This is a genomic window from Bacillus sp. FF-1 (genome assembly GCF_028548245.1).
GTDB lineage: Bacteria > Bacillota > Bacilli > Bacillales > Bacillaceae_G > Bacillus_A > Bacillus_A paranthracis.
The window spans coordinates 401,682-517,024 of the sequence record NZ_JAQQGG010000003.1; the positions used below are offsets into that span (position 1 = coordinate 401,682).

Sequence of the window (115,343 nt, forward strand, 5' to 3'; positions counted from 1 at the left end):
CTAATTCGGCAATATACTGTGCGGATTTCCCTACAATATCACTATTTACTGCACATGTATTTTCATTAATAACAAGCTTTTCTAATTTACTTCTCTCTTCCTCGGTTACAAAATAACAATCATTTGCAATCATTTCTGTTTTCACATTATCATAAATTTCCTTGTCTACAATAATTGCTTGTTCTGATGCACAAATCATACCATTATCAAATGTTTTAGATAAAATCAAATCATTAACCGCTCGTTTTATATGCGCTGATTTCTCTATATAACATGGTACATTACCAGGACCTACACCTAGCGCTGGTTTTCCAGTAGAATAAGCTGATTTCACCATACCAGCCCCTCCAGTTGCCAAAACAAGAGCAACACCTTCATGGTTCATTAATTGTTTCGTTGCTTCGACAGAAGGTTTTTCAATCCACTGTATACAATGTTTTGGTGCCCCCGCCTTCACCGCTGCATCATATACTGTTTTTGCCGCTGCAATGGAACAGTTTTGTGCTGAAGGATGAAATGCGAAAATAATTGGATTTCTCGTTTTTATCGCGATTAATGCTTTAAACATTGTTGTCGATGTTGGATTCGTTACTGGTGTTACCCCAGCTACTACACCGACGGGCTCCGCGATTTCTATTATTTCTTCATGAGGATCTTCGTGAATAATCCCTACTGTTTTATCTTTCTTTATGCTATGCCAAATATATTCAGTAGCAAAAATATTTTTAATACATTTATCTTCGTATACACCACGACCTGTTTCTTCAACAGCCAACTTCGCAAGCGGCATATGTTGATCAACACCTGCTAATGCCATTTCATGAACAATGTTGTCAATTTGCTCTTGTGTAAAACTTTCTAATGCTTGTAAAGCTCTCTGACCGTTATTCACTAACGTATCAATCATCTCTTTTACTTCCTGCATTTCATTTACAACTTTCTCTTTGACTACCATGTAAATTCCTCCTATTCTGCTATCTTGGACTAAATAAGACCCTACAGGTCATAATTAGTCCTGATTAGCGCAAAAAAATAGAATTGCTTTCCTACATGAACCTCATTGTTTGTGAAATATTTCACAAGTTTGTTCGTGGGTAACACTTCATGAACTTAATATACATGAATTTATTTTATTTGTGTTTGTCTAATTTGTGAAATATTTCACAAATTAATATAGTAAAAATGCACTGCCTATACTAGCAGTGCATTTTTACTATGCTAACGCTTGTGCTAAATCTTCAATTAAATCTTCTCCGTCTTCAATACCGACAGAAATTCGAATTAATGTATCTGTAATTCCTAATTCTTTACGACGATCTGCTGGAATTGATGCATGCGTCATTTGAGAGGGAATAGAAATTAAACTTTCTACTGCTCCTAAACTTTCAGCCAGCGTAAAGTATTGTAATCTCTCAAGTACTTTATTTAATGTTTCTTCGCTATCTACATCAAATGAGATAATCGCACCAAATCCATTTGCCTGTTCTGTTGCCAGTTCATGGTTTTGATGTGACTCAAGGCCTGGATAATATACTTTATTCACTTTTGGATGATTATTTAAAAACTCAGCAATTGCGCGTGAATTCGTTTCATGCTCTTCCATTCGAATTCCTAATGTTTTTAAACCACGAAGTAGTAAGAAACTATCTTGCGGGCCAAGAATGCCTCCTGTTGAGTTTTGTACAAAGTGAAGGTCTTCTGCTAATTGCGGACTATTTACAACTACTAAACCTGCAACTACGTCACTATGACCTCCTAAATATTTCGTTGCACTATGAAGTACAATGTCTGCTCCTAAAGAAATCGGCGACTGCCAATATGGCGTCATGAATGTGTTATCAATAATTGTTAATAAATCTTTCTCTTTAGCAAGAGTAGATATTTTTTTAATATCAGTAATTTTTAGTAACGGATTCGTTGGTGTTTCTACATAAATCGCTTTCGTATTTGGACGAATCGCTTCTTCAACTTCCTCTAAGTTTGTTGTATCTACAAATGTATGCTCAATACCGAAGCGGTTTAACACTTTCGTAATCACGCGGTACGTTCCGCCATACACATCATCTGTTAAAATAACGTGGTCACCTTTTGAAAACAACATAATTGTAGCTGTAATAGCCGCCATTCCTGAACCAAATGCGAAACCAGCATGGCCGTTTTCTAATACCGCAATCATTTCTTCTAAAGCTGCACGTGTTGGGTTTCCTGTACGTGAATATTCATATCCTTGATGCTTACCAACTGCTTCTTGTTTGTACGTACTCGTTTGATAAATCGGTACATTTACAGATCCAGTTGAAGGTTCTCCTATGCGAATACCATGAATTAACTTTGTCTTTGCTCTCATTTTTTATTCCCATCCTTTGTATATGTCTTTACTTAAATAGCGCTCACTACTATCAGGAAAAATCGTTACAATATTTGTACCTGGCGCCGCTTTCTCTGCTTCAAGTAAACTTGCATGAAATGCTGCTCCTGAAGAGCTCCCAACAAGAAGTCCTTCTTTTTGCGCTAATTCTTTCACTCGTAAAAATGCATTTTGATCAGAAATCGTATGAATTTCATCAAAATAAGATGTTTTCAAAAATGGCGGGATGAATTCAAGGCCAATCCCTTCTGTTTCATGTGAGCCAGCTTTACCACCATTTAAAATAGATCCTTCTGGTTCCACAATAACCGTTTTTATATCTACATTTTTTTCTTTTAAATAAGATGCAGTCCCCATAAACGTACCGCCAGTTCCTGCTCCAGCAACAAATATGTTAATCTCTCCATTAAGTGCCGACCAAAGTTCAGGTCCTAATGTTTTAAAATATGCACGAGGATTTGCCTCATTTGCGAACTGACTTGGAGAGTATGAATTCGGTATCTCATTTACTAACTCTTTTGCTTTTGCAATTGCACCGGTCATTCCTTGCTCAGTCGGCGTATGCACGACCGTTGCGCCTAGTGCTTTCATTAATTCTTGTTTTTCAATGCTAAATTTCTCTGGTACACAAACGATAACGTGTAAATCATGTTGTAACGCTGCGAGTGCCAGTCCAATACCAGTATTTCCAGCTGTCGGTTCAATAATTGTTCCGCCCTCTGTAACAAGCCCTTTTTCTAGCGCATCTTCGATTAATTCTCTTCCTAATCGGTCCTTAACGCTTCCGCCTGGGTTATAAAATTCAAGCTTTGCAAATAAACGGACCCCTTCTGGAAGTGAAAAACGAGTAATTTCCACAATTGGTGTATGACCAATTAACTCATGAACTCCACGATATACATTCATCGTGTTCTCCCCCTTATTTGCCAATAAAGAAAAGGCAACTGTATGTATTTTCTTTATATGAGACAGTTGCCTTTTTGTTACATTACTTTAACTCTTCTAATACTTTTACGATAAAGTTTGTAGAATGAAGAGCTGCTTGATCTAAAAATTGATCAAATGAAACATTTGATTCTTTACCAGCAATATCAGAAAGTGCACGAATGATAACAAACGGAACTTCATATTGGTGGCATACTTGTGCAACAGCTGCTGCTTCCATTTCTACTGCATAAAGGTTTTCAAATTTATCACGAATGGCTGCAACTCGGTTCGGATCACTCATAAATGAATCACCTGTTGCAATCATACCTTTTACAACTTGAATATTTTCTTCTGCCTGCATACATTTTTCAGCTAATGCAACTAATGCTTCATCAGCTTTAAATCCAGGCGGCATTCCTGGTACTTGACCATACTCATAGTTAAATGCTGTTACATCTACGTCATGGTGACGAACTTCTGTTGAAATAACGACATCCCCAACATTTAGAGAATGATGGAATCCACCAGCTGAACCAGTATTAATGACTTTTTCAGGCTTATATCTTTCTAATAAAATTGTCGTTGACATCGCTGCATTTACTTTACCAATACCAGACTTTAACAAGATTACTTCATGTCCTGCTAATTGCCCTTTCGTAAATTCACAACCCGCAACCGTTTCTGTTTCTGCTTGTTCTAATTTATCACGTAAAATACGTACTTCTTCTTCCATTGCTCCAATTACAGCAATTCTCAATCTAATCCCTCTTTCTATTGCTTAGTTGCCTCCATTACCCACACGAAATGATTTAATCTCGTAAACGTTACATGGAAGCCATTGTTTTCAAAAATAGTCTGCATAACTGGAATACGTGTATAGTATTCCGTTTGCAAATCGTTTGCTAACTGATGAAAACCTCTTTGTTTTGCTGCTTCAACAGTTTTATCATATGCATCTTGATCTGCAAATATCGTATCAGCAAACACTATTTTACCACCTTTGTTTAGCAATTGACTATACTTCGCAATCGCTACATTTTTTTCATCATCTGTTAAATGATGAAATGCATAGGTGCTTACTATGGTATCAATGGAATTCGGGACTTCAAACGAAAGAAAATCACCTTCTGTAATGGAAAACTCTTTTGGCAATTTCTCTTTTGCAATCATGCGCATTTCACGTGACGGTTCTATACCGTAAACTGTGCGGCCAGCAAGTAATAATTTATTTGTTAAATTACCTGTACCGACACCAAATTCTAATACGTTACCAAATGACTTGTTCACTACATCCTCTAGAATGTCCTCATAATGGGCGAAAACTTCTTTATATTGTATATCTTCGCCTTGTACAAATGAGTCGTACGTATGAGCCCACTCATCAAATAAACCATTAAATTCTGTACCCATAAAAATTCCCCTTTTTCTTATCGGTTTTATCAGTATGATATTCCCTCTTTCTAAAAATGTCAATTGAAATGTACATGGTATTTCCTTCTTTTCTTTGTTACACTATAGTTGATTACATAGGAGAGGGGCCGTCTTCATGTCATTTACCTTTGAAATGTTAGAAGATAAAGTAGAATTTTTTGAAGCGGGAGACTTAGCTTCTTTAGAACGTAAAATCAGTGAACAAATCGATAATAATAAAGCACTTATGCTTGAAGTTCATCACATCTCGCATCAAATGGTTATGGATCCTGAAAGTAAAAGACCATATTATAGCGCGGTTGTTCATTTTAAATTAAAGAAATTACGCTAACTAAAAAAGAGAAGCTCCTAAGGAGCTTCTCTTTTTTAGTTTAGAGTTTGAACAAGTACTGGTTTCCAGCCTTCATTGTCTACCCAATCAATATTTACATAATATCTTTTACCTGTTTGTTTATCTTGTACGTTACCGTAAGCTTTATTCTTACCGTTATTTCCGATTCGATGAATAATTAATTGCTCTACTGGAACGTCAATTGCAGCTGAAATCGCTTGATTCATCTCATTCCAATCTGCTGTACCTTTTTTAAACGTCATCGCAGGTGTTGCACCTTGCTCTGTGCCTACTGGCTTCCAAGAAGGTTTCGTATAAGCGTCAGTTGCCTTTGGCTGTGTTTTTTCAGCTGGTACTTTCTCGTTAGCTTTCGCTTCTTCTTCAGCTTTTTTCTGTTCTTCTTCAGCCTTTAGCTTCTCTTCTTCTTCTTTCTTCTTAGCCTCTGTTTTCTCTTGTTCATTCTTCTTCGTCTCTTCTTTGCCTTTAGCTTTCTCAGACTTATTCTCTTTCGTTGTTTGCTGAGCTACCTTTTTATCGCTAGAAGACGCTTGCTCTTTCGTGTCAGGAACAAACAATTGATATGCTACAATAGCTACTGCTACTAGTACAATAGCGATTGCAATATTTAAAACACCGTTTTGACGACGTTTTTGTTGTTTCTGTTGGAATCTAGATCCTCCTGCCATTCTTCAAACCTCCATGCAGTTTTTCATACTTGCTATTGTAACATTAAATCTAGAAAGGTTGAACATTTACAATAATATTTTCATGAAATGAAAACATTTTACTATGAATTGCAAGATTACTTTTCATTCTCTAATCGATAGATTGATTCTACGATTGCTTTAAAAATAGGTGTAACTGCATTTACATTGCTACTCGTTTCTATATCCACGACAACTAAAGCATATCTTGGATTTTCATATGGAAAATAACCTGCAAACCAACGATTCTCTTTCGTTCCTTTTCCTGTTTGTGCTGTCCCAGATTTTCCAGCGACACTTAGTGGTAACGACTTGAATGCTGCTCCTGTGCCTTTCTCCGTTGTTACAACGCTCCTTAATAACTGTTGTAATGTTTTCACTGTTTCATATGAAAGCTGTTTCCCACCTAATGTATGGTCTTCAAATGTATAAAAATCTGTTCCATTTTTGTACATTATTTTTTCAACAGCTTTCACTTCCATCTTTTCTCCACCTCTAGCAATCGTCGCCATCATATTTGCAATCGCTAGAGGTGACATACGTACATCTTTCTGTCCAATTGCTGTTTGCGCTACCGCTTTTTTACTATTCTTATTTCCTTCACTCTCCCAAATCGTAACACTTTTCTCCTCTGGCATTTGCTCAAAATGAGTTGTATGAAATACAGAACCTCTCCATCCAACCTTCTCAGCGCCTCCTAAAGCCTCTACATAAGTTTCTAACACCATCTTATCCTTTTGTATTAGCTCATTTCCTAACTCTGAAAATGTCCTGTTACAGCTTCTAGCAAAGCTCTCTTTAAAACTAAGTGTCCCCATCCTAACTTGTGGGTGATCTTCACCATATAAATCTTTATTACAATTAAATACGCGATTAAAAACATTTTCATTTTGATCAATCGCTGCGGCCGCAATTATTGTTTTAAAAACAGAACCGGGAAAGTGTGGTGTTAACATTTGATTTTCAAGTGTAGTTTTATATAAACTCTCATCTTTCACCTGTACAGATGGTTTGCTAACCATTGCTAAAATTTCATTTTTCTTTACATCAAGTAGCACTACTCCTCCCTTCTTAATTTCACTTGCTTCAACTACTTCTTCTGCTTTTTTCTGTAACTCGTTATGTAAAGTAGTTTGAATCGTCACTGGATAAAACGGATTTCCAGGCGATGTATATTTCGCTTGTTTTCCAAAAATCGGTTCTCCTTGCCGGTCCACTTGATACAATACTTTTGCCTCTCCATCGGTCAAAAGAAATTCATCAAATGATTGCTGCAATCCTGAAATGCCAATCGGTGTTTGTTTTGAAATTTTTCTAACTTCTCCGTATCGTTTTTGAAATTCTCGTTCATTCTCACCCACATCACCAATTAAATGATTCACCACGCTAGTTTGCCGCAAACGAACTTCAGCTGCTACAATGCCTAATACATTTAATTGATTCACCTTCTCCATCTGCTCTCGTTCCAAGCGAAGTGGTTCATTTCCTCTTTGCAGGATAAATGCACTTTTCTTATGTTTCATTTGACTTTCAATCTCTTGTCTCGACATACCAATGATATGCGCAATTTTCTCCAACATGTTATTTTTTAATTGTAGAAATGGAAAAACAATTAAAACAGGATACTTTTTCTCACCTATCTCCTTACCATTACGATCTATAAAATGGCCGCGTCCATCATCTACCGTAATGGATTGCGTCCGTTGTGTAACACTTTTTTCAATTAAGTTAATCTTACGATCCGTAAATGATTCCGTATCGATAATTTGTATTTGAATTAAACGACAAAGTAACATAAACATGACACATATAAAACAAATTAAAACAATTGTAATTCTCCGTTTTATTTCCATAAAAAAACACCTCGTCTAGTATAGTTTGGACGGAGTGTTTCATCTTTTATACAAATAAAAAAATCACTCGCTTTTACACGAGTGATTTTTAATTATTTTACAGAGATAATCTCTACTTGCATTTCTCCACCTGGAGTTTGGATTGCTACCTTCTCGCCAATTTGCTTACCTAATAAGCTTTTTGCGATTGGAGAATCGTTAGAAATTCTTCCTTCAAATGGATCTGCTTCTGCGCTACCTACGATTGTGTAAGCTTCTTCATCTCCATCTGGTAGTTCTTTAAATGTTACTGTTTTACCTAATGTAACAACTGTAGATTCTTCACCGTTATCTGTGATGATAACTGCGTTACGAATCATGTTTTCTAATTGTGTAATACGTCCTTCTACGAACGCTTGCTCATCTTTCGCTGCATCATACTCAGAGTTCTCAGAAAGATCTCCGAAGCTACGTGCAATCTTAATGCGCTCTACAACTTCTTTACGTTTTACCGTTTTTAAATCCTCAAGTTCATTCTCTAGCTTTTGCTTACCCTCTTGCGTCATAGGGTATGTTTTTTCTGTTGCCATATTTTCCACTCCTTTTATATACCAATCCCCCGAAAAAAAGAGGAGTTCCATATGAAAACTCCCCCGCTTATATGTAAAGCGGAGGTTTCTAGCACGCCTGTACTAGCGGAGTTGTCACATACAACCCCGTATTCCCAATTCTTCTTTATATAAAGAAGATATGTATGGAAAGTTGATATAAATATGCCCTCACCTATATATAGATGAGGTTGCATGTTTCATTGTATTCGATAGGAAGGGAAAAAATCCCTTCCTACCGTATATCTTTTACTATGCTATTACAAATTTACTTTTTGTTCAAGAATTGTTGCAATTTTTGTAACCATAATATCAATTGCAACGTGGTTTTGTCCACCTTCAGGGATAATAATATCCGCAAATTTCTTAGAAGGCTCAATAAATTGATTGTGCATTGGACGTACAACATTTACATATTGATCAATAACTGAATCCATCGTACGACCACGTTCTTTAATATCACGTTGCATGCGGCGCAGGATACGAAGGTCAGCATCTGTATCAACGAATAACTTAATGTCCATTAACTCACAAAGACGTGGGTCTTCTAAAATAAGAATTCCTTCTAAAATGATTACATCTTTCGGCTCAACTGGAATAATTTCATCTGAACGCGTATGCAATGTATAGTCATATACAGGTTTCTCTACTTGTTTATATGCAAGCAACTGCTGCAAATGTTCAATTAACAAATCATTATCAAACGCTAATGGATGATCATAATTTGTTTTTAAACGCTCTTCCATTGGTAAATGGCTTTGATCTTTGTAATAATAATCTTGCTCTAAGATTAAAATGGAATGACCTTTAAAATGGTCAAAAATCGCTTTCGTTACACTTGTCTTACCTGACCCTGAACCACCAGCAATTCCAATTACAACAGGCTTATTCGTCCCCATTCGACTATCACTCTTTCTTATTGAAGTATGCTTTTGCGCATCATATTATTCACATACACTGGTTGATCCACTTTGAATTTCACGATCTGCAACGGATGTCTCGCTGCATCTAATTCGTTTCCATCCTCATCCCAAATTTTCTCCACCGTCTGCGTAAAGTTTTCTATTTCTGGTCCAAAGAACTCCACTTCATGTCCTGGTTTGAAATGATTACGTTGCTCAATCGTTACGATGCCCGTTTCTTCATTATAATCTAACACTAAACCAGCGAAATCATACGTTGTTTTCTTACTATGATTTCCAAACATTTGCTCTTGATGTCCTGGAACCCCTTCAAAGAATGCAGGAGCTGTATCACGATTTGCACATTTATCAAGCTCATCTAACCATTCTTGTTTAAACTCAAAGTTATCAGGATCCGCACAATATGCATCAATTACTTTACGATATACTGTCGCTACAGTAGCTACGTAATGGATTGATTTCATACGTCCTTCAACTTTTAAGCTATCAATTCCAATTTCAATCATTTTCGGAATTGATAAAATTAAATTTAAGTCTTTTGGACTCATTGCAAAGTGAGCATCTTCTTCTTGGAATAGAGGAAGCTCTTTTGCATCTTTATGTTGTGATACTGTTTGAACTAAATCATAGTCCCAGCGACAAGATTGACAACAACCACCACGGTTAGAGTCACGCGCTGTCATATGGTTACTTAGCGTACATCTTCCTGAATATGCGATACACATTGCACCATGGACGAATGCTTCAATTTCAATATCCACTTTTTCTTTAATCTCTTTCATTTCTTCATAGCTTGCTTCACGAGCTAATACAAGACGATGTAAACCTTCTTCTTTCCAATACTGTGCTGCTTTCCAGTTGGATAGTGATTGCTGTGTGCTTAAATGCACCTCAACAGAAGGCGCTACACGTTTACAAGTCTCAATGATAAGCGGATCAGCAACGATAATTCCCGTTACGCCAGCTTTTTCAATCCCTTTTAAATATTCCTCTAGCCCGTCCATATTTTCATTATGTGCAAAGATATTTGTTGTTACATATATTTTTGCTCCATATTTCTTTGCAAATTCCACACCTTCTGCCATTTCTTCCAGTGTAAAGTTACCTGCATTCGAACGAAGACCAAATTCTTGTCCACCTAAATATACAGCATCTGCCCCGTAATGGATAGCTACTTTTAATTTTTCTAAGTTACCCGCAGGGATTAACAGTTCAGGTTTCTTCACAATAACGCGTTTGCCATCGATCACTCGTGAAATTTCTTGTACAGTCATTTCCTACACCCTCCTCGTTTAGTAAACCGTCTCTTTAAAGAAGAATCCTGTATCTAACGGACGATTCACCGGTTGCATTTCTTCTATCTCTTTATATAAGTCGTCTTTCACGTCGTAATACGCATCACGATCTTCTACACATAAATCAATTGCTTTACGATATTTCTTCGTTACCTCAATAATGTATGCAGAGCTTTTTAGTACACCATCAACTTTTAAGCTATCAATTTCAGCATCAATTAGCTCTTCTAACTCATCGATGAAACAAATATCATTTGGACTCATAATGTGAGTACCATTTTCATCTTCATAAATTGGATATTTATTGTTACGCTCTGGGTCATATAAGAACATATTCTCTTCATATTTTTTCTTTTCAATGTCAAGATGACGTCCTTGATACTCAAAGTAGTTTCCTACTAACGAACGCTTCGACTGGAACATACAAGTCATACCGTGAATTTGCACTTCAAGTTCCACTTCAGCATTTTCTTTTAATTCAACAATTTCATCTAAGCTAAGCTCGCGAGCTAATACAGCACGTTTTGCTCCTCTTTGTCCCCAGTAGTTACAAGTAAACCAGTTTGTTGCTGTTGTTTCTGTATTCCAGTGCAATTGCATATTTGGCGCTACTTCGCGAACCGCCATTAATACTGCTGGATCTCCGAAAACAATTGCATCTACATGTACTTCGTTTAAAAATGCAACATAGTCTGTTAATTCTTCTACTTTATCGTTGTGGAACATAGCGTTCATTGCTACGTATACTTTTACACCATTTTCATGTGCAATCTTCACAGCTTGTTTCACATCTTCACGTGAAAATTCCCCTGCTAAACGTAAACCAAACTTTTGCTCACCGATCATTACCGCATCTGCTCCTGCTTTCGCAAGAGGTTCGATATCCGCCACTGCTTTTGGTGTTACTAACAATTCTGGTTTCTTCATACCTTGGTCACCCTTTCTTTTTACTAACAGCTACTCCATCACCAATTGGGAAAATCGTTGTATCATATCCTTCATGGTTCATAAGCCATTCATTGTACGTCTTAATACGACGGATTAAACCACGTGTACGTCTGTTTTCAATTTTCTCTTTCGTCGTTACAAGGCCATGGTACATAACATTATCTGAAATAATTACGCCACCAGGATTTAATAACGGTTCATATAAGTCAAAAAAGCGACGATATTGTCCTTTTGCTGCGTCAATAAAAATAACGTCAAATGTTCCATGTTCTTCTACTTGCTCGCCTGTTTCTAACGCATCACCGTAAATAACGGAAATACGTTCTTTAACTGGTGAACGTTCTATATATTCAAGTGCTTTTTCATATCGATCGCGATTGCGCTCAACTGTCACAATGCGAGAATTTGGAATAGCTTGCATCATACGAATACTAGAATAGCCAATTGCTGTACCTAGCTCTAAAATGCTCTTCGGTCCAATTAAACGTAAAAATTGCAACATAAATTCCATTCCAAGTCGATCCATAATTGGCACATGATTTTCTTTCGCATAGTCTTCCATTTCAAGAATTAATTTATCTTTCGGATCAATAAATGATAATAGGTACTCGTTAACTGCATCCTCCATAATGGTCCTCCTTATTTACATGGAGAAGTGCCTCTATGACGTCTTTTCACACATAGAATGCAATAAAAATACAAGCCAGCTTTATCCTTAGCTTGTACGTCCCGTTTTGATATTAAAAACGATTCTTCTGCCAGTTTTTAACCCGATATATTTTACCACAAAAAAGAGGGATGTGCGACCTTTTTCGCTATCCCTCCCCATTTCACTGCTTTTTCGTAATATATTTTTGCTTTAGTGCATTATGCTCTTCCAATGTTTTCGCATAGTACACTTCACCAGTTGGTGCAGCTAAGAAATAATAATAATCTGTTTGCGCAGGCTCTAGCGCTGCTTCCACTGAATGTTTACCAGAGTTTGCAATCGGGCCCACCGGCAATCCTTTCACAACGTACGTATTGTACGGTGAGTTTATCTTTAAATCTTCGTATAATACACGTTGTTTATGCTTTCCAAGTGCATATAATACCGTTGGATCCGTTTGAAGCGGCATACCTTTTGCTAAACGATTATAAAAGACACTAGAGATCTTTTGACGATCTGTAAAGCCTGTTGCCTCTTCTTCAATAAGTGAAGACAATGTTAAAAGCTGATGCACATCCCAGTTTTTCGCTTTCATTTTTGCTTCGTTTTGAACAATGATTGCATTCGTTTTCTCAAGCATTTGGATAACAATTTCTTCCAAAGTTATATCTTTTTTATAGAAAGAGTACGTCGCAGGATATAAATAACCTTCTAATGGATATTTAATATTGCTATCAAAGATTTTATCCGTTAACAGCTTGGGATACTTTTGCTGCATTTTTTGAATAAATGCTTTATCGTTTAATTGACGTACAACATCATCTTTATTCCACTTTAATTCGTTTGCAACCGTTTCTGCAATTTCAGTTACTTGTGCACCTTCTTTTACCGTCACTTTATAAAGAGCTGGACGATGTACATTACCAGATGACATTTGCTCAATAACATCTTTTGCACTCATTGAAGGATTTAATAAATATGTACCCGCTTGTAAATTTTTAGATTTAGCCTTTGTATAAAAACTAAAAACTGTACCGTTTTTCACAGCACCTTTTTCTTCTAAAATCTCACCAATTTTACTAGTAGATGATCCCTTTGGAATTTCTACTTCAATCTCTTTTTTATTCCCGCTATCAACCGGTCCTAATGCGGATGAAATATACGCATAGACTGAACCACAAACTAAAAGCAGTGCAATTATCGAGAATAAAAAAATGCGTCTACGCTTCTTTTTCACTTGATTCTCTACCAAAACTCTTCCTCCTTATTCAATTGTAGGCCATATGTACATCTTTCTATACAAAACGATGAAAAATCACAATAAACTTACCTATCATTTTGACAGATACTTTATTTTTCTACAATCCGTCTCATTATACTACAAAGGATTACGCAGTTTCGACAAAAAATCTTTCATTTTACATATAAAAAAAGGTGGACTATATATCGTCCACCTTTTCAGTACTTATTATTCAGCTTCTTGCTCATCAGCTAGAGTGTTGAACATTTCTTGTACCATTTCCCACTCTTCTTCAGATTCGATTGGAAGTAAAGTTCCGCCCTCTTCTTCATTTTGCTCATAAGCCATTGCATCGTAAATTTGGTCTCCATCTTCGTCTACTTCACCGATTGGAGAGAAGACTACGTATGATTTTTTGCCAAATTTTTCAGCGTCAAAAGTGAAAATAATTTCACATAAATGTTCGTTACCTTTTTCGTCTACAATTGTAATTTGATTTTCTTCCATTTTGGTCACCTCTTATTTACTATCTAAAAATCCTTGTAAGATTACGACTGCAGCCATCTTATCAATTACTTGCTTTCGCTTCTTACGGCTTACATCGGCTGAAATGAGTAGACGTTCCGCTGCCATCGTTGACAAACGCTCGTCCCACATTACAACGTCTAATTGTAACAGCTCTCGTAGGTTTTCTGCAAATTGTTGGCACGCTTCACCACGCGGGCCAATTGTACCATTCATATTTTTAGGTAAACCTACTACTATCTTGTCCACATCATACTGCTTTACTAACTCAGAAATACGATCAAAACCAAAGTGACCTCGTTCTTCGTTAATCTTAATTGTTTCTAACCCTTGTGCTGTCCAGCCCATTTCGTCGCTAATTGCAACTCCGACTGTTTTTGTACCTACATCTAAACCTAATATCCGCATAAACTACTCCTCACGATGATGTTTCAAGTAAGACTTCACAAGCTCTTCAATTAATTCATCACGTTCAAGCTTGCGAATGATGCTACGTGCATCTTTATGGCGAGGTATGTATGCTGGGTCTCCACTTAATAAATAACCGACGATTTGGTTAATCGGATTATAGCCTTTTTCTTGAAGTGCATCATACACAGTTAAAAGTACATCATTTACATGGACACTCTGTTTTTCATCTTGAATGCTAAACTTCATTGTTTTATCAAAACCGTCCATTTCAAGCACCTCACTTATATAGTAAGTATAGGGAGAAGAACTTCTCCTCTCCCTACCATTGTACACTACTATCTCTTTATTTTGAAACAGATTTAACGTACTCTTGTACAAATGCTAAAGCTTCCTCAACTTGCGCTGGGTTTTTACCGCCTGCTTGTGCCATATCAGGACGGCCACCACCGCCACCGCCACAACGAGAAGCTACTTCTTTCACAAGTTTACCAGCATGGTAACCTTGGCTAATTAAATCTTTCGTTACGCCAGCTAAGATGTTTACTTTGTCATCATTTACAGACGCTAATACGACAACCGCAGATTCTAATTTATTCTTCAGATCATCCATCATCGTACGTAAGTTATTCATATCTGCAACATTTACTTTCGCTGCTAATACGTTCACGCCATCAACTGTCATTACAGAATCCGTTAAGTTTCCAGCTTCGATATTGCTTAATTTCGCAGCAAGAGATTCATTTTCTTTTTGCAATTGTTTCACTTCAGCAAATAGACCATCAACTCTTGTTAAAATGTCTTTTGGATTTGTTTTCATTTTTCCAGCTGCTTCTTTTAATAAACCTACTTGATCGTTCATTAATTCATAAGCAGACTTACCAGTTACTGCTTCAATACGACGAGTTCCTGCACCGATACCAGACTCAGCAACGATTTTGAAAATACCGATAGAAGCTGTATTATCAACGTGACAACCACCACAAAGCTCTAAGCTGTAATCGCCAACTTGTACAACGCGTACAACATCACCGTATTTTTCACCGAATAATGCCATTGCGCCCATTTCTTTCGCTTCTTCAATTGCTTTTTGAGAAATCTCAACATCAATACTTTCCCAAATTTTCTCGTTTACGATACGCTCAATTTTTTCTAATTCGTCAGCTTGTACTTGACCAAAGTGAGAGAAGTCAAAGCGTAGACGTTCAGAAGTTACAAGAGAACCTGCTTGGTTAACATGTGTTCCAAGTACGTCTTTTAATGCTTGGTGTAGTAAGTGAGTTGCTGTATGGTTCTTCACAACGCTACTACGGTTTTTCGTATCGATAATAGCTTTTACAGCCGCATCTTTCGTTAATGTACCTTCTTCAACTACAACTTTGTGCAAGTTTTGGCCGTTTGGTGCTTTTTGTACGTCTTTTACAAGAACTTTCACGCCATCAGCAAGAAGATAACCACGGTCTGCAATTTGTCCACCGCTCTCAGCATAGAATGGTGTTACATCAAGCATTAATTGTCCTTCTTCACCAACTTGTAAGCTGTCTGTGTATTCACCGTTTTTCACAAGTGCAACAACATTACTTTCTGTTGCAACTGTACCGTAACCAACGAACTCGCTCGCTACTTTCACTTCTCCAAGGACACCGCCTTGAACTTGCATAGAATCAACATCTTGACGAGCAGCACGTGCGCGCTCACGTTGTTTTTCCATTTCATTTTCAAAACCTTCATGATCAACAGTCATACCAGCTTCTTCTGCATATTCTTCTGTTAATTCAATTGGGAAACCGTATGTGTCATATAGACGGAACGCATCTACTCCAGAAATAACCGTTGTTTTTTCTTCTTTCGCTTTTGCGATAACTTCAGCTAAAATTGCTTCACCATCATGAAGTGTTTCGTGGAAACGCTCTTCTTCATTTTTCACAACTTTTGCAATGAAATCTTTCTTTTCAAGTACTTCTGGATAGAAGTCTTTCATTACTTCTCCAACAACCGGTACTAATTCAAACATGAATGGACGGTTGATGTTTAATTTCTTCGAATAACGAACCGCACGGCGTAATAAACGACGTAATACATAACCACGGCCTTCGTTAGATGGAAGAGCACCGTCACCAACAGCGAATGTTACTGTACGGATATGGTCAGCAATTACTTTAAACGCCATATCTTTTTCTAAGTCACCATTACGATATTTCTCACCAGAGATTGTTTCTGTTGCACCAATCATTGGCATGAATAAGTCTGTGTCAAAGTTTGTAGGCACATCTTGAACGATAGATGTCATACGCTCTAGACCCATCCCTGTATCGATGTTTTTCTTAGGAAGTGGTGTATATGAACCGTCTGGATTATGGTTAAATTGAGAGAATACAAGGTTCCATACTTCTAAGTAACGCTCGTTTTCTCCGCCTGGATATAATTCTGGGTCACTAAAGTCATTACCGTACGCTTCTCCGCGGTCATAGAAAATCTCTGTATTCGGTCCACTTGGTCCTTCACCGATATCCCAGAAGTTTTCTTCTAAGCGGATGATGCGCTCTTTTGGAACGCCCATTTTCTCATTCCAAATTGTGAATGCTTCTTCATCTTCTGGATGGATTGTAACGGATAGTAATTCTTTATCGAATCCGATCCATTTGTCGCTCGTTAAAAATTCCCAAGCCCATGTAATTGCTTCTTCTTTGAAGTAATCACCGATTGAGAAGTTTCCTAACATTTCAAAGAATGTATGGTGACGAGCTGTTTTCCCTACGTTTTCAATATCGTTTGTACGAATTGATTTTTGAGCATTTGTAATACGTGGATTTTGCGGGATTACACGTCCATCAAAATATTTTTTTAATGTTGCTACACCACTGTTAATCCATAGAAGAGATGGATCTTCATGTGGAACTAGTGATGCACTAGGTTCTACTGCATGTCCTTTTTCTTGGAAAAAGTCTAAAAACATTTGACGAATTTGTGCGCCTGTTAGTTGTTTCATTGTATTTTCCTCCTTAAATATAAAAAACTCCCGCCCCTATAAAAGGGACGAGAGTTAACTCGCGATACCACCCTAATTATGAATTGATTGCTATACGAATCAATTCATCACCTCATGGTGCCGTAACGTGGCAAGACGGCAGTGATTAGCTGCTCTCAGGATTAGCTTTCTGTTACCCTTCATTTAAAGCTTCTTTCAGCCATATGGAAGCTTCTCTCTATAAATGGACTGTAACGTACTTGTTCCGTCATTGATTTAATGTATTATATGACTAAATATAATAGAATTCTCTTAAGTTTGTCAATGTAGATAATCATTTATATTATATCAATTACTTATTAATCATAGCTATTCTACTATTCATTCTTAACAGCCTTTTCATATATTATGCATGTATTAACAAATTGTACTACTCCCACGCACTTTTCTGAATATTTTATTTTTGTTATAATTGAATTATTAATAATAAAGGAGCGATTATAATGACAACCTTATTGAACAAAGCTAAAAATATGTTAACGACTGATGAAACAATATTGTTTTACGTAGCCTGTTCACTAGACATATTTATTTATCGTTCCGTCGCAAGGCCAGGATTGCTAATTTTAACAGACAAACGGCTCTTCTTTTATGGACCAGATGTAAGTAAGAACCCTTTATTTGAAGAGTACGCTTTCACAAAAATTTCAAATTTAAAAGAACAAAAGCGGCTTTTCAGCAATCAAATTGTATTTATGTATGATAATGAATGGAAAAAAATAAAACATATTCAAACAAATGATGTAAGCTCTCTCGTTCAAAAAATAAACGAGCAACTCTCTAAATAATGATAGCCCTCTACTTTTATAAGGAGAGGGCCTTCCTATTACACATCTTCTTTTTTCCAAAGGGGCCTTACATGAACGATCACTGTGCGAATGACCGCTAAAACAGGAACTGATATTAATAACCCTACAATTCCTGCCACTTCTCCCCCAACTAGTAGTGCAAGCATAATAATGACAGGATGCATGCGAAGCGACTTACCAACGATGTAAGGGGATAAAATGTTACTTTCTACGAATTGCAAAATAGCAATCGTAATCCCCGCTTTAATGAGTAAACTTGTTGATACCGTTGCTGCAATCATCAACGCTGGAATCGCTCCTAAAATAGGGCCAAAGTATGGGATTATATCTGTTATCCCGATGATGATGCCAAGTAATAATGGATATTTCATACCGATAAACCAAAAAGAAAGAACCGATACTCCCCCTAATACTAAACAAACGAATAACTGTCCGCGAATATAACTTCCAAGTGACTTATCAATTTCTTTCGCCAGCATTTGCCCCGTACTACGCCACTTACTCGGAACTAGTTTCCAAAAGATATGATAAAACTCGCCGTAATCTTTTAATATGTAAAATACAATGAACGGAATTAAGAAAATAATGAGTAACGAATCTAGTACACCACGAGCTGTGCTCATCACTTTATTTAAAAGTGCTTGTATCTTCGTCTCTACTCCGACAAAAATTTGTTTCACCTTTTCATGAATAAATGACGGGAAATTCGCTGTTTGTTCTGTAACACCATCCATCCAAGAATCATACATTTTTGTAAACTGCGGGAATTGTTCATTGATTTCTTGTAATTGCTTAATCACAACCGGCGTTCCTTTATAAATTCCATAACCAATCCCGCCAAAGAAAAGGATGTAAATAAGCAAAATAGCGAGTGTACGCGGCATCCCTTCCTTATGAATTTTTTCAATTAAAGGATGCAATAAATACGCAATGAAACATGCAATAAGGAACGGTGTAATGGCCACTTTACATACAAAAATAATCGGTGCCCATAGCGGCTTAATTTTTAAAAAGACGAGCAAACAAAGAAAGACAAGTAACAATAATCCTAAACGGTATATCCAAATGATTTTAAGATTCTTCACACGAAAAACCTCCTCCACCTTTATTGTGAAAATAAATAGGGTAGGTTATGTGCAAAAGTTTTAAAATCTTTTCGTGCAGACCATACTGTTTTGTAAAGACGCACATATATATACATAACAAGAACAACCACCCCTGAGAACGCGGCATGAAACAATATAATCAGGAGGGCTCATAATGGTTTTATTTATGCTCATATTATCTGCACTTTTTATGATTCTTGAATGGATTTGTATCGGGTTTGGTATTTGGAAAGGCTTCTTTGTTCGTTCCTCACGAAAAGAAAGGGCGAAGCAATTATTTCATTACGGCATGCTTGGCGTTGGATGTTACGGCCTATCTTATCTCTTCTCTGAAATTGGACTTTTATATTTGCATACAAATGCATAAAAAAACTCCCTTGTTGATGAAGGGAGTTTTTTACGCTTATAAATAAGATTTAATCATCTTACGTGCTTTTTTCATATTGCGTTTTGAAAAGAAATCTTGTTTGCGAGCATATTGATATGCTGCCGCTCCAACACCTAATGCGATTAATGAATTGCGTAGATTCAAAGTAAATCCCCCTTTTCGTTATCCGATCGTTCTTTCATTCTCATCAAATAAATCATCAAGAGAACTTAACGAACCATCTTCTTCTACTTGATGCGTATGGATTTTCCCCTTTGAAACCGATAATTCGATATAACAATTCCAGCAATAAAATTGGTTGACACCTATTTTCCCAATGTCTTTTCCTTTGCAATTTGGACAAATAAACATATGGCGTTCATCTCCTTACAGTCTCCCGGATTCTATTCGCCATTATTTCCAAACTGCATTCATTTATACATTGCTGGAGCCTTTCAACGTTATACGTTTGAAAGTTTCACTATATAATTTCACCTTGTTACATGAAATCATACGGTGAAATGTTTTCCACGTCCATTTCTTCGCCATTAACCGTTACCATCTGTACTTCTCCTTGTGATTCTTGCAATCGGCTAGCTAAAGTCGTTTGACGCATTGCATCATCAAGGCGATTTACACCAGACTGAAAAGCAGCTTCCTCCCCGCAAATAATAAGGAACTTCTTACTTCTTGTAATACCAGTATAAATTAAATTACGACGTAACATACGATTATAACTTTTTACTATCGGCATAATTACAATCGGAAACTCACTACCTTGCGATTTATGAATGGAACAACAATACGCATGTGTAATTTGATTTAAATCTGGTTTTGTATATGTTACCTCAATTCCATCAAATGAAACGATAATCATATCTTGTTGCTCAACGTTTTCTTTCGCATAAAACACCGAAACAATTTCTCCGATATCACCATTAAAAACTTGACTCTCCGGCTGATTAACGAGTTGCAAGACTTTATCGCCTCTTCGGTATACAACATCACCGTAAGCAATTTCTTTACTCTTTTCCCTTTTCGGATTAAACACTTCTTGCAACGCTTCGTTTAGTACATTAATACCCGCCGGTCCACGATACATCGGGGCCAATACTTGTACATCTCTTGCGCTAAACCCTTTTGTCTTCGCATTCTCACAAACCTTCTTAACAACCTCAACAATTTGAGCTCCTGTACAACCGATAAATGAACGATCTTTTTGGTTTTGCGCTAAATCTGGTGGGAGCGTTCCATTTTTTATCGCATGGGCAAGTTGAATTACTGATGAACCTTCCGCTTGACGATAAATCTCAGTAAGCTTTACTGTTGGAACTGCACCTGCATTCAATAAATCTTTTAATACTTGTCCAGGTCCTACAGATGGTAATTGATCTTCATCGCCTACAACGATAACTTGAATGTTAGTCGGCAATGACTTAAACAGCTGATTTGCAAGCCAAATATCAACCATTGAAAATTCATCAATAATGAGTAATTTCCCTTGTACCGGATCTGTTTCATTCCGTTGGAAAGACCCTTCGGGCGTCCAGCCAAGTAAACGGTGAATTGTACAAGCTGGAAGCCCTGTTGATTCACTCATTCGCTTCGCTGCCCTTCCTGTTGGAGCCGTTAATAATATCGGAAATGGATTATCATCACTATATTCATTCGGATTTAACGATAGCCCGTGAAGTGACGCATACATTTCAACAATTCCTTTAATAACTGTTGTTTTCCCTGTTCCTGGTCCACCTGTCAATAACATCATCGGTTTATGAAGTGCCGTTTGAATTGCTTCTTGCTGAAACGGTGCATATTGTACGTTCAGTTGTTCTTCAATTTCACCTAATGTTTTTAACACTTCTGCCTCTGGAAATGAAGGTGTTTCTTCTTGATTCATAAGCCTGCGAATGGACTTTACAACACCTTTTTCAGAGTAGAATAACGTTGCTAAATACACTCGCTCTTCTTCTATGATGACTTTCCCTTCACTTTGCATCGTTTCAATACAGCCTACAATATCTTCCTCAGTCACTCTTCCTTCTTGATTGTTTAAAAGCGACATCGTTTCTCTTACAAGTTGGTCTTTCCTCATATAAACGTGACCAAGTTGTAATGAGACATTCTCTAACGTGTAAAAACATCCTGCGCGTACACGGTCGTCGTGATTACCCGATATCCCTAACGCACGCCCTATATCATCCGCTCTTCCAAAACCAATTCCGTCCACTTCTTCAATAAGTTGGTACGGGTTATTACGAATTACTTCTAATGTCATCTCTTTATATTGCTGATAAATCTTAATAGAAAGCTTCGTTCCAAAACCGTAGCCATTTAAAAAGCTCATTACTTTCTCTAATCCTTGATGTTCAACAATTGTCTCATAAATTTCTTGTGCTTTTTGCTTGTTGACAACACCATTTAAAGCCTCAGGATCATCCATAATTTTAGAAATAGCATGTTCCCCCAGATGGTCCACAATTTTTTCAGCTGTACGCTTTCCTATCCCTTTAAATAAATCACTCGCTAAATATTGCACCATACCGGCTTTTGTTTGCGGCAATTCTTTCTTAAACGTTTCAACTAAATATTGTTTCCCATACTTCGGATGGTCTTTAAAATGACCTGTCAACGTAAACACTTCATCTTCATGCATGCGGGGAAAATGACCGTTTATCATCACTTTTTTTTCGTCGTACGTTTCATTCGTTTCAATGACTTTCATACTGACAACGGAATAGAGGTTTTCTTCGTTGTGGAAAATGGTATGAAGAACTTGCGCTTTTATAAACTTTTTCTCTTCCTCAAACAAATTCATTGCATGTTGATTTCCCATCTTTCCTCTCCTTTCCGGTTTCGTTTCACTTTAATGAGCAGTACATCCCCCACCTATTTAGATGAGGGATAACTACCCATTAAACTACATTTTTCTTATTCAGCTTCTTGCTCTAATAAACGAACACCATTACCCGCTAAAAAGTGATCTGGCTGAATTTCAGTTGCTTTCTTAAATAAAGCGAGAGCCTTCTCATTTTTTTCCTCAAATACGTAGGCAACACCTAAATTATAATACGCATCTGCATGCTCTTCATCCATTTCTAATACCTTTTCAAAATAAGGTTTCGCCTCTTGAATATGTTCTAGTCGTGCAAAGCAAAGTCCGCACTGGAACAAAGCTTCTACATCGTTTTCATCTAATTCTGTTGCTCTTTGTAAAAACGGCAGTGCAAGACGATCATTTCCAAGTTGCACATGTGTAATACCTAACATAAACGTTACATCAGCTGATTGTAATCCAGCTTGCATCGCTTGTTCAAATACAGCTTTCGCCTCTGCAAATTGCTCTTGACCGTAATATACGTTTCCTAATCCATAATAAGCAGCCGCAGATTTATCATCTAACTCCAATGCACGTTTATAAAATAAAATTGCTCTCTCACTGTCACCTAGTACATCTAATAAGTTTGCAAAATTAATATATCCAAGCGCATCTTTCGGATTTTCTTCGATTGCTTCTGTGAAATTTTTAGCAGCTTCTTCCCAGTTTCCTTCTTGCATATATTGAATACCTGTTTCAAGTTTGTTTGACATGTCCTTCACCTCTACAACAAATTATAACAAAGAATGTATTTTCCAAGCGAACGAAAATTCGCCTTATGTAAAAGAAACCTCTAACCGCGAATCGGTAGAGGCTTCTCTTTTATCCTAAATAATCCAATTTCTTACCGCTACGGTACACTTCATCAATTGTAGCACCGCCCAAACACTCATCTCCATCATAGAAAACAACTGCTTGTCCTGGTGTAATTGCACGAATTGGCTCGTCACAAAGAATACGAACTGTATTTTCATCAACGATTTGAACCGTTACTTTATTGTCTTCTTGACGATAACGGAATTTCGCTGTGCACTTAAATTCTTTCTCTTTCGCTTTATTACTTACCCAGCCAACATTTGTAGCAATAACTTCGTCGCCATATAGAAGTTCGTTATGGAATCCTTGATCAACATATAAAATGTTTTCTTTCAAGTTTTTCCCAACAGCAAACCACGGATCACCGTTACCACCAATACCAAGGCCATGACGTTGTCCAATTGTGTAGTACATTAAACCGTCATGCTTTCCTTTCACTTCGCCAGATAACGTTTGCATCACACCTGGTTGTGCTGGTAAATAGTTACTTAAGAAATCTTTAAAGTTACGCTCACCAATGAAGCAAATACCAGTACTATCTTTCTTCGCCGCTGTCGCTAAACCAGCTTCTTTCGCCATTTCACGAATTTGTGGTTTCTTCAGTTCACCAAGCGGGAACATTGTTTTTGATAATTGCTCTTGGCTTAATTGATTTAAGAAATACGTTTGGTCTTTATTGTCATCAACGCCGCGAAGCATTTTATATTCGCCGTCCATATAAGCAACGCGTGCATAATGACCTGTCGCTACATAATCAGCACCGAGCGCAATGGCATGCTCTAAAAATGCTTTAAATTTAATTTCTTTATTACACATTACATCTGGGTTTGGTGTACGACCAGCTCGGTATTCATCTAAGAAGTACGTAAATACTTTATCCCAGTATTGTTTTTCAAAGTTTACTGCATAATACGGAATACCAATTTGGTTACACACTTCGATTACATCATTGTAATCTTCTGTTGCTGTGCAGACACCATTCTCATCTGTATCATCCCAGTTTTTCATAAAAATTCCGATTACATCATAACCTTGCTCTTTTAATAAAAGAGCCGCTACAGATGAATCGACGCCACCGGACATCCCGATGACAACGCGTGTTTCGTGAGGTAGTTTGTTCATCATGTCACCTCCCATGCTAATTTTGTGTTAATCGCTTCACGATTTTCACTGTTTCGTACGCCGCTTTCTCAACTTGCTCTTTCGTATTTCCAAGTCCGAAACTAAAACGTACGGATGAACGTATTTGATCGGAGTCTTTTCCGAACATCGCCACTAATACATGTGATGGATCAATTGAACCAGCTGTACAAGCCGAACCACTTGATACTGCAATGCCAGCTAAGTCTAAGTTCACAAGAAACGGTTCAATGTTCATTCCTGTAAAACTAATATTAAGCACATGTGGTAAGCGATATTCTAAGTTTCCGTTTACCTCGAAAGTAATGTCTTCATTTTTGAAGACAGATACCATTATATCTTTAAACTCTTCATATTGGGCATTTTTTTGCTCACGAGTTTTTTCAGCTAGCAAAATTGCATGTTGCAACCCAACGATGCTCGGCACATTTTCCGTACCAGCACGGCGTTTTCTTTCTTGCTCCCCACCTATTAATAACGGTTCAAATTTCACATTTGCACCAGCGTATAAGAACCCGACACCTTTTGGCCCGTTAATTTTATGAGCCGAAATTGATAATAAATCAATACAAAACTCTTTCACATCAATTTCTACTAAACCGTAAGCTTGTACCGCATCTGTATGGAAATAAGCTTGATGCTCTTTTAGCAGCTTACCTATTTCCGCAATTGGTTGCATCGTCCCAACTTCATTATTCCCAAACATAATAGATACAAGAATTGTCTCTTCTGTTAATGCCTTTTGTATGTCAGAAACTTGAACGCGTCCTGTTTCATCAACAGGTAAATATGTCACTTCAAATCCTTCACGCTCTAACAATTCACACGTATGCAAAATTGCATGATGTTCAATTTGTGTCGTTATAATATGGTTACCTTTATGACGGTTCGCACGCGCTACACCGATAAGCGCTAAATTATCAGCTTCCGTACCACCGCTCGTAAATATAATTTCATTCGGATTCGCATGAATGCTACGTGCACATGCGCGTCTCGCCTCATCTACTGCATGGCGCGTTTGACGTCCATAAAAGTGAATACTAGACGGGTTTCCGAATGTTTCTGTCATATATGGAATCATCTTTTCGACCACTTCTGGGTGAGTCGGAGATGTCGCAGCATGATCTAAGTAAATGCGTTCCATTAAATCTCCTTCTTTCCAAATCGTTTCACAAGGAATTAAATGTAAAACATATAGCCCCCGTGATTTTCTTCCTCATAACGTACTAAATCTTCTAACGTTGTACTATCTAACACTTCTTGCACCGCATCACGAACACGCATCCATAATTGGCGTTGTGCTGGTTCTTCTTCTTCTATCATTTCTACAACACTAATCGGACCCTCTAATACACGGATTACATCCCCAGCTGTAATATTAGCCGGCTGATCTGATAATACATATCCGCCATATGCCCCGCGTGTACTCTTTACTAGACGCGCGTTACGAAGTGGTGAAATTAATTGCTCTAAGTAATGCTCAGATAAGTCATGTGCCTGCGCAATTGATTTTAATGAAATCGGACCTTCACCAAACTTTTTTGCAAGATCGATCATAATTGTTAAGCCGTAGCGGCCTTTCGTTGAAATCTTCATCTATTTTGCACCTCTTTTCAAATTTTCACTTCTATTGGTTATATCTTATTTGTAAAAGAACACAATTTAAAATCCTATGAAATTATAGCATAATATAGTATTATAAGAAATTTCAACTTGTGTATCAAAATGATAACATAAAATCACATTGAAAAACTCGGAAATTATTACAATTGAAAGAAAAATGAAAATATTCATATTCATTTTTCCCACAAAACAGCATCCTATTTCAAATTCCACTAAAAAAAATGATACGATAGAAAGAGATTATACATTAAGGGAGACGGTAAAAATGAAACAACCACTCGCACATCGAATGCGCCCTACAAATATTCAAGAAATTATCGGACAACAACATTTAGTTGGTGAAGGAAAAATTTTATGGCGAATGGTCCAAGCAAATCATTTTCAATCTATGATTTTATATGGCCCTCCAGGCACTGGAAAAACATCCATCGCGAGCGCAATTGCAGGAAGTACCGGAACCCCTTTTCGCCTATTAAACGCTGTTACTCATAATAAAAAAGATATGGAAGTTGTCGTACAAGAGGCAAAGATGCATCGACACCTCGTTTTAATTTTAGATGAAGTACACCGTCTAGATAAAGCAAAACAGGATTTTCTATTACCTCATTTAGAAAGTGGACTCCTTACCTTAATTGGTGCGACGACGAGTAATCCGTTCCATGCTATTAATTCTGCTATTCGAAGTCGGTGTCAAATCTTCGAATTACACGCATTAACAGAAGATGATCTTTTAATTGGCTTAAAACGAGCACTTGAAGATAAAGAAAAAGGTCTTGGGGAATATGATGTAACTGTTACGCCTGAAGCATTACATCACTTCGCAAATGCATCAGGCGGAGATATGCGTTCCGCTTATAATGCACTGGAACTAGCTGTTTTATCTAGCTTTACAACTGATGACAAAGCTGCGGAAATTACGCTAGAAATCGCCGAAGAATGCTTACAAAAAAAGAGCTTCGTTCATGACAAAGGCGGAGATGCTCATTATGACGTATTATCGGCATTTCAAAAATCGGTGCGCGGAAGTGATGTAAATGCAGCACTTCACTATTTAGCACGTCTTATTGAAGCTGGTGACCTACAAAGCATCGGTAGACGTCTTCTTATTATGGCATATGAAGATATTGGACTTGCTAGCCCGCAAGCTGGACCGCGTACGCTAGCAGCTATAGAATCAGCGGAACGAGTTGGATTCCCAGAAGCACGCATACCACTTGCAAATGCCGTTATTGAGCTTTGCCTATCACCAAAATCAAACTCAGCTTATAAAGCACTTGACGCTGCCTTACACGATTTACGGAACGGTCAAACAGGCGATATTCCAAGTCATTTAAAAGATAGTCATTACAAAGGCGCAGAGGCACTTGGAAGAGGCATTGGATACTTATATCCACACGACCATCCAAATGGTTGGGTACCGCAACAATACTTACCTGATAAAATAAAAAACAAACAATATTATAAACCGAAAACGACAGGGAAATTTGAGCAAGCACTTTCTACTGTATATGAAAGATTACAAAGTTCGAATAAAACGAAAAATAAAGGGTAACATAAGCGAAAACGTCACCATTATGGAGGCTTCGCTTATGAAAACACGTCAAGATGCATGGACAAAAGAAGACGATCTCCTTTTAGCGGAAACTGTTTTACGACATATTCGCAGCGGCAGTACACAAATAAAAGCATTCGATGAAGTCGGCGATGCTTTAAACCGCACTTCCGCAGCTTGCGGTTTTAGATGGAATGCTGAAGTAAGACCGAATTATGAAGATGCGGTGCAGCTTGCGAAAAAACAACGTAAAGAATTAAAGCGTTCTGAAGCTAAAATAGAAAAAGATCAGTTCACAAAAACGAAACAACTCGTAATCGATGCTGAGTTTTCAGAAGATATTGTACCAAGTAAACAAGAACTTACAATGCAAAATGTCATCTCGTTTTTGCAAAACTTAGAGCACAATAATCCTTCACTCGCAAAGTTACAAACTGAAAATGAAGTATTACAAACTCAGCTCACTTCCTTGCAAAAAACGAATGATGAGCTTGAAACTAAATTAGCCGCACTCACAAAAAAACAACAAGCAATCGAAGAAGATTATGCAATGCTCGTTAGAATTATGGATCGTGCTCGAAAACTCGTTTCAGTTGAAGAACAAGAAGAGCAGATCGCTCCCATTTTCAAGACAGATCAAAATGGAAATTTAGATATTATTTATTCTGCAGAGAATTAAAAAAGGATGTCACCTAGCCCAATTTTCCGGCTAAGTGACATCCTTTTTTTGTCTCTTCGGTGGATAGCATATTGGTAAATGAAATTATATCGACTATTCGACAAGGAATATCGATTTACCGACAAATATTTACAAAATAAGCAAACCCGCTATACAAAGAACTCCCTGAATCAACTGGATATTTTTTACTTAAATGTTACTATAAACATATACGATTGAAAGGAGCTGATTGCCATTTCATTAGTAGCCTTCAAAATAACACTCGGTATTCTCGTTCTAACGTTAGGCCTTTTTACCATTCACAGTTTAAAAAAGACCTCAGGTTATAAATCAGACAAATATGATTATTACTTACTGACCTTGCTTGCATTTGAACTAGTAGCAATGCAAATACCCCTATTTCTTTAGCACATCTAAAAAAGCATATATCCAAAAATGGATATATACTTTCACTTTATTCTTGCCCTACACGCTTCACTTCTACGTTTTTAATACGTTCACGTACAACGTGACTTGCCATAATTAAGCCTGCCACAGATGGTACGAATGCATTTGATGAAGGTGGTAATTTCGCTTTACGAATTTTTGCATTTTCGTCTGGTACAATTTCTTTACGTACCTCTTCACGAATTACGATTGGATTTTCGTCAGAGAAGACAACTTTTACACCTTTTTTAATGCCCTCTTTACGAAGCTTCGTACGAATGACTTTCGCAATTGGATCTGTATGTGTTTTAGAGATGTCCGCAATACGGAAACGAGTTGGGTCCATTTTATTTGCTGCACCCATACTTGAGATAATTTTAATTTTACGACGTAAACATTGTTTAATTAAATGAATTTTGAACGTAATCGTATCAGATGCATCCACTACAAAGTCTAAACCGTACTTAAAGAACTCTTCATATGTTTCATCTGTGTAAAACATTTCTAGTCCAATTACTTCACACTCTGGGTTAATGTCTGCAATACGCTCTTTCATTAATTCTACTTTTGAACGTCCTACAGTAGATACTAAAGCGTGAATTTGACGGTTTACGTTTGTAATATCTACAACATCTTTATCTACTAATACGAGACGCCCAACTCCAGAACGTGCTAACGCTTCAGCTGCAAAAGAACCTACGCCGCCAATTCCTAAAATACCGACTGTACTATTTTTTAATATTTCAAGTCCTTCTTTACCGAAGGCTAATTCATTACGTGAAAATTGATGTAACATTCAGCTCTACACTCCTATTACAAAAATGGTCTACCATGTATTCTAGCGTTTTTCCGACTATTTGTATAGAAAAAGTTATAGAATTCCTAAAAATACATATTTCGAAAATAAAAACATAGTGTAAACCGGGATTTTATTTCTTCCTAAATACACGTTTAAAAAGGAGGATTTAGAGAACCGAGCAGATTGAGGCGCTGAAGCCAGGAGGAGCGCAGTGTAGCTTTACTACTCGAGCACCGGACTGGCAAAGCAACGATGAGATGCGACAGTTATCTGAACCGGACTTTTTAAACAACCTTCCAATACACGTTTAAAAAGGAGGATTCAGATAACCGAGCAGATCGAGGCATGTATGCTAGGAGGAGCGCAGTGTAGCTTTACTACTCGAGCACCAGACTAGCATACGTAACGACGAGATGCGACAGTTATCTGAACCGGACTTTTTAAACAACCTCTCAAAAAAAGCCTAGATGGTATTAGTATAACCATCTAGACCCTATTCTTACTTCTCTTCTTTTAAGCTTAATTTTAAGTTTAACTCTTCAAGCTGCGCTTCTGCAACTGGGCTTGGAGCTTCTGTTAATAAGCAGCTTGCGCTTGCTGTTTTCGGGAATGCAATTGTATCACGAAGGTTCGTACGACCTGCAAGTAACATAACAAGACGGTCTAAACCTAATGCAATACCACCGTGTGGTGGCGTACCGTATTCGAATGCTTCTAATAAGAATCCGAATTGCTCTTGCGCTTCTTCTTGTGAGAATCCAAGTGCTTTGAACATTTTTTCTTGTACATCACGCTCGTAAATACGAAGTGATCCACCACCAAGCTCATAACCGTTTAATACAAGGTCATATGCTTGCGCACGTGCTTTTTCTGGTGCTGTTTCTAATAGCTCAACATCTTCACGGAATGGCATTGTGAATGGGTGGTGAGCTGCGAAGTAACGATCTGCATCTTCATCGTACTCAAGAAGCGGCCAATCCGTTACCCATAGGAAGTTAAATTTACTTTCGTCAATTAACTCAAGCTCTTTACCTAGGCGTAAACGAAGTGCACCTAAGCTATCTGCAACAACGCTCTTCTTATCTGCTACGAATAGTAATAAGTCACCAGCAGTAGCTTCTAATGTAGTCATTAACACGTTTGCATCTTCTTCACCGAAGAATTTCGCGATCGGTCCTTTTAAGCCGTCTTCTTCCACTTTAAGCCAAGCTAAACCTTTTGCACCGTATACTTTTACGAATTCAGTTAATGCATCGATGTCTTTACGAGAGTATTTGTTCGCAGCACCTTTTGCATTAATTGCTTTTACTTGTCCGCCGCTTTCTACAGCACTTGTAAATACTTTAAATCCACAACCTGCTGCAAACTCAGATAAGTCTGTTAGTTCCATTTCAAAGCGTGTATCTGGCTTATCAGAACCGTAACGAGCCATTGCATCAGCGTAAGTCATACGAGGGAATGGTGCACTAATCTCTACACCTTTCGCATCCTTCATAACTTTCGTCATCATGCGCTCCATCATATCTAAAATTTCTTCTTGTGTTAAGAATGAAGCTTCAATATCGATTTGCGTAAATTCTGGCTGACGGTCCGCACGTAAATCTTCATCACGGAAACAGCGTGCTACTTGATAGTAGCGCTCAAATCCGCCGACCATAAGAAGCTGTTTAAATAGCTGTGGAGATTGTGGTAATGCATAAAACTCACCATCATGTACACGACTTGGTACTAAATAATCACGAGCTCCTTCTGGCGTGCTCTTCGTTAAAATTGGTGTTTCCACTTCTAGGAACTCTTCTGTGTCTAAGAAGTTACGAATTGTTTTTGTTACGTCATGACGCATTTTGAATGTATTGAACATTACAGGACGACGTAAGTCTAAGTAACGATATTTTAAACGCACATCTTCTGATGCATCTGTATCATCAGCGATAATGATTGGCGTTGTTTTCGCTGCATTTAATACGTTTACTTTCGTTGCTTGTACTTCAATACGACCAGTTGCCATATTGTCATTAATTGCGCCTTCACCACGCTCAACAACTGTACCTTCTACGTGTAATACGTATTCGCTACGAATTGTTTCTGCTACTTCTAGCGCCTCTTTTGATGTTTCTGGGTTAAATACAACTTGTACGATACCTGTACGGTCACGTAAGTCGATAAAGATTAATCCACCTAAATCACGGCGTTTTTGTACCCAACCTTTTAATTGAACTGTTTGTCCAACTGCTTCTACTGTTACTTTTCCACATGCATGTGTTCTTTCAGCCACTGTAAGTTCCCCCTATATTAATTTCTCTGCTACGTATGAAGCAAATACATCTAATGCTACTTCTTCTTGTTCGCCTGTTGCCATATCTTTTAAGTTGATGATACCTTTATCTAACTCATCTTCCCCTAATACAGCTACAAATTTCGCTTTTAGACGATCTGCTGATTTAAATTGTGCCTTCATTTTGCGATCTAAATAATCTTTTTCAACTGATAATCCAGCTTTACGAAGATCAAACGCAACTTTTGCAGCATGGTCTTTTGCTTTTTCACCAAGCGCTACAACGTAACAATCAATGCTATGTTCGATTGGCAATTCAATGTTTTCAGCTTTTAGTGCCATAATTAAACGTTCAATACTCATCGCAAAACCGATACCTGGCATTTCTGGTCCACCAATTTCTTGTACAAGTCCGTTGTAACGTCCACCACCGCTTAATGTAGTAATAGCACCGAAACCTTCTGCCTCACTCATAATTTCAAATACAGTGTGTTGGTAGTAGTCTAAACCACGTACTAAGTTCGGATCTTTTTCAAATGGAACATCCATCATCGTTAATAGTTCTTGAACTTTTTCGTAGTATACTGCTGAATCTTCGTTTAAGTATTCTGTAATAGATGGTGCTGTTCCCATTAATTCATGGTTACGGTCCTTCTTACAATCTAAAATACGAAGAGGGTTCTTTTCTAAACGAGATTGACAGTCAGAACAGAATTCGCCAATACGTGGCTCAAAGTGTGCGATTAATGCATCACGGTGTGCTTGACGGCTTGCTGCATCACCTAAGCTGTTTAATACAACTTTAATATTTTTTAAGCCCATGCCGCGGTAAAACTCTACAGCAAGTGCAATTACTTCTGCATCAATTGCAGGATCGTTACTGCCGATTGCTTCAATACCAAATTGTACGAATTGACGATAGCGACCTGCTTGTGGTCTTTCGTAACGGAACATTTGGCCGATATAGTATAATTTCGTCGGTTGTGTTGCGTCACCGAACATTTTATTTTCAACGTAAGAACGTACAACAGGTGCAGTACCTTCTGGACGTAATGTTAAACTACGCTCTCCACGATCTTGGAATGAGTACATTTCTTTTTGCACGATATCTGTCGTATCACCAACACCACGTAAAAATAGCTCAGTGTGTTCAAAAATTGGTGTACGAATTTCTTTGTAATTGTAACGACGGCAAATTTCGCGTGCTTGCCCTTCGATATACTGCCATAACTCAACAGTACCTGGAAGAATATCTTGCGTTCCGCGTGGGATTTGAATAGACATATTCAGTTCCTCCTCAAATTGTTTTAATCTTAATAAAAATAAAAAAACTCCCGCCTCTACTGTTTGAACAGTAGGGACGAGAGTATTATACCCGTGGTGCCACCCTAATTGAAGCACGTATGCTTCCACTTTTTTAATAACGCTTAAATGTGCGTTCATCCCTACTAAGCGTATACGCCGTTCAAGTTGAAACCTCTAGAGTGTCATTCAATCAGTCATCATGTAGAAATGTTTTCAGCCTAAGACATTTCTTCTCTTTCCATGTGTGTCTCATTTACTCTTCTCTATCAAAGGTTATATTCATATGTAAATATAAAATTACTATACGTTTGTTCAGTAGGATTGTCAAGTGCTCTAAGAGCGTTCAATCTGCTTCTTTAGACGCTTTACATCTTGAAGAGAAATGCCAAACTCAGAAGCCAGCTCCATTGAAGTATTGTTTTGCTCTTTTGAAATAAAATCATGAAAATTCACGTTAAACAGTTGATTTGCACCATTTGTAACAGAATGCCCTTTTTCATTCATACGCATACGTATATCCCTCACATTCAATATGGATGTTTTACTTTTTATTGTTCCATATTGATTAGAGAGTTATACATAAACGAAAAAGCTATTGACTCAAAATAAACATTAGTATTGGATTTATAACAATGAGCTAGTCCACTTGCTAGCATATGATGCTTCAAATAATATAACGATACGATACAATACCTACCCCAATTACGAGAATTTCTAACATTACATGTAATACAACTTGCGCGGCCATTTCTTCTATAGGAAGTAAAGCATACATTAAATTACTTCTACACTCTGATTCAATATACGGACCAATGCCTCTGGATTAGTTTCCATTACCCAATGCCCACCAACTTCAATAGAAAAAACCTCCCATTTTCTATCTCTTGCTTTTTTTGCTGATTCTAAAAAGATAGACGTCATTGGCCAATGTTCTGGATTATCCTTTACTTCTACGTATATATGCGGTATACATTGTGCTTTAAAGTTTTTTATTTCAACCGATTGTGTAAAAGCCAACAATGGCATCGCTGATTTTCTCTCATCTATTGTATTTCTAGGAAGAACACGCCATCCCTCCCCGTATACTTTTACTTCTTCTATAAAATGCGCGGCCATTTCCGGTCCAGAAATATCCATAACAGAATCACCATCTTCCGGAAGCATTGCATCCACGTATACTAGCTCCTTAATGAACTCGGGAATTACTTCTGCCACCCCTGTAATTACCATACCAGAATAACTATGTCCTACCAAAATTACATCTTTTAGACCCTGATATTTAATAGTATTAACAATGTCTTGAATAAATGTCTTCAACCCTATATTAGGTTGCATAAGATGTGTTCGTTCCCCAAGTCCAGTTAATGTAGGAGTATATACACTATGACCCTCTTCCCTTAAAAGTTCAGCTAGTTTTTTCCAAACATAACCGCCATCCCATGCTCCATGAACGAGTACAAATGTTTCCATAAGTTTTACCTCCCATAATCCCCCGATTATATCGTTTATTTTCTTAACTATCATAACAATAATTAACAAAATATACCATTAAAAACCATAAAAGAAGAGAGGGGCTCATCCCCTCTCTTCTTGCAACACTATTTACTTTCCACAATTAAGGTAACCGGACCATCATTGATTAAAGAAACATCCATCATTGCTCCGAACTTCCCTGTTTCTACATGCAACCCTTGCTTACGTACTTCTTCATTAAAGAAATCATATAAACGCTCTGCATAGTCAGGTTTAGCTGCATCCATAAAGTTTGGACGTCTTCCCTTGCGGCAATCTCCGTATAATGTGAATTGCGAAATGGATAGAACTTGTCCTTCTACATCAAGTACAGAATGGTTCATCTTTCCGCTCTCATCTTCAAAAATACGTAAGTTCGCAATTTTTTCTGCAATGTAAGTTGCATCTTTTTCTGTATCTTCATGCGTAATGCCAACTAGTAATGTTAAACCGAACGGAATTTGTCCTACGATCTCACCGTCTACTGTGACAGACGCTTCTTTTGATCGTTGTAAAACAACTCTCATCTTTTCTACACTCCCTATTAATGCATCATGCGTCGTACTGCATAAATTTCTGGAACACGTTTAATGCGTTCTACTACTTTTTTCAAGTGCTGTAAGTTACGAATAGAGATTGACATATTAATTGTTGCCATCTTATTACGGTCACTTCTACCAGAAACTGCTGAAATGTACGTTTTCGTCTCTGTAACAGCTTGTAATACTTCGTTTAATAAACCACGGCGATCGTAACCTGAAATTTCAATATCAACGTTATACTCAATTTCTTTTTCAGGGCTACCTTCCCACTCTACTTCTAATAAACGTTCTATAGCTTCTTCTGTATGAACATTTACACAGTCACGGCGGTGAATCGATACGCCTCGGCCTTTCGTAATATACCCAACGATATCATCACCAGGTACTGGGTTACAGCATTTTGATAAACGAATTAATAAATTATCTGCACCACTTACTTTAACGCCAGAATCCCATTTTCGAATTTTCATCGGTTTACGAACTTCTTTAACTTCAACAATCTCTTCTTCTTCACGTTGCTTACGGAACTTGTCCGTTAGTCGCGTAACAATTTGCGATGCAGTGATACCATTATATCCAACTGCCGCAAACATATCTTCTTCATTTGCAAAGTTGAATTTTTCAGCAACTCGTTTTAAATTGTCAGGCGCTAACACTTCTTTCATCTCATACTCTAGGCTACGCACTTCTTTCTCAACAAGTTCACGGCCTTTTTCAATATTTTCATCTCTACGTTGTTTCTTAAAGAACTGACGTATTTTGTTTTTTGCATGAGATGTTTGAGCAAGTTTCACCCAATCTTGACTTGGTCCATACGAATGTTTCGATGTTAAAATCTCAATGATGTCACCTGTTTTTAATTTATAGTCAAGTGTCACCATTTTCCCGTTTACTTTTGCACCAATTGTTTTATTCCCAATCTCTGAATGCACACGATATGCAAAGTCAATTGGAACAGATCCAAGTGGTAATTCCATTACATCGCCTTTCGGTGTAAAGACGAATACCATGTCAGAGAATAAATCAATTTTTAACGACTCCATAAACTCTTCTGCATTAGAAGCTTCATTTTGCCATTCTAATATTTGACGGAACCATGTAAGTTTCTTCTCTAATGTACCTGTTGTTTCTGCTGTTTTTCCTTCTTTATACGCCCAGTGTGCCGCGATCCCGAATTCTGCAATCTCATGCATTTCTTTCGTACGAATTTGCACTTCAAGCGGATCACCTTTCGGTCCAATTACAGTCGTATGAAGAGATTGATATAGATTTGCTTTCGGCATTGCAATATAATCTTTAAAACGACCTGGCATCGGCTTCCAGCACGTATGAATAATTCCAAGTACTGCATAACAATCTTTAATACTATTTACAACGACACGTACAGCTAATAAATCGTAAATTTCATTGAACTGTTTATTTTGCAGTGCCATTTTACGATAAATACTGTAAATATGTTTTGGTCTTCCAGAAATTTCAGGTTGAATTGCAACTTCGTCTAATTTCTCACGAATACCAGTCATTACTTCGTCTAAATACTCTTCACGTTCTGCACGTTTACGCTTCATTAAATTTACAATACGATAATATTGCTGTGGATTTAAGTAGCGAAGTGACGTATCCTCTAGCTCCCATTTAATAGTACTAATTCCGAGTCTATGTGCTAAAGGCGCAAAGATTTCTAACGTTTCATTCGCAATGCGACGCTGCTTCTCTTGAGGCAAATGTTTCAATGTACGCATGTTATGAAGACGATCAGCTAGTTTAATTAAAATAACTCGAATATCTTGAGCCATTGCAATAAACATTTTGCGATGGTTTTCTGCTTGTTGTTGCTCATGAGATTTATATTTAATCTTTCCAAGCTTTGTCACACCATCAACAAGCATAGCAATTTCTTTATTAAATTCCCGTTCAATATCTTCTAATGTAATCTCTGTATCTTCTACTACATCATGTAAGAAACCTGCTGATACTGTAGCTGGATCCATGTGTAAATCAACTAAAATACCTGCAACTTGAATTGGATGAATAATGTATGGTTCACCCGATTTTCTGTATTGTTCGCTATGCGCATCGCGTGCATATTCATAGGCACGTGCTACTAGCTCAATATCTTCATCCACTAAATATTGACTTGCTTTCTCGAGTACCTGTTCAGCTGTTAGTACCTGCTCATTTGCCATCGAATCACCTTTTATTGAAAATTGACTTTATCTTTATTAAATAGAATAAATTATATTCTATCATTATAACCCAATGATTGTGAATTGTGAAAAGGAAAAGATTTTACTGACATTTCACCATAATTTTTTGTTCAATTATACAAAAGTACCCGCTCCTCTCCAAGAGATTCACGGGTACTTCTTATCACCGTAGTTTTACCTATATAGCGATTAGTATTTTTCTAATACTAATACATCGTAACCATCTAACATTTTACGACCATCTAAGTAAGTAAGTTCTACTAAGAATGCAATTCCTGCTACAACTCCGCCTAGCTCTTCAACTAGCTTAATTGTCGCTTCGATTGTTCCACCTGTAGCTAATAGATCATCTGTAATTAATACGCGTTGGCCTGGCTTGATTGCATCTTTATGGATTGTTAAAACATCTTTACCATATTCTTTACCGTAGTCAACTGTAATTACTTCACGTGGTAATTTTCCTAATTTACGAACTGGCGCAAATCCTACTTCTAATGCGTAAGAAACTGGGCAACCAATAATAAAGCCACGAGCTTCTGGACCTACTACAAGGTCGATGTCTCTCTCTTTTGCATACTCAACGATTGCATCTGTTGCTGCTTTGTATGCTTTACCGTCGTTCATTAACGGTGTAATGTCTTTAAACACAATACCTTCTTTTGGATAGTCCGGTACAATTGCGATATGTTGCTTGAAATCCATATTTCTGAATCCTCCTCAGATCTAAAAGGTTTGTAAATACAAATCCTTTACCCTAACTGTTCTACTTCTTTATGATTACGAATCGTTTCAAACCATGTATATAGTTGCTGATATGTGCTATAAACCAATTCTTTTTCTAATTGTAAGTGGTTCATTTTCTCACGATATGTGTTCGATTCAATTAAATCACGCTTTTGTTTTTTGTCTGCCATAAAAATGACGCCATCTTTTATTGTAACAAATTCTAACTCAAAAAACACCTGTGTCATGAAATTTACTGTATCTTTTGACCAACCTTTATGTTGACATAGTTGTTCTCCATATTGTCTTAAAGAAAATGGTGATTTTTGGCTCAAGAATGAATAGTACCATTTAAAGTGATCCCTCGTTGGAACAGTACTAAATAAATGATTATTCTCTTGATAAAATAGCGTATAAATTCGCGACGGGAACCCAACTTTAAATAGATCTCGTAATTCATCTGTTCCTTTTGGTAAATCAAGTAACACGATGTATTGCTCATCTAACTCGGTTACTTCTGATGCATGCATCATATGCTCTTTATAGTCTTCTAAAGAAAATTTATGCAATACCTCTTTAGAAAAATACACCATCGTTATTTTTTCTTTCGGAAGTTCTGCTAAATTTGCTTCTACGTTACGCATACTACGCCAATCAAATAATTGCCATGCCTCTACAGCAATATCTTGCACCATTAATTGCGGCTTCTTAAAATTATTCCATTCATTAATAGACGCTTCCCCGATTACAGATACTTTTGCAACTGGAGAAATTTCTTTCGCATACGCTCCAAATCCAAACCCGATTGTATCCAGTGTTGCCTGTCCATCACGAAGAGCCATTTTTAAATGAGAACCGTCTGATCCGATTGCACGAATACTTTCTAACTCCGCATCTTTCACTGCAATACGTGGCTTTGGATTTCCAACACCAAATGGTGCTAACTTTTGCATATCTTCAATTGCTGCAAGTGTTACGTCCTCCACTTTGCAAAAAGCATCGACAGCTGTAATTGGAATAAAATCTTCTTCCGTTAAAATTGTATCTGCCTGTTCATTTAAACGGCGGCGTAATTCATCTACATCATTCATATGTAGCGTCATTCCCGCTGCCATCGGATGTCCTCCGAAGTGTGGCAATAACTCTCTACAATCTGACAAGTTTGCAAACAAATCAAATCCTGCAATACTACGCGCTGAACCTTTTGCAGTTTCTTTTACAGGATCAATGCATAATACAATCGTTGGACGATAAAAACGTTCAACTAATTTAGAAGCGACAATTCCAATTACACCTGGATTCCATCCTTCTTTTGCAAGCACTAATACTTTATTATCTTCAGGAGGGAAATTCGTTTCCACTTCAGCGATAGCTTCTTCTGTAATTTGTTTTACAATATCTTTTCGCAGTTTGTTCAGCTCATCAATTTCTTCAGCCAGCTCTTTCGCTTCTTCGGGATCCTCTGATAATAAAAGATGTACAGCCGGCGTAGCATCTTCTAAACGTCCAACTGCATTAATACGAGGTGCGATTGAGAAGCCAATACTCTCTTCTGTAATTTCACTTTGCGAAACGTTAGCAACTTTAAATAGCGCCTTTAGTCCAATATTTTTCGTCATGCGCATATGTTTTAAACCGCGCTTCACTAGCAATCTATTCTCACCGTGAAGTGATACTAAATCGGCTACCGTACCAATCACTGCAATTTCTAATAAATGTTCTGGTACACGGCCTAGTAGTGCATGTGCAACTTTAAACGCAACACCAACGCCCGCTAAATAGTGAAACGGATACACACCGCCATCTAATTTCGGATGAATAATCGCAAGTGCTTCTGGCAATTCTGGTGGCGGCTCATGGTGATCTGTAATAATAAGATCTATCCCAAGTTCCTTCGCTACTTTCGCTTCATGTACAGCTGCGATACCAGTATCAACAGTAATAATAAGTGAGAATCCCGCGCTATGCGCCCAACGGAATGCTTCTTCGTTTGGTCCATAACCTTCTGTAAAACGGTTTGGGATATAAAATTCTACGTCTGCACCTAATTCTTGTAAGGCAAGATATAATACAGTCGTACTACTTACTCCGTCCGCATCGTAGTCACCAAATATTAATATTTGCTCTCCATTTTGAATCGCCTTATTTACACGTTCTACCGTTCTATCCATTCCTTCTAATAAAAATGGATCATGAAATTCTTGATTTTCTGTATTTAAAAAATCTAAAATCTTATCTTCTGTATCTAGTCCTCTACCGAGGAATAACGAAACGACAAGTGGTGATAATTGTAATTTACTTGCTAATTCACTCACTCGCTCGCCATTATATTCTTTTTCTTTCCAACGCGTCTTCGGTTGTAACACGAAATCACCCCTTAACCTGTTCATTATACAAGACAGATTAAGGGGTGACAATATCATGCAAACTACGATGCAATATCTATATACTAAAATGTTAATAATGTTTAATTTGGAGAATACGGATTTATATGTACAAACACATTTTGTACGTTATCTTGTTTCATAAGCGTTTCTTTCACATGCTTTCCAATGCGATGCCCTTCTTCTACAGTAATGTATGGATCTACAGAAACTTTAATATCAACAATAACATAATGACCATGTTCCCTTGCGTATAAAGAACCAATTTTTTTTACACCATCTATTTGAAGTACGGCTTCTCTAAGCGGAATAACATCTTCCTCATGAAGAACATGATCAAGCGTTGCATGAATTGCTTCTGCCCCAATACTCCATGCCATTTTTGCAACAAGAAGTGAAACAAATAATCCTGCAATTGGATCGGCATACACAAGCCAATCTAACCCGAACTTACCACCAATAATCGCTGCACAAATACCGATTAAAGCTGCAATTGAAGAAAACACATCTGAACGGTGCTCATATGCATTTGCAATAATTGCATCACTATTTACCCTTTTCCCTAATCGGAATTTATATTGAAACATTCCTTCTTTCACGATAATTGAAAGAACGACAGCAAAAATTGTAACCCCTTTCGGCGGTTCTAGTTCCTGTGAAAAAGCTTTTATGGACGAAATCGCTATCTCGATTCCCACAATAAATAATAATACTGCAACAATAATCGCTGAAATCGATTCCGCTTTACCATGACCATACGGATGATCTTCATCGGGCGGCTGCTTTGCTGCTCGTAACCCAAACAGTACAGCTAGCGAACCAATTACATCTGATGCAGAATGCACCGCATCTGCTAATAGCGCTTTACTGTTCCCAATATAACCAATTACCGCCTTTATAATCGCTAATATAATATTACCAACGATCCCGACAATAGCACCAAACTCGGCCTGTTTAAAACGTTCATCTTTTTCCATCATTAAAATCCCTTCTTTTCTTAACCTATCTTTTTATTGTAACAAAAACAGCGATAACATCACAACTTTCTTCCATTTCATCATTTCAAAGTAACTATCTTATTGTATCCACAAACGAAAAAAGAGATGCCTCATAAAGAGACATCATCTTTTTTATACTTGCGGTTCAGATTCTACTTTCTCAACCTTTTTCTTGTTTTTGCCCTTTTTCAAACGACGGTTTTCAAGCATTAACCAAATTTGAGAAGCAACGAAAACAGAAGAATACGTACCTACAACTAGTCCAACAAGTAACGCAAACGAGAAGTTACGTAGTGACTCACTACCGAAGATAAGCAGTGCAATTACTGGGAATAACACTGTTAATACGGTGTTAATCGAACGACCAAGCGTTTGGCGAATACTTGCATTTACGATTTCTTCTAAGTCTTTTATATCGCGAACTCGTTTTTTCTGTTTGTATAATTCACGGTTTCTATCAAACGTAACAATTGAGTCATTAATAGAATAACCGATGATTGTTAACACGGCAGCGATAAACGTTAAGTCTACCTCCAATTGGAAAATACTAAATATAACAATCATAACGAATGCATCATGTAATAATGCAAGCACTGCAGATAATGCGTACGTAAATCGGAATCGAATACTTACGTATAAAATGATAACTGCAGAAGCAATTAATACTGCGATAAATGCATTTCTTGCAATTTCTTTACCAATTGTCGGCGAAACTGTACTTACGTTTGGATCTGTACCATATTTATCGTGGAAGAATGTTTTTGTTTTCGCAATTTCATCTTTTGATAGAACACCTAATGTACGAACTGCGAATCCCTTATTGTCATCTCCAGTCGGTACAATGTTTTCTTCCTTCACGTCAATGTTCAATTCTTTAAAATCTTTATGAACATCAGACACAGTAACTGATTGTTTTGATTGCAGGTCGATACGTGTACCACTCGCAAAGTCAATACCAAGATTCATTTTGAAAATTGGTAAAATAATTGCACCTGCAATTACAACTACAATCGAGAAGATAAGGAATTTATGACCGACATTTACAAAGTTAATACGATCAAATTTCGTTGGTGGATGTACTACACCTTTTGTTAACGGAATAATATCCTTTTGTTTCACACCAAAGTATCCTGGTTTTTTATCGAAGTAACGGCTCTTTACAAGTAAACTTAGTAAGAAACGAGTACCGAATACGTTCGTAATAAAACCGACTAAAATACTTACAATTAAACTTGTTGCGAATCCTTTTACAGAGCTATTACCGTAAACGAATAATACACCAGCTGCTGCAAGTGTTGTAATGTTCGCATCTAAAATTGTTGCTAATGAACGATGGTTACCAGCACGGAATGCTGACATCATTGACTTACCAATTTTCAGTTCTTCTTTTAGTCTCTCGTACGTAATAATATTCGCATCAACTGCGATACCTACCCCGAGCACTAACGCTGCAATACCTGGCAACGTCAGAACTGCATGCATCCAGTTAAAGACAAGTAATGTAACGAAAATGTATAAACCTAACATAATAACCGCTACAAGTCCTGGTAAACGGTAGAATACAAGCATAAATAAGAAAATAAGAGCGATACCAATCGCACTAGCGAAAATTGTTTGCTCTAACGCTTGTTGACCAAATTTCGCTCCAACAGATGTTGAATACATTTCTTTTAAATCAACCGGCAGTGCACCTGCGTTTAATAAAGATGAAAGTTGTTTTGCACTTTCAACTGTGAAGTTTCCACCTACGATAGATACTTCAGCTTGGTTAAATACTTGACTTACTGTTGCTGCTGATAAGAATTTCGGATTCGGTTTTGCAGATTCTGCTTTATACGAATCTTTTCCTTCTTCAAAATCAAGCCAAATTACCATTAAATTCGTTGGTGGTGGCATTTTTGAAATTTTCTCAGTTACTTCACGGAATTTTTCAGCGCTTTTTAGTGTAAGACCTACACTCGCACGGCCTTGCTCATCAAATGTTTGCTTCGCTCCGCCACCTTTTAAATCCGTTCCATCCATAAGAAGATTGTCATCTACATCACGAAATGTTAATTTCGCTTGTGTTGATAACATTTCACGTGCTTTTTGCTGATCTTGTACACCAGCAAGCTGTACACGAATTCGATCTTGCCCTTCGATTTGAATGTTCGGCTCACTTACACCGAGAACATTGACACGATTTTCAAGAGCACCTACTGTACTTACAAGTACATCTCGATCGATTTTATCACCTTTTTTGGCTGGTTTTACTTCATACAGAATTTCAAAACCACCGCGAAGGTCTAGTCCTAGACTAATTCCTTTTGCTATGTCTTTTCCTGCCGCACCAATTACTCCACCGATTAATAAAACGATGAGGAAAAAGGCGGCAATTCTTGTACCACGCTTTGCCATATGTACCCTCTTTCCGCTACTAACACTTCAAATAAATCTTTTACGATTCACTTTTACACGTGTGCATACGCCTAGTTAGTAGACTTCCTTTCTATAATTTTGCTAGTTCCTCACCAGCTGTGTCGGTAAGTTTTTCACATTACCTACACTTTCATTATTTGTTTTCTCTCTTCACTACCTCCTTTATATATGATCTTAGACATAATTATTTCCTCATTATCAATACCTATCATTATACTGCAAAAGGAAGAACAAACCAATTGCAGTCGGTTATTTATTTTCATATTCATCAAATGACCAAAGCGGGGCTTGATATGCTTCAACAGTTAAATACGTCATATATTCATTAGCTGTTACTGTTAATACGTCATTAACTAATTCATACAATCTAACGTCACTGTCTATCTTCTTCCACTTTTTCACTTTAAGAAACTTCCAAATGTCATCATCTGTTACTCGGTCGTAGCCGAACATTTGGAACTCTTCTACTTTACTTTCTAAAACGACTTGTAACTGTCCGCGGTATGATTCTACCAAAGCCTCTCTATCTAACATATATAACATCTCCTTCTTATTTCAGCACGAAAAGTCGCTTTTAATCCCGCTCTAATGGACAGCAATAACTACTTTCAAGAGTACTCTCTTAAATGCTTGTCATTCTTGTCTCGTACGTGCATATAAATTATTGTAAATCATTCCACTGATTTTGAGAAGGTAGGAGAAGACCATGACGAGACAAAGCTTTTTAAAAGGCGCATTTATTTTAATGATAGCCGGCTTTATTACCAAAATTCTAGGATTTATTAATCGTATTGTAATGGCACGTATTTTAGGAGAAGAAGGCGTTGGCCTTTATATGATGGCCGTCCCTACATTTATTCTAGCAATTACATTAACACAAATCGGTCTTCCTGTCGCAATCGCAAAATTTGTAGCAGAAGCAGAAGCTGTGAATGATAAACAAAAAGTTAAAAAAATATTAACAGTATCATTAGCTGTTACATCTGTTATTAGTATCATTTTAACAATTGGAATTATGCTCCTCACACCTATTTTAGCAAAAACATTATTAACTGATGAACGAACGTACTATCCATTAATGGCCATTTTGCCTGTCGTTCCTGTTATTGCTGTTTCTTCTGTTTTACGTGGCTATTTCCAAGGGAAACAAAATATGAAACCTAGCGCTTACGCCCAAGTGATAGAACAAATTGTCCGCATTACCATTATCGCTATATGTATTCAATTATTTTTACCTTACGGCGTAGAATATGCTGCAGCTGGCGCTATGTTATCAGCCGTTCTCGGTGAAGTGGCATCGTTATTATTTTTACTTACTTTATTCCAGCGCGAAAAACATTTATCTATACGCTCTGGATTTTTCACTACTGTAAAGGAGAGCAAAGGAACATTTTATTCTCTTATGGATATTGCACTTCCAACTACAGGAAGTCGTTTAATCGGTTCCGTTTCCTATTTTTTTGAACCTATCGTCGTTATGCAAAGCTTAGCGATTGCCGGCGTTGCTGCCTCCGTCGCAACTCAGCAATACGGTATATTAAACGGGTATGCATTCCCGCTTCTTTCACTACCAGCCTTTATTACATACGCTCTTTCGACAGCACTCGTTCCATCAATTAGCGAGGCAATGGCAAAAAGACAACATAAATTAGTAGAACACCGCTTACAACAAGCTCTTCGAATCTCACTCATTACTGGCGGGTGGTCAGTCGTTATATTATACGTATTTGCTTCTCCTGTTTTAACTCTTATGTATGGATCGGATAGTGCAACAGCGTTCATCCAGCTTCTTGCACCTTGCTTTTTATTTCATTATTTTCAAAGTCCACTTACCTCTGTCTTACAAGCTTTAAACTTAGCACGTGCGGCCATGATGAATACGTTTATTGGTGCAATCGTGAAATTAATCGTTATTTTTGTACTAGCTTCAAGGCCAGAGTTTCAAATGATGGGGGTTGCCCTTGCAATTGCAGCAAATATCGTAACAGTAACATTTCTTCATTATGCTACTGTTTTAAAGAAAATTACATTTACCATTTACGCAAAAGACTATATTTTTGGCGGACTTGCCATCGGTATCGCAGGCTCCTTCGGTTTTTACCTTCATAAGTATATAGTTTTCTCTCATTCACTTGGCGTACAAACATTATGGGAAATCACTTTAACAACACTCGTTTATATTGTGCTCCTCTTCATTTTCAAGCTCATTCGAAAAGAAGAGTTAAGTCGTCTCCCTATCATTCGAAAACTTTCATTTTTGAAGTAAATAGGCTTACTATTCCATATAGTAAGCCTCTAGTTTTCTTTCAAATCAACAAAAAATTTTCCATTTTGAAAACTACAGTATAAAATTTGTGTTACATCGTTATAGCCTAAGTTTTTTAATTTTTCAACAAGCCACTCGTCTGTATGTTCAATCATTTGTAAATGATTCGATTGAATTTCTCCATCGATAATAAGGGGAAGAGTAAACTGCAATGCATCCTGCCCGCCTTTTTGTTTTTGAAAGACAGATAACTTCCCAGATGGTTCTAAAATAGCGTATTCTACATCCCTAATATCTCCGACTCCCTGCTCTCTTAATTGCATCATTAAATCATCTATATTATATCGCTGGTTTCTCATCTTTTTTCCATCAATTTTTCCAGCATTAATAATGATTGCTGGTTCTCCTTCTATTAAATGCCGAAATCGTTGAAACTTTAAAGAAATGACAGACAAAATGATCTGTATACACATAAGAAAGACCATCGGAACTAATTGATGCCAAAGTGATTTATCCGTATTTTCAATTGCGACTACAGCCATTTCACCAAGCATAATGAATACGACTAAATCTAATACACTTAATTCTCCTATCTCACGTTTACCCATAAGACGAAAAATAATTAAGATGATAATATACAACAGCATCGTCCGGCCAATTACTGATACCCATTCCATTTTTACATCTCCTTTTTACGTATAGACTCCCCTATAAAAAAGAAAATAGTCTAACTTAGGCAAAAGGAAAATATGCTTGTATTAAAAAGGGGGAATGTATAAATGGATGGAACGAAAAAATTATCAACTGCAATCGGCTTCGGTATCGTTATCCTATTAATTCTCGCAACAGTTACTAGCATGATTATGGCTCTTTTATTAAAATTTACAGATATGAATGAAGGAACATTAGCTGTTACTATTTTTATACTCGCACTTTTATCTATGCTTATATCTGGGTTTACTGCCGGCAAAAAAGCACAAGGGAAAGGTTGGCTAGTAGGCTTCTCAACAGGACTTACATTCACTATACTTGTTTTTCTAGTTAACTATTTAGGCTTCTCTCAAACTTTATCGAACTCGCAGTTACTTTACCAATTAGCATTAATGGGCGCGAGTACACTTGGTGGCATTTTCGGTGTAAATATGTCCAAACAAAATAACTAAAAAAAGGCCCTGCACATTTCATGCAGGGCCTTCCTCATTAGTTTTTCACAACTTCACGAATCGCATTACGATCGAAAGTTAAGTGTGAACCACCAGATTTAATAACGATTTTCGTCTCATCTACTGATTCAATTGTACCGTGTAAGCCACCGATTGTTACGATAGCATCACCTTTTTTTAACTCACTTTGCATTTGAGCAACTGCTTTTTGACGTTTTTGTTGCGGGCGAATTAATAAGAAATAGAAAATCGCAAACATCGCAACGATCATAACGATATTCATCATACCTGGATTCATCTTTTGTTCCTCCTTTTAAATTATGTATTAGAAGTTTTTAGCATTCGGTTTATTAAAGCCATACTGTTCAAAGAATTCTTCGCGGAAATCGCCAAGACGGTCTTCACGAATAGCTTGTCTCACCTGCTCCATTAAGTTTAACAGAAAATGAAGGTTGTGATAAGACGTTAAACGAATTCCGAACGTTTCATCACATTTCATTAAGTGACGAATGTACGCACGAGAGTAATTTTTACATGTATAGCAATCACAGTTTGGATCAAGCGGACCGAAATCTCTTGCGAATTTCGCATTTTTGACAACAAGGCGGCCTTCACTTGTCATACATGTACCATTTCGAGCGATACGAGTTGGAAGTACGCAGTCAAACATATCAATACCACGAATTGCACCATCGATTAACGAGTCAGGAGAACCTACTCCCATTAAGTAACGTGGCTTATTATCTGGAAGAAGTGGCGTTGTAAACTCAAGTACACGGTTCATAATATCTTTCGGCTCACCTACAGATAAACCACCTACCGCGTAACCAGGGAAGTCCATTGAAACAAGGTCTTTTGCACTTTGGCGACGAAGCTCTTCGAACTCCCCACCCTGTACAATACCGAATAAACCTTGATCTTGTGGACGTTCATGTGCTTTTAAGCAACGCTCTGCCCAGCGGCTTGTACGCTCTACAGATTTCTTCATATATTCAAAAGTAGCTGGGAATGGTGGACACTCATCAAATGCCATCATAATATCTGAACCTAATGCATTTTGAATTTCCATCGCTTTTTCTGGTGATAAGAATAATTTATCTCCATTTAAGTGGTTACGGAAATGAACGCCTTCCTCTTCAATGCGACGGAAGTCACTTAAACTGAATACTTGGAAACCACCAGAGTCCGTTAAGATTGCACGATCCCAGTTCATAAATTTATGCAAACCGCCTGCTTCACGAATGATTTCGTGACCTGGACGTAGCCATAAATGATACGTATTACTTAAAATAATGCCAGAATCCATTGCTTTTAATTCTTCTGGTGACATTGTCTTAACTGTTGCAAGCGTACCAACTGGCATAAATGTTGGTGTATCAAATGAACCGTGTGGCGTATGTACACGTCCTAAACGGGCACCTGTTTGTTTACAAGTTTTAATAAATTCATAACGAATTGCTGTCATAATTTACTCCTTTTATTTGTTTCCCATTTTAGCGTGAGAGGCAACGAACATTGCATCACCAAAGCTAAAGAAACGATATTTTTCTTTTACTGCTTCATTATAAGCATGAAGTACATTATCTCTGTTTGCAAATGCACTTACAAGCATAATTAATGTTGATTTCGGTAAATGGAAGTTTGTAATTAAACCATCAATTGCTTTAAATTCGTAACCTGGGTACATAAAAATGTCTGTCCAGCCAGAAGCAGCACAAAGCTTGCCGTCATGATCTGTCGCAATTGTTTCTAACGTACGAGTTGAAGTCGTACCTACCGTAATAATACGTCCACCATTCTCTCTTACACGGTTTAATAATGCCGCCGTCTCTTCAGACATATGGTAATATTCTGCGTGCATATGGTGCTCTTCAATCGTATCAGCAGAAACTGGTCTAAATGTTCCAAGCCCTACGTGAAGTGTAATAAATGCTAACTCAACGCCTTTTTGTTTTAACTTCTCCAGTAACTCTTCTGTAAAATGAAGTCCTGCAGTCGGCGCTGCTGCTGAACCGATTTCTTTCGCATATACTGTTTGATAGCGATCGCGATCTTCTAGCGTCTCTTTAATATATGGAGGAAGTGGCATTTCTCCAAGTTCATCTAAAATTTCATAGAAGATGCCGTCATATGAAAATTCAAGCTGACGTCCACCTTGATCTGCAGTTCCTGTGCAAGTTGCTTTTAATTTTCCTTCGCCAAAAGAGATAACAGTTCCTTCTTTTACACGTTTCGCTGGCTTAACAAGCGTCTCCCACTTATCGCCTTCTTCTTGTTTTAAAAGAAGTACTTCAATGTGTGCGCCTGTATCTTCTTTCACACCATGCAGACGAGCAGGCATTACTTTCGTTTCATTTAAAACTAAGCAATCCCCCTCATGTAAGTAAGAAAGAATGTCTGTAAAATGTTTATGCTCAATATCGCCTGTTTCACGGTCTAACACCATTAATCTTGATGTTTCACGCTCTTCTAATGGGACTTGTGCAATAAGTTCTTCTGGTAAATGAAAATCAAACAGATTAATATCCATAACTATATCCACCTATTTCTTATTTGAATCGATTTATTATATACATAATAAAAGATAATACAATACTTAACACAATACATGTAATGATAGGAAAATAAAAGGTAACGTTTCCTTTTTTCACAAAAATATCGCCTGGAAGTCTTCCAATGAACTTCCAAGCTAAGCCAACAACGATAAGTAAGATCCCTGCTGTAATAAGCAATTTTGGCATCTCCGTCATACTTTTGGCATCTCCATTCCGAAATGCTCATATGCAAGTGGCGTTACAATTCGCCCCCTTGGCGTTCGTTGTAAAAAGCCAATTTGTAATAAATACGGCTCATACACATCTTCAATCGTATGAGATTCTTCTCCAATCGTTGCCGAAACCGTTTCTAATCCAACTGGACCACCACGGAACTTCTCAATAATACCAAGCAATAATTTATGGTCAATATGATCTAGACCTAATTTATCTACTTGCAGTAGTTCTAACGCCATTTGTGTAATTTCCATCGTAACCGTTCCGTTACCCCGAACTTGTGCGAAATCTCGTACACGTCGTAATAAACGATTCGCAATACGAGGTGTACCACGAGCACGTCTTGCAATTTCTAGTGCAGCTAATGAATCAATTTCAACTTCAAATACTTCTCCTGTACGTTCCACAATCGCAGAAAGCTGATCTACTGTGTAATACTCTAATCTTGAAAGTACACCGAAACGGTCACGTAATGGCGCTGATAATGCTCCCGCACGCGTCGTTGCTCCAACTAATGTAAATGGCGGTAAATCTAAACGTACAGACCTTGCTGACGGTCCTTTTCCAATTACAATATCAAGGCAAAAATCTTCCATCGCAGGATATAGTACTTCTTCAATTGATCTATGCAAACGATGAATTTCATCAATAAATAATACATCCCCTGGCTGAAGTGCTGTTAAAACAGCTGCTAAATCACCTGGCCTTTCAATTGCCGGTCCTGAAGTTGTTCTAACATTTACGCCCATTTCATTGGCAATAATATTCGCAAGCGTCGTTTTACCAAGACCTGGTGGTCCATATAAAAGCACGTGATCTAGCGTCTCTTCACGCATTTTCGCCGCTTCAATAAACACCTCTAAATTATGTTTCGCTTTATCTTGGCCAATATACTGACGGAGCGTCTGTGGCCGTAATGAATATTCTAAATCCGCATCTTCATATGCTGATTCCCCTGAAAGGAGACGTTCGTCCATTATACTCACCTCTTACCATTTAGTAAAAGACTAAGTGCCTTTTTAATATGCTGATCCGTCGTTAATGATTCTTTTAATAACTCTGGTACAACGCGAGAAACTTCTCGTTCCGCGTATCCAAGTGCGCGCAGAGCTTCCAACGCCTCATCAAGCTCAGCTGAAGAACCTTTCTTCTCATCAAAACGTTCTGTATCTGAGAATAAATCAACAAATGCATCTGGTACAACATCTGCTAGTTTTCCTTTTAAATCTAAAATCATTTGGCGCGCTGTTTTCTTCCCTACGCCCGGGAACTTCACTAAAAACTTCTCGTCCTCATGTTCAATCGCTTGAACGACCTGTCCTGTTTGACCAGAAGCTAAAATTGCAAGAGCGCCTTTTGGTCCAATACCAGACACGCCTAACAACTTTGTAAATAATAAACGCTCTTCACGTGTTTTAAACCCGTAAAGCGCCATAATATCTTCTCTCACATAATGATATGTATAGACACGGATTTCTTGCTTACTTCTTTGAAATACATACGGATTCGGTGTGAAAATTTGATAACCAATTCCATTATGATCAATTACGACATATTCCGGTCCTACATACTCCACGTAACCTGTAACATATTCAAACAAAATACGATCTCTCCCTCTTAAATCATGTATTCCATTTTAACATATTTAATGATAGAAAAGCGAGACTACCCCAACAAATGTTCTCTATTTGAAACTTCTGTTATTTTCCATTGACAGAAAGCATGAAGCACATTAATATACAGAAGTCGATAATGATTATCAATACTAATTAAAGGGGTTACATCAGGATGAAACGTAAGCTATTTATTTTATTTACTATTATGCTAGTTGTTCTTTCTATCGTTGGCTGTTCTTCTCAAAAAGAAGAATCAAAAGCAAAAGAACAACCGAAAACAAAAGTTGTAAAACACGCTAAAGGGGAAGCTACAATTCCAGTAAATCCAAAGAGAATTGTTGATTTATCTGGTTCAACAGAAGAATTATTACTTCTTGGACACAAACCTGTTGGTACAGCAAATACATATAAAGATAAAATCCAAAAGCATTTGACAGAAAAGCTAGACGGAGTAAAAGCAGTAGGTTGGTATTGGGCACCTAAAGTTGATTTAGAAGCTGTTACTGCTTTAAAACCAGACTTAATTATTTTGAACAATCGTCAATTAAAAATTTATGATCAACTAGAAAAAGTAGCACCGACAGTTGTTCTAGAAACAAACTTAGAAGACTGGCGCGGTAAGTTTAAAGAAGTAGGTAAACTATTTGACGAAGAAAAGAAAGCCGACAAATGGATTGCAGACTACGATAAAAAAGCCGACTCTTTATCTAAAAAGATTAAAGAGAAAACAAAAGATGAGAGCTTTATGTTCATCGCAGTTACACCACAAAACTTCCGTGTATACGGTAGCTTCGGGTACGGTGACATCATCTTTAACGACTTAAAACTTCCAGCAACAAAAGGTACAGATTTAAAACAAACGATGGCGCAAGTATCGCTAGAAGGTCTTGTTGCATTCCAACCTGACCAAATGTTTATTGTAAACTTTGGCGGTGAAGCTGATAAAGTTTACGAAGACTACAAAAACAGTGCCGTTTGGAAAGACAATAGAGCTGTAAAAAACAATCACGTATATGAAGTATCAAACGAAATCTTCAATACGAAAGCTTTCAATCCAATCGGAAAAGATATGCTAATCGATGAAATCGCAAAACAAATTTTAGATAAAAATAAATAAGAAAAAAAGCAGCTCACCATGAGCTGCTTTTTTTCTTATTTTGCACTGCATATTGTTTCATTTTTTCAATCGTCTTCACAAAACCTTCTTTTGATTTAATACGAATACCACGTTTCAATTTCGCACGCTCATAACTCTCAAGCTTTTTCATATCAATTTGAAAGAAGGAATGAATCGCATTATCGCTTTTCGGTACACCTTTAAAAATTTGTAATATCCCTTCCTCTGACACGCCAAAATAACCGCTCGTTTTTAACAACGGAGAAATATCGTCAACTTTCTTTTGTAATACGATTTGTACATCATCACGATCAACGAGCTGCCATTCTTTATACTGCTGTAAAAACTTTTCTAAGTCTGCTACTTTTTCTGTAAAGATTTCCTCACTTACTTCTCCATCAACATACATTCGCTCTAATAAAATTGTAACTTGAGGGTCTTTCTCTGTTACTTCTGGTACTGGCCCTTCCGCCTTCGCATTCGTTCCATAAACGAAACAAAACATCATAACGAAAGCTTGCATCGCAATCAGTATCCATTTCATTTCCGTTCACCTCTTTTAGGCAAAATCATACTTTCATTAGTAGTTTTTCCGGAAATGGGGGTTTTATCCCTAATTCATAGATTACTCTCATTAAGACTTATAGAGTCCAATGATTTCTACCTATTTCGAAACATATTGATTACTTGAAAGCTTTTTTATATCTTTATTGGATTGTACCGTCGCTATATAGACTCCAATTAATACGATTGCCATTCCAACTATCTGTTGCCACGTAACAGCTGCTCCATATAGGACAACTGATATACAAGTAGCTACAATAGGAGTTAGATTTAAATACATACTCGCTTTGCTTGCACCTAACTCTTCTACTCCTTTATTAAACACGATATATCCAATTAACGTCCCGCATATGACCATATACAACATTTCTATCCATCCCTGTAAAGAAAACGTCCCAACCTTTCCCCATCCATCTTCATATAAAGAAAGGCCTGCTAAAAACCCAGTACCCAATACCGTCATACTCATTGTAGTTAATAAAGGGGAGACACCACTCATAACTTTTTTTCCTGTTAAGCTATATAACACCCCACAGATTAAAGCAGCTATAAATAAAAGATCGCCCTTATTAAATGACAAAGACATAAGTGTATTTATTGAACCGCTCGTAATAACAACTATTACACCGATAAGAGACAACATTAAACTTATTCCGACTTTTATACTCCAAGACTCTTTAAAAAATAATATTGCTCCTAAGGTTACAAAAACGGGCATTGTAGCAATAATAAGCGAGCCATTCAAAGTGGAAGTATAGTTAAGTCCCATAAAGAAAAAAACATTGTAGCCAAAAATACCTGTTAATGATACAAATAACAGCCCTTTCCAATTCTTTAATAACAAACTTGTATTCCACTCAGATTTCATAAAAACTATGCCTATTAAAATACAACCCGCTAAACCAAAACGAATTGTTGCCGCTGTAATCGGTGGAATTTCAGTAATAACATGCTCTGCTGTTGCAAAAGAGCCACCCCAAAATAAAGGAACAAGTAACATAATGACATACATACGATTTATTTTTTTCATTTTTATTACCCCTTTCAAGTAAACAAGTTCAAAAGTTTAAACTTGTTTACTTATTAGTTAAAAAAAATTAATAATTCGATTCTATTGCTTGAAGTAAATCCTTCACCTGTTTTAAAAATTCTCCGGCTATTATAGAATAAAAAATTTCTTTTCCATGTCGATCCGCTACAATTAGTTCTGCTTGTTTTAAAATTTTTAAATGGTGTGAAACAGCTGGTCTAGAAATCCCCATTTTATCTGTTATTTGCGTTACATTCATCTGTTTGTTTTCTAACAATAGCATAATAATTTGCTGACGATTCTCATCCCCCAACGCCTGAAATATAGGTGTTACGACCTGAAATTTCTCTAATACAACTTCTGTATTTCTACATTCAAAATTCTCCATATCCTATTCATCCCAACCTTTTATATATAAAAAACATGTAATATATTACCATTAAATAGTAACTCTTTCATTCGCAGTTGTAAATAACTTTATTTTCAGACTATTTTTCGATAAAAAAAGGAAGATTGGATTCCTCCATTCTTCCCTTTACATTCATATAAAATGAAAGACGCCTGCAAAGCAGGCGTCTTGATGCGTTTACGGCGAGAGACCAGGCGACCACATTCGCGTGTTTAGCACTTAAGCATATCTCTCGTCTTACGTAAATTAGCTCATCGCTTTGCTAATATAACATTAATAAAGTATAAGTGCAACATGTTTATAAAAATATTTTATTTCCTCTTTCATCCAAACAAATTATATGTAAATTATAAATTGATAAATGCAATATATATGTTACAATTAATATAACAGCGAAATTATCATAAACAGGAGATAGATATTGTGAAAAAAATAAAAGATGAACGTCTCATTCTGCAAACATTAAAAAATATACGTATTGCCTTTCTTTTTCAATCACTTGGTATAATTGGAATTTTAGGCTATATCGGATTCACTGAAGGACTAGATCAAATTACGAAATCTCCATTATGGCTATTATTTATTCTTACGAGTATTGTGCTTAGTTATTTACAGTTAAGCGTTTCAATTGATGTAGAAGAAAGCAAAAAGGACATCCAATTAATTCCTTACTATAAACTTGTCTTTCGCTCCCTTATCGTTGGAATTATTATGGCTATTATTTATATTATTTTCAGTCCAGAAAGACCTCTCTTTGAAGCTATTTTAACAGGTAGCATTCTCTTCATATGCTTTTTAGTCTCTTACTCCGTTAGTTATTTTATAAAAAAGCGTCGTTTACAAGACAACGATGAATAAAGAGGAAGGGCTATCCTTCCTCTTTTATTTTGCTATCGCACTGTACCAGTTAAACCGTAACGAATGTCTCGGAACATATTCACTATGTCACGATTAAAATCGTTTGTAACTGTACCGTTACGCAAGCGTGTACTCATTGCATCGACACGAGTAAACATGTCATTTCTTACAGATACATATACGTTTCTGTTTCCAACTTCATTTGAAACCGCTTGACGAATTTCGTTCGCCATTGCCGTTTCATTTGTCACTGTGTTACGTGGTTTTACCGCAATCGCCACATCGTTTCCATATACAACTGTAGACACACGGTCTACGTTATTCATACGTTTCACACGATTTGTAATTCTTTCTGCAGTTTTACCATCATTGTTAATGTATGAATTGTTCATTGTAATATTACGTGTTGGATGCGGATTAGCAATTTGACCGTTGTAATTTACATCACGGTAATAGTTATATCCTGTATCGTTACGACCATTTCTATATGTTACATAGTCTGTATAACGATCGTTACGCGTCACATTATCACGATACTGGTGTGTATCATTATAAGATGTACGCTCGTAATTGTAGTTACGTCCATCCATTGCATTGTTTTTTGGTGTACCACATGCAGCTAATGCACTAGTAACTAACAAAGAAGCAGCAATCACTTTTACTTTCGTATTCAATACAAAAACCCCCTCTGTTAGAATGAACTTCTCTTCTGAAAAGCTCCCTCTTATGATGAGTAACAGAGAAGGTTTTTACACTGTTAATATTTCACTGGGGATTTTCTAACATTTGGTGTAAATCTTCCGTTTCCAGAACGAATCTACATACAAAAAAGGTGGGAATCATCCCACCTTTTTTAAACTTCTTCTTCATCCTCTTCTTCTGAAACTGGCTCCCCAAATACATTTGGTGGATCTGGTTGATAATACATCGTTCCTGGCTGTGGTGCATATGCGGATTGAGTTGGTTGATAATATAAAGGATTCGCGTATTGTGGCCCTCCAGGTTGCGGACTATATAGCCTACTCTCTCCTCCGCATCCACAATCTTCCTCTCCTTGCACGAGCGGCGGCATATTATTATCTATCGGCATCATATTTGGATTTGGCATAGACGTATATTGCGGTCCAAACGGTGCTCCTTGCTGATATGGCATTTGATATGGATTTTGTTGTTGATAATACGGATTCGGCGGCATCATAGGCTGTTGGTACGGCATTTGATATGGCATCATATTCGGTGGTTGATTGTTATCCATGATTGGCATCATGTTTGGCATTTGATTGTTATCCATAATTGGCATCATATTCGGCATTTGGTTGTTATCCATTATCGGCATCATATTTGGCATTTGATTATTATCCATAATTGGCATTATATTTGGCGGTTGATTGTTATCCATGATTGGCATGATGTTTGGTGGTTGATTGTTATCCATGATCGGCATCATGTTTTGTGGTTGATTGTTATCCATGATCGGCATCATGTTTGGTGGCTGATTATTATCCATGATTGGCATCATGTTTGGTGGCTGATTGTTATCCATAATTGGCATTATATTTGGCACTTGAATATTTGGTGGTATTACTTGTGGAATCACTACATTTTCTTTCGATACATTTGGCGACACTATGTTTCCTACATTTTCTTTCTTTACTTGCGGTGATACTATGTTTCCTACGTTTTCTTTTTTTACTTGCGGTGATACTATATTTCCTACGTTTTCTTTCTTTACTTGCGGTGATACTATATTTCCTACGTTTTCTTTCTTCACTTGCGGTGATACTATATTTCCTACGTTTTCTTTCTTCACTTGTGGTGATACGATATTCCCTACGTTTTCTTTCTTCACTTGTGGTGATACGATATTCCCTACATTTTCTTTCTTTACTTGCGGTGATATTATATTGTCTTTTTTCGTTTGCGGAGAAATGATGTTATTAGGTTTCATTTTAGTAATTTGAGGAGCAATTAACTCGCTTCCTTTTTTAATTACATCTGAAATTTTATATTCTTTTTTCGTTTTTATTGGTGGTTGCGGCGGCTGCGGTAACACATTTACCGAAAACTTCGTATTTTCTTTTTCCGCTGGTTTTTGTTTTTCTATAACAGGTGGTTTTTGAATCACTGACGGTTTTTCAACTGGTTTTTCTTTTTGAATTGGCTGTTCTTTTTGCACCTCTTTTTGCGGTTTCACCTGTACTTCTTTTTGTGGCTTCACTTGTATTTCCTTCTGTGGTTTTACCTGTACTTCTTTTTGTGGTTTCACTTGCATTTCCTTCTGTGGTTTTACTTGCACTTCTTTTTGTGTTTGTTGCATGGCAGGCTCTTGTGTAATTGGTGCTGATTGATACGTAACTTCTTCCTCGTCTTCTATTCCAAGCGGCGTTGGCGTTGCTGCAAATTCTTTTTGTTGCACTTCTTTTACATATTGTTTTGGAGGTGCTGAACCTGCTCCAGCATGCTGTTTTACGTGTACACTGTTTGATGGTACTTTAATTTTCATACCTGGCATAATTAAATCTGGATTGCTAAGTTGTGTATTTGTTTTTTTCAACGTATCAAAATCCACTCCGTACTTTTTCGCAATTTTCCAAAGGGTATCCCCTTTTTGCACGATATGAATTTTCAAATTTTCCCCCTCCTGTATAACTTATCTATAAGTAACAAATCTCATGAAGTAACCCTTTCTAAATAACGTTAACCTCTTTTCACTTGTATCACTTCTTCGATTTTCGATATCATTAGAAGCGGAATAAGTATAAGATAATCGCAATGATTTCTTCAAAACAATGTATGCCCATTTTGTTCTCGTTATGATTATATGTACGAAAAAAAGCAACGGGAATCCGCTGCTTTACACACGCTCTAACATACGATTTAATGAAAGAACTGCCTCTTCAGTCACTTGTTTATCTACGCTAATGACGTTAATTTCTTCTCCTTTTTCTATCGTTTCAAGTGCCCATAATAAGTGCGGCAAATCAATTCGGTTCATCGTTAAACACGGACACATAAAGGGGTTAAGTGAAACAATTTCTTTATCTGGATGTTGTTGAATAATTCGGTTCACTAAATTCATTTCTGTACCAATCGCCCATTTACTTCCGGATGGAGCCGCTTCAATCATATCAATAATGTATTTCGTTGAACCTGCATAATCCGAAGCAGCTACAACTTCGTAGCAACATTCTGGATGTACAATAATATTCATGTCCGGCTGATTTTTCCGTACGTTCTCAATGTTTTTCACTGTAAAATTTTGATGAACAGAACAATGTCCTTTCCATAAAATCACTTGGATTTCTTCTATATCTCCATCGTACTCTAATGAATCAGTATGTGGATCCCATACTGCCATTTTATCTAACGGGATACCTAAATCGTACGCTGTATTTCTTCCTAAATGTTGATCCGGTAAAAAAACGAGACGCTCTTTTTGTGTAAACGCCCAAGATACCATTTGTTTTGCATTAGAAGAAGTTACTGTTGCTCCGCCATTACGACCGCAAAATGCTTTAATTGCAGCCGTAGAGTTCACATACGTTAACGGAATCATCGTATCTCCAAATAATTTTGTGAGCTCTTTCCACGCTCTTTCTGTTTGTTCTATATCTGCCATATCTGCCATCGAACACCCTGCACGCATATCTGGCAAAATAACAATTTGATCATCTGTCGTTAACATATCTGCTGTTTCTGCCATAAAGTGTACACCGCAAAATACAATATATTTCGCCTCTTTATTGCTCGCTGCAACTTGCGCAAGCTGAAGTGAATCTCCTGCTGCATCAGAAAATTGTACCACTTCATCTTTTTGGTAATGATGTCCTGGAATAAATAGCGTTTCCCCCATTTTTTCTTTAATTTCACGAACCCGCTTTTCCATATTTTCTGTTGACATCGTGTAATAACGCTCTGGTAACATCGTTTCAATCGGTTGTACTTTTTCTAAAATACTCATATTTCTTTCTCCCCCTCTAAGCCACTTTCCTTACGCCTCAATATTGAAACTAATATCAAGTGCTTTCACTGAATGTGTTAACGCTCCAAGTGAAATATAATCTACCCCTGTTTTTCCGTATTTCGATAAATCTTCAATGGTAATACCTCCTGAAGCTTCTGTAACAATGGCACTTGGTACAATCTTTGAAAACTCTCGAATCTCATCTGGCGTACGGTTATCAAACATAATAATATCCGCACCAGCAGCTACAGCCTCTCTCACTTGTTCCTCAGTTTCTGTTTCTACTTCTACTTTCACCATATGTCCTAATTTTTCTTTCACCGATGTAACAGCTTTCGTAATAGAACCAGCAAAAGCAATATGATTGTCTTTGATCATGACACCGTCATATAAGCCGAAACGGTGATTAAATCCGCCTCCGCATACAACTGCATACTTATCAAACATACGTAGCCCTGGCATCGTTTTTCGCGTATCACAAATGCGTGTATGGCTGCTATCTAAGGCACGAACAGCCTCGTATGTCATTGTCGCTATCCCACTCATACGCTGGATAACGTTTAATATAACGCGCTCTGCCGTTAATAACGATGCGATTGGTCCTTGGACAGTTGCAATTATTTCGCCTTTTTCTACAAAATCTCCATCTTTTTTATGAAGCTCCACTTTAATTCTCTCATCAATTAATTTAAACCCTTCTTCAATGACTAAACGTCCCGCAAAGACTCCTGTATCCTTTGCAAGAAACGTTCCTTTTGAAAGTAAATTATCTGGAAAAATAAGCTGAGATGTTACATCTCTTTCTCCTATATCTTCTAGAAAAAATCGATTTAATGCTTCTTTAACCTTTATCGTATTCATAAAGCCCCTCTTCCCCTCATTACACAAGTTGTAGTTTTCTTTTCACTCGAACGATTTCTTTTTTTACGCTATTTCTATGTGGGTAATCACTTCGATAATGGCCACCAATGCTTTCTTCTCTTTGCAAAGCTGATACGACGATAAGCTCACAAACTGTTAACATATTCATAAGCGTTATCTCTTCATTTGTAAGAACATCATGTTGTAATATCATATTTCGAACACCGTACTTACTAAGCCATCTCTTTGCATAAGATAAACTTTGCTCTGTTCGCACAATCCCAACATATTTCATCATGCATTCTTGTATTTCTTCTTTCGTCGGCAAATGATTCAGAACGATAAACTTCTTTTCCTTCTCAGCAAAGTTGTTCAATCTGTCTTTTGTCGCTTTCGTTAAAAGATGCTGTCCTATTCTTTTTCCAAACACAAGACCTTCTAATAATGAATTACTCGCTAATCTATTTGCTCCATGAACCCCATTACAAGCTACTTCACCGACTGCATATAAATTTGGAATAGACGTCTCCCCATCAATGTTTGTTTTCACGCCACCCATATGAAAATGAGCACCGGGTACGACTGGAATGCGTTTTTTAGTAATATCAACACCATTCTTTTTACACAATGCTGATACAGTTGGAAAACGTTCTTCGAAATTTTGAATAGACTCGATATTCAAATACACTTTTTCACCCGACAAAAGCTGTTCATGAATCGCTCTTGCCACTACATCACGCGGTGCGAGATCATGATCTGGATGTATATCCATCATAAAACGCTGCCCTTTTCCGTTTATAAGGACAGCTCCTTCACCGCGGACTGCTTCAGAGACGAGACCGCAGCATCGCCCGCCCGCATATAACATCGTTGGATGGAATTGTACAAATTCTAAATCTACAAGCTCCCCACCCGCGCGGTACACCATCGCAAGTCCATCACCCGTAATTGTTTTGTCATTAGAAGTAAAAGCATACAAACCACCAATCCCGCCTGAGGCTAACACAGTATAATCTGCATCATAACGCTTCAACTTCCCTTCACTATCTCGCGTTAAAACTCCAGCACATTTTTCGTTTTCTATAATAAAATCAAGCACCATTTCCTGTTCCACTACCGTAACATGCGGAACTACTTCTTGAATGAAATGCTCTAATAAATTCTTTCCTGTTGCATCGCCACCTGCATGTAAAATACGCCGCTTCCGATGTGCACCTTCTTTTCCAAGGTGAGGGCCCGTTTCATCTCCATCAAATTTCATTCCATTTTCAATGAGATGATTCATTTCTTTCGGCCCTTCTTCAACTAAATAACGAACCGTATCTTCATTGTTATAATGACATCCTGCTACTAACGTATCTTCAAAATGATCATTTGGATTGTCATATGTAGCTACGGCTGCGGCAATTCCACCTTGCGCTAAATATGTATTATTATTACGATTTGTTTCCTTTGTGATAATAATCACATTCTTTTCGTGACAAATCTCTTTTGCAACACGAAGTGCCGCAACGCCACTTCCAATAATTAAGACATCTGCACTTGGCATAATTGTTGCCTCCTACTTTACACTTTTCAACTGTCTTGACACCTATATTTACATAGTTTTAAAATAATGACAAGAGTTTTTTTATAATTCTTATTTTCACTACCATTTAAAAAAATAAAAGAAATGTAACTCTTACTAGAGAGAGGAACTTACATGATGATATATCTTGATTATGCAGCTACTACACCTATGAGCGCGGAAGCATTACAAACATATACGAAAGCAGCATCGCAATACTTCGGAAATGAACAAAGTTTACACGATATTGGAGGAACGGCCTCTTCTTTACTACAAGTTTGTAGAAAAACATTTGCCGAAATGATTGGTGGAAAGGAACAAGGGATATTCTTCACGAGCGGTGGGTCAGAATCGAACTACCTTGCGATTCAGTCCCTTCTCAATGCCCAAAATAAGAAGCATATTATTACGACACCTATGGAACATGCATCCATTCGAAGTTATTTTCAATCCTTACAATCAAAAGGGTATACAATTACTGAAATTCCTGTTGATAAAAATGGACTCATTCGTTTAATAGATTTAGAAGAAGCTATTACAGAAGATACTGTTCTAGCAAGTATACAGCACGGAAACTCTGAAATCGGAACCGTTCAAAATATCGCAGAGATTGGGGCACTTTTAAAAAAATATAACGTTTTATTTCATTCAGATTGTGTACAAACCTTTGGTAAACTTCCTATCCATGTTTTTGAGATGGGGATTGATAGTCTTTCTGTTTCAGCACATAAGATATACGGACCGAAGGGTGTTGGCGCTTGCTATATCAATCCGCAAGTTCGCTGGACACAAATATTTCCGGGGACTTCCCACGAAAAAGGATTTCGTCCAGGTACAGTGAACGTTCCTGGCATCGCAGCTTTTTTAACAGCTGCTGAGAATATATTAAAAAATCAACAAGAAGAAAGTTTACGTTTTAAAGGGTTACGATCTTACTTTTTAGAGCAAATACGAACACTTCCACTAAAAATTGAAGTAGAAGGTCATTCTACTTCTTGTTTACCACATATTATTGGGGTTACAATAAAAGGAATAGAAGGCCAATATACAATGCTAGAATGTAATCGCCGCGGTATTGCCATTTCTACCGGAAGTGCTTGCCAAGTTGGTAAACAAGAACCTTCGAAAACAATGCTTGCAATTGGAAAAACGTATGAAGAGGCAAAACAATATGTCCGCTTCTCTTTTGGACAACAAACAACGAAAGATCAAATTGATACTACTATTCATGCACTACACACAATTGGAAATCAATTTTATAGAGGTGTTAAATCATAATGAAACAAAATGAACAAAAAAAGATTTTAGGTGAAGAAAGACGACAACTTATCCTTCAGTGGCTTCTCGCTGCAAATGAACCGTTATCCGGAAATGAGCTATCGAAAAAGACAAACGTAAGTAGACAAGTTATCGTGCAAGATATTTCCTTGCTTAAAGCACGAAACGAACCGATCATTGCGACTGCTCAAGGCTATTTATATTTAAAACCACAAGAAAAACAGCAAGCTTTCGAACGCGTAATTGTATGCCAACATAAACCAGCAGAAGTACGTCAAGAACTTACAATGCTTGTTGACCACGGCGTTACGATTAAAGATGTAAAAGTTGAGCATCCTGTATACGGTGACTTAACAGCATCCATCATGGTAAGTAATCGCTTTGATGTAGAGCAATATTTACAAAAAATCGAAAATACAAACGCTTCCTATCTATCGCAACTAACAGATGGTATTCACTTACATACAATTGAAGCGGATTCTAAAGAAAAATTAGACGCTGCTTGCGAGGCTTTAGATAAAGCAGGATTTCTCGTTTATTAATGTAAAGCACAGAGTTTTTTATCATTCTCTGTGCTTTTTTAATGATATAATATTGTAATCAATTGTAAAGGAGATCAAAGATGGGAATTGAACTCGTTCACTTTAGCATTGGCAAACCAAAACAAATGAAATATGGCGAAGATAAAGAAATGATAACAGGTATATGTAAAGATTCTACGGAAGAAGCTTTTCTCTCAAAAGATGGCTTCCTTGGTGATGACGTAGCGGATTTAAAACACCATGGGGGACCTGATCGTGCAGTTTGTGTGTACCCACACGAGCATTACGCACTATGGGAAGAAGAATTCCAAACAACACTCCCCGCTTCTGCATTTGGCGAAAACATTACCGTAACAAATATGTTAGAGCGTGATGTTTGCATCGGAGATACATACAAATTAGGTGAAGCAATCATTCAGGTGACACAAGCAAGAGTACCTTGTAGCACGATTTCAAAACGCCTCGGTATTCCTGGCATACTGCCGCGCATTGTAGCAACTGGATTTACTGGCTATCTATGCCGCGTTCTTCAAGAAGGTACTGTACGTAAAGATTCTAAAATTACTTTACTAGAACGTCAACCGAGCAATGTTTCTGTCTTGTTCTCTAACGAAATTTATTTTCATAATAGAAAAGATAGAGATGGCATCGAAAAGATTCTTGCTGTTCCAGAACTAGCTGACGTTTGGCGTGGTCAATTAGAAGAGCGTCTTGCGAAGTTAAAATAAAGAATCCCACCATTTATAGGTGGGATTTTATTGATCTATCACACGGTATAATCTAACTCCCCTTATAACCAATAAGAAGAATAACTCCCCAGCACCGTAACAGAAAAACCGAGTGCTTCAAGTTCCATCGTTACGCCTGGCAATAATACATCATCATATGCTTTATCGACATCAATCAAGAAAAAGTAATTTCCAAGACCCGTTTTCATCGGGCGCGATTCAATTTTTGATAAGTTTAATTTTCTCCATGCGAAAGCTGATAACACTTGATATAGTGCCCCTGCATAATCAGCAGGTAACGTTATCATAAGCGTCGTTTTCTCTCCGCGGTTTTCTCCATTATTTGAGAGTATAGCTTTCTTTTTCTTATGGAGCACTAGGAAACGTGTATGATTATTTTTATGTGTATGAATACTTCGTCTTACGATCGTTAATCCGTATTTCTCTGCAGCTGCTTCATTTGCAATGGCAGCAATTTTTTCTTCAGGATGTTCTTTCACATATTGCGCAGCAGCACTTGTTGATGTCATATCTCGAGCAGTTATCCCTTTTAATTCTTCATTTAAAAACTTATGACATTGGGCAATAGCGTGTGGATGAGAATGCACTGCATATACTTCTTCCCACACTTCTGCATACTGCGGATGTACAAGTAAATGTTGCTGAATGGGCACTGTAATTTCTCCTACAATAGAAAGTGGTTGCTCATGTACAAGATAATCAACCGTTATATTCACTGAACCTTCTATGGCATTTTCTAGTGGTACCACTGCATAATCTACATTTCCATTTGCAGCTGCATCCATACAATCTGGGATCGTTCGATACGGTACATGCTCTGCTTCCGGAAAAAAACGACTCACCGCCATATTTGTAAATGTTGCTTCTGGTCCTAAATATCCTACTCGAATCATCGTCTTTTCCCCTCTTTTTCGTTTTCTTACTGTTATACCATACTTTTTTATATTCTTCTATGTAAATTTCGAATATTAAAAAAAGACTAGCATTTGCTAGTCTAAATGTTTCCTATATTCTCTTTGAGCAAAAAAGAAATAAACGATGCATGCAACAATATAAAATAGAATAAACAAGCCTACTTTTCGTAATGAACCATCCATAAAGATTGTATTATGAAATGTATATAACGCAACCGCACTATGCATACTTCCTACTATAATTGGCGCAAAAAATAGCATACATAATTGCCAGCGAGAAATCTTCCACACTTCTTCTTTCGTCATTCCAAGCTTAGAAAGCGCCCCGTACTGCTTTCGATCCGATGCAATATTATGAAACCATTTAAAGTATACGATACTACACGATGTAAGGAAAAATAATATACTAATGAATGAGCCTACAAATAGAGTAATATCGCCGCCCTTTTTCATAGTTACATAAAATTCCATATTACTTCGAAATGCATGATCTTTATCTTGTTTCATATGTTTCCGTAAATCTTCATTTAATTCTTTCGTATTTTCGATACTTGGTAATGTATAGCCTCTATATATCATTTTTTCAGAATCAGGAACCTGATTTGCTATACTGTCAAAGTCTTTATCATTCATGACGAAGAACAGACCGTTAATGTGCGAAGGATGATAGTTAAATTGGACCCCTTCCTTTTGACCGTTAAATACGAAGGAATAAGTTTGATTCATTACTTGTAGTTGAATCTCTTTTTGATCATATACATTCGGATGATTGTATTTATTATAATAAACAAGTGTGACTGTTCCTTTTTTAGGATGATACGTTTTCTGTTTTTGTTTTCTTGCCTCCTGATTGTATTCACTTTCTTTAATGAGTGGCGCTACTTCTGTTTCTCCCTTATTGATCTGAAAAGATGCATACACTCCAACAAAACTCATAAATTGAAAATCATCATATCCATATTGATGCAGTAATTGTTCAACCGTACCTTCCTCAAAGACTTCATGGGTAGAAACACCTTTTTCTATGTATGAAAATGAGTGTGCGCCCCCATCTCGCCACATATCTTGCATGCTAGAAAAATATAAGAACACCGTACCTGTTGCTGTAACTACAAATGTCGTTGCCATAGAAAGCATAAAGAAAAAGCGACCATTTTCCTTCATTCGATGTGACAATTGATTCACTATAAATAAATACGGATATGTATACATAATCTTTTTATTTCGTTTTATTATTTCTAATATTTGAGCAGTGCCGTGTGTAAAAGAAAAATACGTTCCGAAAGAGACAAGTATAGACACAGGGAAAAAATAGACCGCTATCGTTAGTATGGTCGCTTGTAACGCTAACGCATATCCTATACCTAAACAAATAAATCCGAATATACAAAGCCACATTGATGTTTTCTTCTCTTTTTTATCTGCTCGAAATTCTTTCAATAACCGAATGATTTTTATATTCCATATACGTAAAGCACTTATAAATGATAAGACAACAAATACGACCATATACGCAATAAATGTTCCCCCAATTGCTCTCAAGTCAAATATGACAGGGAGTTCTTTCGGAAGCCCCAGTAACATACTAAACACCATAAAGAAGAGCTTTAAAAAAATCATGCCAAGCCCAATACCAAAAATATTAGCAAATACCCCGATCAACATTTGCTCGGTCATAATTACGCCAATTACGTTAGATTTCGTTGCTCCCATTAACATATATAATCCTAATTCTTTCTTACGTGCCTCTATGAAAATAGAAGTAGAATACAAAATAAATATGACGAAAAAAGAAATGATAATAACATTACATATGATCAGTCCCCAGCGTACGTTTTGATACCACATCGTCTCTTGCATATACGGATGTACAATGACGGACATGTATGCAAAAGACGCAAATATCGCAAAACAACTACTTAAGAAAAATACTTTATAATTACGCCAATTTCCTTTTATATTTTGCAGCGCTAGTTGCCGAATGTTCATCTATCGTCCTCCTGTAACTTACTACATAGGCAAAAAGCTAGAGGTTCCCCTAGCTTTTTACGTGTTTTAAATATCCTCTTTGCGCGATCATAAAGTAAATCGCAGAAGCTAAAATGTATGCTCCAATTACAAGCGCACCTGATTTCCATAAATCGAGATAAAGCATTTTTCCTAACGTATGAAGAGCAAATCCACTATGAATAGCGCCGATGACAATTGGGATAAAGAAGATAACGCCCATTTGTCGAATTGCAATTTTACGAATTTCTTTATCTGTCATACCGATTCTCTTTAACGATTTAAATTGAATACGATCTTGTTCTTTATCGTTAAACCATTTAAAGTATGTCATACTACAAGCGAAGAAGAAGAATAGTACAGCTACAAAGAAACCGATGAACATTGTAATTGCACCACCTTCTCTTATAGCCTTATACGCAAACACTGAATTTCTCAATTCCCCTTGCTTTTCTGGTGCAATTTCCTTTTTCAAATCTAGCACAAGATCTTCGGTACTTTTCCAATCTTCAATATAATAACCATAATATTTCGTCTTTTCTTCATCTGGTACAAGCTTTGCATATTTCTCAAAGTCTTGATCATTCACAATAAGATATTCGCTATCGTTAAAAACAGAATATGACGTTGGCTCGTTTAATTGAACAGACTGCTTTTGTCCGTTAATCTTAAATTCATACGGTTTCGTACGATCTATTTTCATAAGTTCATTTGCTGCATCAACCATAACCATCGTCGCGCTACCTGGTGCATTATGAACCTCTGTAATTTGCTCTTTCTTTTGTTTACGCACTTCCGCGTTATATTCTTTTTCTGAAATAATCGCCATTGGTACTTCACGTTCACTGTTAAACAACATTATTTTCTGTGTTGCAGGTAGTTTTACATAGGTTACTTTTCGTGCATCTTCAAACCCATTTCTTTTTACAATCTCTTGTACTTTTTCTTCATTAATAAGGCTATGCGTATTTAATCCCTTTTCCTCATATGAAATAGCATGTGGCGTAAGCTCTATCGTTTTCGCACTCATATTTTCAAAATATACGTACAGTGTACCTACTGCTGAAGATACTACCGCCGTAATGATAGAAATTACAAATAAAAAACGAGCATTATCCTTCATTTTATAAATAAGATTGCTAAGTACGAACATATTTGGGTATGTATAAAAAGATTGTTTTCGTTTTTGCAATGCTTTTAATACAACTGTACTTCCTTGTGTAAATAGTAAATACGTTCCGCCAATGGTCAATCCTACAATTGGTAAGAAATATATAATAAAATTCATAATGGTTACTTGGAAACAAAGAACATATGCAGCAATAATACATCCTATACCAACTATGCATAACCATGTAAATGCAAAAGGCTCTACTTTTTGTTTTCTTGCTTCTCTTAATAAATCAATAATTTGCAAGCGCCCTACTGTCCAAACACTAAACAATGATAGGATTAAAAAGAGAATAAAGTACACACCAGCTGTAATAAGAACTGCTTTACTATTCCATACGAGCGGTAGTGTTTTATCAATTTTTAGTAATACACTCAGTGCTTGGAAAAATAGTTTTGAGCAAAGCATTCCGACCCCAATACCAACTACAATTGCAATACTACCTAACATCAGTTGCTCTAATATAATCATTCGGCCGAGCTGCGATTTCGTTCCGCCTATTAATGTTAGTAGACCAAACTCTTTTTTTCTTGCTCGTAAAAACGTTGAATTTGCATATAAAATAAAGAGTGCTGAGAAGATGACTACAATATAATTCATTGATTCTAACCCTTTTGAAATCATCTCCCTCATACTAATATTACCGCCTACAACATCTGGATGATAAATGAAGGAAGCATACATGAAAAATACGACTATCGATAAACAACTACTTATAAGAAACGCTTTATAATTACGCCAATTTCCTTTTACATTATTAAGCGCGAGCTGGCGAAAGTTCATGATATTCCCCTCCTAGCATCGCAAGTACGTCCAGAATTTCTTGGAAAAAGGCTTGTTTCGTTCTTCCCTTATGTATTTCTGAGAAAATCTCTCCATCACGTATGAAAAGAATACGTTCGCAATAACTCGCCGCTACTGGATCATGCGTTACCATTGCAATTGTTACTTTCTTTTGTTCATGCAAATCTTGCAACGCGCTCATTAATGATTTTGCCGACTTAGAATCTAAGTTTCCAGTTGGCTCATCTGCTAAAATTAGCGTCGGTTCATGAATGATCGCTCTCGCAGCTGCTGCACGTTGTTGTTGGCCACCTGATACTTCATATACCTTTTTATTTAAAATGCCCTCGATATTTAAAAACTTTGCAATCTCAAGCACTTTTGCATCGATTTCATTTACAGATTTCTTCGCCATTACAAGTGGTAAAATGATATTTTCTTTAATCGATAACGTATCAAGTAAGTTAAAATCTTGGAAAATGAATCCCAAATGTGTACGGCGAAACTCCGCTAATTTTGCAGCACGCATTTGATTAATTTCTTCCCCATTTACAAGCACATGACCTGAAGTTTGCTTATCAATTGTTGCTAATAAATTTAAAAGCGTTGTTTTTCCGCTCCCTGAAGGACCCATAATCCCTACAAATTCGCCTTCTTCTATTTTAAAATTTATATCATTTAAAGCAGTCGTTGCTACTGAACCTTTCGATTGGTACACCTTCGTTAATCCTTTTACTTCAAGAACACTCATTTCTAATCCCCCTATGTGTTTTCTTCTTACATTTACTATAAGAAAAATAAGAAAAAGAAACGAGTGATTTCCCTTACAAAACGTTTTGTTATCTTACAGTTTTGTCATTTTTCTCATTAATGTATGATATTCTTCATCTTTTGCAAATTGGAACGTGAATGTTGTCCCTTCCCCTTCAGCCGATTGCACATACATACCGTGATGTAAATTATCACAAATTTCCTTCGTAATATATAAACCCATTCCAGTCGCTTCTCTCGTTTTCCGGCCATTTACCCCTGTAAAGAATGGATCAAATATACGCTTTACATCTTGCTCTGGAATACCGATTCCATTGTCCTTAATATGTAATAACACCTTTTGATCTTTCTCTTCAATTTGAAATTGAATTTCCTTTTTCTCTGCTTCCGAAATTTTTGTATACTTAATTGCATTTACAACAATTTGTCCTATAGCAATACTGAGCCATTTTCTATCAGAGGCAACCATACAAGTATCTTCCTCAAACATCACTTTCGGAAATACAGACGATTGAATGAAGGACTTTCTATTTTCATTAATAATACCTCTAATAATATCTATCACATTTACTACTTCTACTTTATAATCTTTCGCAAACTGCTCTAACCTTGCCATATGTAACGCTAAATCTAAACCATTTAGTATGCGATTATTTTCTTCACGAATACTTTCAACTGTTGCCCTTGCTTCACGATGCTCTTTACCAAACTTCTGTAATAGTAACTCAATAACAGATACCGGTGTTTTCATTTGATGAATCCATTGGTTCATAAATATCATTTGCTGTTGTTCTTTTGCATGTTGTTTATGAACTTCATTCATATATTGCTGTCTTAATAGCGTAAACGATTCAACGACCATCTCTTGCTCTGCCGTATAAGAAGTATCAATAAGTAAGGAATCATGTAATGTATTTCCGCCAGTAACATACTTTTCAATCCTCTTTAAAAACACACTTCGTTTTCGGTAATCGTAAATGAGATATACAGTAAAAACAACTGTCCCTAATAAAAGTCCGTATAACCACGTATTCCAATCAATAGATCGCTTTTCTAAAAGACTTTGCAACTGCAAAACGAGCCCAAATAAACAGAGGCTAACAATGTAAGAAAGAATTAAAGAAAAGCGGTCCATGAGGTAATCTTTAACCTTCATGTCCTTCTCCCCACTCTGTAAGAAGCGCATAACCGTATCCACGTTTCGTTACAATTGCATTTTTAATGCCTAGCTCCTCTAGTTTCTTTCTTACACGTTTTACATTTACGGTTAATGTATTATCATCAACAAAAGCTACCTCATCCCAGAGGGCTTCTAACAATTCTTCGCGCGTTACATATTGATCTGCTTGTTTCATTAAACACTCTAATAAGTAAAATTCATTTTTTGTCAGTTCTGTTTGTTGCCCTTGCCACTCAACAACGTGCTGAGATGGGAATAACAACAGTCCATTTACACCTAAACAATCGCTTTCTGCCGTGGAAGCATATTCACCATACCCACGACGAAGTGCACTTTTTACCTTAGCCATTACAATGTCTAAATGGAATGGCTTCGTAATGTAATCATCTCCGCCATTTTCAATTGCCATTACTTGATCCATTTCCCCCGTTCTTGCAGAAACAAAAATAATTGGTGCATTCGATACAGTGCGGATTTGACGACACCAATAGAAACCATCAAAATACGGTAAATTAATATCAAGTAACACGAGATGTGGATTTACTTTTACAAACTCATCTTTTATATGTCGTAAATCACTTGCTCGAAATGACTGATAGCCATACCTTTCTAAATGCTCCTCTAATATCCCCGCGATTTTTTCATCGTCTTCTACAATTAATATTTTATACATGTTCACTTTCTCCCCATAAAAAGTTCTTATAAAACCACTTCTTTTTCTATTATAAATTGAAAATTTAATTAGTGGGGATTTTTTCCTGTATAAATCAGACTTTTACGATATAAAAAAAGACTGCCATATTTCGGCAGTCTTAGTCGATAAATTCAAATTCATATTCAAGAATTTTTACAATATCTCCGTCTTTTGCACCACGTGCACGAAGCGCTTCATCAATACCCATTCCGCGCATTTGGCGAGCGAAACGACGTACAGATTCATCACGTGAGAAGTCTGTCATCTTGAATGTTTTCTCGATATCGTAACCAGAGATAACAAACGTGCCATCACTTTCACGTGTAATGTCAAATTTAACACCTTCAGTCTCAAGTTTGTACATTACACTTGTATCAGACTCATCCGCAACTTCATGTATTGGGAATTCAGGTGTTGTTTCTAATAAGTTCGCTACTTCAAATAGTAAATCACGAACACCTTGTTTCGTTACAGCTGAGATTGGGAAGATTTTTACTTCGTCTCCCACTTTCTCTTTAAATGCTTGTAAGTTTTCTTCTGCATCTGGCATATCCATTTTGTTTGCAACAACAACTTGTGGACGCTCCGTTAAGCGAAGATTGTATTCTTTTAATTCATTATTAATCGTTACGTAATCTTCATATGGATCACGGCCTTCTAAACCAGACATATCAATTACATGCACGATTACACGTGTACGCTCAATATGACGCAGGAATTGATGACCAAGTCCAACGCCGGCATGTGCGCCTTCAATTAGTCCAGGAAGGTCAGCCATAACGAAGCTGCGGTTATCACCTGTTTCAACAACACCAAGGTTTGGAACGATTGTTGTAAAGTGATACTCTGCAATTTTCGGACGTGCTGATGATACGACAGATAATAATGTAGATTTACCTACACTTGGGAATCCAACAAGTCCAACGTCTGCTAGTACTTTAAGTTCTAGAATAACATCACGTTCTTGACCTGGTTCCCCATTCTCAGCAATTTCTGGCGCTGGGTTCGTAGCTGTTGCGAAACGTGAGTTACCACGGCCACCGCGGCCACCTTTTGCAATTACAGCTGTTTGTCCATGTGTTACTAAATCCGCAAGAATTTGACCTGTTTTTTCATCTTTTACTACCGTTCCTGGCGGAACTTTAACGATTAAATCTTCAGCTTTACGACCGTGCTGCCCTTTACTCATTCCGTGCTGACCACGATCAGCTTTGAAATGACGTTGGTAGCGGAAGTCCATTAATGTACGTAAGCCTTCTTCAACAACGAAAACAACATCTGCACCTTTACCACCGTCGCCACCTGCTGGACCACCTTTTGGAACATACTTCTCACGACGATACGCAACCATTCCGTTACCACCGTCGCCGCCTTTTACATATATCTTGACCTGATCTACAAACATTATTTCACCACACTTTTTTCAATTGGTTGTAATATAACTGAGACTTCTTCGTCTCTTACTGTATAAGAAATGGAATACCATTTATTGTTTTGGTTCGCAAGCCAATTCTGTAGTTCTTCTACACTCGTTAGCTTACCACGAAAATCAAAAAAGAAACGAGCATTCTCCGCGTCACATTCAATTGTGATACAAACATAATTTTCAACATATACGTCTAAACTATGCTGAAGCATTGAGAAAAATTGATTCGTCCATGTACATACAGTCTCATCTAAGTGAGATAAGTTATGTAAATTCCCTAATACTTCGTACTCCAATAAGCACGGCTGCTGTTTCCAATTATATGTTAAAATCCACTCTGAAAATAAAGGCATTGATAGCCCCATCAGATTGGATTCTTGTCTCGCTTCTTGGACAAAACGATCGATGAGACTATGAATTTCTTCCACTTTTCCAAGGGAAAGGTTTCCTTTCACCATCTGCATACGATTGAGCCAATCATGTCTTGAATGGCGCAATGCATCTATAATTGTCCATTTTTTATTCATTTAGATACTCCTTAATATAGAAAAACTCTAACCTGCACTCAGGTTAGAGTTTTCCGTGAGTTCTTATGCTTCTTGAGCAACAGGATATACGCTCACTTGTTTGCGGTCACGGCCAAGACGCTCGAAGCGTACTACGCCGTCAACTTTCGCGTATAAAGTGTCATCGCCACCACGACCAACGTTAACACCTGGATAAATTTTTGTACCGCGTTGACGGTAAAGAATTGAACCACCTGTAACCGTTTGACCATCTGCGCGTTTAGCACCAAGACGTTTTGACTGAGAGTCACGACCGTTCTTTGTACTACCTACACCTTTCTTAGATGCGAAAAACTGAAGATCTAATCTTAACATACGTTACACCTCCTGCACTTTTTCTATTAAACGGATATACTTTCCGTAATCAAGTTCGATCGTCTTAAGCGAAACAACCAATCCTTCTAAAAGTATCTGTGCTTTTTCTGCTGTATGAACGTCTAAATCATTAGGCAATTCATACGTTAAGAATCCACCATCACTTCCGAGTTCAATAGTTGCCTGCACATTACAAAGTTCTTCCACAGCATTTATGGAACCAAACACAACCGCTGTAGTTCCAGCACAGACAAGATCTTGTCCATGTGGCGCATAATCGGCATGTCCAGTCATTTTAAATGATTGGATACTTCCTAATTTCGTGCGACTTATCGTAATTTTAATCATGTTAACCAGAATTAAGCGTTGATAGCTTCAACAACTAGCTTAGTGTAAGGTTGACGATGACCTTGTTTCTTACGATTGTTCTTTTTCGCTTTGTATTTGAAAACGATGATTTTCTTAGCGCGACCGTGTTTTTCAACTTTCGCAGTAACTGTTGCACCTTCTACAACTGGGCTACCAACTTTCACGTTTTCGCCACCAACGAAAAGAACTTTGTCAAAAGTAACAGTTTCACCAGCTTCAACATCTAATTTTTCAATGTAGATTTCTTGACCAGCTTCAACTTTGATTTGTTTTCCACCTGTTTCGATAATTGCGTACATACTTGCACCTCCTCTTAATTACTAAGACTCGCCAAAAACGAGGTAGACATAAATGCCTTTAAGGAACCTGTCTTGTGCGGTTGTAGCATATAGCCGTTTAGGTGCTATAAACTATAACATAAAGATGTTATCATGAATCATAGACTATTGTCAATGAAAGTTCTAATAACTATTTTTTCCGTTCTATAATTTCTTTTTTACTTCCAAAACGGATAATAGCGTACTTTTCGATCATATCATCTTTGAAATAAATTTCAAATGGAATATTTTTTTGTAATTCTTTTTGCAAAAATTGTTTTTGTAATTCTTTAGGTGCAGAGATTAATACTGCCTCATCTTCTATATTGCCATATGTAATTAGCTCTCTCTCTAGCTCATACGCAATCGTTTCATATGACATGACATAACCCGTCGCTTTGCACGGTGCACACTCTTCAAGTAATACGTCACGTAAAGAATGTTTTTTACGTTTACGTGTCATCTCTAAAATCCCTAACTCTGTGAACCCGAGCACTCTTGTATATGTGCGATCATTTTGCATAGCAGCGATGAGACATTCTCTTATTTTTTCTTTATCTTCTCTTCTTTTCATATTAATAAAGTCAATTAATATCATACCACCAATATCACGCAGTCTTAATTGACGCGCTATCTCTTCAGCTGCTACTTCATTTGTACGAAGGACTGTATCTTGTAAATTCTGTTTTCCAGTAAACTTACCCGTATTCACATCAATTACAGTCATCGTCTCCATTTGTTCCACAATTAAATAAGCACCATTTGGGAGCCAAACAATTTTTTGAAGTGCTTTCTCAATCTCACGCTCTATGCCAAAATGGTTAAATATTGAAGACTTTTCATTATAAAAAGATATTTTTTCTTTGCCGACTTTTTCTTCTAATTCTTTTACTATACTTCTTGTATCTACAACTACTTTTTCAATCGTTTCAATTGGATTCTCTTGAAATACACGATCTAAAAAAGTCGCCGGTCGATGAAGTAGTAACGGTGCCTTTCCTTGGCCCTCTTTTCTTTTTAACTCTTCATATAACTGCTGTAACCTTTGCATTTCAGCTTGTATTTCTTCAATTTCTCCTTTTTCAGAAGCTGAGCGGAAAATATAACCTCCTTTCCCTTCTACTTCAATTTGGAGTAATTGTTGCCTTCTTTTATTGTTTTTTATTTTCCGAGAAACCGCACGCATTTCATCATATGGCATATAAACGACATATTTCCCGGTAAATTCTATATTTGCTGTCAATTTTGGTCCTTTCGTATCAATTGCCTCTTTTACAACTTGTACGAGTACCGCTTTTCCTTCATGTATATGATAAGAAGATGGTACATCATCGTACGAAAGATAAGCATGTTTTTCTAAACCGATATTTACAAAAGCTGCGTTCATTCCAGCAATCGTTCTTACGATACGTCCAACATAAATATGCCCAACAATCTCTTGTTCTTCATTTCGTTTCCATAAAAACTCAACAATTTTCTTATTCTCTTCAATTGCAACGCGTTTTTCCGATCCAGCGTAGTTCATATATAACGTTTTCAAAATACTTTCCTCACTTTATAATCTTCTTTGCTTTTACAATAATAAAAGGTTAGTGCTAACGTCAACACTAACCGATTAATTCTTCAACAGATGAAGTTGTTCGTTTTTCAGTAAAATACGCATAAAGCAATTCATTTTCATCCAATGTGTAATGTTCTTTATATTTTCCGCGGACGATAATAGAATGCTTATAGCCTCTACGAAATTTTGTGAATATCTTATATAAATGATCTTCTGATTGCACCTCAATCGGTGCAATCTTTTCAATTCCTCTTTTGTTCCCATAATAACGTTCTAATAAAAAACGCATAAAGGCATACCGTCTTTGCTTCCATTCTTGATATAACGACACCGCTAAAAATATGAGTAGTACCCACATCATAATATTGTTACTATTCCAAAGTAACTGCCATCCTAGTATGACACTAAAAAAAACACATGATAATTTCATCATCTTTTCATGTGCTTGTAAATAAGGAAAACGATATGATAGTACGTTAAACAATACTTTTCCACCATCAAGAGGCCAAATAGGTAGTAAATTAAACGCTAAAATAATTATATTATTCCACATAAAGAAATAATATAATTCCGCATGAAGCCAACCAGCTTCAAACAACATATAGCCTACCGCCATCATCCAAATATGTTGAATAGGTCCTGCAATTACAACAACTAGTTCCTCTTTCAATGATTTATTCCCATGTTCCTCAAGCTCAGCCACACCACCAAACGGCAAAAGTTGAATCTTCTTAATACGCCAATTATAGTGTGCCGCTGCAAAAGCATGCCCAAGTTCATGGATGAGAACGATACAAAATAACAGTAGTAACTCTTTAAAACGTGCCGTGAAAATACCAATGACAATAATAACCCAAAACAACGGATGTACTGAAATCTTTGTTAAAACATCTCTATATTTAATCAAATGAAATCACCTGAATCGGATCAATAAATTTTTCGTCCTTTTTTATTGCGAAATAAAACTTACCATTTTTATTATTCGCATCATTATTCACTGTTCCAATTTTTTGTTTCTTTGAAACGTAATCATATAATTTCACTGACATATCATTTAAATTTGCATACCATGACTCCGTACCATCTGCATGCTGAATTTGAACTGTATTACCAAGTTCCTCTTTCTTGCCCGCAAAAACTACTAGCCCTTCATTCACTGACTCAACAGTTGCATTTGTAGCTGTTTGTACAAATACACCTTGGCCATTTTTTTGAAACCCTTGCATCACCTTTCCGGAAGCAGGAATGGCATAATCTTTTTGCTGAATCGTTTCTTCTTTTTTCTCATTAGGCGAATAGAACACGAGCGGTTTTCCAAACTGTTTTTCGTACCATTTCGCTACAGTAGCAAACTGAAATTCTTCTTTCATCACTTTTTCTGTAACAGCTTTAGCACCGTCGAAAGAAGCTGGTGCATTCTTATATAAAATAGCGACAGAAAGAACTAATATTGCTGATAACAATACTTTGAAGAAAAACACTTCTTTTCGAAATAAAGGATGAATTTCCTTTTCTCCATCTTCAATAAACACTGTTTCACTATCAAAATTCCCTCCAGCAAAATACTGCTCTTCCTCCATCCTTTCTTGCTCTGCCTTCCTCTTCGCAATCCGTTTTTTAATTTCTTCTACACGTCTATTCTTCATACTGTCTCCTTTCTTTCGTTAAGCTAATGTACATAGAAACAGTTGTATACAGTTTGTACATATGTATGAGCTAGGTATGGAAGATATTCGTGTGAAGAAAAAAGAAAGCACTCCGCAAATATGCGAAGTGCTTTTAACGGATTCCAAAGAAGTTTTTCACCTTTGTAAATACCGATACCTTTTCTTGTTCAAATGCTTGTAATGGGACATTCTCACCCAACAAACGTCTTGCAATATTACGATAAGCTAACGCTGCTTTTCCGCTCGGTTGCAACGCTACAGGCTCACCTGTATTTGTAGCACGAATAACTTCATCATCATCTTCGACAACACCAAGAAGCTCGATTGACAATGTACGTACGATTTCATCAACATCTAACATATCCTGTTCATGAAGCATATGACTACGCACACGATTAATAACAAGTTTCGGTGGTTCAATATCCTCTTTTTCTAAAAGCCCGATAATACGATCCGCATCGCGCATTGAGGATACTTCTGGCGTCGTAACAACAATTGCTTTATCCGCACCAGCTACCGCATTTTTAAATCCCTGCTCAATCCCCGCAGGACAATCAATTAATATGTAATCATAATCTTGACGTAATACTTGTATTAATTCATCCATTTGTTCAGGTGTTACCGCTGATTTATCACTCGTTTGTGCTGCAGGTAATAAATAAAGATCATCAAAACGTTTATCTTTAATAAGAGCCTGAGGTAAACGGCAACGCCCTTCAACGACATCAACAAGATCAAATACAATACGATTTTCCAGCCCCATTACTACGTCTAAGTTTCGAAGACCGATATCTGTGTCAATTAAGCACACTTTCTTTCCAGATAACGCTAGGGCTGTCCCAATGTTCGCAGACGTTGTAGTTTTACCTACACCGCCTTTTCCAGATGTAATTACTATTGCCTCTCCCACAGCTATACAATTCCCCTTTCTAACTTTGTTAAATTAGGTCTAAGATGAGTGAGAAGTTGCAGTCGATCGACAACAATGTGATTGTTCTCATTAATATACGCACATTCTGCCGCCTCCGCTCCGTCTTCTTTCTCTTCCGGAGCCCGCATTGCCACATCACTAATTCGAAGTTGCATCGGGTTCATAACAGATGCAGCGATTACAGCATCTGAATCCCCATAATAGCCCGCATGTGCAATTCCTCTTAATGATCCTACGACAAAAATATTCCCCCCAGCGATAACCGTTCCGCCTGGATTAACATCACCAATTAACAATAAATTTCCTTTTACATGTAAAACTTGTCCAGAGCGAACAATTTTGGAAATAGGGACGATTTCTGTTTCTTCTTTCCAAGCTATTGCTTCCTCTTTCGTTATAACATCACTTTCAATCGAATCCACAACGAGATTCTTTTTATTACGAATTAACGTACGAATCTCTTCTTGTTGGACTTCTGTTAAATAACGGTTTCCTACTTTCACATGCACTTCAATTAAAGAGCGTCCATCACCATCATAGTAATGTGTAGAAAGCTTTTCATCCAATTCCTTCAATAATTCAGAGAATGAACAACAATCATCTAAATGAAGGGTTATTCCGTCTTTTGTCCCTTTTATTGTTACATTTTGTTGCTTTTTTTCTTCCACTAAAGTTCACCCCACCGATTCAATTCGACATAAAATTAGAAAATCCTTTTTTCTTTTTCTTCCATCGCTTTTGAAAGACGCACTAAATATCGTCTCAGTGGGAAACAAACTATCAATAAGAAAATTGCATTTAGCAATAAAGTAGACAGGAGACGATCTGTGAAAAAGACATACGCCGACATATGAGTACGTCCTAACAAAGTTAAAAATCCATACACATAATACTCTAATGCTACTATGCTAGCTAGTACGATAGAAGTAACAATAAATAAATTCAATTGTAGTACCTTCATCACACTATAAACTAAATAAACTAAAATCGGATACGCAAAAATATATATACCAACAAGTTCCGTGTATACGGTATCAAATAAGAAACCAAATAATAGTCCGTAATAAATCCCTTGGACCGGACTATAGTACACAGTAATAAAACATAACACAATGATAAAGAAATGAGGTGATGCTATACTGTCTTTCCAAAAAACCTCTGTTGGAACAATAGTAGCAAACATATTTTCAAATAAAAAAGCAAAAAGGAGCAAAAGAGGAAGAGCTGCTCTTTTTAAAATCTTCATCATCTCTTCTCCCCCTCCTATTCTAATGGCGCTGAAGGCGTTTCACGTTTCGCAACTACAACATGCTCTACGTCATTTAAATCAGCGGCTGGCTTTACATAAGCTGTTTTTGTTAAACCGTATGGATCCTGCTGAACTTCAACGATTTTTCCAATTACAAGACCTTTCGGGAAAATATCACCGAGCCCAGATGTTACAACTAGTTGATCCTTATCTACCGGTGCATCAGAACCAATCTTTGTGAAAAGAAGTAAGTGCTTTTCTTTATCGTAACCTTCAATCAATCCAAAGATTTTCTCATTCCCTTGTACGATAGCAGAAACACGATTTGTTCGGCTCATAGAACTTAACAATTCTACTGATGATGTAAACTGAGATACACTTTTCACTCGTCCCACTAAACCTTGTGGAGTTAATACAGCCATATCTTTTTTTATTCCTTGCTGTGCCCCTTTATCAAGTCCAACTAAATCGTACCATTTATCTGGATTACGAGAAACAACAGTCGCTGGAATTTCAGTATAACCGCTATTTAACTTATCTTTACCCGTTAACTCTTGTAACTTCTTGTTATCATCTTCTAATTGTTTTACTTTCCCTGATAGACCTGCATAATTGTCTAATTTTGCTTTTAATTCTTTATTCTCTTCATACGTGCGCTTTACATCCTCTACATTTTCGAAGAATCCAGCTACGTATTTCGCTGGCTTTTGGAATACACGTTCTACAACACCGACAGTGTCTTTAACAAACTGCTCTGGCCATGTTAAACTGTTCCGTTCTTTCAATGAGATTCCAATCAATGCCACGAGAAGAATAATACTAACTAACAAAACAATTAATCTTTTGTTTAAGAAAAACTGTGGCACGTTCACACCCTCTTAATTTCATTGATTTTTATTTTGCAATATTATCGAGCAGCAGTTTTGAAAAGATCGATATTGTCTAATGCTTTACCTGTTCCAATTGCTACGCAATCTAATGGGTCTTCTGCAACAAGAACTGGCATATTTGTTTCTTCACTAATTACTTTATCTAAGTTACGTAGTAATGCTCCGCCACCTGTTAATACGATACCACGGTCCATAATGTCTGCCGCTAATTCAGGTGGAGTTTTCTCTAACGTATTTTTAACAGATTCTACAATTGCATCTACTGTATCTTTTAATGCGTCTGCAATTTCTTCTGGTTGAATTAGTACTGTTTTTGGTAAACCACTTACTAAATCACGACCGCGAATTTCCATAGGTTCGATACCTTCTGGCTCGCCTGCAGAACCGATTTCTAATTTTAATGCTTCAGCTGTTCTTTCACCGATCATTAAGTTGTAGCTTTTCTTAATGTACTGAATGATTGAATCGTCCATATCATCACCAGCAACACGAACTGATTGACTTGTTACAATACCACCTAACGAAATGATTGCAACTTCTGTTGTACCGCCACCGATATCAACAACCATACTACCAGTTGGTTCCCAAACAGGTAAGTTCGCACCAATTGCTGCTGCAAATGGTTCTTCGATAGGATAAGCATCACGAGCACCAGCTTGACGAGTCGCATCGATTACTGCACGTCTTTCTACAGCTGTAATACCAGATGGTACACATACCATTACATATGGTTTACGTGAGAAGAATCCATTTGATTTTTGAGCTTGTTGAATGTAGTATTTCATCATTGTTGCTGTTGTTTCGTAATCAGCAATTACACCGTCTTTCATCGGGCGAAGTGCCACAACGTTTCCTGGTGTACGACCAATCATTTGTTTTGCATCGCTACCTACAGCAACGATTTGTTTCGTATCAGTTTGTAACGCTACTACTGAAGGTTCACGTAAAACTACACCTTTTCCTTTTACATATACAAGCGTGTTCGCAGTTCCTAAATCTATTCCAAGATCGCGAGTAAAGCCACCAAATCCAAACATATTATTTATCTTCCTTTCTTGTTTTCACGGACTCATTTTTTCTTACTTTATATTATAAAAACAGTACGTTTTTTATATCTTTATCCTTTTTGTAGATAATTTTCTACAAAAAACTCATAAATCACATTATAAAACAAAATAAGTAAAAAGCATAGTCTTAAATATGACCTTTTTCCTTTAAACTCACGAATTTATGGTCACCTATTATAATATGATCGAGCACTTCAATTCCGATAATCCGGCCGCATTCTACTAAGCGTTTTGTTACTTCAATATCTTCTCGGCTCGGCGCAGGGTCTCCTGAGGGATGGTTATGAAGACATATGATAGAGGCTGCTGCACGGCGAAATGCTTCTTTAAAAACTTCCCTGGGATGTACAATTGAAGAGTTTAAACTTCCAATAAAAATCGTTTGCCTATGTATAACTTGATTCTTTGTGTTCAAATAGAGACATACAAAATGCTCCTGTTGCAAGAAGCGCATTTCTTCCATCATATATGTGGCGCAATCTTCCGGGCTTCGAATGCTGTATCTATTTTGATATTCTAAACGCACCATTCTTCTACCGAGTTCAAAAGCAGCGATGAGCTGTGATGCCTTCGCAACTCCAACACCATGTATACTCACTAACTCTTCTAGCGTTGCGTCTTTCAACATACGTAAACCATCAAAATGATGCAAAATTTTATCCGATAACTTTAAAACTGTTTCTTCTTTAGAACCTGTTCTGAGTAACACTGCAAGAAGCTCCCGATTGGATAAACTTCCAGCCCCTTCTAACAATAAACGCTCCCGTGGCTGTTCTTCTTTGACAACATCACGAATACCGTTCATTTCTCCACCCCTTTATTTGTTCTCTCAAAGAAAATCCCATGCAGTTTTACGCATGGGTTACATCAATATTAAATTGTTTTAATTCCCGAACAAGACGTGAAATTGGTAACCCAACTACACTATAGTAGTCCCCTTGAATATGTTGAACAAAAATAGATCCTTTACCTTGAATCCCATAACTTCCTGCTTTATCCAAAGGCTCTTTTGATGCAATGTATGTGTCAATTTCCTCTTCTGTTAATTCCCAAAACGTAACTTCTGTACGCTCGTAAAAAGTGACTGTTTTGTCCTTTGCTATAATTGCAACACCTGTATACACCTCATGTGTTTTCCCTGATAATAATTGCAACATTTCTTTCGCCTCAGCCTCACTAGATGGCTTTCCAAGAATACGCGACTCATATGTAACAATTGTGTCTGCACCTAACACAATATAATCACTGTTATTTTCTGCTACCGCAGATGCTTTTTGCAGGGCAAGGGACATAACAATATCAGAAGGCGATGAATACGCACCAATCGTTTCTTCTACTTCACTTACAACAATTTCAAATGGTACACCCGCTAACTCAAGCAATTCCTTCCTGCGAGGTGATCCTGAAGCTAAAATAATTTTTTTCATATTTTCTCCTTCCTTTCTCACATGAAGCAGAATCATTTATATCAATCGTATCAAAGGAATAGTTTGTCCACAAATAAAAGAAATATTATTTTCTCTAAACAAAATAATACTTCCTTACCAAAACACGATTATATTCCTGTCATAGAGAAAGCACTTTACTCTAAATTCAAAAGAAAAGAAAGAAGCCTCTACACTTCTTCCTTCGTCATTTCATTATCCTATTATTTCACCTTTTGTGAAACAATTTTTTCGTATGAAAGTATACCATCAATGATAACTTGATTTAATTTCGCTAATGATTCCTTATCATCTTTTCCATCCTTCACTGTTTGCACAGCTACCGACGTATACATATACAATTTCTTCGCTTCTTCCTGCTTCATACTTTTCCCTTCTTTTTCAATCGCTTTCCACTCTTTTTCGATTGCACTTATATCTTTTGCATTACTTTTTTCACTAGCTTGTACGCTAGAAGCATATTTTGCTAAATGAGTATATAATGGCTGTACTTTTGTTAAAAACGCCCCGATTTCTTTATCATCTTTAAGTAACGCTTTATCTGTTATATCCCAGTCCTTTTTCAATACGGAGACATTATCTTTTTTATACTGCGTCATTAATTGGTTTATGCCTTGTTCATCGCTAGCAATACCAACAACTAATGCATACTTATCACCGCTCGGTTTTAAGGCTGCTACACCTCCATTACCTTTCCACTCTTCAAGAGCGGCCTGTCCCTTTTCTTCAGAAGAATAGATTCCTCCTTGAACAAAAAATAATTTCATTGGATCTAATGACGTTCCTGTCTGTGCTTTTGTTTTTTCCTCTTTTGGTGCTGTTGTTTGTTCTGCCGTTCCACCCACCTTTGATTCTTCCTTTCGCATCTGCTTCGAAGCTGTTACTTCGCTTCCTCCTGTCGCACCTTGTCCTTTCAGTAACTGTAGCATCCCCATCCCAAACGCCGTACCAATAATAATTGCAGTTGCAACGATTGCAATTAACGTATTGCTCCACTTCTTTCGATTTTTTTCCGTAGACGCTACTTTCGATTTTTGAAACGGAACAACGTTTTTTGGCCTTTCACTTTCTACTACCATCCAGTCAAATTCATCTTTCTTCTTCTCCTCATACTTCGCTTCTGTTCCATTCACTTTCACTGAGATCGTTCGTGATTGCTTGTCCATACACTCACACCTCACCTCTTATCGTTGTCCGCATCATATCATATTCATTTCACAAAAAAACGAGATATTTGTCAGAGGAATTCGCCAAATAACCCTATATATTTATCTTATATGTATGCATTTGACTTCATTTGTAGAACAAAAAAACTAGATAGCAAAGACTATCTAGTTTTTTTCGCGAATATATTTTCGAACTTCCGAAATGAAATAAAGAGAACCTGTTATGATAAAAACATCATTTTCTCCAAGCATTTCAACCTTCGTATCAATTGCCTCTTTCCAATTTTCAAAAACTAATTTTGACTCTTCCTTTGCATACGATGCAAGCTCGCCTGCTGAAATAGCACGATCAAAGGCGAATGTTGTAAAAATAATTTCATCGGCGATGCTTTCTAATTGACCTACCATATTGTGCAATTGTTTATCACCAAGGGCAGTAAATAAAACTATTACATTTTTATCTTTGTAATGTGATTCTACCGTTTTCACAAGACTTTCAATACCTTCTGGGTTATGAGCACCATCTATAATAATATCCGGATTACTTTGCAGTTTTTCAAAGCGCCCCACCCAATACGCTTCCTGTAATCCCGTTCTTATTTCTTCTTCCTCAATTAAAAATGATAAGTATGTTTTTACATACATGACTGCCATAAGTGCAAGTGCTGCGTTTCCTACTTGATGGCTGCCTTTCATTGTGATTCGCACATCTTCAAAAGAGGCGAAAGGACAAGTGAAATCGAACTGTTCTCCATCTTCACTAGACTGTTTATGTAACGCTGTAAAATGGTTGCCCATCTCGTATAAGTTTGCCTGATTTTCCTTTGCAACTTTTTGAATGACTTGCAACGCTTCCTCATCTTGCACACCAGTAATAACCGGAACACCAGACTTAATAATTCCCGCCTTTTCATATGCAATTTCTCCTAATGTATTACCTAAAATATGCATATGATCGTGACCGATATTCGTAATAATCGTGAGAACTGGATGAATCACATTCGTAGAATCAAAGCGCCCTCCAAGCCCTGTTTCAAATAAAACAACATCACAGAAATTAACTTTACCGAAGTAACAAATTGCCATAACAGTAATAATTTCAAACTCAGTCGCTTCCCCTAAATCCGTTTCATCTAGTTTTTCAACGACTGGCTTTACCATCTTTACAAGTTCAGTAATCTCTTCATCTGCAATTGGTGTTCCATTCACACTAATACGCTCGTTAAATGTTTCAATATAAGGGGAGGTAAATGTTCCTACCTTATATTTTGCATTTTCTAACATGTAGCGCATATATGTTAACGTTGAACCTTTTCCATTTGTACCAGCAAGGTGAACACATTTTATGTGACGCTCCGGATTTCCGAGCTCTTCTAGCATCCATCTCATTCTTTCTAATCCCGGTTTAATACCAAACTTCAATCGGCTATGAATCCACCCTATCGCTTCTTCGTATGTATGTATCACGTATGCTTTCCCCTTTCAAAAAACAACCTTCATAACCCTATTATACGCAAAGAAAAGAGACTCACCAATATAGTGAGTCTCTAAAAAGCATTTTATTTCTCAAGATCTGCTAGACGTTGGCGAACTGCTTCGCGTTTTTCTAGGTAATCTTGCTCTTTCGCACGCTCTCCTTCAATAACTGCTGCAGGAGCTTTCGCTACGAAACCTTGGTTTGAAAGTTTCTTCTGTACACGTTCTACTTCTTTGTCGAACTTCTCAAGCTCTTTCTCAAGACGCGCTCTCTCTTCATCAAGATTGATAAGATCAGCTAACGGTAAGAATAACTCTGCACCTGTTACAATTGCAGTCATTGCTTTTTCTGGCGCTTGTAAGTCCGTTTGAATTGTTAATTCGCTTGGGTTACAGAAACGCTCAATGTAAGAGCTGTTTTTCGTAAGTTGAGCAAGTACAGCCTCGTCTTTTGCTTTAATTTGCATTTGAACTTTTTTGCTCATTGGCGTATTAACTTCTGCACGGATATTACGAACAGAACGAATGATATCAACTAGAAGGTGCATTTCTGCTGCAGCTTCTGCATCTTGTAAATCTTCGCGTACTGTTGGCCACGCTGCTACTGTAATAGATTCGCCTTCGTGCGGTAAATGTTGCCAAATCTTCTCTGTTACGAATGGCATGAATGGGTGTAATAGACGCATTGTTTGGTCTAATACGTAAGCTAAAATAGAACGAGTTGTTTTCTTAGCTGCTTCATCTTCACCGTATAGAGGAAGTTTCGCCATTTCAATGTACCAGTCACAGAAATCATCCCAAATAAAGTTGTATAATGAGCGACCAGCTTCACCGAACTCATATTTATCCATGTTACGTGTTACGCTTTCGATTGTTTCATTTAAGCGAGTTAAAATCCACTTATCTGCAACTGATTTTTCACCAGTTAAATCGATTTCTTCATATTTCATGTCATCCATGTTCATTAATACGAAACGTGATGCATTCCAAATTTTATTAATGAAGTTCCAAGTAGATTCTACTTTCTCCATGCTGAAGCGTAAATCTTGACCTGGTGCACTTCCCGTTGATAAGAAGAAACGCATTGCATCTGCACCGTACTTCTCGATAACTTCCATTGGGTCAATACCGTTACCAAGAGATTTACTCATTTTACGTCCTTGCTCATCACGAACTAAACCGTGAATTAATACATCTTTAAATGGACGCTCGCCTGTAAACTCTAAACCTTGGAAAATCATACGAGATACCCAGAAGAAGATGATGTCATAACCAGTTACTAGTGCATCTGTTGAATAGTAACGCTTGAAGTCTGCTGCATCTTCATTTGGCCAACCAAGTGTTGAGAATGGCCATAGTGCTGAACTGAACCATGTATCAAGTACGTCGTTATCTTGATTCCAGTTTTCAATATCTGCTGGTGCTTCTGTACCTACGTATACTTCACCAGTTTCTTTATGATACCAAGCTGGAATGCGGTGTCCCCACCATAATTGACGAGAAATACACCAGTCGTGAATATTTTCCATCCAACGTAAATATGTGTTTTCGAAACGCTCTGGTACGAACGTTACTTTCTCTTCTTCTTTTTGCTGAAGCGCTACTGCCTTCTCAGCAAGTGGAGCCATTTTTACGAACCATTGTGTTGATAAGTAAGGCTCAACAACTGCACCACTACGCTCACTATGACCTACTGAATGCATATGAGGCTCGATTTCTACTAATACGCCCGCTTCTTGTAAATCTTTTACTAACGCTTTACGGCACTCGAAACGATCCATACCGTTATACTTACCAGCTTTTTCGTTCATCGTTCCATCTTCGTTCATTACTAAGATACGTGGTAAGTCATGACGGTTACCTACTTCAAAGTCATTCGGGTCATGAGCTGGCGTAATTTTTACAACACCTGTTCCGAAATCTTTTTCTACATACTCATCAGCAATAATCGGAATCTCACGGCCTACGATTGGAAGTGTAACTGTTTTTCCGATTAAATGCTTGTAACGATCGTCTTCTGGATGAACCGCTACCGCTGTATCACCAAGCATCGTTTCTGGACGAGTTGTTGCAAGACGAATGTGGCCAGATCCATCTGTTAACGGATAGTTCATATGGTAGAATGCACCTTGAACTTCTTTATGAATTACTTCAATATCAGAAAGAGCTGTGCGTGTTGCCGGGTCCCAGTTGATAATATATTCACCGCGGTAAATTAAGCCTTTTTCGTATAATTGAACGAATACTTTATTAACCGCATCAGATAAACCTTCGTCTAATGTGAAACGTTCGCGAGAATAGTCTAGTCCTAAACCAACTTTCCCCCATTGTTGACGAATGTGAGAAGCGTATTCTTCTTTCCATTCCCAAGCCTTTTCAAGGAATTTCTCACGGCCAAGATCGTAACGTGAAATACCTTCTTCACGAAGTTTCCCTTCTACTTTCGCTTGTGTTGCGATACCTGCATGGTCCATTCCTGGAAGCCACAATACATCGTAACCTTGCATACGCTTCGTACGAGTTAAAATATCTTGAAGAGTTGTATCCCAAGCATGACCTAAGTGTAACTTACCAGTTACGTTCGGAGGTGGAATTACAATTGTATACGGTTGTTTCTTCTCGTCTCCTGTTGCTTCAAAATATTTGCCTTCTAACCACCACTGATAAAGGCCTTCTTCAACGGACATATGATCATATTTAGTTGGTAAATTCTTTTCCGTGTTTGACATTATTTTCCCTCCTTAAAATAAAAAATGCCCCTCATCCAAAAAAGGACGAGGGACATCGCGGTACCACCTTTATTTACAAACAAATTCAGAAATTTGCTTATACTCTTAATTTGATAACGGACAAATCCGTCTTTTCCTAATGAGAACTATTCCGTTCAGAAAAGATGCTCCAGGGCTACCTTCTAACATAACTATCTAGAGAATCTCCCAGCTAATGATTCTCCTCTCTGAAGACGTTTCTTGTTATACTCTTCCCCTTCAAGGCATTTATATGATTGTTAATTATTATATACAATAGTGTAAAAAACGAAACCTTATTCGTCAAGATAAATTTAATACTACAGCTTTTTGAGTAAAAAAAAGAAGATAAGTAACATCCTCTACTTATCTTCTTTATCCGTTCCCTTGCTGGGCAGCTTGTAATTGCGAAAGAAAATATTCTATATTACTAACGAGCCAATGCGCTTGTTGCAAACTCTTTACTCCGAGAAGTTCATTTTCCTCATTACGCCGCTCTCTTCTTTTCTTATAAGACTGGATTTGCCGAATAAATTGCGATGGATACGTCATATACGCAAACATGAGTAGTTGCTCTTCTTTCGTAAAAGGGAAATTTTTTTGATACATTTGATACCATTCAAACCGATCACTTCGCGCAATTGGATATGTGTTTAAAGACCGAGAATAAAAGCCTACAATATCTTGCACAGGTGTTGCAAACTTCGATTTTTCTAAACTAATAAAATAGCCATTCCGTTCATAATCAAATAAAAAATGATTAAGCGATACGTTACCATGTACAAAAGTAATGCGCGTTGTTTCTTTTTCTTTCATTGCATCGTTCCACTCATTTAATTGCTTCGTCGCAAACTCACGCGCCCTCATTACATGATGATAGTACGTACAATATTGCAATTCAAACGGAGACATATACCACTTCGCTTCAGATTCTACAAGAAACTCTTCTAACATCTCTCCATCACTTTCCCAGCGATCGGATATATTTGTATAATGTTTTTCTAAATCCTCTTCTGTATACGTTTCTTCTTTTACCGTTTTTTGATGCAACGTTCCGAGAGTCTGAAACATTTTATGGTATTGATCATTATCCTCGCCGTTCCCTTCCGCACGCTCTAACCAAGGCATTAAATAATAATTATACGTACCGTCACTTAAAATATAATTTCCATCCGTCGCATGGTATATAGGTACATAATTTGAAAAACCTTTCTCCTTTAAATATTGAATATGGTGCAGAAAGTTATTCCGCTCTAACTTCCTGCCTTCTATTTTCTTGAGCGCATATGGACCTTGATTCGTATAAATTTTCGTCACGCTTCCGTGTTCTTCCATATGCTGCGTATCCAATCTATATTGCCTTACAATGGGTTCATAGCGATTTCGTAATTCCATATCCATACGAATAACCCTTTCTATTCAAAACATAGCCTTTAGAAAAATAAGTGAGTGAAAACACTCACTTATTTCGCTTTTGCTCTTGAAACAGGAATATAAATAATTTGTCCTGTAGTTAAATATATATCTTCTGTTTGATTGACACGGTATAAGTTTTGTACAGATGTTTCATAACGTTCTGCAACAGATTCAATCGTATCTCCTTCTTGCACGAAATACATTCTTAACTTTGTAAATTCTTCTTCCGGTTCTTTCGTAAATAATTTCGTTAAATAAAGCGCATTTTCATCTCGCTGTGAATACGTTTCTTCTTCTTGCTCTTCTTGTTTTTTCGCTTTTTCTTTCTTGAAATCTTTTCGTCCGAACAATTCAAATTGCGGCGTTGTTTCTTTCTCCTCTTCACGCTCTACAAATTCATGTTCTTCTATTTCCTCTTCTTCTACTTCCTGCTCTTTTCTTTCTTCTAGTTGGAACGGTTCAAACGCGTAATCTTCCCACTCATCTGATTCCTTATAAGCTGGTTCTTCTACTTGCGGCGTCGGTCTATTTTCATCCTCTTGCGCTGAATCAACTTCCAACTCAGCATACGCCGTTTCTTTCTCTTCCTCTTCATCCTCGATGCGTTCTTCATCACATAATCCTGTAATAGATATATCCGCTAATAATTGTAAGCAACCATTTTCCTTTAATTCATAATCAAATTCCTCGATGGATACATATAGTTCTTCAATTACTTTCACACGGTTTCTTGGGATCGATATTTCAAGCGGAAAGGAATGAACAAGTTCATTAACCCCATCTTCTCTCGTTTCTACATAATCAATTGACTTCGCTGGCGATAAATCTCTTAATGAATAAGCTGAATCATCTTGCCTTGCAACATACTCTCCCGTTAAATCTAATTGCCCTCTCACAATAACCTCATGATCAAGCTCTTCTATCTCAACGTCTGGATCTAACGAAATTGACAAAAGTTCTTCGACTTCCTGTCCTTTTTGGAACCAAACAGATTCTTTTAATGAAAAACGTAATGAATGATCTGTTGCCACTTCTTTTCCCCCTCCCAAACTATATGTCATTACAGATTTATGTACGGAAAGCTGACTTTATGAATAAAAAAAAATCGCTCCCCTTACGGAGAGCGATTTTCTTTATTCAATTAAGCTTTTAATTTTGACATTGCAATTTCAGCCGCTGCAATCGTCGCTTCAATATCAGCATCACTATGTGCTGTCGATAAGAATAAACCTTCGAATTGAGATGGCGGTAAAAATACCCCTTGTTCTACCATTTCACGATAGTAAGCCGCAAAGAACTCTAAGTTTGAAGATTTTGCTGCATCGTAATTAATAACTGGTTCATCTGTAAAGAAGATACCAATCATAGAACCCGCACGATTGATATGATGTGGAATGCCATGTTTTTCAGCCGCTTTACGTAAGCCAGCTTCTAACATTTCAGCTTTACGCTCAAATTCTACATACGATTCTGGCGTTAACTGTACTAACGTTTCATAACCTGCTGCCATTGCTAGTGGGTTACCTGATAAAGTACCTGCTTGATAAATCGGTCCGCTCGGTGCAACTTGGCGCATAATTTCTGCTTTACCACCGTATGCTCCTACCGGTAATCCACCACCGATTACTTTACCTAAACAAGTTAAATCAGGTGTTACACCGTAATAACCTTGTCCACAATTATAAGCAACACGGAATCCTGTCATTACTTCATCAAAAATAAGCAATGCGCCATTTTGCTCTGTTACTTCACGAAGACCTTCTAAAAATCCTGGTTGCGGAGGAACAACACCCATATTCCCTGCTACTGGTTCTACAATGACACAAGCAATATCATCACCGAATTGTTCGAAAGCGTATTTCACACTTTCTAAATCGTTATACGCTACTGTAATCGTATTTTTCGCTACACCTTCTGGTACACCAGGGCTATCTGGTAAACCTAGCGTCGCTACCCCAGAACCCGCTTTAATTAATAACGAGTCACCATGACCGTGATAACAACCGATAAATTTCAAAATTTTGTTACGCCCTGTATAACCACGAGCTAAACGTAGCGCACTCATTGTCGCTTCTGTTCCAGAGTTAACCATACGCACAATCTCAATTGATGGAACACGCTCAATAACAAGTTTCGCTAATTTATTTTCAATTTCCGTTGGAGCACCGAAGCTCGTACCTTTTTCAGCAACAGCTTTTAAAGCCTCAACAACACGATCATTTGCATGACCATGAATTAATGGACCCCATGATAATACGTAATCGATGTATTCATTTCCATCGATATCATATACTTTAGAGCCTTTTCCACGCTCCATAAACAACGGATTCATACCGACAGACTTAAAAGCACGAACTGGGCTATTTACGCCACCAGGCATTAAATCTTGAGCCTCTTCAAACGCTGCAATCGACTTATCAAACTTTTTCATTATTTAGCGCCTCCTTCTTGTAACCATCTTGCTGCATCTTTCGCATGATACGTAATAATTAAATCTGCTCCTGCGCGTTTCATACTAATTAATTTTTCAAGTACAACTTCTTTTTCATTAATCCAGCCATTTTGCGCTGCCGCTTTAATCATTGAATATTCACCGCTTACGTTATAAGCAACGACTGGTAAATTAAAGTTATTTTTCACATCACGAACGATATCTAAGTAAGAAAGAGCTGGCTTTACAATTAAGAAATCTGCCCCTTCCATTACATCTGATTCTGCTTCACGGAATGCTTCCATGCGGTTCGCTGGGTCCATTTGATATGTTTTACGATCACCAAATTGCGGTGCACCATGCGCCGCATCACGGAATGGTCCGTAAAATGCTGATGAATATTTAACAGCGTACGACATAACTGGTACATGTCCAAAACCATTTTCATCTAATGCGTGGCGAATTGCTGTTACGAATCCGTCCATCATGTTTGATGGCGCAATAATGTCCGCTCCTGCTTTCGCTTGGCTTACAGCTGTTTTTGCAAGAACTGCAAGAGACTCGTCATTTAAAATAATACCATCTTCAATTACACCGCAATGACCATGGCTTGTGAATTGGCATAAACATGTATCCGCAACTACTACTAGATCAGGGAATTCACCTTTAATTTGCTGAATCGCACGTTGCACAATTCCATGATCACAATATGCTGATGATCCAACTTCATCTTTTTCAGCAGGTAAACCAAATACAATAACAGAACGAATACCTAAATCAACAACTTCTTGCATTTCAGCTTGCAATAAATCTAAAGATATTTGATATACGCCTGGCATAGAAGGCACTTCATTACGAACATTCTCTCCTTCTAATACAAAAATAGGGTAAATAAAATCTTCCGTATGTAAAAACGTTTCACGCACAAGCGCACGCATGCCTCCACTTTGTCTTAAGCGACGATGACGATTAAATTGTAAAGAGTTCATAGATTTCTATCCCCATTCTTTTATTTTATAGATTCACAAACACATTGTAGTAATGCTTCTACAGTGTACTCTTTCGGCATAATAATATGCGGAAAATAAAGGCTCGCCTCTTTTTCCGTAATAGGCCCTATACAAGCAATTGTACATTTTTTTGTCCATTCTCTCCAGTTTGTATCCTCAAGTAAACGAACAAAACTCGTAACAGTGGAAGGGCTCGTAAATGTAATAATGTCTACTTTCCCTACTTCTAACGCTTCTATAAGCTCTTGCTTTTTCTCTACATTTTCTTTCGTACCATATACGATAAGCTCATCTAGAGAAACACCCATTTCACGAAGCGCAACTGGAATTACGTCTCTTGCTAAATTCCCTTTCGGAAATAAAATACGTTCGTTTCCACTTAATCTTTTTACAAACTCTTCTGCAAATACTTCTGCAACAAATGAAGTTGGAACAAAATCCACTCGATAGCCTCGCTTTTCTAACTCTAACTTTGTTTTCACACCTACTGCAGCAATTTTAGTCGTTACAGGTAGCTTCTGTCTCAAACGATCTAGAAAAAAAGCTACCCCATTTTTACTCGTAAAAATAACCCAGTCATACGAATGTAACTGCCCTGCTATATGTTGAATTTGCCTATGAGACATACCTTCCATACGCAAAAGCGGAATTTCCAATGGAATTCCGCTCTTTTCTTTCACCGCTACACTCATTTGTTTTGCTTGATGCTGGGCACGTGTAATCAATACCGTTTTGCCAGCGAGAGCGTTCATGCTTATTGTTGCTCCTTATTTGCAGCAAGAATGAGTTCTTTTGCGCCTTGGTTAATTAAACGGTCCGCAGCCTCTAATCCTACTTTCTCTGGATCAGTTCCTACTACTTTCTCTTTCAATAAAACAGAACCGTCCATAGACCCGACAAGAGCTGTTAATTCGATTGCATCGTTTTCCGTAAGAGTTGCATATCCAGCGATCGGAACTTGGCATCCCCCTTCAAGTTTATGAAGAAATACGCGTTCTGCTGCCACTGTTTTTTCTGTTACTCCATCATTCATATGAGCTAACAACTGCAGTAAATCTTTATCATCCTCACGACACTCAATCGCTAATGCACCTTGTCCTACAGCAGGTACACATAACGTCTCATCTAAATGTTCTGTAATAACTTCATTATCCCAGCCCATTCTTTGTAATCCCGCTGTCGCTAAAATAATTGCATCGTAATCTTCTTCTTTTAATTTGCGTAAACGTGTATCGATATTTCCGCGAATCCACTTCACTTGTAAGTCTGGTCTCGCAGCGAGTAGCTGTGCACTACGTCTTAAACTACTCGTACCTAAAATAGCGCCTTCTGCTAACTCTTTAAACGACGCTCCGTTTTTTGAGATAAAAGCATCACGAGGGTCAACACGCTTTGGTGTACAACCAATCATTAATCCTTCTGGAAGTACGGCCGGCATATCTTTCATACTATGTACAGCCATATCAATTTCTTTCGTAAGTAGCGCATGTTCAATCTCCTTCACAAACAAGCCTTTGCCACCTACTTTTGAAAGAGTAACATCTAAAATTACATCGCCTTTTGTGACGATTTCTTTCACTTCAAATTCATATGGTAAACCTAGCGCTTTTAACTGATCAATAAACCAATTTGTTTGCGTTAATGCTAATTTACTCTTTCGTGACCCTACAATAATTTTGCGCATAATTTTCTCTCCTCATTATAAATACCAAAAGTGGAAGTTGGATAAACTGCTTAATAGAAAAATATTAATTAGCATTACGAGAAATGCTCCGATGTTCCACTGCACGATTTTCTTCCCTTGCAACACATCTGCCGCTCGTAAATATAGGCCAGCACAATATACAAATAGAACGACAAAGGACCCGATTACTTTCGTATCATACCAATGGAAATTGTCCAATTTTGTATATCCCCATATGCATCCTAATAAGATAGCTAGTAAGAAAAATGGAACAGAAAATAAATTTAATCCGTAAGACATCGATTCTAGCTTCGGTAAATTCCCTAACCTTCTTAATCTGGCATTCCATTTTTTCTTTTTTAATAGGCGATATTGCAATAAATACATAATAGAAAAAATGAACGATACAGTAAAAGTTGCATAAGAAATAATAGCCATACCGACATGTACATATACAAGCTCCGAAACTAATTGCTCTGCAAGTATCGGCGACATCTTTCCAAGCGGCGTAAAAATAGAAAAAGCGCTTACGCCAAATGCAACAACATTTGTAAAAAAGACTAAAAAATCGATTCTCATAAATCGATTAATGACTAACGACATCGTAATCAATAGCCAAACATAAAAATAAATACCTGATAATAAGGTTAAAAGGGGGTTCGTTTCTGAATCTGTAGCTCTAAGCAACATAAAAATAGAATGCAGAACCCATACAATCGAAAGTAACCAAAAAGCAAATCGGTTCGCCTTTCGGTTACTTTGGAAATAATCTATAAAATATAAACTAATGCTACAAGCATATAAAATAATTGCAATATGATAAATAATACTGTTATTTAAAAAACTCATCCGATCATCCTTCCAAATTATAAAGATGGAACGGATGGTGTCCACGCTCTTTTATGTTCTACTTCTTCCGCACGACTCTCTACGTCTTCCATTTCTAAATCGAAAATCTTTGCAAATAACGCTAATTTTTCGTCTGCTCCCTCTTCAGCAGCTATTTCTTTCGCTACCAAAATTGGGTCTTTTAATAATTGATTAATAATACTTTTCGTATGCTTACTAATTACTTTTCTCTCACGATCACTAAGATTCGGTATTTTTCGTTCCAGACTTTCCATCGTTTCACTTTGAATAGCAAGTGCCTTATCACGAAGAGCTGATATTAACGGAACGACACCAAGTGTACTTAACCACGTTTTAAATACAACAATTTCCTCTTCAATCATAAATTGAATTTTCTCTGCTTCTTTCAAACGCTCAGCACGGTTCGCTTCCACTACTCCTTGCAAATCATCAATGTCATACAAGAAAGAACCTTCTAGCTCATCAATTGCTGGATCAATATCACGCGGCACTGCAATATCAACCATAAATAATGGACGACCAGAGCGCATTTTCTCTACCTTTGTCATCATCTCTTTCGTAATGACATAATCCGATGCACCAGTTGAACTAATTAAAATATCAGCTTCTAATAATGCACATTGTAATTCACTTAAAGGTTTTGCGTGTCCCATATATTTCTCAGCCATTATTTCTGCTTTTGAAAGCGTTCTATTCATGACTGTTACTTTACGAGCACCACTTCCATATAAGTTTTGTAGTGCAAGTTCACCCATTTTACCAGCACCAAGAATAAGTACGTGACAATCTGTTAACTCGCCAAATATTTTCTTCCCAAGCTCAACAGCAGCATAACTAACAGACATCGCGCTTTCACCAATTGTCGTTTCTGAGTGAGCACGTTTCGCCAATGTAATAACTTGCTTAAACAATTCATTAAAAATTGTCCCTGTTGCTTTTACTTGTTGCGCTTCTAAAAAGCTATCTTTTATTTGACCTAAAATTTGCGTCTCTCCAACTACCATAGAATCTAAACCGCACGTTACGCGGAATAAATGATCAATTGCACCATCTTGTTCAAAAATAGTTAAATATGGTGCGACTTCTTCTATTTCAAGCTGAAACCAATCAGCTAAAAACTTCTTAATATAATACCGTCCCGTGTGTAATTGATCGACAACAGCATAAACCTCAGTGCGATTACAAGTTGATACAATAACATTCTCTAACACGCTCTTTTGATTTTGTAATGTAGTCATTGCTTGCTCTAGCTCTGCTGCCTGAAATGTGAGTTTCTCACGAAATTCTACAGGGGCTGTTCGATAATTTACACTAACAACAAGAATATGCACGCAGCATGTCCCCCTTCACCCGTTTTATCACTTTATCTACTATCATAATACAACTTTCCTCTTATGAATCTGACAATCGTGTGAACAACCGATTATTTTTTTATTTATTCTCCATATGTAAGAAAGGAGATTCAGTAAAATGAATAAAATTTTTCTACTTTATAATGATTATAAATTAATAACTCTATTTGTACGTTACCAAAAAAAGCCCTCATAATCAAGTGATGGAAACTATTCCATATAAATTATAACATCATCTTTCCTATCTTCTTTCATCATGAAGGAAAATATGTATGATTGTTCCAAATTGTAGCACAAACTTTCTCAATACAATGTATTTGACATTGTATTTCTTTTTCGTTATATTGATTTTACAAAATTAAATTGTGCACAACTTAATTAGAAAGGAGTCATTCATGACAGAAGATTCTTTGCATCTAGATAATCAACTTTGTTTTTCTATTTATGCTTGTTCTAGAGAGGTTACACGCTTTTACCGACCATATTTAGAAGAAATGGGCATTACGTATCCACAGTACATTACTTTACTCGTACTATGGGAGCAAGATGGATTAACAGTAAAAGAAATTGGAGAACGTCTATTTTTAGATTCCGGTACGTTAACACCTATGTTAAAACGAATGGAATCATTAAACCTTGTAAAACGCGTTCGTTCCAAAGAAGATGAGCGAAAAGTGTGTATTGAATTAACAGAACAAGGAAAAGATTTACAAGATAAGGCTTGTTCATTGCCGACAACGATGGCAACAAATTTAGGAATTACAGAACAAGAATATCGTTCTTTATTAATTCAATTAAATAAACTAATTGAAACAATGAAAACAATTAATGATAGAAAAGGGGAATAAACATGGATAAATTATATACTGCTTCAGTAACTGCTACAGGTGGAAGAAATGGAAAAGTAGTATCAGATGATGGCATATTAAATCTTGATGTGAAAATGCCGAAAGCACTAGGTGGTGCAGGCGGAGAGGCAACAAATCCAGAACAACTATTTGCTGCTGGTTACGCTGCTTGTTTTGATAGTGCATTACAACTTGTCATTCGTACGAAACGTGTGAAAGTAGAAAGTACAGAAGTAACTGCTCACGTTTCTATCGGAAAAGATACAGATGGTGGTTTCGGCCTATCTGCTGTACTTGATGTACATGTCGCTGGCGTTTCACATAGCGAAGCACAAGAACTTGTAGAAGCCGCTCACGGTGTATGTCCTTACTCTAAAGCAACACGAGGAAATATTGAGGTTACATTAAACGTACGCTAAAAGTGTATAAAGAAAAAAACGCGCGACATTCGTCACGCGTTTTTTGTTTTTGTAAATTTATGAATTGCTTTCCATGCTTCTTCTTTCCCAAGTCCTGTTTCAGAAGAGAATAGAACGACTTCATCGCCACTTTCAATATCAAGCGTTTCTTTTACAACTTTTAAATGCTTTTGCCATTTCCCTTTCGGAATTTTATCGGCTTTCGTTGCAATAATAATGGTTGGAATGTCATAATGCTTTAAGAAATCATACATCATTACATCATCATTTGTTGGTTTGTGACGTAAATCAACTACTAATACAGCTGCATCTAATTGCTCACGTGTTGTAAAATACGTTTCAATCATTTTACCCCAAGCCGCGCGCTCTGTTTTAGATACTTTCGCATATCCGTAACCTGGAACGTCCACAAAGTGCATCATCTCATTAATTAAGAAGAAGTTTAATGTTTGTGTTTTTCCTGGTTTAGAAGAAATACGTACTAACTTTTTACGATTTAAAATTTTATTAATAAAGGAAGACTTCCCGACATTTGAACGACCTGCTAATGCAATTTCTGGTAAGTCACCGTCTGGATATTGTTCTGGTTTAACAGCACTAATTACAATGTCTGCTTTTGTTACTTTCATTGTTTCACTCCTACTAATGCGTGCTCCAATACTTCATCTAAATGAGATGCAAGCACAAACGTAAGGTTTTCTTTTACGCTCTCTGGAATATCATCTAAATCTTTCTCATTTTCCGCTGGTAAAATAATCTTTGTTAAACCTGCGCGGTGAGCACTTAATGTTTTTTCTTTTAAACCACCAATCGGTAATACACGACCACGAAGTGTAATTTCACCTGTCATCCCCACTTCTTTACTTACAGGAATACCTGTTAGCGCAGAAATAAGTGCCGTTGCCATCGTAATACCTGCTGACGGTCCATCCTTTGGAACTGCTCCTTCTGGAACATGAATATGAATATCATTTTTCTCATGGAAATCAGGATCAATCTGAAGCTCTTTTGCACGAGAACGAATATAGCTAAACGCTGCTTGTGCGGATTCTTTCATAACATCCCCAAGTTTCCCTGTTAAAATTAATTTCCCTTTACCTGGCGCTACGGACACTTCGATCGCCAGTGTATCGCCACCTGCTGCCGTATACGCTAAACCTGTCGCCATACCAACTTGGTCTGTTTTTTCAGCTTGCCCATAACGGAATATGTGCTTACCAAGTAAATCAACAACGTTTTTCTCTGTTACTACAATACGCTTACGTTCTGCTGTAACGATAATCTTTGCTGCTTTACGACAAACCTTTGCAATTTGGCGCTCTAATGTACGAACACCAGCCTCACGTGTATAATAGCGGATAATTTCAAGAAGCGCTTCATCACGTACTTGTAAATTACCTTTTCGTAAGCCATGCTCTTTTAATTGTTTCGGCAATAAATGTTCACGAGCAATGTGAACCTTTTCAAGCTCTGTATAGCCAGCAATCGAAATAATTTCCATACGGTCAAGTAACGGACCTGGAATACTGGAAAGTGTATTCGCAGTTGCTACAAACATAACTTTCGATAGATCATATGGTTCTTCAATATAATGATCACTGAAGTTATGGTTTTGTTCTGGGTCTAACACTTCAAGTAATGCTGCTGAAGGATCTCCACGGAAATCGTTAGACATTTTATCAATTTCATCTAATAAGAAGACTGGATTAACTGATTTCGCCTTTTTCATACCTTGAATAATACGTCCTGGCATTGCTCCAACGTACGTACGACGGTGACCACGAATTTCAGATTCATCACGCACACCACCAAGGGATACACGGACAAAATTACGATTTAATGATGTTGCAATAGAACGCGCTAACGAAGTTTTTCCGACCCCAGGTGGTCCTACTAAACAAAGGATAGGCCCTTTTAATGAATTCGTTAACTTCTGTACCGCTAAATATTCAAGTACGCGCTCTTTCACTTTCTCAAGACCGTAATGATCTTTGTTTAAAATCTCTTCAGAATGAGCAAGATCAATCATATCTTCTGTTGCCTCTGTCCACGGAAGTGCTAATAACCAATCGATATAATTGCGAATAACACCGCTCTCCGCAGAACTTGCTGGTAACTTTTCATAACGATCTAATTCTTTCAGTGCGGCCTTCATTGTTTCTTCAGGCATTCCTGACTGTTCAATTTTCTCACGAAGTTCTTCAACTTCCCCGCCCTTACCTTCTTTATCGCCAAGTTCAGTTTGAATCGCCTTCATTTGCTCACGTAAAAAATATTCTTTTTGCGTGCGCTCCATTGAACGTTTCACTTTTTGTCCAATTTTCTTTTCTAAACTAAGTAATTCTTGTTCATCTTGAATAATTGAAATAAGTGTATGTAATCGTTCTTTCACAGATATGATTTCTAAAATCTCTTGTTTCTGCTTCGTTTTAATTGGCAAGTGAGAAGCAATTAAATCCGCTAATCTTCCTGGCTCTTCTACATCAGCTACCGTTGCAAATGTTTCATTTGAAACTTTTTTCGAAACTTTAATATATTGTTCGAAATGCTCCAGTAATGTGCGCATAAGAGCTTTCTCTTCTAAATCAGCTTCCACTTCTTCCGTTATCGTTTTAATAGAAACTTGCACTACATTTTCTTCTTCGATAAACTCTACTACTTCTGCTCTATGTAAACCTTCTACAAGGACACGAAGCGTACCGTTCGGCAATTTTAACATTTGCTTCACTTTCGCCACTGTACCTACACTATATATGTCATCTTCTTTCGGATCATCGATATTCATTTCTTTTTGCATTGCTAAAAAGATGATATTTTCATCCATTGCCGCCTGCTCTAGTGCTTGTATCGATTTATCACGTCCTACATCAAGATGCAGAACCATCGTTGGATATACGAGAACGCCTCTTAATGGTAGGAGGGGCACGATTCTTTCATTCGTATTCATACTAGACATAGCACCTCCATAATAAATTAAACTCCTGTTCAACTATTTTATATTACAATACATCTAGATGCAATTGCAGAGATTCTCCGCAACTGTAAATCCCTCGTTTTTTCTCCCTTATAAAAGAAAAAAGACTCCGCTTAAGCATACAAACTTAAACGAAGTCTGGCAAATACTATTATCGTTCATTCTCACATTGATTGTGCATCTGTTTCGTCTATCGTAGTATGTACATCGAGCTCTCGATGTATATTTTCCTGTATAAACGTTAGCTCAAATACTTCCTTCAACTTCCGAACAGGAATAATTTCAATTCCTTTTATTGTATACAAAAATGGTTGCATGTTTTCAGCAGGAATGATAACTTTCTTAGCTCCTGCCTTTTTCGCAGCTTTTATTTTTGCGTACACACCACCGATAGGTTTCACTTCCCCGTGTATACTTATCTCACCAGTCATCGCTACTTCATTATTCACATACGTATGATGCACTGCTGAATACACACCTGTTGCCATAGCAATTCCCGCCGAAGGCCCATCAATCGGGATACCACCTGGAAAATTAATATGTATATCGTACCCTTCTGGCAATACATCTAGAGATCGAAGCACTGTTAATACATTATCTACAGAACCTTTCGCCATACTTTTACGACGAATGGATTTCGTTTGACTACCAATACTTTCCTCTTCAACAATTCCAGTAACATTTACCGATCCTTTATCTTTCGCCTTGATTGCTGTTACTTCAATTTCTAATAACGCGCCTGTATTTGGTCCGTATACAGCAAGTCCATTTACAAGACCGATTCTCGGAATAGGGTAAATGCGTTTTTCATACTTCGGTGTAAGTTGACTAGAGTGAACAACCCACTCTATATCTTCATCTTTAATGAAAGGACGTTCTTCATTTATTGCCATTCCAGCAGAAATTTGTACAAGATTAATCGCTTCTCGCCCATTTCTTGCATACATCCCGATCATTTCAATACCATTTTCACCGATTTGCATTTCCACTTTGTCAGCCGCATTCTTCGCTACTTTTTGAATTTCTTCTGTATCTAACTCACGGAAGAACACTTCTAAACAGCGCGACCGAATAGCAGGAGGAATCTCCTCTGGCGAACGTGTCGTCGCCCCAACTAAGCGAAAATCGGCTGGTAAACCTTTTTGAAAAATGTCATGTATATACGTTGGAATCATCGTATTCTCTTCACTGTAGTATGCACTTTCCAAAAACACTTTCCGATCTTCTAGCACCTTTAACATTTTGTTCATTTGAATCGGATGTAATTCACCTATCTCATCAATAAACAAAATACCACCGTGAGCATCTGTTACCGCACCTTTTTTCGGTTGCGGAATACCTGCTTGCCCCATCGCACCAGCACCTTGATAAATTGGATCATGCACCGAACCAATTAAAGGGTCTGCAATACCACGTTCATCAAACCGAGCTGTCGTCGCATCCAGTTCAATAAATGTTGCATTTGTGCGAAATGGAGATTTTGGATTTCGTTTCGCTTCTTCTAATACGAGACGTGCTGCCGCTGTCTTTCCGACACCTGGCGGACCATATATAATCACATGTTGCGGGTTCGGACCACAAAGAGCCGCTTTTAACGACTTAATCCCGTCCTCTTGCCCTACAATATCTAAAAAGGATGTAGGACGCACCTTTTCCGCAAGCGGCTCTGTTAAAGAAATCTCGCGCATTTTACGAAGCTGTTCTAATTCTTTTTTCGATTCTCGATCAATTGAAACTTTTTGTGTTCGCTGATTTCGAAGTAAATGCCAAAAATACAATCCGACAATTACACCAAAAACAAGTTGAACAAGTAAAAATATATTTGTCCAGCTCATCATTTATTTCCTCCCGCAATGTTTTATCTCTTAGTATTTCCGCGGAGGAACATAGCTAAACATAAAGAAAAACAGCAATTATAAAAATTGCTGTTTCTCCTTCGCATTATGCAGATGTTTTTGTATCAAGTACAGTACCGTCTTGTAACACCAATTTTGGTGCTGCATTATCAGCTACTGTTTCTTTTGTAAGAATACACTTCTCGATATCTTTGCGAGATGGTAGCTCGAACATTACCTCAAGCATTAAGCCTTCAATAATAGAACGAAGTCCACGAGCACCTGTTTTACGTTCAATTGCTTTTTTCGCAATCTCAATTAGTGCGCCTTCTTCAAACTCTAACTCAACATCGTCAAGCTCCAATAGTTTTTGGAATTGCTTAACAAGTGCATTTTTCGGTTTCGTTAAAATATCAACAAGAGCATCTTCATCAAGCGGCTCTAGGTTCGCAATAACTGGAAGACGACCGATAAACTCTGGAATTAAACCAAATCTTAAAAGGTCCTCTGGTAATACGTGAGATAAAACATGCTTCTCATTTACATCAGCATTTTTCTTCTCAGAACCAAATCCAATTACTTTTTCACCAAGACGACGTTTAATAATTGGCTCGATGCCATCAAACGCTCCACCACAGATGAATAAGATATTCGTTGTATCAATTTGAATAAACTCTTGATGCGGATGCTTACGGCCACCTTGAGGTGGAACGCTTGCTACAGTACCTTCTAAAATTTTCAGAAGTGCCTGCTGCACACCTTCACCAGATACATCACGTGTAATTGATGGATTTTCGGACTTACGTGCCACTTTATCAATCTCATCAATATAAATGATTCCTTTTTCCGCTTTCTCTACATCATAATCAGCTGCTTGGATTAATTTAAGTAAGATGTTTTCTACATCTTCCCCAACGTACCCAGCTTCAGTTAAAGATGTTGCGTCCGCGATTGCAAATGGAACATTTAAAATACGCGCTAACGTTTGTGCCAGTAATGTTTTACCACTACCTGTTGGCCCGATAAGTGCGATATTACTCTTCGCTAATTCTACATCATCAATTTTGCTGTTAGAATTAATGCGTTTGTAATGGTTATATACCGCTACCGCTAGTGCTTTTTTCGCGTTATCTTGTCCGATGACATACTCATCTAAAATTTCACGAATTTCTACCGGTTTCGGTACATCTTTGAATTCTACTTCTTCGTCTTTCGCAAGCTCCTCTTGTACAATTTCAGTACAAAGTTCGATACACTCGTCACAAATGTAAACACCTGGACCTGCAACTAACTTTCGGACTTGCGTTTGTGTTTTACCACAGAAAGAACATTTTAATTGCCCTTTTTCATCATTAAATTTAAACATATTTTCACACCCCTTACAAAGTGCTAACCTCTTGCCTTCGTATGTACACGATAAATGTATCGTATGTAAATACATATTATGTCACTACGTGGCGAGAAATACAAATAATATGACTAGTTATGTACAAATAAAAAGTTTTTAAAACTTTTGAAATATGTATATTCGACTTATTAAGGAAGTTTTCCTTCTTCATCGAAAAGTTTTATAAATATATTTCTATATTTATAAAACAAGGCACGATTAAAATCGCGCCTTGTTATTTTATTATGCAGCGTTTTCTACTAAGAAGTCTACAGCTTTACGAACTTTAAGATCTTCAGCTAAAGCGTCTACGCTTCCAAGAGCTTGCTTGATAGCGTCTACTGGCATACCGTACATTTCAGCCATTTTTTCAACTTCTGCAGTTACTTCTTCTTCAGTAACTTCGATGTTTTCAGCTTCAATGATAGCTTCAAGAACAAGGTTGATTCTTACGCGTTTTTGAGCGTCTTCTTTCATTTGCTCTTTTAACTTGTCAGCATCAGTACCTGTGAATTGGTAGTAAAGCTCAAGGTTCATACCTTGTTGGCTTAAACGTTGCTCGAATTCACGAACCATACGATCTAACTCAGTGTCGATCATAGCTTCTGGAATGTCGATTTCAGCGTTAGCAGCAGCTAATTCTACTACTTCGTCACGTACTTTGTGCTCAGCTTCGTGCTTTTTGCCTTCTTCTAAGTTTGTGCGAAGTTTTGCTTTTAATTCATCAAGAGTTGCAACCGCTTCGTCAGCTTCTTTAGCGAACTCGTCGTTTAACTCAGGAAGTTCTTTTGTTTTGATTTCGTGAACTGTTACTTTGAATGTTGCTGGTTTGCCAGCTAATTCAGCAGCATGGTACTCTTCTGGGAATGATACTTCAACGTCTTTAGACTCACCAGATTTAAGACCAATTAATTGCTCTTCGAAACCTGGGATGAATGTACCAGAACCGATTGCTAGAGAGTAGTTTTCGCCTTTTCCGCCTTCAAATGCTTCGCCATCAACGAAACCTTCGAAGTCGATTACAGCTGTATCACCGTTTTCAACAGTTCCTTCTTCTTTAACAACTAGCTCAGCTTGACGCTCTTGTAAAGATTTTAATTCGTTCTCTACATCTTCGTCAGTTACAGTTGTTTCAACTTTTTCTACTGCTAAACCTTTGTACTCACCTAATTTAACTTCAGGTTTCACTGTAACTTTTGCAGTGAAGATAAGGTTAGCATTTTTTTCGAACTTCTCAATGTCGATTTCAGGATGAGCAACTGGGAAGATACCAGCTTCATCGATTGCTTCACCGTATGCTTTTGGTAAGATGATATCTAAAGCATCTTGGTATAAAGATTCAACACCAAAGCGTTGTTCGAATAACGGACGAGGCATTTTTCCTTTACGGAAACCTGGTACGTTGATTGTTTTTACTACTTTTTTGAACGCAGCGTCGATAGAGTTGTTTACTTCTTTAGCATCAACTTCGATTGTTAAAACGCCTACGTTACCTTCTAATTTTTCCCATTTTGCAGCCATTTATTCTTTCCCTCCAACTATAATAATGTATGCACATACCTCTATAGATTAAGATCTTCATTATCTCTTTTTTGAAATAACAAAAGTACAAATAATCCTCTAGCAAAAGCTTTCAGATATAATGTTCCAATCTACTAATTGCCTAAAAGACAACTACGGTATATTTTGTTCGAGAATAATATGAAACATATTAAGTAAGAGAATTACACTTCTCTTCTCTTACAAACAGGCAGATTTCTGCCTTTTGCAACCCTTACATTATAACATAGAATATGCTCGTTTCAAGAACCGAACGATTCTTTTTCATAATTATACGGGCAAATATCCTTCTCTTTCAACACGTAATAACCATTGATAGGCAATATGAAACTCTTCTAATTCAATATTATACGCTGTCATAAGCTCTTCTTCATCAATAGTCAACCCGAAACGCTTTCTACCAATTCTCTCTAAAACAGCAGCCCAAATCTCCACTTTATCCATTAATAGAGCGAATGGGAAAATGCTAATTTGCAATTCTTTCCAATATGTAACCATCGCATCAAATATATCAGGATAATTTTGCTCTAATCGACTTGATAATCTATGTATAATGTTATCGGATTGCTCCTCATTATGACCTGTAAATGCCGGAATTACCTTGATCGTATTCCCAAACTTTTCTACCTCTATCTCTTCTTCTATTTGATTTTCTATCATTTTATATAAAATAGAAGTTTTCAAATAAGGGTGCTGTTTTTCGTCTATTAAAAATTTCTTTAAAATAGGTAATGCAAGATCCAAGTCTTTTAACGAAAGTTGCTGAATCGCTCTTAGCTTTTGCCCAAAGTTTTCTCCAAATATTTCATTAGTAAATTCATCTAACTCAAAATTCGAATCAACTCGTGATGTATCTACTTCATGTAACATACCTTCTGCAAATAAAGCGAGCTGTGCTAATTTTTCCTTTTGCTCAGGCATTACATCTTTCGTTTGCAAAACTTTTTCAACAGTTTCAATAACGCCTTCATAATCATTTGTTTGAACTAAAATTGTCACATACGTTTCAAGAATATCACCAAATAAGACCGCTCCTGTTTCCAGTAACTGTTCACATTTCTCTTTCGCTTCTTCCATATGTTTTAATTCTAACAAACAAATAACCGAAGCTAGTTCCGTTTGTTCCGTTTCTGCATTATACTGACGTAATATTTCAAAGCAGCGCAATGCATCTTCGAATTTCCGCTCTTTCAGCGCTAAAAAACCTTCATCAATATAGCGCTCTGATAGTTGCGGAAACAATACGACCGTATTTTCTTTTTTATCCATACGTCCGCCTCTTTTTCTAGATTTTAATTATCTTTAAAGTAAATATATCAAATGAGTAATGAGAACACAACATCCCGAAACCCTTTGTTTGAAATATAGAAATATTTAATTTTTATATTTCAATACAAGTGAATTCCTACTCAAAATTAAAAATATGCAAATAAAAACCCTCAGCAATTCAAGCAGAGGATTCATCATTAATGGAAAGCTTTTATAATAGTGGGGTATATAACAAGGGTAATAATTTGGAGAACAATAATTGCCATAACAATCATGCTAAAGTAGAAGATTGGTTTACTTCGCTTCATTAAAAACATAATGATAAGCATCGTACAAGCAAACAAACTTAAGAAGAACAAACTCGTTGTCGAACTAAGTATACCACTCGGGACAAAGAACAATAACACTACACTACACTACAAGTACCTATAATTCCAAATAACCATTCCATTCATTCACTCATTCCCTTTCCCTCTCATGGTAGTTTCCTCTAAGCGATTAAATGTTTTACAACATCAACTACATACGTTAATTTCTCATACGCTACAAATCCAAAAGCAACTGTTAAACCCGTTACGATTAATCCCTTCATTATTTCTTCCTCCTCGTTTTATCGTTGTTACCTTCATTATAGAGGATTAGCAATTTGTTACCATCGAACTACCTTACAGTTACCTTACAGAATTGTAAGATTTCAAAGAGAGATTGAAAAACACCCCATATCGCTTGAGGTGCTTTCACGGAATTTCTCTATAATCACTTGCAAAATTAACTTTTTTCTCTTGTTTATTTTTCGGAGAATCCACTCTTAAACTAATAGATTTACTAAATAATTTCGGATTGAAATAATAACAACAATCCGTTTGAGGACAATATACACAATACACGTCTATTTCTTCTTTATTCACTTCTTTTGTAGCGACTCCGCTTGCTGTAGAATAACTAGATCGGAATCTTACTTCCAGTATCCCTCTTGCATTCAACTCTCTATATTTCACTTGCACCCTTTTAAATACCCCGCCCTTATATACTACAAGATCAAAGGGCGAATGCTCTGTTTGTGGTATTAAAATCATATATCCTTTTTCATACAAATCAACTTGTGCCTTTAAAACAGCTAAATCTCCTTTTGTTTTTGTATGATGGTACACTTTTTCTCAGCACCTTTTTACATATTTTCAAAATAATATTCGTTCCTTTTCTTAACTTACCTCCCAACATTTTCTCATTAAAAGAAAACTCTTTGTTAAAACCATGTTAATATATTTTTGTATAATTAAGAATTTAATTTACAAGGGGGATTATATATGTTCAAAAAAGTAGCTGCTGATGTTTTAGGGTTAAGTGATGTAGGTTCTGTAATTACACCGAAAGATTATGACAAGGTCGATGCTGATGATTACGTAATGCATGAAGATGGAGAGAAAATTTATTTTCTAATTAAATCGAAATCAGATGAATATTGCTTCACAAACAAAGGATTACTTCACCTAGATGGTACAAGTGCGACAAGCAAAAAACGTACACTACGCCGCTTTAGCTATAGTAAATATCAAATTAAAAACGTAGCGCTTGAAACTGCGGGAACGATTGATTTAGATGTAGAAATTAAATTTCAAATGGGAGATGAACATTATTCAATTGATGTTCATAAAAAACATATCGAGGAATTAAAAGATTTATATAAAGCTTTACTTAAAATCGAAGAAATTTCATACGACAACGACATTACATTGCAGTATGCACATAAAAGTTTAGATATGGCATCTAACGCTTTTAGCCGTATTTCAAACGCACAAGTAAATTTAGCAGAGCAGTTTAAAGAAATGAATGAGATTGCCTTTAACTGGCTTGTTGATACGAAGAAACAATATAATGTGAAAGATTATGGTTTTGTATTTGAGAAGTTTATTAATAACTAAACAAGAAACCCTTGTTATCAAAAGATAACAAGGGTTTTTCAGCGTCCTAGAAGATGTTCAAACTCTCGGCCTGCTCATTTCCGTACTATTTTATATATTTTGATCGCAGTCTTAATATATCTTCCTCTTCTCGAATACCTGCCGATCCTTTCCTCACATTTTTTACGATAGTCCAATCCGGGTTGGTTTCATCACCGATGTTCTGTACTGTAAAGTTGCCATCACCATATTTTCGGTGACCTTCTGCCAATTTCTCCGTTAAATCGTTCTCATTTGATCTCGCCATCTTTGCGCCATCTCCCTTTTTTATACAACCTTCTTAAACTGTCTAACCAATCACAGGTCTAGTCAATTGGAGATTCTCGTTTTCCGCTTCTATTCATTGTAACACACTAACGGGGATAAGTTTCGATAACGGTTGCTCAATCGTACGAGGGCGGTAAAAAGTTTTATAATATTGTAAGTGAACAGTTAGGAGAATCTGGATATGGATTTGAGTTCCATCATAAACCTATTGATTCTTGAAATGAAATAAGAGGAATAGGGCGCATAAATGGCGCTCTTTTCTTCATGCACTTTAATCCGTTACACATAATAATTACCATATATTACGTCATATTTTTTACACCTTTTGCACATACATCAATTTGTAGACAAACAAAAACCTTGTTATCAAAAGATAACAAGGTTTTTTTTAGCGTCCCAGGAGAGATTCGAACTCCCGACCGACGGCTTAGCTTACCACCATAGCTTTCGCTACCAGCAATTACTGTTTGTAGTCTGGACTATATCTTCACCATTTCAGGTGCGACACGTGTAGTCTCTACGGAACCTCACGATGATTTTCATCATACTTCAGAGTCTTTACCATTAAGTTTTACTTAATCATTCAAAACTCCTTAATCTTTTTCAAGATCGTAAGTTTCCTCGGTATTACCATCAGCCGAACTGTTAAGGCTTCACCGATATAGTGTCGTCCACTTTATAGGTTCTTGTTTCCCTATAAAGGCTCCTATTTTTCTTGAAGGCCGTTGCTCTATCCTGCTGAGCTACTGGGACATGGAGCGGGTGAAGAGAATCGAACTCTCGACCAGAGCTTGGAAGGCTCTTGTTTTACCACTAAACTACACCCGCATATGTTGTTTTATTTTCAATCGTTAGCGCCGTTGCCCTATCGACAATATTTATTATATGTATAACCATACATAAAGTCAACACCTTTTTTAAAAGAGGATAATTTTTCTTATCCTCTTTTAAAAACTGCCTGTTCAACTAGCTGTCCGTCTAGTGTTTCAAAACGAACTTCCATTTGATTTTCATCCATTTCTAATAAAGCAAATGTTTTTTCTACACGCTGACGCGGTAATAAAATACTGCCTGGATTAATAAATAAAACGCCGTCGATTAATTCCGCACCTAATACGTGAGAGTGTCCGAAGCATGCAACTTGCGCCCCTACCTCTTCAGCATGGTACGCTAATGTTTGTAACGTCATTTTCACGTTATGACGATGTCCGTGCACAACTATGAAACGAACACCATCTACATCAGTTACAATTTCGTCTTGAAAGTTAGCATAATCACAATTCCCTTTTACAACATGGAAACCTTGCAACTCTTCATGAGCAGGCGTTAGCTCTGAATCACCGCAATGAATCATGATATCTACTTTCCCTTCATACTTCTCTTTTAACTGCTGTAATTCCTTCACAGAGCTATGACTATCGCTTACGATTAAAGCTTTCATCAATCTCTCTCCCTTATTCTCCTAAAAACCATTCAGGGATTTTTTCTTCTAGCTTACGTAGAGCACGTCCGCGGTGACTAATAGCATTTTTCTCATCTGAACTTAGTTCCGCCATCGCTTTTTTATATTCTTCCACATAAAAAATCGGATCATATCCAAAACCGTTTTCCCCGCGGCGTTGTTCTAAAATAAAACCTTCGCACGTCCCATTTACAATGACAGGCTTTTTATCCCCTTCAGGGAAAGCCACTGCTAATGCACAGTAGAAACGAGCTTTACGCTTTTCAAACGCTACGTCATTTAATTCTTGTAAAACTTTATCAATATTTGCTTGATCATCTTTCGGCTCTCCAGCAAAACGCGCTGAATACACGCCTGGTTTCCCGTTTAAAGCATCTACAATAAGACCTGAATCATCCGCAATTACAATTGCATTCAATTGTCTACTCAAACTGTCCGCTTTTAAGATTGCATTTTCTTCAAATGTTTCACCAGTTTCTTCGACTTCTTCAATATGAGGAAAATCGTGTAATGATTTCACTTCTAAATCAAATCGCTCAAATAACTCAGCAAATTCACGTACTTTCCCCATATTTTTTGTCGCTACAACAACTTGTTTCATTTTTTCCACCTCTACTCTATATGAGATACGATGTCACCTAACGCTTCTTTTTGCATATCGATCAGTTGGAAAATGCCTTGTTCTGCAGCATCAAGTAATTCATTTAACTGCGCTCTACTAAACGTCGCTTCTTCTCCAGTTCCTTGCACTTCAACGAACTGACCTTTTCCAGTCATAATTACGTTCATATCAACGTCTGCTTTAGAATCTTCTGCATAGTTCAAATCTAAAACAACACCTTGCTCTTCAACAATCCCTACTGACGTTGCTGCTAAATAATCTTTTACTGGAATTTTAGATACTTTTTCTGCTTGTAATAACTTCTCAAACGCTAATACCATCGCTACGTATGCACCTGTAATAGAAGCAGTTCGCGTTCCACCATCCGCTTGAATAACATCACAATCAATCCAAACCGTTCTCTCACCAAGCGCTTCTAAGTCAACTACCGCACGTAATGCTCGTCCAATTAAGCGCTGGATTTCCATTGTACGTCCTGTTACTTTCCCTTTACTTGACTCCCTAATTGTACGTTGTTCTGTCGCACGTGGAATCATCGCATATTCAGCTGTTACCCAGCCCTTTCCTTCTCCACGCATAAATGGCGGGACGCGCTCTTCAATTGTCGCTGAGCAAATTACCTTTGTATCCCCAACCTCAATTAACACTGATCCTTCTGGATGTTTTAAATAATTCGTATGAATATGTATATGGCGTAATTCTGTTTTTTCTCTACCATCTACTCGCATAAAAATAACCTCCTCATAACTACTTGTTAGTATAGCCAAATTTAAATGTATGATATGTATACAATAAAAGAAGAGGAACCCAAAAAGCAATTCCCCTTTCTTACTTAAGTATATCAAATTATTGGCGATTAAAAACTACCTGTATTCACGTTTTCTGGACGATCTACAGGTTTTATTAACTTTCCGCCCTTTTCATCTATAAGATTTGCTTTACCATTTACTTCAATAGAAACGCTTTTCACGCCTTTCTTTTCTGTTAAAGATAAAACTAATGACTTCAATACGTAATTTGAAATCATATTTTTATCTGGGTTTATAAATATATTTTCATTAAAGTTTAATGTAAGATTTCCATCTTGTAATTTCGGATTCGTAATGAGCTTAACTCCTGGATTGAAATCGTTCAGAAGAGATTGATGAATCGGCCCTTTTACAAGTTCATCTACAATTGCTGCATAATCATTTTCTTTTCCTTCTACAACGCGGCGTGTTACTGGTACGTAGTATTGCTGTTTATTATTATTTTGTGCCATAAAATAAAGTGTTACTGGTTTTGTATTTGTTACATCCGCTACTTGCTCATCATCGAAGTTAATACCGTTCGCACGGCTCACCCCTTCACCAAGCGGTGTACCACCAACAGGCATCTTCGCTAATTTTTCACCATTTATTTGGAACTGCACTTGTTTTATTTCTTTAAATTGCGTCAACGTCCATGCAATAGATTCAACGATTTGACGTTCTTCCTCTTTTGCATAGTTTTTCATTTCTTTAGAAAAATCAATGACTGCCGTCCCATCTTTTTTCAAGTTTAGGGTCATCGATGTATTCGCCGGAATGACTGCACGGAACCCATTCGGTAACAAATTCGTTACCGGTCCATCTTTCACAAGGTACTCTAACGTTTGCTGAATAACCTCATTTGCTTTCGGAGTAGGTATAGCTAACGTTTGCGGTACAACATAGCCATTTTTATCAACAAGGTATAGTTCTCTATTCACCGTTTGTCCTTGCTTATCTTTCTTAGATACTTCTTTCTTTCCACCCTCTGTATACGTAACTTGTTTTGGCGGATCAATTTGCTCCGTTGCTTTCTCTTGATTTATAAAGCCACACCCTGTTAGTAAAACAGCGCTCACAGTAGCACCAACAACCCATTTAAAAGTGGATTTAGGCATGCCATTCCCCCCTAAAATCTAAGTTTGTACTATTATGTATACGAGCTGTTTCATGTTTTAGAACAAGCTGTGCTCCCTATAAACAAAAAAACTCCTGATTTCTCAGGAGTTCACTTATATGAATTCTATTATTATTCTTTTTCTAAATAAATATGTTTTACATTTTCAATCGGTTGACCGAACCATTTTGATGCAATTTCTTTAAATAGGCCTATTTTTCCTGTTGTTAAGAAGAGATGATCACTTTGTTCCTCTCCCTCATTCAACATTTTACTATGGTATAAAATGGTACTTACTTCACGTGCCGTTTCATCACCAGAACTAATGAGTTGCACTTTATCTCCCATTACTTGTTTAATAACAGGACCTAAAATTGGATAATGTGTACAGCCTAAAATAAGCGTATCAATATCAGTGTTTTTCAGCGGTTGCAACGTTTCTCTTACAACTTCATACGCCATTTCACTTTCGAAATTACCGCTCTCTACAAGCTCAACAAAAGGTGGACACGCTAAACTTTCTACCATAACACGATTATTAATAGACTTTAACGCTTCTTCGTATGCACCACTTTTCACCGTTCCAATCGTTCCAATAATCCCAACATGATACGTGTTTGTCATTTTTAAAGCTGTACGTGATCCTGGGTGAATAACTCCTACCACTGGAATTGGTAATTGTTTCTGCATCTCTTCTAATACAACTGCAGTTGCTGTATTACATGCAATAACTAACATTTTGATATTTAAATCTAGTAAATGCTCCGTCATTTCCCACGTAAATTGACGCACTTCTTCTCGAGAACGTGGACCATAAGGGCAACGTGC

The 115,343-nt window shown here is 37.1% G+C and carries 111 protein-coding genes, 1 tRNA gene, 3 pseudogenes and 4 other annotated features (2 of these 119 cut by a window edge); of the genes and pseudogenes, 16 read left to right on the plus strand and 99 right to left on the minus strand.

The window, feature by feature from the left end; translation table 11 throughout:
* From adhE to PQF83_RS12605, 5 genes are all read right to left on the minus strand, one after another.
* Positions 1-955 carry the 5' portion of a bifunctional acetaldehyde-CoA/alcohol dehydrogenase gene (adhE, locus tag PQF83_RS12585; RefSeq protein WP_048519975.1) on the minus strand. 1,649 nt of this gene lie to the left of the window's left edge, so the window shows 955 of its 2,604 coding nt (coding positions 1-955); the start codon lies at positions 953-955; its stop codon lies off the left edge, out of view.
* A gap of 258 nt (positions 956-1,213) precedes the next feature.
* Positions 1,214-2,347 (minus strand): bifunctional cystathionine gamma-lyase/homocysteine desulfhydrase, encoded by a 1,134-nt coding sequence (locus PQF83_RS12590; RefSeq protein ID WP_001201909.1) that lies wholly within the window; start codon positions 2,345-2,347, stop codon positions 1,214-1,216.
* Between the two features lie 3 nt (positions 2,348-2,350).
* A complete protein-coding gene (locus PQF83_RS12595; protein WP_001103856.1) occupies positions 2,351-3,274 on the minus strand; it encodes an O-acetylserine dependent cystathionine beta-synthase in 924 nt (307 codons plus the stop codon).
* Positions 3,275-3,356: 82 nt separating this feature from the next.
* A complete protein-coding gene (gene mtnN, locus PQF83_RS12600; RefSeq protein ID WP_001217039.1) occupies positions 3,357-4,052 on the minus strand; it encodes a 5'-methylthioadenosine/S-adenosylhomocysteine nucleosidase in 696 nt (231 codons plus the stop codon).
* A 14-nt stretch (positions 4,053-4,066) separates the two neighbouring features.
* Positions 4,067-4,705 carry a class I SAM-dependent methyltransferase gene (locus tag PQF83_RS12605; RefSeq protein ID WP_000536319.1) on the minus strand — a complete coding sequence of 213 codons (639 nt, stop codon included), beginning with the start codon at positions 4,703-4,705 and terminating at the stop codon, positions 4,067-4,069.
* 136 nt (positions 4,706-4,841) lie between these two features.
* On the opposite strand from PQF83_RS12605, the gene PQF83_RS12610 reads away from it, so the two are divergent.
* Entirely contained in the window at positions 4,842-5,057 is a 216-nt protein-coding gene (locus PQF83_RS12610) for a YrzA family protein (RefSeq protein ID WP_000010984.1), read from the plus strand.
* Positions 5,058-5,092: 35 nt separating this feature from the next.
* Here PQF83_RS12610 and PQF83_RS12615 read toward each other — a convergent pair whose 3' ends face one another.
* The 12 genes from PQF83_RS12615 to alaS all read right to left on the minus strand — a co-directional run bounded on the left by PQF83_RS12615 (position 5,093) and on the right by alaS (position 17,178).
* Positions 5,093-5,743 carry a YrrS family protein gene (locus PQF83_RS12615; protein WP_000897107.1) on the minus strand — a complete coding sequence of 217 codons (651 nt, stop codon included), beginning with the start codon at positions 5,741-5,743 and terminating at the stop codon, positions 5,093-5,095.
* Between the two features lie 116 nt (positions 5,744-5,859).
* Positions 5,860-7,614, minus strand: coding sequence for a peptidoglycan D,D-transpeptidase FtsI family protein (locus PQF83_RS12620; RefSeq protein WP_000403943.1), 1,755 nt, complete (start codon positions 7,612-7,614; stop codon positions 5,860-5,862).
* Between the two features lie 92 nt (positions 7,615-7,706).
* The gene (gene greA, locus PQF83_RS12625; RefSeq protein ID WP_000179963.1) at positions 7,707-8,183 is read right to left on the minus strand and encodes a transcription elongation factor GreA; all 477 of its coding nucleotides are present in this window, start codon (positions 8,181-8,183) and stop codon (positions 7,707-7,709) included.
* 278 nt (positions 8,184-8,461) lie between these two features.
* Entirely contained in the window at positions 8,462-9,100 is a 639-nt protein-coding gene (udk, locus tag PQF83_RS12630; protein WP_000537087.1) for a uridine kinase, read from the minus strand.
* Between the two features lie 17 nt (positions 9,101-9,117).
* A complete protein-coding gene (locus PQF83_RS12635; protein ID WP_000217969.1) occupies positions 9,118-10,398 on the minus strand; it encodes a peptidase U32 family protein in 1,281 nt (426 codons plus the stop codon).
* Positions 10,399-10,416: 18 nt separating this feature from the next.
* Complete coding sequence (locus PQF83_RS12640) at positions 10,417-11,346, minus strand: peptidase U32 family protein (protein ID WP_000742781.1); 930 nt, start codon at positions 11,344-11,346, stop codon at positions 10,417-10,419.
* A gap of 7 nt (positions 11,347-11,353) precedes the next feature.
* Entirely contained in the window at positions 11,354-11,995 is a 642-nt protein-coding gene (locus PQF83_RS12645; protein ID WP_000389089.1) for an O-methyltransferase, read from the minus strand.
* A 202-nt stretch (positions 11,996-12,197) separates the two neighbouring features.
* Entirely contained in the window at positions 12,198-13,268 is a 1,071-nt protein-coding gene (mltG, locus tag PQF83_RS12650; RefSeq protein WP_000230079.1) for an endolytic transglycosylase MltG, read from the minus strand.
* Between the two features lie 216 nt (positions 13,269-13,484).
* Complete coding sequence (locus tag PQF83_RS12655; protein ID WP_000392247.1) at positions 13,485-13,763, minus strand: DUF1292 domain-containing protein; 279 nt, start codon at positions 13,761-13,763, stop codon at positions 13,485-13,487.
* A gap of 12 nt (positions 13,764-13,775) precedes the next feature.
* The gene (gene ruvX / locus PQF83_RS12660; RefSeq protein WP_001221191.1) at positions 13,776-14,189 is read right to left on the minus strand and encodes a Holliday junction resolvase RuvX; all 414 of its coding nucleotides are present in this window, start codon (positions 14,187-14,189) and stop codon (positions 13,776-13,778) included.
* 3 nt (positions 14,190-14,192) lie between these two features.
* On the minus strand, positions 14,193-14,459 hold the full coding sequence (locus PQF83_RS12665; RefSeq protein ID WP_000348590.1) for an IreB family regulatory phosphoprotein: 267 nt from the start codon (positions 14,457-14,459) through the stop codon (positions 14,193-14,195).
* Positions 14,460-14,535: 76 nt separating this feature from the next.
* A complete protein-coding gene (gene alaS / locus PQF83_RS12670) occupies positions 14,536-17,178 on the minus strand; it encodes an alanine--tRNA ligase (protein ID WP_000811836.1) in 2,643 nt (880 codons plus the stop codon).
* A gap of 40 nt (positions 17,179-17,218) precedes the next feature.
* Positions 17,219-17,438: a binding site (T-box leader), on the minus strand.
* A 222-nt stretch (positions 17,439-17,660) separates the two neighbouring features.
* On the opposite strand from alaS, the gene PQF83_RS12675 reads away from it, so the two are divergent.
* On the plus strand, positions 17,661-18,005 hold the full coding sequence (locus PQF83_RS12675) for a PH domain-containing protein (RefSeq protein ID WP_000209474.1): 345 nt from the start codon (positions 17,661-17,663) through the stop codon (positions 18,003-18,005).
* A 38-nt stretch (positions 18,006-18,043) separates the two neighbouring features.
* Here the strand turns inward: PQF83_RS12675 and PQF83_RS12680 are convergent, their stop codons facing one another.
* Positions 18,044-19,111: an AI-2E family transporter gene (locus PQF83_RS12680; RefSeq protein ID WP_000793118.1), complete on the minus strand. Its 1,068-nt coding sequence runs from the start codon at positions 19,109-19,111 to the stop codon at positions 18,044-18,046.
* A 175-nt stretch (positions 19,112-19,286) separates the two neighbouring features.
* Here PQF83_RS12680 and PQF83_RS12685 point away from each other — a divergent pair, with 175 nt between their 5' ends.
* On the plus strand, positions 19,287-19,499 hold the full coding sequence (locus PQF83_RS12685) for a hypothetical protein (RefSeq protein ID WP_000242547.1): 213 nt from the start codon (positions 19,287-19,289) through the stop codon (positions 19,497-19,499).
* A gap of 36 nt (positions 19,500-19,535) precedes the next feature.
* On the opposite strand, the gene PQF83_RS12690 is transcribed toward PQF83_RS12685, so the two are convergent.
* From PQF83_RS12690 to cymR, 7 genes are all read right to left on the minus strand, one after another.
* A complete protein-coding gene (locus PQF83_RS12690) occupies positions 19,536-19,664 on the minus strand; it encodes a YrzQ family protein (protein WP_001053551.1) in 129 nt (42 codons plus the stop codon).
* An 18-nt stretch (positions 19,665-19,682) separates the two neighbouring features.
* Positions 19,683-19,871 carry a hypothetical protein gene (locus PQF83_RS12695; protein ID WP_000469281.1) on the minus strand — a complete coding sequence of 63 codons (189 nt, stop codon included), beginning with the start codon at positions 19,869-19,871 and terminating at the stop codon, positions 19,683-19,685.
* A 127-nt stretch (positions 19,872-19,998) separates the two neighbouring features.
* Positions 19,999-22,335, minus strand: a complete 2,337-nt coding sequence (recD2, locus tag PQF83_RS12700) for an SF1B family DNA helicase RecD2 (protein WP_000528096.1) — start codon at positions 22,333-22,335, stop codon at positions 19,999-20,001.
* Positions 22,336-22,430: 95 nt separating this feature from the next.
* On the minus strand, positions 22,431-23,090 hold the full coding sequence (locus tag PQF83_RS12705; protein ID WP_000066391.1) for a tetratricopeptide repeat protein: 660 nt from the start codon (positions 23,088-23,090) through the stop codon (positions 22,431-22,433).
* Between the two features lie 109 nt (positions 23,091-23,199).
* Complete coding sequence (mnmA, locus tag PQF83_RS12710; protein WP_001038008.1) at positions 23,200-24,315, minus strand: tRNA 2-thiouridine(34) synthase MnmA; 1,116 nt, start codon at positions 24,313-24,315, stop codon at positions 23,200-23,202.
* A 16-nt stretch (positions 24,316-24,331) separates the two neighbouring features.
* Positions 24,332-25,477, minus strand: a complete 1,146-nt coding sequence (locus tag PQF83_RS12715; RefSeq protein WP_000439903.1) for a cysteine desulfurase family protein — start codon at positions 25,475-25,477, stop codon at positions 24,332-24,334.
* Positions 25,478-25,512: 35 nt separating this feature from the next.
* Positions 25,513-25,929: a cysteine metabolism transcriptional regulator CymR gene (cymR, locus tag PQF83_RS12720; RefSeq protein ID WP_000704116.1), complete on the minus strand. Its 417-nt coding sequence runs from the start codon at positions 25,927-25,929 to the stop codon at positions 25,513-25,515.
* Between the two features lie 292 nt (positions 25,930-26,221).
* Here cymR and PQF83_RS12725 point away from each other — a divergent pair, with 292 nt between their 5' ends.
* Complete coding sequence (locus PQF83_RS12725) at positions 26,222-27,508, plus strand: replication-associated recombination protein A (protein WP_000812931.1); 1,287 nt, start codon at positions 26,222-26,224, stop codon at positions 27,506-27,508.
* A 37-nt stretch (positions 27,509-27,545) separates the two neighbouring features.
* Entirely contained in the window at positions 27,546-28,187 is a 642-nt protein-coding gene (locus PQF83_RS12730) for an RsfA family transcriptional regulator (RefSeq protein ID WP_000857699.1), read from the plus strand.
* Between the two features lie 454 nt (positions 28,188-28,641).
* On the opposite strand, the gene PQF83_RS12735 is transcribed toward PQF83_RS12730, so the two are convergent.
* From PQF83_RS12735 to PQF83_RS12790, 12 genes are all read right to left on the minus strand, one after another.
* Positions 28,642-29,409: a tRNA threonylcarbamoyladenosine dehydratase gene (locus PQF83_RS12735; protein ID WP_000903179.1), complete on the minus strand. Its 768-nt coding sequence runs from the start codon at positions 29,407-29,409 to the stop codon at positions 28,642-28,644.
* Between the two features lie 502 nt (positions 29,410-29,911).
* A complete protein-coding gene (gene aspS, locus PQF83_RS12740; protein ID WP_000840907.1) occupies positions 29,912-31,687 on the minus strand; it encodes an aspartate--tRNA ligase in 1,776 nt (591 codons plus the stop codon).
* Positions 31,688-31,699: 12 nt separating this feature from the next.
* Positions 31,700-32,971, minus strand: coding sequence for a histidine--tRNA ligase (gene hisS / locus PQF83_RS12745; RefSeq protein WP_000027087.1), 1,272 nt, complete (start codon positions 32,969-32,971; stop codon positions 31,700-31,702).
* Positions 32,972-33,040: 69 nt separating this feature from the next.
* Positions 33,041-33,271, minus strand: a binding site (T-box leader).
* Positions 33,272-33,325: 54 nt separating this feature from the next.
* The gene (locus PQF83_RS12750; RefSeq protein WP_001242605.1) at positions 33,326-33,502 is read right to left on the minus strand and encodes a hypothetical protein; all 177 of its coding nucleotides are present in this window, start codon (positions 33,500-33,502) and stop codon (positions 33,326-33,328) included.
* A gap of 264 nt (positions 33,503-33,766) precedes the next feature.
* Positions 33,767-34,462, minus strand: coding sequence for an alpha/beta fold hydrolase (locus PQF83_RS12755; protein ID WP_000447389.1), 696 nt, complete (start codon positions 34,460-34,462; stop codon positions 33,767-33,769).
* A 128-nt stretch (positions 34,463-34,590) separates the two neighbouring features.
* On the minus strand, positions 34,591-35,031 hold the full coding sequence (locus PQF83_RS12760; RefSeq protein ID WP_001266956.1) for a D-tyrosyl-tRNA(Tyr) deacylase: 441 nt from the start codon (positions 35,029-35,031) through the stop codon (positions 34,591-34,593).
* A gap of 17 nt (positions 35,032-35,048) precedes the next feature.
* A complete protein-coding gene (gene relA / locus PQF83_RS12765; protein ID WP_001262809.1) occupies positions 35,049-37,232 on the minus strand; it encodes a GTP diphosphokinase in 2,184 nt (727 codons plus the stop codon).
* A 210-nt stretch (positions 37,233-37,442) separates the two neighbouring features.
* Positions 37,443-37,955 carry an adenine phosphoribosyltransferase gene (locus PQF83_RS12770; RefSeq protein WP_000346214.1) on the minus strand — a complete coding sequence of 171 codons (513 nt, stop codon included), beginning with the start codon at positions 37,953-37,955 and terminating at the stop codon, positions 37,443-37,445.
* Between the two features lie 47 nt (positions 37,956-38,002).
* Positions 38,003-40,342: a single-stranded-DNA-specific exonuclease RecJ gene (recJ, locus tag PQF83_RS12775; RefSeq protein ID WP_000941265.1), complete on the minus strand. Its 2,340-nt coding sequence runs from the start codon at positions 40,340-40,342 to the stop codon at positions 38,003-38,005.
* A 101-nt stretch (positions 40,343-40,443) separates the two neighbouring features.
* A complete protein-coding gene (locus PQF83_RS12780; protein WP_033671967.1) occupies positions 40,444-41,337 on the minus strand; it encodes a cation diffusion facilitator family transporter in 894 nt (297 codons plus the stop codon).
* A gap of 153 nt (positions 41,338-41,490) precedes the next feature.
* Positions 41,491-43,755, minus strand: a complete 2,265-nt coding sequence (gene secDF / locus PQF83_RS12785; RefSeq protein WP_001119080.1) for a protein translocase subunit SecDF — start codon at positions 43,753-43,755, stop codon at positions 41,491-41,493.
* A 270-nt stretch (positions 43,756-44,025) separates the two neighbouring features.
* The gene (locus tag PQF83_RS12790) at positions 44,026-44,310 is read right to left on the minus strand and encodes a post-transcriptional regulator (RefSeq protein WP_000886980.1); all 285 of its coding nucleotides are present in this window, start codon (positions 44,308-44,310) and stop codon (positions 44,026-44,028) included.
* A gap of 172 nt (positions 44,311-44,482) precedes the next feature.
* Between PQF83_RS12790 and spoVB the strand changes: the two genes are divergently transcribed.
* Entirely contained in the window at positions 44,483-46,042 is a 1,560-nt protein-coding gene (gene spoVB, locus PQF83_RS12795; RefSeq protein ID WP_000198282.1) for a stage V sporulation protein B, read from the plus strand.
* A gap of 29 nt (positions 46,043-46,071) precedes the next feature.
* Here spoVB and PQF83_RS12800 read toward each other — a convergent pair whose 3' ends face one another.
* Positions 46,072-46,719 (minus strand): DUF421 domain-containing protein, encoded by a 648-nt coding sequence (locus tag PQF83_RS12800; RefSeq protein WP_000455393.1) that lies wholly within the window; start codon positions 46,717-46,719, stop codon positions 46,072-46,074.
* 102 nt (positions 46,720-46,821) lie between these two features.
* Between PQF83_RS12800 and PQF83_RS12805 the strand changes: the two genes are divergently transcribed.
* Complete coding sequence (locus PQF83_RS12805) at positions 46,822-47,205, plus strand: TIGR04086 family membrane protein (protein ID WP_000349147.1); 384 nt, start codon at positions 46,822-46,824, stop codon at positions 47,203-47,205.
* Positions 47,206-47,242: 37 nt separating this feature from the next.
* On the opposite strand, the gene yajC is transcribed toward PQF83_RS12805, so the two are convergent.
* The 6 genes from yajC to ruvA are packed head-to-tail and all read right to left on the minus strand — an operon-like array spanning position 47,243 to position 51,576.
* The gene (gene yajC, locus PQF83_RS12810) at positions 47,243-47,503 is read right to left on the minus strand and encodes a preprotein translocase subunit YajC (protein WP_001068066.1); all 261 of its coding nucleotides are present in this window, start codon (positions 47,501-47,503) and stop codon (positions 47,243-47,245) included.
* A 27-nt stretch (positions 47,504-47,530) separates the two neighbouring features.
* Positions 47,531-48,670, minus strand: coding sequence for a tRNA guanosine(34) transglycosylase Tgt (gene tgt, locus PQF83_RS12815; RefSeq protein ID WP_000125362.1), 1,140 nt, complete (start codon positions 48,668-48,670; stop codon positions 47,531-47,533).
* Positions 48,671-48,682: 12 nt separating this feature from the next.
* Entirely contained in the window at positions 48,683-49,735 is a 1,053-nt protein-coding gene (gene queA / locus PQF83_RS12820; protein WP_000354031.1) for a tRNA preQ1(34) S-adenosylmethionine ribosyltransferase-isomerase QueA, read from the minus strand.
* A gap of 19 nt (positions 49,736-49,754) precedes the next feature.
* The gene (locus PQF83_RS12825; protein WP_000138162.1) at positions 49,755-49,955 is read right to left on the minus strand and encodes a DUF2905 domain-containing protein; all 201 of its coding nucleotides are present in this window, start codon (positions 49,953-49,955) and stop codon (positions 49,755-49,757) included.
* Positions 49,952-50,953, minus strand: a complete 1,002-nt coding sequence (gene ruvB, locus PQF83_RS12830; RefSeq protein WP_000344452.1) for a Holliday junction branch migration DNA helicase RuvB — start codon at positions 50,951-50,953, stop codon at positions 49,952-49,954. The genes PQF83_RS12825 and ruvB overlap by 4 nt, the downstream gene beginning before the upstream one ends.
* A 5-nt stretch (positions 50,954-50,958) precedes the next feature.
* Entirely contained in the window at positions 50,959-51,576 is a 618-nt protein-coding gene (gene ruvA, locus PQF83_RS12835; RefSeq protein ID WP_000464510.1) for a Holliday junction DNA helicase RuvA, read from the minus strand.
* A 188-nt stretch (positions 51,577-51,764) separates the two neighbouring features.
* On the opposite strand from ruvA, the gene PQF83_RS12840 reads away from it, so the two are divergent.
* Positions 51,765-52,709, plus strand: coding sequence for an iron-hydroxamate ABC transporter substrate-binding protein (locus PQF83_RS12840; protein ID WP_000823601.1), 945 nt, complete (start codon positions 51,765-51,767; stop codon positions 52,707-52,709).
* Positions 52,710-52,722: 13 nt separating this feature from the next.
* Here the strand turns inward: PQF83_RS12840 and PQF83_RS12845 are convergent, their stop codons facing one another.
* From PQF83_RS12845 to PQF83_RS12855, 3 genes are all read right to left on the minus strand, one after another.
* Complete coding sequence (locus PQF83_RS12845) at positions 52,723-53,253, minus strand: BofC C-terminal domain-containing protein (RefSeq protein ID WP_000871180.1); 531 nt, start codon at positions 53,251-53,253, stop codon at positions 52,723-52,725.
* Between the two features lie 120 nt (positions 53,254-53,373).
* Positions 53,374-54,303 carry a DMT family transporter gene (locus PQF83_RS12850; RefSeq protein WP_000723576.1) on the minus strand — a complete coding sequence of 310 codons (930 nt, stop codon included), beginning with the start codon at positions 54,301-54,303 and terminating at the stop codon, positions 53,374-53,376.
* Positions 54,304-54,370: 67 nt separating this feature from the next.
* Entirely contained in the window at positions 54,371-54,691 is a 321-nt protein-coding gene (locus PQF83_RS12855) for an ArsR/SmtB family transcription factor (RefSeq protein WP_000426918.1), read from the minus strand.
* Positions 54,692-55,135: 444 nt separating this feature from the next.
* On the opposite strand from PQF83_RS12855, the gene PQF83_RS12860 reads away from it, so the two are divergent.
* Positions 55,136-55,570 carry a hypothetical protein gene (locus PQF83_RS12860; protein WP_000721229.1) on the plus strand — a complete coding sequence of 145 codons (435 nt, stop codon included), beginning with the start codon at positions 55,136-55,138 and terminating at the stop codon, positions 55,568-55,570.
* A 32-nt stretch (positions 55,571-55,602) separates the two neighbouring features.
* Here the strand turns inward: PQF83_RS12860 and PQF83_RS12865 are convergent, their stop codons facing one another.
* The 5 genes and pseudogenes from PQF83_RS12865 to nadB form a co-directional block, all read right to left on the minus strand.
* Complete coding sequence (locus PQF83_RS12865) at positions 55,603-56,244, minus strand: YhcN/YlaJ family sporulation lipoprotein (protein ID WP_001093544.1); 642 nt, start codon at positions 56,242-56,244, stop codon at positions 55,603-55,605.
* 1,798 nt (positions 56,245-58,042) lie between these two features.
* Positions 58,043-58,199 (minus strand): annotated as a pseudogene (safA, locus tag PQF83_RS28575) (SafA/ExsA family spore coat assembly protein); the annotation flags it as partial.
* Between the two features lie 225 nt (positions 58,200-58,424).
* Positions 58,425-59,531, minus strand: a complete 1,107-nt coding sequence (gene nadA, locus PQF83_RS12875; RefSeq protein WP_000025315.1) for a quinolinate synthase NadA — start codon at positions 59,529-59,531, stop codon at positions 58,425-58,427.
* A gap of 30 nt (positions 59,532-59,561) precedes the next feature.
* On the minus strand, positions 59,562-60,395 hold the full coding sequence (gene nadC, locus PQF83_RS12880; RefSeq protein WP_001092217.1) for a carboxylating nicotinate-nucleotide diphosphorylase: 834 nt from the start codon (positions 60,393-60,395) through the stop codon (positions 59,562-59,564).
* Positions 60,396-60,414: 19 nt separating this feature from the next.
* Complete coding sequence (gene nadB, locus PQF83_RS12885) at positions 60,415-61,944, minus strand: L-aspartate oxidase (RefSeq protein ID WP_001138551.1); 1,530 nt, start codon at positions 61,942-61,944, stop codon at positions 60,415-60,417.
* A 153-nt stretch (positions 61,945-62,097) separates the two neighbouring features.
* Between nadB and PQF83_RS12890 the strand changes: the two genes are divergently transcribed.
* From PQF83_RS12890 to PQF83_RS12900, 3 genes are all read left to right on the plus strand, one after another.
* Positions 62,098-63,240: an IscS subfamily cysteine desulfurase gene (locus PQF83_RS12890; RefSeq protein WP_000973747.1), complete on the plus strand. Its 1,143-nt coding sequence runs from the start codon at positions 62,098-62,100 to the stop codon at positions 63,238-63,240.
* Entirely contained in the window at positions 63,240-63,782 is a 543-nt protein-coding gene (locus PQF83_RS12895; RefSeq protein WP_000812272.1) for a transcription repressor NadR, read from the plus strand. Before PQF83_RS12890 ends, PQF83_RS12895 begins: the two co-directional genes overlap by 1 nt.
* 80 nt (positions 63,783-63,862) lie before the next feature.
* A complete protein-coding gene (locus tag PQF83_RS12900; RefSeq protein WP_000510675.1) occupies positions 63,863-64,510 on the plus strand; it encodes an MOSC domain-containing protein in 648 nt (215 codons plus the stop codon).
* 62 nt (positions 64,511-64,572) lie between these two features.
* On the opposite strand, the gene pheA is transcribed toward PQF83_RS12900, so the two are convergent.
* The 32 genes from pheA to hemA form a co-directional block, all read right to left on the minus strand.
* Positions 64,573-65,424 (minus strand): prephenate dehydratase, encoded by an 852-nt coding sequence (pheA, locus tag PQF83_RS12905; RefSeq protein WP_000621725.1) that lies wholly within the window; start codon positions 65,422-65,424, stop codon positions 64,573-64,575.
* Positions 65,425-65,520: 96 nt separating this feature from the next.
* The gene (locus PQF83_RS12910) at positions 65,521-67,434 is read right to left on the minus strand and encodes an ABC transporter permease (RefSeq protein ID WP_001026341.1); all 1,914 of its coding nucleotides are present in this window, start codon (positions 67,432-67,434) and stop codon (positions 65,521-65,523) included.
* Positions 67,435-67,483: 49 nt separating this feature from the next.
* A complete protein-coding gene (locus tag PQF83_RS12915; protein ID WP_001011383.1) occupies positions 67,484-69,406 on the minus strand; it encodes an ABC transporter permease in 1,923 nt (640 codons plus the stop codon).
* Positions 69,381-70,157 carry an ABC transporter ATP-binding protein gene (locus tag PQF83_RS12920; protein ID WP_000114533.1) on the minus strand — a complete coding sequence of 259 codons (777 nt, stop codon included), beginning with the start codon at positions 70,155-70,157 and terminating at the stop codon, positions 69,381-69,383. The genes PQF83_RS12915 and PQF83_RS12920 overlap by 26 nt, the downstream gene beginning before the upstream one ends.
* Before the next feature lie 93 nt (positions 70,158-70,250).
* Complete coding sequence (locus tag PQF83_RS12925) at positions 70,251-71,333, minus strand: HAMP domain-containing histidine kinase (protein WP_000864967.1); 1,083 nt, start codon at positions 71,331-71,333, stop codon at positions 70,251-70,253.
* The gene (locus PQF83_RS12930) at positions 71,323-72,030 is read right to left on the minus strand and encodes a response regulator transcription factor (RefSeq protein WP_000276718.1); all 708 of its coding nucleotides are present in this window, start codon (positions 72,028-72,030) and stop codon (positions 71,323-71,325) included. Before PQF83_RS12930 ends, PQF83_RS12925 begins: the two co-directional genes overlap by 11 nt.
* Positions 72,031-72,169: 139 nt before the next feature.
* A complete protein-coding gene (obgE, locus tag PQF83_RS12935) occupies positions 72,170-73,456 on the minus strand; it encodes a GTPase ObgE (protein ID WP_000497115.1) in 1,287 nt (428 codons plus the stop codon).
* Positions 73,456-74,004, minus strand: coding sequence for a sporulation initiation phosphotransferase B (locus tag PQF83_RS12940; RefSeq protein ID WP_001037006.1), 549 nt, complete (start codon positions 74,002-74,004; stop codon positions 73,456-73,458). Before PQF83_RS12940 ends, obgE begins: the two co-directional genes overlap by 1 nt.
* A gap of 63 nt (positions 74,005-74,067) precedes the next feature.
* A complete protein-coding gene (gene rpmA / locus PQF83_RS12945) occupies positions 74,068-74,358 on the minus strand; it encodes a 50S ribosomal protein L27 (protein ID WP_000944958.1) in 291 nt (96 codons plus the stop codon).
* A gap of 3 nt (positions 74,359-74,361) precedes the next feature.
* The gene (locus tag PQF83_RS12950) at positions 74,362-74,706 is read right to left on the minus strand and encodes a ribosomal-processing cysteine protease Prp (protein WP_001993153.1); all 345 of its coding nucleotides are present in this window, start codon (positions 74,704-74,706) and stop codon (positions 74,362-74,364) included.
* 11 nt (positions 74,707-74,717) lie between these two features.
* A complete protein-coding gene (rplU, locus tag PQF83_RS12955) occupies positions 74,718-75,026 on the minus strand; it encodes a 50S ribosomal protein L21 (protein ID WP_000270908.1) in 309 nt (102 codons plus the stop codon).
* 14 nt (positions 75,027-75,040) lie between these two features.
* Positions 75,041-75,118: a sequence feature (ribosomal protein L21 leader region), on the minus strand.
* Between the two features lie 77 nt (positions 75,119-75,195).
* Positions 75,196-76,584: an Rne/Rng family ribonuclease gene (locus tag PQF83_RS12960; protein WP_000855452.1), complete on the minus strand. Its 1,389-nt coding sequence runs from the start codon at positions 76,582-76,584 to the stop codon at positions 75,196-75,198.
* 67 nt (positions 76,585-76,651) lie between these two features.
* Positions 76,652-77,512, minus strand: coding sequence for a stage IV sporulation intramembrane metalloprotease SpoIVFB (gene spoIVFB / locus PQF83_RS12965; RefSeq protein ID WP_000599049.1), 861 nt, complete (start codon positions 77,510-77,512; stop codon positions 76,652-76,654).
* Positions 77,505-78,251 (minus strand): stage IV sporulation protein SpoIVFA, encoded by a 747-nt coding sequence (gene spoIVFA / locus PQF83_RS12970; protein ID WP_000797468.1) that lies wholly within the window; start codon positions 78,249-78,251, stop codon positions 77,505-77,507. Before spoIVFA ends, spoIVFB begins: the two co-directional genes overlap by 8 nt.
* Positions 78,252-78,384: 133 nt before the next feature.
* A complete protein-coding gene (gene minD / locus PQF83_RS12975) occupies positions 78,385-79,182 on the minus strand; it encodes a septum site-determining protein MinD (protein ID WP_000503311.1) in 798 nt (265 codons plus the stop codon).
* 2 nt (positions 79,183-79,184) lie between these two features.
* Positions 79,185-79,871: a septum site-determining protein MinC gene (gene minC / locus PQF83_RS12980; protein WP_000391517.1), complete on the minus strand. Its 687-nt coding sequence runs from the start codon at positions 79,869-79,871 to the stop codon at positions 79,185-79,187.
* Positions 79,872-79,906: 35 nt separating this feature from the next.
* Positions 79,907-80,452: a rod shape-determining protein MreD gene (gene mreD / locus PQF83_RS12985; RefSeq protein WP_000975746.1), complete on the minus strand. Its 546-nt coding sequence runs from the start codon at positions 80,450-80,452 to the stop codon at positions 79,907-79,909.
* Positions 80,453-80,466: 14 nt separating this feature from the next.
* Entirely contained in the window at positions 80,467-81,318 is an 852-nt protein-coding gene (mreC, locus tag PQF83_RS12990) for a rod shape-determining protein MreC (RefSeq protein WP_001135483.1), read from the minus strand.
* A gap of 41 nt (positions 81,319-81,359) precedes the next feature.
* Positions 81,360-82,379: a cell shape-determining protein MreB gene (gene mreB / locus PQF83_RS12995; RefSeq protein ID WP_000466737.1), complete on the minus strand. Its 1,020-nt coding sequence runs from the start codon at positions 82,377-82,379 to the stop codon at positions 81,360-81,362.
* Positions 82,380-82,536: 157 nt separating this feature from the next.
* Positions 82,537-83,214, minus strand: coding sequence for a DNA repair protein RadC (gene radC, locus PQF83_RS13000; protein WP_001013383.1), 678 nt, complete (start codon positions 83,212-83,214; stop codon positions 82,537-82,539).
* Positions 83,215-83,260: 46 nt separating this feature from the next.
* The gene (locus tag PQF83_RS13005; protein ID WP_000720489.1) at positions 83,261-83,836 is read right to left on the minus strand and encodes a Maf family protein; all 576 of its coding nucleotides are present in this window, start codon (positions 83,834-83,836) and stop codon (positions 83,261-83,263) included.
* Between the two features lie 221 nt (positions 83,837-84,057).
* A complete protein-coding gene (locus PQF83_RS13010) occupies positions 84,058-85,020 on the minus strand; it encodes a hypothetical protein (RefSeq protein ID WP_000360990.1) in 963 nt (320 codons plus the stop codon).
* A 165-nt stretch (positions 85,021-85,185) separates the two neighbouring features.
* Positions 85,186-86,487: a bifunctional folylpolyglutamate synthase/dihydrofolate synthase gene (locus tag PQF83_RS13015; protein ID WP_000582084.1), complete on the minus strand. Its 1,302-nt coding sequence runs from the start codon at positions 86,485-86,487 to the stop codon at positions 85,186-85,188.
* Positions 86,488-86,579: 92 nt separating this feature from the next.
* On the minus strand, positions 86,580-89,225 hold the full coding sequence (locus PQF83_RS13020) for a valine--tRNA ligase (RefSeq protein WP_000072229.1): 2,646 nt from the start codon (positions 89,223-89,225) through the stop codon (positions 86,580-86,582).
* A gap of 38 nt (positions 89,226-89,263) precedes the next feature.
* Positions 89,264-89,496 (minus strand) — a binding site (T-box leader).
* Positions 89,497-89,618: 122 nt separating this feature from the next.
* The gene (gene ysxE / locus PQF83_RS13025) at positions 89,619-90,644 is read right to left on the minus strand and encodes a spore coat protein YsxE (RefSeq protein WP_000367001.1); all 1,026 of its coding nucleotides are present in this window, start codon (positions 90,642-90,644) and stop codon (positions 89,619-89,621) included.
* A gap of 62 nt (positions 90,645-90,706) precedes the next feature.
* Positions 90,707-91,690 carry a stage VI sporulation protein D gene (gene spoVID / locus PQF83_RS13030; RefSeq protein WP_000179732.1) on the minus strand — a complete coding sequence of 328 codons (984 nt, stop codon included), beginning with the start codon at positions 91,688-91,690 and terminating at the stop codon, positions 90,707-90,709.
* Positions 91,691-91,800: 110 nt separating this feature from the next.
* The gene (gene hemL, locus PQF83_RS13035) at positions 91,801-93,090 is read right to left on the minus strand and encodes a glutamate-1-semialdehyde 2,1-aminomutase (RefSeq protein ID WP_000712926.1); all 1,290 of its coding nucleotides are present in this window, start codon (positions 93,088-93,090) and stop codon (positions 91,801-91,803) included.
* Positions 93,090-94,079, minus strand: coding sequence for a porphobilinogen synthase (gene hemB, locus PQF83_RS13040; protein WP_001087058.1), 990 nt, complete (start codon positions 94,077-94,079; stop codon positions 93,090-93,092). The genes hemL and hemB overlap by 1 nt, the downstream gene beginning before the upstream one ends.
* A gap of 20 nt (positions 94,080-94,099) precedes the next feature.
* Positions 94,100-94,852 (minus strand): uroporphyrinogen-III synthase, encoded by a 753-nt coding sequence (gene hemD, locus PQF83_RS13045; protein WP_000992332.1) that lies wholly within the window; start codon positions 94,850-94,852, stop codon positions 94,100-94,102.
* 2 nt (positions 94,853-94,854) lie between these two features.
* Positions 94,855-95,784 (minus strand): hydroxymethylbilane synthase, encoded by a 930-nt coding sequence (hemC, locus tag PQF83_RS13050; protein ID WP_001226410.1) that lies wholly within the window; start codon positions 95,782-95,784, stop codon positions 94,855-94,857.
* 15 nt (positions 95,785-95,799) lie between these two features.
* The gene (locus tag PQF83_RS13055; protein ID WP_000008993.1) at positions 95,800-96,633 is read right to left on the minus strand and encodes a cytochrome C assembly family protein; all 834 of its coding nucleotides are present in this window, start codon (positions 96,631-96,633) and stop codon (positions 95,800-95,802) included.
* Between the two features lie 17 nt (positions 96,634-96,650).
* Positions 96,651-97,985 carry a glutamyl-tRNA reductase gene (hemA, locus tag PQF83_RS13060; protein ID WP_000547851.1) on the minus strand — a complete coding sequence of 445 codons (1,335 nt, stop codon included), beginning with the start codon at positions 97,983-97,985 and terminating at the stop codon, positions 96,651-96,653.
* Positions 97,986-98,401: 416 nt separating this feature from the next.
* Between hemA and PQF83_RS13065 the strand changes: the two genes are divergently transcribed.
* Positions 98,402-98,854, plus strand: a complete 453-nt coding sequence (locus PQF83_RS13065; protein WP_000133920.1) for a MarR family winged helix-turn-helix transcriptional regulator — start codon at positions 98,402-98,404, stop codon at positions 98,852-98,854.
* 2 nt (positions 98,855-98,856) lie between these two features.
* Positions 98,857-99,273: an organic hydroperoxide resistance protein gene (locus PQF83_RS13070; protein WP_000359781.1), complete on the plus strand. Its 417-nt coding sequence runs from the start codon at positions 98,857-98,859 to the stop codon at positions 99,271-99,273.
* A gap of 32 nt (positions 99,274-99,305) precedes the next feature.
* On the opposite strand, the gene ysxC is transcribed toward PQF83_RS13070, so the two are convergent.
* The 8 genes and pseudogenes from ysxC to PQF83_RS13110 form a co-directional block, all read right to left on the minus strand.
* Positions 99,306-99,902 carry a ribosome biogenesis GTP-binding protein YsxC gene (gene ysxC, locus PQF83_RS13075; protein WP_000869113.1) on the minus strand — a complete coding sequence of 199 codons (597 nt, stop codon included), beginning with the start codon at positions 99,900-99,902 and terminating at the stop codon, positions 99,306-99,308.
* A complete protein-coding gene (gene lon, locus PQF83_RS13080; RefSeq protein ID WP_000097294.1) occupies positions 99,899-102,229 on the minus strand; it encodes an endopeptidase La in 2,331 nt (776 codons plus the stop codon). The genes ysxC and lon overlap by 4 nt, the downstream gene beginning before the upstream one ends.
* A gap of 182 nt (positions 102,230-102,411) precedes the next feature.
* A complete protein-coding gene (gene lonB, locus PQF83_RS13085) occupies positions 102,412-104,082 on the minus strand; it encodes an ATP-dependent protease LonB (protein ID WP_025991615.1) in 1,671 nt (556 codons plus the stop codon).
* A gap of 106 nt (positions 104,083-104,188) precedes the next feature.
* Positions 104,189-105,448, minus strand: coding sequence for an ATP-dependent protease ATP-binding subunit ClpX (gene clpX / locus PQF83_RS13090; protein ID WP_000472282.1), 1,260 nt, complete (start codon positions 105,446-105,448; stop codon positions 104,189-104,191).
* Positions 105,449-105,712: 264 nt separating this feature from the next.
* On the minus strand, positions 105,713-106,990 hold the full coding sequence (tig, locus tag PQF83_RS13095) for a trigger factor (protein ID WP_000729258.1): 1,278 nt from the start codon (positions 106,988-106,990) through the stop codon (positions 105,713-105,715).
* Positions 106,991-107,299: 309 nt separating this feature from the next.
* Positions 107,300-108,298 (minus strand): hypothetical protein, encoded by a 999-nt coding sequence (locus tag PQF83_RS13100; protein WP_000358268.1) that lies wholly within the window; start codon positions 108,296-108,298, stop codon positions 107,300-107,302.
* Positions 108,299-108,495: 197 nt separating this feature from the next.
* Positions 108,496-108,749, minus strand: a pseudogene (locus PQF83_RS13105) (hypothetical protein).
* Positions 108,750-109,035: 286 nt separating this feature from the next.
* The gene (locus tag PQF83_RS13110; protein WP_000274735.1) at positions 109,036-109,449 is read right to left on the minus strand and encodes a group I intron-associated PD-(D/E)XK endonuclease; all 414 of its coding nucleotides are present in this window, start codon (positions 109,447-109,449) and stop codon (positions 109,036-109,038) included.
* A gap of 156 nt (positions 109,450-109,605) precedes the next feature.
* On the opposite strand from PQF83_RS13110, the gene PQF83_RS13115 reads away from it, so the two are divergent.
* The gene (locus PQF83_RS13115) at positions 109,606-110,220 is read left to right on the plus strand and encodes a PH domain-containing protein (RefSeq protein ID WP_000475206.1); all 615 of its coding nucleotides are present in this window, start codon (positions 109,606-109,608) and stop codon (positions 110,218-110,220) included.
* A gap of 85 nt (positions 110,221-110,305) precedes the next feature.
* On the opposite strand, the gene PQF83_RS13120 is transcribed toward PQF83_RS13115, so the two are convergent.
* Positions 110,306-110,506, minus strand: a complete 201-nt coding sequence (locus PQF83_RS13120) for a hypothetical protein (protein WP_000124456.1) — start codon at positions 110,504-110,506, stop codon at positions 110,306-110,308.
* 152 nt (positions 110,507-110,658) lie between these two features.
* On the opposite strand from PQF83_RS13120, the pseudogene PQF83_RS28580 reads away from it, so the two are divergent.
* Positions 110,659-110,745 (plus strand): annotated as a pseudogene (locus PQF83_RS28580) (DUF6572 domain-containing protein); the annotation flags it as partial.
* Between the two features lie 535 nt (positions 110,746-111,280).
* Here PQF83_RS28580 and PQF83_RS13125 read toward each other — a convergent pair.
* The 6 genes from PQF83_RS13125 to racE form a co-directional block, all read right to left on the minus strand.
* Positions 111,281-111,354, minus strand: a tRNA-Gly gene (locus PQF83_RS13125).
* A 109-nt stretch (positions 111,355-111,463) separates the two neighbouring features.
* A complete protein-coding gene (locus PQF83_RS13130; RefSeq protein ID WP_000645498.1) occupies positions 111,464-111,967 on the minus strand; it encodes a metallophosphoesterase in 504 nt (167 codons plus the stop codon).
* 13 nt (positions 111,968-111,980) lie between these two features.
* A complete protein-coding gene (locus PQF83_RS13135; RefSeq protein ID WP_000815935.1) occupies positions 111,981-112,589 on the minus strand; it encodes an XTP/dITP diphosphatase in 609 nt (202 codons plus the stop codon).
* Between the two features lie 11 nt (positions 112,590-112,600).
* Entirely contained in the window at positions 112,601-113,338 is a 738-nt protein-coding gene (gene rph, locus PQF83_RS13140) for a ribonuclease PH (RefSeq protein WP_001261765.1), read from the minus strand.
* A gap of 128 nt (positions 113,339-113,466) precedes the next feature.
* Entirely contained in the window at positions 113,467-114,516 is a 1,050-nt protein-coding gene (gene gerM / locus PQF83_RS13145; RefSeq protein ID WP_001126762.1) for a spore germination protein GerM, read from the minus strand.
* Between the two features lie 131 nt (positions 114,517-114,647).
* Positions 114,648-115,343: the 3' portion of a glutamate racemase gene (gene racE / locus PQF83_RS13150; protein WP_000773996.1), read on the minus strand. It continues 114 nt past the right edge of the window; the window shows 696 of its 810 coding nt (coding positions 115-810); its start codon lies off the right edge, out of view — the gene reads right to left on this strand; its stop codon occupies positions 114,648-114,650.

Excerpts from the sequence above, each read along its gene's own strand:
- PQF83_RS13010 (WP_000360990.1), bottom strand. The coding sequence starts at position 85,020 with ATGGACAAGCAATCACGAACGATCTCAGTGAAAGTGAATGGAACAGAA.
- PQF83_RS13135 (WP_000815935.1), bottom strand. The coding sequence starts at position 112,589 with ATGAAACAAGTTGTTGTAGCGACAAAAAATATGGGGAAAGTACGTGAA.
- nadB (WP_001138551.1), bottom strand. The coding sequence starts at position 61,944 with ATGCCAAGTGCAGATGTCTTAATTATTGGAAGTGGCGTTGCGGCACTT.
- udk (WP_000537087.1), bottom strand. The coding sequence starts at position 9,100 with ATGGGGACGAATAAGCCTGTTGTAATTGGAATTGCTGGTGGTTCAGGG.
- PQF83_RS12655 (WP_000392247.1), bottom strand. The coding sequence starts at position 13,763 with ATGGAAGAAAATCAAATTACAATTGTAGACGAAAAAGGTAACGAACAT.
- PQF83_RS13065 (WP_000133920.1), top strand. The coding sequence starts at position 98,402 with ATGACAGAAGATTCTTTGCATCTAGATAATCAACTTTGTTTTTCTATT.
- PQF83_RS12635 (WP_000217969.1), bottom strand. The coding sequence starts at position 10,398 with ATGACTGTACAAGAAATTTCACGAGTGATCGATGGCAAACGCGTTATT.
- clpX (WP_000472282.1), bottom strand. The coding sequence starts at position 105,448 with ATGTTTAAATTTAATGATGAAAAAGGGCAATTAAAATGTTCTTTCTGT.
- PQF83_RS12685 (WP_000242547.1), top strand. The coding sequence starts at position 19,287 with ATGGTTTTATTTATGCTCATATTATCTGCACTTTTTATGATTCTTGAA.
- PQF83_RS12620 (WP_000403943.1), bottom strand. The coding sequence starts at position 7,614 with ATGGAAATAAAACGGAGAATTACAATTGTTTTAATTTGTTTTATATGT.
- PQF83_RS12850 (WP_000723576.1), bottom strand. The coding sequence starts at position 54,303 with ATGAAAAAAATAAATCGTATGTATGTCATTATGTTACTTGTTCCTTTA.
- gerM (WP_001126762.1), bottom strand. The coding sequence starts at position 114,516 with ATGCCTAAATCCACTTTTAAATGGGTTGTTGGTGCTACTGTGAGCGCT.
- PQF83_RS12715 (WP_000439903.1), bottom strand. The coding sequence starts at position 25,477 with ATGGAACGCATTTACTTAGATCATGCTGCGACATCTCCGACTCACCCA.
- PQF83_RS13055 (WP_000008993.1), bottom strand. The coding sequence starts at position 96,633 with ATGAGTTTTTTAAATAACAGTATTATTTATCATATTGCAATTATTTTA.
- ruvX (WP_001221191.1), bottom strand. The coding sequence starts at position 14,189 with ATGCGGATATTAGGTTTAGATGTAGGTACAAAAACAGTCGGAGTTGCA.
- ysxC (WP_000869113.1), bottom strand. The coding sequence starts at position 99,902 with ATGAAAGTAACAAAAGCAGACATTGTAATTAGTGCTGTTAAACCAGAA.
- hemC (WP_001226410.1), bottom strand. The coding sequence starts at position 95,784 with ATGCGCAAAATTATTGTAGGGTCACGAAAGAGTAAATTAGCATTAACG.
- PQF83_RS12920 (WP_000114533.1), bottom strand. The coding sequence starts at position 70,157 with ATGAGTGTTCTTGAAGTAAAAGGATTAACGAAGGTGTACCAATCGAAA.
- PQF83_RS13120 (WP_000124456.1), bottom strand. The coding sequence starts at position 110,506 with ATGGCGAGATCAAATGAGAACGATTTAACGGAGAAATTGGCAGAAGGT.
- PQF83_RS12895 (WP_000812272.1), top strand. The coding sequence starts at position 63,240 with ATGAAACAAAATGAACAAAAAAAGATTTTAGGTGAAGAAAGACGACAA.
- ysxE (WP_000367001.1), bottom strand. The coding sequence starts at position 90,644 with ATGGATATGGAATTACGAAATCGCTATGAACCCATTGTAAGGCAATAT.
- PQF83_RS12890 (WP_000973747.1), top strand. The coding sequence starts at position 62,098 with ATGATGATATATCTTGATTATGCAGCTACTACACCTATGAGCGCGGAA.
- PQF83_RS13100 (WP_000358268.1), bottom strand. The coding sequence starts at position 108,298 with ATGGATAAAAAAGAAAATACGGTCGTATTGTTTCCGCAACTATCAGAG.
- PQF83_RS12735 (WP_000903179.1), bottom strand. The coding sequence starts at position 29,409 with ATGTTACATCAATTTTCACGTAATGAATTAGCCTTCGGTAAAGAAGGA.
- PQF83_RS12915 (WP_001011383.1), bottom strand. The coding sequence starts at position 69,406 with ATGAACTTTCGCCAGCTCGCGCTTAATAATGTAAAAGGAAATTGGCGT.
- ruvB (WP_000344452.1), bottom strand. The coding sequence starts at position 50,953 with ATGGACGAACGTCTCCTTTCAGGGGAATCAGCATATGAAGATGCGGAT.
- PQF83_RS12950 (WP_001993153.1), bottom strand. The coding sequence starts at position 74,706 with ATGATTAAAATTACGATAAGTCGCACGAAATTAGGAAGTATCCAATCA.
- rpmA (WP_000944958.1), bottom strand. The coding sequence starts at position 74,358 with ATGTTAAGATTAGATCTTCAGTTTTTCGCATCTAAGAAAGGTGTAGGT.
- PQF83_RS13130 (WP_000645498.1), bottom strand. The coding sequence starts at position 111,967 with ATGAAAGCTTTAATCGTAAGCGATAGTCATAGCTCTGTGAAGGAATTA.
- hemL (WP_000712926.1), bottom strand. The coding sequence starts at position 93,090 with ATGAAAAAGTTTGATAAGTCGATTGCAGCGTTTGAAGAGGCTCAAGAT.
- relA (WP_001262809.1), bottom strand. The coding sequence starts at position 37,232 with ATGGCAAATGAGCAGGTACTAACAGCTGAACAGGTACTCGAGAAAGCA.
- PQF83_RS12790 (WP_000886980.1), bottom strand. The coding sequence starts at position 44,310 with ATGTTAGATAGAGAGGCTTTGGTAGAATCATACCGCGGACAGTTACAA.
- PQF83_RS12845 (WP_000871180.1), bottom strand. The coding sequence starts at position 53,253 with ATGAAATGGATACTGATTGCGATGCAAGCTTTCGTTATGATGTTTTGT.
- PQF83_RS12640 (WP_000742781.1), bottom strand. The coding sequence starts at position 11,346 with ATGAAGAAACCAGAATTGTTAGTAACACCAAAAGCAGTGGCGGATATC.
- tig (WP_000729258.1), bottom strand. The coding sequence starts at position 106,990 with ATGGCTGCAAAATGGGAAAAATTAGAAGGTAACGTAGGCGTTTTAACA.
- mreB (WP_000466737.1), bottom strand. The coding sequence starts at position 82,379 with ATGTTTGGATTTGGTGGCTTTACTCGCGATCTTGGAATAGATTTAGGA.
- PQF83_RS12760 (WP_001266956.1), bottom strand. The coding sequence starts at position 35,031 with ATGAGAGTTGTTTTACAACGATCAAAAGAAGCGTCTGTCACAGTAGAC.
- radC (WP_001013383.1), bottom strand. The coding sequence starts at position 83,214 with ATGAACGGTATTCGTGATGTTGTCAAAGAAGAACAGCCACGGGAGCGT.
- nadC (WP_001092217.1), bottom strand. The coding sequence starts at position 60,395 with ATGAATACGATAAAGGTTAAAGAAGCATTAAATCGATTTTTTCTAGAA.
- PQF83_RS12755 (WP_000447389.1), bottom strand. The coding sequence starts at position 34,462 with ATGGAAACATTTGTACTCGTTCATGGAGCATGGGATGGCGGTTATGTT.
- PQF83_RS12900 (WP_000510675.1), top strand. The coding sequence starts at position 63,863 with ATGGGAATTGAACTCGTTCACTTTAGCATTGGCAAACCAAAACAAATG.
- PQF83_RS13020 (WP_000072229.1), bottom strand. The coding sequence starts at position 89,225 with ATGTCAAACACGGAAAAGAATTTACCAACTAAATATGATCATATGTCC.
- hemB (WP_001087058.1), bottom strand. The coding sequence starts at position 94,079 with ATGAACTCTTTACAATTTAATCGTCATCGTCGCTTAAGACAAAGTGGA.
- PQF83_RS12610 (WP_000010984.1), top strand. The coding sequence starts at position 4,842 with ATGTCATTTACCTTTGAAATGTTAGAAGATAAAGTAGAATTTTTTGAA.
- PQF83_RS12770 (WP_000346214.1), bottom strand. The coding sequence starts at position 37,955 with ATGGATTTCAAGCAACATATCGCAATTGTACCGGACTATCCAAAAGAA.
- cymR (WP_000704116.1), bottom strand. The coding sequence starts at position 25,929 with ATGAAGATTTCAACGAAAGGCCGCTACGGCTTAACAATTATGATCGAT.
- lonB (WP_025991615.1), bottom strand. The coding sequence starts at position 104,082 with ATGAGCTGGACAAATATATTTTTACTTGTTCAACTTGTTTTTGGTGTA.
- PQF83_RS12930 (WP_000276718.1), bottom strand. The coding sequence starts at position 72,030 with ATGTATAAAATATTAATTGTAGAAGACGATGAAAAAATCGCGGGGATA.
- PQF83_RS12730 (WP_000857699.1), top strand. The coding sequence starts at position 27,546 with ATGAAAACACGTCAAGATGCATGGACAAAAGAAGACGATCTCCTTTTA.
- rph (WP_001261765.1), bottom strand. The coding sequence starts at position 113,338 with ATGCGAGTAGATGGTAGAGAAAAAACAGAATTACGCCATATACATATT.
- PQF83_RS12750 (WP_001242605.1), bottom strand. The coding sequence starts at position 33,502 with ATGCGTATGAATGAAAAAGGGCATTCTGTTACAAATGGTGCAAATCAA.
- PQF83_RS12725 (WP_000812931.1), top strand. The coding sequence starts at position 26,222 with ATGAAACAACCACTCGCACATCGAATGCGCCCTACAAATATTCAAGAA.
- nadA (WP_000025315.1), bottom strand. The coding sequence starts at position 59,531 with ATGAGTATTTTAGAAAAAGTACAACCGATTGAAACGATGTTACCAGAG.
- PQF83_RS12695 (WP_000469281.1), bottom strand. The coding sequence starts at position 19,871 with ATGTTTATTTGTCCAAATTGCAAAGGAAAAGACATTGGGAAAATAGGT.
- recD2 (WP_000528096.1), bottom strand. The coding sequence starts at position 22,335 with ATGGGAAATCAACATGCAATGAATTTGTTTGAGGAAGAGAAAAAGTTT.
- PQF83_RS12615 (WP_000897107.1), bottom strand. The coding sequence starts at position 5,743 with ATGGCAGGAGGATCTAGATTCCAACAGAAACAACAAAAACGTCGTCAA.
- PQF83_RS13070 (WP_000359781.1), top strand. The coding sequence starts at position 98,857 with ATGGATAAATTATATACTGCTTCAGTAACTGCTACAGGTGGAAGAAAT.
- PQF83_RS12705 (WP_000066391.1), bottom strand. The coding sequence starts at position 23,090 with ATGTCAAACAAACTTGAAACAGGTATTCAATATATGCAAGAAGGAAAC.
- PQF83_RS12595 (WP_001103856.1), bottom strand. The coding sequence starts at position 3,274 with ATGAATGTATATCGTGGAGTTCATGAGTTAATTGGTCATACACCAATT.
- PQF83_RS12605 (WP_000536319.1), bottom strand. The coding sequence starts at position 4,705 with ATGGGTACAGAATTTAATGGTTTATTTGATGAGTGGGCTCATACGTAC.
- rplU (WP_000270908.1), bottom strand. The coding sequence starts at position 75,026 with ATGTACGCAATTATCGAAACAGGTGGAAAACAAATCAAAGTTGAAGCT.
- spoVB (WP_000198282.1), top strand. The coding sequence starts at position 44,483 with ATGACGAGACAAAGCTTTTTAAAAGGCGCATTTATTTTAATGATAGCC.
- PQF83_RS12590 (WP_001201909.1), bottom strand. The coding sequence starts at position 2,347 with ATGAGAGCAAAGACAAAGTTAATTCATGGTATTCGCATAGGAGAACCT.
- PQF83_RS12855 (WP_000426918.1), bottom strand. The coding sequence starts at position 54,691 with ATGGAGAATTTTGAATGTAGAAATACAGAAGTTGTATTAGAGAAATTT.
- tgt (WP_000125362.1), bottom strand. The coding sequence starts at position 48,670 with ATGACAGCAATTCGTTATGAATTTATTAAAACTTGTAAACAAACAGGT.
- PQF83_RS12805 (WP_000349147.1), top strand. The coding sequence starts at position 46,822 with ATGGATGGAACGAAAAAATTATCAACTGCAATCGGCTTCGGTATCGTT.
- PQF83_RS13005 (WP_000720489.1), bottom strand. The coding sequence starts at position 83,836 with ATGAAAAAAATTATTTTAGCTTCAGGATCACCTCGCAGGAAGGAATTG.
- secDF (WP_001119080.1), bottom strand. The coding sequence starts at position 43,755 with ATGGCAAAGCGTGGTACAAGAATTGCCGCCTTTTTCCTCATCGTTTTA.
- yajC (WP_001068066.1), bottom strand. The coding sequence starts at position 47,503 with ATGAATCCAGGTATGATGAATATCGTTATGATCGTTGCGATGTTTGCG.
- PQF83_RS12675 (WP_000209474.1), top strand. The coding sequence starts at position 17,661 with ATGACAACCTTATTGAACAAAGCTAAAAATATGTTAACGACTGATGAA.
- mreD (WP_000975746.1), bottom strand. The coding sequence starts at position 80,452 with ATGATGAAGATTTTAAAAAGAGCAGCTCTTCCTCTTTTGCTCCTTTTT.
- greA (WP_000179963.1), bottom strand. The coding sequence starts at position 8,183 with ATGGCAACAGAAAAAACATACCCTATGACGCAAGAGGGTAAGCAAAAG.
- mnmA (WP_001038008.1), bottom strand. The coding sequence starts at position 24,315 with ATGAACAAACTACCTCACGAAACACGCGTTGTCATCGGGATGTCCGGT.
- queA (WP_000354031.1), bottom strand. The coding sequence starts at position 49,735 with ATGGATATTAATCTGTTTGATTTTCATTTACCAGAAGAACTTATTGCA.
- lon (WP_000097294.1), bottom strand. The coding sequence starts at position 102,229 with ATGTCTAGTATGAATACGAATGAAAGAATCGTGCCCCTCCTACCATTA.
- spoIVFA (WP_000797468.1), bottom strand. The coding sequence starts at position 78,251 with ATGAAGAATAGACGTGTAGAAGAAATTAAAAAACGGATTGCGAAGAGG.
- PQF83_RS12800 (WP_000455393.1), bottom strand. The coding sequence starts at position 46,719 with ATGGAATGGGTATCAGTAATTGGCCGGACGATGCTGTTGTATATTATC.
- PQF83_RS12645 (WP_000389089.1), bottom strand. The coding sequence starts at position 11,995 with ATGGAGGATGCAGTTAACGAGTACCTATTATCATTTATTGATCCGAAA.
- PQF83_RS12910 (WP_001026341.1), bottom strand. The coding sequence starts at position 67,434 with ATGAACATTCGGCAACTAGCGCTGCAAAATATAAAAGGAAATTGGCGT.
- PQF83_RS12825 (WP_000138162.1), bottom strand. The coding sequence starts at position 49,955 with ATGACGGAGATGCCAAAATTGCTTATTACAGCAGGGATCTTACTTATC.
- PQF83_RS12925 (WP_000864967.1), bottom strand. The coding sequence starts at position 71,333 with ATGAAGGTTAAAGATTACCTCATGGACCGCTTTTCTTTAATTCTTTCT.
- obgE (WP_000497115.1), bottom strand. The coding sequence starts at position 73,456 with ATGTTTGTAGATCAGGTCAAGATATATGTAAAAGGCGGCGACGGTGGT.
- PQF83_RS12665 (WP_000348590.1), bottom strand. The coding sequence starts at position 14,459 with ATGGACGGTTTTGATAAAACAATGAAGTTTAGCATTCAAGATGAAAAA.
- PQF83_RS12780 (WP_033671967.1), bottom strand. The coding sequence starts at position 41,337 with ATGGAAAAAGATGAACGTTTTAAACAGGCCGAGTTTGGTGCTATTGTC.
- alaS (WP_000811836.1), bottom strand. The coding sequence starts at position 17,178 with ATGAAACAACTAACAGGCGCACAAATTCGTCAAATGTTTTTAGACTTT.
- PQF83_RS12840 (WP_000823601.1), top strand. The coding sequence starts at position 51,765 with ATGAAACGTAAGCTATTTATTTTATTTACTATTATGCTAGTTGTTCTT.
- PQF83_RS13115 (WP_000475206.1), top strand. The coding sequence starts at position 109,606 with ATGTTCAAAAAAGTAGCTGCTGATGTTTTAGGGTTAAGTGATGTAGGT.
- hemD (WP_000992332.1), bottom strand. The coding sequence starts at position 94,852 with ATGAACGCTCTCGCTGGCAAAACGGTATTGATTACACGTGCCCAGCAT.
- pheA (WP_000621725.1), bottom strand. The coding sequence starts at position 65,424 with ATGATTCGAGTAGGATATTTAGGACCAGAAGCAACATTTACAAATATG.
- hisS (WP_000027087.1), bottom strand. The coding sequence starts at position 32,971 with ATGTCTATTCAAATCCCACGCGGAACGCAAGATATTCTTCCAGGTACT.
- PQF83_RS12940 (WP_001037006.1), bottom strand. The coding sequence starts at position 74,004 with ATGAATAAAAAATGGACAATTATAGATGCATTGCGCCATTCAAGACAT.